This window comes from Neobacillus sp. PS3-12 (assembly GCF_030915385.1).
In the GTDB taxonomy this organism is placed as follows: Bacteria; Bacillota; Bacilli; order Bacillales; family Cytobacillaceae; genus JAEVLT01.
Window position 1 is genome coordinate 3505070 of record NZ_CP133268.1, and the last position, 115343, is coordinate 3620412.

Below are 115343 nucleotides of genomic sequence, written 5' to 3' on the forward strand. Positions count from 1 at the left end.
CGGTTAGCACCTTCAGCATAAGCACGGAAGGCTGTTTCGTTTTGTGAACCAAACGACATTGAAGAAATTAGGAATGGCAGACTATGCTCGCCAACAGTAATATCAACATCTTCTGGAGAAACTGATTTTCCAGTGGCTTTTAATCCAGCAAGATGACGGATTGTTGTTGGATTTTCCATTTCTTGTTCAGTAATCTTGTCACGGTAAACACTGTAATCACCAGTTGCGGCCACTTCACCGATCGATTTCCAAATACGAGGAAACAGGTGGAAGGTCTTACCAACCCGAGATCCTTCAATTTGATAATCTTCTGCTCTTGCGATTGCATCTTTTTCTAGGGAATCAAAATCAGATTCCAGTTCATTTGATCCGAAAAAGTTTACAATGTTTAAAATATCAGCAACTTGGTCATTTAATCCGATAGAAGAGAATAAACGGCCGTATCCGCGTAATTCATGGATTCCAATTGTTGAAATTACTTTTTCAAGTCCTTTAATCAAAGCACTGTAAAGATTTAGAAGCGGTTTTGTGTTTTCATCATTCATAACCGTCATAAACATATAATATGGGCTTACTAAATCAGCGCCTAAACCAATAACGGTAATAATATCATGCAATGAACGAATCGCTGCAGAGCGTAATACTAAGGAACAATTTCTTCTTAACTCTGCTTTAACCAATGCTTGATCGATGGCAGAAACAGCTAAGTGCGGGTCAATCCAATAAGTACCTTCTTGGTGTGCATTGGCATCATCCAAAACAATAAGGGTTTTTCCGCTGACAACTGCTTGAACGGTTTCATTAGCTAATCTTTTTAAAGCATCTTCTAATTTTTCATCTTTTGTAAAAGTAGTAGAAATAAAGACTGCTTGCTTTTGATTCTGATAATAGTTTACAACCTGGTCGAAGCTAGGCTGATCTAATTCCTCGGAGCAAGTAAAGCCCATTTTACCTTCTAAAAGGATTGGGGTTGCAAGCTCAATTACAGATCCAATATCTTCATGTGTTGTTAATGAAGGTCGTTTACCAACAATCACGCGAGTTGAAAAGTGCTCTGTTTCACGATCACGGTCGATAGCAGGGTTTGTAACAACAGCTACGCTCTCCTTAATATAATCCGCAATATTCTTTCGTTCTGGATTAAGAGCAGCAAGTGGTGCGTCATGTCCGAGTGAACGGATTGGCTCTACTCCTTTTTCAGCCATTTGCTCAATAAGCTGAATATGATCTTTTTCCCAGCCAAAAGCTTTAAATTGCCCATTATGGATCTTATCAGGATAATTCATCGTAATTGTTTTTTCCATTGGCGGGTGTGTCAGGCGCTTCCGAGAGTTCTGAAAGCTTAAACGTTTATAGTAACGATTGAAAACTTCTTCTTGATATTCTTTTTGTTCAAATAATTGTAGTGTATCGCCATTCCATTTAAAACCAACCTTTTCCCCTGGTGCTAAAGGTTTTGGCTCATTTACATATTCAGAGGAAGGAAAAATACCAGGCTCTGAGGAAAACATATATGAAGTTTCTTTTTCAAGCATCCAAAGAGGGCGCAAGCCAAGTGCATCAACACTAAAAACAGCTTCATCACCATATCTTGAGATAATCCCGGCAGGACCTTGAGCATAGTGGCCCCATGCTTCACGAATATACGTATAAAGATCTTGAAGGTGCTCTGGATATGCCTTGATTTCATTTACGATTGGCGGGAATAAAAGGTCCATTACCTCAAATAAGGTGTATTCATCCCTGCAGATCAATGATTCCATTGTTCTGCTTAAATCTTGTGAATCACTTCCGCCTTTAACTAATGGAATCCCAATCATTCTGGCTTCATCACGAAGCTTTTCAATTGTATTAATTTCTCCATTATGACCGAGTACGCTAAAAGGCTGTACACGGAAAAAGCTTGAAAGAGTATTCGTTGAATATCGATTATGACCAAGTGTCATAGTTGAAGCAACAATTGGATTCGCTAAATCTTGATAATAACGCGGCAGAATGTCACCTGCACCCATTACTTTGTAAACAGCATGGTTTTGGCTGAATGATGCTACATGAACATCATCGTTCTCTTCAAAGTCAATAAGCGTATTAAAGAGAATTTTGTTTAATTCCGTCCCTTTCTTATTTGCAACACAAGCAAACTGCCAGAACACTGGATTCTCTTGTGAGGCGATCGGGCCTAGAGCAGATAAATTTGTCACTTGGTCATTTTCATACACAAGTGTTAGCTCCGCCTTTTCTAATTTTTGAATTAGGTCGTTCTTTACAGATGTCCAATCTGCTTTACGGCTGACAAAAATATGACCAACAGCAAATTCTTCTTTATCTACTAAAGTTTCATCTACTTCTGCATTCCGCAATTTCTCTTTCCAGAGTTCTCTTGGAATATCAATATGAATTCCAACTCCATCACCTTCACCATTAATAAAACCTGCGCGGTGATTCATGCTTACGAGCGCATTGATACAATCAAAGATATTTTGTCTGGTTGGTATTTTGCTTTTTTCAAGGCAAGCGACTATTCCACACGCATCATGTTCGTCATTGTGGAAATTTTCAAATAAAGAAGGGTTCCAAGTTTGATTCATTAGGCAATGGCTTCATAGGATATTCCTGTAAAGCCGCTCCACCTCCTAAACAATTTATGATTTAAATTTGCAAAAATTTTATATTATATATTGGTAGTAAAATAATATAGAGTAAAAACAAAATAGTAAATTAATAGTATCATATAAATTTTCAGAAATCAAATAAATATACAATTTTGTGGATATTAAAATTCGACAAAATTAATAAATATAGGAAAAAAATATGATTATGAAAACGTTTTCAAATGTAGAAGGAAATAAAAGGAGGATTAATCAAAATCCTCCTTTGCATAAAAAATGAATATTTATTCGTTTTTTAGTGTGGAAAATGCATTATTTACAGCCTTAATTGTTGCAGCAATATCTTCTTCTGTATGAGCAATTGTTAGGAACCATGCTTCGTACTTAGATGGTGCAAGATTAATACCTTGGTTTAGCATTAGTTTGAAAAACTTACCAAACAATTCACCATTTGTTTTTTCGGCTTGTTCGTAGTTCTCAATTTTTTCATTTGTAAAATAAACGGTAAAAGCTCCCTTTAGTCGATTGATCGTGATGCTAATTCCGTTTTCTTTTGCCGCGGCTAATATTCCTTCCTCAAGCATGGAACCTAACCGATCTAAATAATTGTAAACGCCGTCTTGTTTTAAAACTTCTAAGCAAGCGATTCCGGAGAGCATGGATGCTGGATTACCTGCCATTGTTCCAGCTTGATACGCTGGTCCAAGCGGGGCTACTTTTTCCATAATTTCTTTGCGTCCGCCATACGCACCAATTGGTAGTCCACCGCCAATAATTTTTCCTAAGGCTGTTAAATCTGGCTTTACGCCCAAGAAATCCTGTGCGCCGCCATACATAAACCGGAAGGCTGTAATCACTTCATCGTAAATCACAAGTGCACCAGCAGCGTGCGTCAGTTCATTTACTTGCTGTAGAAACCCAGGTTTTGGTTCAACAATTCCAAAATTCCCTACAATTGGTTCAACGAGTACTCCAGCAACCTGATCGCCCCATTTTTCCAGTGCTTCTTTAAATGGCTCTATATCATTAAATGGAACCGTAATCACCTCTTGGGCAATACTTTTAGGCACACCTGCTGAATCCGGTGTGCCTAATGTAGATGGGCCCGAACCAGCTGCAACAAGTACCAGATCAGAATGACCATGATAACAACCGGGAACTTGATAATCTTGTCCCGTCCTGTATAGGCGCGGGCAACCCGAATGGTTGTCATGACGGCTTCTGTTCCTGAATTGACAAACCGAACCTTATCCAATGAGGGGATGGCCTCTTTTAACATTTTCGCCAGTTTAATCTCATGCCTTGTGGGTGTACCATAAAGGACGCCTGTTTCCGCAGCATGTTTAATGGCTTCTGTAATATGTGGATGTGCAAACCCTGTAATGATTGGTCCGTATGCCGCCAAATAATCGATATAGCGGTTTCCGTCAACATCCCAGAAATAGGCTCCCTGTCCACGTTCCATGACAACAGGAGCGCCGCCGCCAACAGCTTTATATGATCTTGATGGACTGTTAACTCCTCCGACAATATGTTCGAGCGCTTCAGCGTATAACTCCTCAGAGTTTGTAAAATTCATAGTGTATGTATCCTCCTTTTTTCAATCCTTTCCCATTTTAACATTCTTATTTGTTTTTATGCTGTTTTATTAATGAATTACAGATGATAGTTGTTTTCGTTTCATAATTTGGCTAAACTAACTTTTTAGGTGAAGTTTTAGGGGGAGTAACAATGGAAAATGCAATTGATGTACAACACTTGAGAAAAGAGTTTAAGGCTTATTCGAGTCGCTCTGGGTTAAAAGGAGCATTTCGCGACCTGTTAACTCGTAATTATAAAATTGTTCCTGCTGTTAATGATATTAATTTTTCGGTAAGGCAGGGGGAAATGGTTGGTTATATAGGTGAAAATGGTGCTGGTAAATCCACTACCATTAAAATGCTTACAGGGATTCTGACGCCAACTTCAGGAAAGATTGTAGTTAATGGAATGAATCCTCATAAGGAAAGAGAAAAATTTGTTCAAACCATTGGTGTTGTATTTGGACAACGATCGCAATTGTGGTGGGATATTGCTGTACAAGAATCGTTTCGGCTTTTAAAAAAGGTCTATAAAGTTTCGGATGCACAATATAACGACCACATGGATCATGTGATTAAAACACTTGATATTGATCCTCTTTTGGACAAACCTGTCCGAAAGCTTTCGCTCGGCCAAAGGATGCGGTGTGAACTTGCAGCTGCGTTAATTCATAATCCGCCATTATTGTTTTTAGATGAACCAACCATTGGCTTGGACGTACTAGTGAAATTGAAAATCCGGGAATTCTTAAAAGAGATTAATGAAAAGTATAATACGACCATTTTACTAACAACCCATGATCTTTCTGATATTGAGGCATTGTGCGAGAGAGTCATTATGCTTGATGAGGGTAAAATCATTTATGATGGCTCACTTGGACACTTAAAGGATCAATGGGCTGCTGGAAAAGAACTGCAGTTTCAGTTCTTAGAAAATGTTGATTTACGCCAATTGAAGGGGATCACTTCGGAGATGCCAATTAAATGGGTGATGGATGAAAAGGAACCAATTTTTACAGCACTTGTTGAAAATAATGATGAGCTTATATCTCAATTAACGGCGAAAGTAGTAGCTTGTTTTAAAATTAAAGATATTAAAATGAATGAAATTTCAACGGAAGAAATTATTCGTAATATCTATGAAAAAGGTGCAGTTTAAGGAAGGGGAATAGAGGTTGGCAAAATATCTGGAGATGATGAGGATTCGGTTTTTAATGATGCTCGCCTATCGTTCTGATTATTATACAGGGATTCTTATTTATAGTATTAATATTGGAGCGTATTATTTCTTGTGGTCCGCTATTTATGGAGCCAAGGAGCATATTCAAGGGTTATCTGTGGTACAAATGACAACTTATGTAGCAATAGCATGGATGGCAAGGGCATTTTATTTTAATAATATTGATCGGGAAATGGCGCTTGAAATAATAGAAGGAAAAGTAGCTGTTGAATTAATTAGACCGTACAGCTATCTGGGGATGAAAACGATGCAAGCCCTGGGAGAGGGGATTTTTCGATTACTGCTTTTTTCTGTTCCGGGATTAATTATTGTCTCGATCATTTTTCCTGTGAAATTCACATGGGATCCTAGCATATGGAGTTTGTTTGGAGTAGCGACACTTCTAAGTTTTTTTATCAACACAGAGCTTAATATTTTAACGGGTATTACTACTTTCTTCTTATTTAATAATTCTGGGTTGATTAGAGCAAAGCGGGTTGTCATTGATTTATTTTCAGGTTTGCTTTTGCCGATTAGTTTTTTTCCGATATGGGCGCAACATATAATGAATTATCTCCCATTTCAAGGAATCAGTTACATACCCAGCATGATTTTTACCAATGGATTTTCGCATCACCAGGCCATTTTAGCTATTTGGCAGCAATTAATTTGGGTGGTTGTTTTGTTGTTGCCGATTTATTTACTTTGGTTTTTAGCGAAAAAGCAATTGGTGATTCAGGGGGGATAATGAATGTTTTATATTTCCATGTTTTTTCATTATATGGGTCAATATTTAAAGACCAGATTTCAGTATCGGGCTGATTTATTTGTAGAATTTTTTTCGGACTTATTATCGCAAGCGGTCAATTTTATTTTTATTTTGGTTGTTTTTGGACATACAAGTTTGCTCCATGGCTGGAGCAGAGATGAAATCATTTTTATTTATGGCTTTTTTCTTGTCCCCTTTGCACTATTTTCAGCGTTCTTTAATATATGGGATTTTAATGATCGTTATATTGTAAAAGGAGAACTTGATCGAATTTTAACAAGACCCATTCACAGTTTATTTCAAATTATCCTTGAAAGGATGGAATTAGAGTCTGCCTTAGGTGTTGTGACCGGTCTTGCTGTTATGTTTTATTCGGGAAGCCATTTAGGCTTAAGAATTACTTGGTATGATCCTATTTTATTTATTATTTTTGTCGTTGGTGGAGCGCTTGTTTATGGCGGAGTTTTTGTGATGATCGCATGCATTAGCTTTTGGACAGACGCTAGAACATCAATTATGCCGATGATGTACAATATTAGCAATTATGGACGGTATCCTGTTGATATTTATAATCAAATCATTCGTTTTGTTTTGACTTGGATTTTGCCATTTGCATTTGTTGGTGTTTATCCTGCTGCTTATTTCCTTGGGAAAAAAGAGTGGTTTGGTTATGCTTTTTTGACACCAGTAATAGGAATTGTTTTTTTTGTTATTTCCATCCTGGTTTGGAATAGGGGGATTAAGAAATACCGCGGTGCAGGAAATTGATATTTAATCGTACAAGTATGCATAGATATAGACTAATCGGGTCATTTTCAAAAAAGGTGGCGTGTCTATGTTCTATGTATTGCTTTTTCTTGTTGTTTTTTGTATTTTTATGAGCCTAAGAACATTATTTCTTCCATATAGAATGAAAGGAAAGTTTGTATCACTTGAAAGTTTTCTTTCGATTGGTTATGTTTATGCAACTGTGGTTGTGGGATTTGCAGTCATATATATGATATTTGCGTTTATAGGAAGACCGTTATTGATTGAAACGGGTATGGCGAGAAATGAAAATATTTTTGAGACCTGTTTTTACTTTAGTGCCATGACATTATTTTCAGTAGGACATGGTGATGTCATTCCACAAGGGCTTGGTCGCATCATTACGGTAATTGAAGCTTTAATTGGTTATACTCTTCCGGCAGCATTTGTTGCTAGGGCTGTTTTTGATAAGGACAAATAGCAAAATAGTTGTATTGTTGGGAGATTTTGGCTAGTCTAGTGATAGAAATCGGAATAGGAGTGATCGTAATGACAGTTGAAGCAGGGATGGCTGCACCGAATTTTACTTTAGAAGCAAATAATGGTGAAAAAGTTAGTTTATCTGACTTTCAAGGGAAAAATATCGTACTTTATTTTTATCCAAAGGACATGACTCCTGGCTGTACAACCGAAGCCTGTGATTTTCGTGATCAATATGAAAATTTTGAAGCGCTTAATGCTGTTATTCTTGGAGTTAGTCCGGATCCAGTTAATAAGCATGTGAAATTTGTAGAAAAGTATGGTTTGCCATTTTTATTGCTTGCTGACCCAGATCACCAAGTGGCTGAGGCCTATGGTGTTTGGCAGCTTAAAAAGAATTATGGAAAAGAGTACATGGGGATAGAAAGATCAACATTTGTGATTGATAAAGAAGGCAAAATTGCTAAGGAGTGGCGTAAAGTAAAAGTAAAGGGCCATGTAGAGGAAGCGTTAGACTATATTCGTGATAATCAATAATAGGCGGTATTTTTCAGCCTATTTTCATCAATCAAGGCTTTTGTCCAATGCAACAAAACAAGTTTTGAATATCATTTTATTAGGGCATACCTCCTCAGATGAAAATTTTAAGGGTCCAAGTGACCCTTATTTTTTTTGCCATTATTCACTGATTACAGAATTTTTAGACTTTACTTTTTATAAAATAAACAATAGCTGTTATAATATAATAAGAATTATTTAATGTTATTATATTAAACGGCCATTGTACCGTTTTTGAAACGAGGGGGTTCGTTATGAAAATATACACGAAAACTGGAGATAAAGGGACAACTTCCCTTGTATATGGGGTAAGAGTTCCTAAAAATGATGATCGGGTTGAGGCATATGGTACCTGTGATGAGACCAATTCATTGATCGGCTTAGCATTAAGTTATTTGAACAGTGAAAAGTTTCCTGGTAAGGAAGATTTGGAAGTGGAATATCATAAAATACAAACAACCCTTTTTCATGTTGGTGCTGAGCTTGCAACGCCCAAAGGGAAAGAAGTGAAGTGGTCGGTTACTTCCTCGGATGTAGAACAGTTGGAGAAAAAAATTGATGAATGGGATGCGGTCCTACCAAAGCTCAGCAATTTTATTTTACCTGGAGGTCACTCGGCAGGTGCAGCGTTCCATGTTGCACGTACGACTGCAAGGAGGGCAGAACGGTGTGCTGTTGCATTAGGAGAAGAGGTAAATCCCCTTGTATTAGCTTATTTAAACAGATTATCTGATTTGTTGTTTGTAACTGCCCGTTTGGTTAACTTCCAACTTAGTTTTCAGGAGCAGACACTGCATGGAAGCTAAGGATTAACAAGACAGTAACCATATGTGATATTGCAATATTGACAAAAGTATAATTGAGTTAGTAAACTAATTGTAACAATTATAATCTAATAATTTTTTTTGGAAAAGAGGTGCATGGCGGTGACGCAAAATCACTTAAAAGAAGCGTTGGAAACCTTGAAGGAAACCGGTGTAAGGATAACCCCGCAACGTCATGCGATACTTGAATATTTAATAAATTCAATGTCACATCCAACAGCGGATGAAATTTACAAATCACTTGAAGGTAAATTTCCAAACATGAGTGTGGCAACGGTTTACAATAATTTACGAGTATTTCGTGAAGTAGGGTTGGTAAAAGAATTAACATATGGTGATGCATCTGCTCGTTTTGATTTTGTCACAACTGATCATTATCACATCATTTGCGAAGAGTGCGGAAAAATTGTTGACTTTTACTATCCTGGACTTAATGAGGTGGAACACTTAGCATCACATGTTACAGGTTTTAAAGTAGGTCACCATCGTATGGAAATTTACGGTGTTTGTCCTGATTGTGCCAGTAAAGAGGTTCATTAATGGATTTTCTCACATAAAAAAAGCTATCTCATTCGAGGTAGCTTATTTTGTTGACTTTTTATTATATTTTTCATCAAATTCTTTACCTTCAAGGCCCTTGTCTAGTGTTAAAGGCTCCCGACAATGTATGCACATATCAACCTTACCGAGTATTTTTGTAGGCTTCCCACAAGAAGGGCATACTACTTGTATTGTCTTAGTAGATAGCATTCCAATCCAAAAATAAACAATTGTACTAGCTATAATAAAAATAAACCCAAATAACATAAGGACTGCCATAATAATAGGGTGGTTATGGAAATATATCCCTCCATACATAACAAAAAATCCAATGAAAATAAGGGATAAGGCAAATGTGCGGATTTTATTTATTTTACTCGAGTATTTTGGCATCTTCATTTCTCCCTCCTAGAAAAACTATAACATATTTATAATAATAGAAAAATTAGGAAGGTATAAAGCAAATGTCGAAATTTGTCTTAAAATAAAGAAGGAGATTTATTATTAATGTCGAAATTATAGTGCTATCGAAAAAAATGGAGGAACGTATATGGAAGATATTCTTCGACCAATATATCAAGAAAGAGCAAGCCAAGCAAATACACTGGGCGTTCTAGTGGTAGAGAAAAAACAAAATTCAAATCAATTAACAGATACTTTTGATGCGATTTTAATCATCCTTGTCAAAGACGCTGAACAGCCTGTGTTTATTAAGCATTATCTATACGACGATAAGAAAGCTGCATTATATGTCATTACTGAGGAACAGATAAAGGAATGGCTCTTATTCGGGACAAATAGGAAAATTTTTGAATGGCTCGATAATTCATTAACTCTATTTGATCGAAATGAGTATATCGTTAATTTGAAAAAAGAACTACACGAATTTCCTTTTTATGGGCGAAAACTTAAAATGGGTTTAGAGTTTGCCAAATTAATTCGAAGGTATACAGATGGTAAAGCGTTATTCGAAGGTCATCAGTTTTTAGATGCATATAATCATATTGTCCATTCGTTACATCATTTAGCCAGGCTTGCCGTTATTGATAACGGACTACATCCGGAATTAACAGTCTGGAATCAGGTAAAGCAGATTGAGCCTGAGATTTTTAAGCTATACAAAGAACTTGTTAATAGTGAGGAGACTCTTGAAAAAAGATTGGAGTTATTGTTTTTAGCAAGTGAGTTCTTGATTCATTCAAGAACCCATGAAGGTGCAGCGCATATTTTAGATGTGCTTCAGGGAAAGGAATATTGGTCAATAAATGAAATGATGAATGAAAGAGAACTAATACCATATTCGATTGATTTAGGTGTGCTCTTAGAATATTTAATTGATCGCCATCTAGTTGAAGTGATGCAGCTTGAAACTAAAGGGCAAGGTATATTTCATAGGTATTATCGAGTGGCAGAAAAATTATCGTGAAAAAATATTAAAAACATGTTGACCTAGGTTAAAATACTTGTTATAGTTATAAACGTCGCTGCGGAACATTAATAAATGCTTTCGTAAGTGACGGATTATACTTTTTAAAAAGTTGTTGACAAAGACAACTTTAATATGTTAAGATAAGTTGGTCGCTTTTAAAGAGTGGCTAAAAATTGTTCTTTGAAAACTAAACAAACAAAAACGTCAACAATAAATAATAGTGAAGCAAGTCTTCACTAGCCAACGTAACATTTATGAGCTAACTCATAACTCTTTAATGGAGAGTTTGATCCTGGCTCAGGACGAACGCTGGCGGCGTGCCTAATACATGCAAGTCGAGCGAATCATTAGGAGCTTGCTCCTGATGGTTAGCGGCGGACGGGTGAGTAACACGTGGGCAACCTGCCTGTAAGACTGGGATAACATCGGGAAACCGGTGCTAATACCGGATAATTCTTCACCTCTCATGAGGTGAAGCTGAAAGTCGGTTTCGGCTGACACTTACAGATGGGCCCGCGGCGCATTAGCTAGTTGGTGAGGTAACGGCTCACCAAGGCGACGATGCGTAGCCGACCTGAGAGGGTGATCGGCCACACTGGGACTGAGACACGGCCCAGACTCCTACGGGAGGCAGCAGTAGGGAATCTTCCGCAATGGACGAAAGTCTGACGGAGCAACGCCGCGTGAGTGATGAAGGCCTTCGGGTCGTAAAACTCTGTTGTTAGGGAAGAACAAGTATCGGAGTAACTGCCGGTACCTTGACGGTACCTAACCAGAAAGCCACGGCTAACTACGTGCCAGCAGCCGCGGTAATACGTAGGTGGCAAGCGTTGTCCGGAATTATTGGGCGTAAAGCGCGCGCAGGCGGTCCTTTAAGTCTGATGTGAAAGCCCACGGCTCAACCGTGGAGGGTCATTGGAAACTGGGGGACTTGAGTGCAGAAGAGGAAAGCGGAATTCCACGTGTAGCGGTGAAATGCGTAGAGATGTGGAGGAACACCAGTGGCGAAGGCGGCTTTCTGGTCTGTAACTGACGCTGAGGCGCGAAAGCGTGGGGAGCAAACAGGATTAGATACCCTGGTAGTCCACGCCGTAAACGATGAGTGCTAAGTGTTAGAGGGTTTCCGCCCTTTAGTGCTGCAGCTAACGCATTAAGCACTCCGCCTGGGGAGTACGGCCGCAAGGCTGAAACTCAAAGGAATTGACGGGGGCCCGCACAAGCGGTGGAGCATGTGGTTTAATTCGAAGCAACGCGAAGAACCTTACCAGGTCTTGACATCCTCTGACACTCCTAGAGATAGGACGTTCCCCTTCGGGGGACAGAGTGACAGGTGGTGCATGGTTGTCGTCAGCTCGTGTCGTGAGATGTTGGGTTAAGTCCCGCAACGAGCGCAACCCTTGATCTTAGTTGCCAGCATTTAGTTGGGCACTCTAAGGTGACTGCCGGTGACAAACCGGAGGAAGGTGGGGATGACGTCAAATCATCATGCCCCTTATGACCTGGGCTACACACGTGCTACAATGGATGGTACAAAGGGCAGCGAAACCGCGAGGTGGAGCCAATCCCATAAAACCATTCTCAGTTCGGATTGTAGGCTGCAACTCGCCTACATGAAGCCGGAATCGCTAGTAATCGCGGATCAGCATGCCGCGGTGAATACGTTCCCGGGCCTTGTACACACCGCCCGTCACACCACGAGAGTTTGTAACACCCGAAGTCGGTGGGGTAACCGTAAGGAGCCAGCCGCCTAAGGTGGGACAGATGATTGGGGTGAAGTCGTAACAAGGTAGCCGTATCGGAAGGTGCGGCTGGATCACCTCCTTTCTCAAGGAAAATGTCCTTACGGACATCACAGATTGTTCGATGGATTTTGTTTGTTTAGTTTTGAGAGAACAATCTCTCAATTCGTTCTTTGAAAACTAGATAATCTTATAAGAAGAAGTCAAGAAAGAACCGAGTAATCGCCATTTTAGTTTTCTCTCTTATTTAGTTAAGAAGAAAAAACCTTTTAGGTTAAGTTAGAAAGGGCGCACGGTGGATGCCTTGGCACTAGGAGCCGATGAAGGACGGTACTAACACCGATATGCTTCGTGGAGCTGTAAGTAAGCTTTGATCCGGAGATTTCCGAATGGGGGAACCCACTGCTCGTAATGGAGCAGTATCTTTATCTGAATACATAGGATAATGAAGGCAGACCCGGGGAACTGAAACATCTAAGTACCCGGAGGAAGAGAAAGCAATTGCGATTCCCTAAGTAGCGGCGAGCGAAATGGGAACAGCCCAAACCGAAAGGCTTGCCTTTCGGGGTTGTAGGACACTCTACATGGAGTTACAAAGGAACGGGGTAAATGAAGCGATCTGGAAAGGTCCGTCATAGAAGGTAAAAACCCTGTAGTTGAAACTTCGTTCCCTCCTGAGTGGATCCTGAGTACGGCCGGACACGTGAAATCCGGTCGGAAGCTGGGAGGACCATCTCCCAAGGCTAAATACTCCCTAGTGACCGATAGTGAACCAGTACCGTGAGGGAAAGGTGAAAAGCACCCGGAAGGGGAGTGAAACAGTTCCTGAAACCGTGTGCCTACAAGTAGTCAAAGCCCTTTTATGGGTAATGGCGTGCCTTTTGTAGAATGAACCGGCGAGTTACGATCCCATGCAAGGTTAAGTTGATGAAACGGAGCCGCAGCGAAAGCGAGTCTGAATAGGGCGAATGAGTATGTGGTCGTAGACCCGAAACCAGGTGATCTACCCATGTCCAGGGTGAAGGTAGGGTAACACCTACTGGAGGCCCGAACCGACGCACGTTGAAAAGTGCGCGGATGAGGTGTGGGTAGCGGAGAAATTCCAATCGAACTTGGAGATAGCTGGTTCTCTCCGAAATAGCTTTAGGGCTAGCCTCACGTTGTAAGAGTCTTGGAGGTAGAGCACTGTTTGGACTAGGGGCCCTCATCGGGTTACCGAATTCAGACAAACTCCGAATGCCAAAGACTTATCCGTGGGAGTCAGACTGCGAGTGATAAGATCCGTAGTCAAAAGGGAAACAGCCCAGACCACCAGCTAAGGTCCCAAAGTATACGTTAAGTGGAAAAGGATGTGGAGTTGCTTAGACAACCAGGATGTTGGCTCAGAAGCAGCCACCATTTAAAGAGTGCGTAATAGCTCACTGGTCGAGTGACTCTGCGCCGAAAATGTACCTGGGCTAAACGTATCACCGAAGCTGTGGGTGGACACCATTAGGTGTCCGCGGTAGGAGAGCGTTCTAAGGGCGTTGAAGCTAGACCGTAAGGACTGGTGGAGCGCTTAGAAGTGAGAATGCCGGTATGAGTAGCGAAAGATGAGTGAGAATCTCATCCACCGAATGCCTAAGGTTTCCTGAGGAAGGCTCGTCCGCTCAGGGTTAGTCGGGACCTAAGCCGAGGCCGAAAGGCGTAGGCGATGGATAACAGGTTGATATTCCTGTACCACCTCTTTATCGTTTGAGCAACGGGGGGACGCAGGAGGATAGGGTAAGCGCACTGCTGGATATGTGCGTGTAAGCAGTTAGGCTGGTGAATAGGAAAATCCGTTCACCGCAAAGGCTGAGCTGTGATGCCGAGGGAAATATAGTACCGAAGTTCCTGATTCCACACTGCCAAGAAAAGCCTCTAGCGAGATAAAAGGTGCCCGTACCGCAAACCGACACAGGTAGGCGAGGAGAGAATCCTAAGGTGAGCGAGAGAACTCTCGTTAAGGAACTCGGCAAAATGACCCCGTAACTTCGGGAGAAGGGGTGCTCTTTGGGGTTAATCGCCCTGAAGAGCCGCAGTGAATAGGTCCAGGCGACTGTTTAGCAAAAACACAGGTCTCTGCGAAGCCGCAAGGCGAAGTATAGGGGCTGACGCCTGCCCGGTGCTGGAAGGTTAAGAGGAGGGGTTAGCGCAAGCGAAGCTCTGAATCGAAGCCCCAGTAAACGGCGGCCGTAACTATAACGGTCCTAAGGTAGCGAAATTCCTTGTCGGGTAAGTTCCGACCCGCACGAAAGGCGTAACGATCTGGACACTGTCTCAACGAGAGACTCGGTGAAATTATAGTACCTGTGAAGATGCAGGTTACCCGCGACAGGACGGAAAGACCCCATGGAGCTTTACTGTAGCCTGATATTGAATTTTGGTACAGCTTGTACAGGATAGGTAGGAGCCTTTGAAGCCGGAGCGCCAGCTTCGGTGGAGGCATTGGTGGGATACTACCCTGGCTGTATTGAAATTCTAACCCGCACCCCTTATCGGGGTGGGAGACAGTGTCAGGTGGGCAGTTTGACTGGGGCGGTCGCCTCCTAAAGAGTAACGGAGGCGCCCAAAGGTTCCCTCAGAATGGTTGGAAATCATTCGCAGAGTGTAAAGGCACAAGGGAGCTTGACTGCGAGACCTACAAGTCGAGCAGGGACGAAAGTCGGGCTTAGTGATCCGGTGGTTCCGCATGGAAGGGCCATCGCTCAACGGATAAAAGCTACCCTGGGGATAACAGGCTTATCTCCCCCAAGAGTCCACATCGACGGGGAGGTTTGGCACCTCGATGTCGGCTCATCGCATCCTGGGGCTGTAGTCGGTCCCAAGGGTTGGGCTGTTCGCCCATTAAAGCGGTACGCGAGCTGGGTTCAGAACGTCGTGAGACAGTTCGGTCCCTATCCGTCGTGGGCGCAGGAAATTTGAGAGGAGCTGTCCTTAGTACGAGAGGACCGGGATGGACGCACCGCTGGTGTACCAGTTGTCTTGCCAAAGGCATCGCTGGGTAGCTATGTGCGGACGGGATAAGTGCTGAAAGCATCTAAGCATGAAGCCCCCCTCGAGATGAGATTTCCCATAGCGTCAAGCTAGTAAGATCCCTGAAAGATGATCAGGTTGATAGGTCAGAGGTGGAAGCACGGTGACGTGTGGAGCTGACTGATACTAATCGATCGAGGACTTAACCAATATAAAAATGATTACTTGTTCTTATCTACTTCTTCTAGATTATCTAGTTTTGAGGGAATGAAAATACAAATTTCCTCTTGAAAAATATCAAAAAGACATTATAATAAAATAGTGTCTAATAACTAGTCTGGTAATTATGGCGAGAAGGTCACACCCGTTCCCATACCGAACACGGAAGTTAAGCTTCTCAGCGCCGATGGTAGTTGGGACGAAAGTCCCTGTGAGAGTAGGACATTGCCAGGCTTGTAATATTCCGCAGTAGCTCAGTGGTAGAGCTATCGGCTGTTAACCGATCGGTCGTAGGTTCGAGTCCTACCTGCGGAGCCATTATGGAGAGCTGTCCGAGTGGCCGAAGGAGCACGATTGGAAATCGTGTAGACGGGTACCCCTGTCTCAAGGGTTCAAATCCCTTGCTCTCCGCCATTCTTAATATTAAATATGGCCCCTTGGTCAAGCGGTTAAGACACCTCCCTTTCACGGAGGTAACACGAGTTCGAATCTCGTAGGGGTCACCATATATGGAGGATTAGCTCAGCTGGGAGAGCATCTGCCTTACAAGCAGAGGGTCGGCGGTTCGATCCCGTCATCCTCCACCATAATTATTTTTATTGTCGCGGGGTGGAGCAGTCCGGTAGCTCGTCGGGCTCATAACCCGAAGGTCGCAGGTTCAAATCCTGCCCCCGCAATTCGGTCTGGTAGTTCAGCTGGTTAGAATGCCTGCCTGTCACGCAGGAGGTCGCGGGTTCGAGTCCCGTCCAGACCGCCACTTTTAAATAAGTTGGCTTAATAAGAGATTAGTGAATTATTCTAAAATGGCTCGGTAGCTCAGTCGGTAGAGCAAAGGACTGAAAATCCTTGTGTCGGCGGTTCGATTCCGTCCCGAGCCACCATCTATCCTTCTGCCGATGTAGCTCAATAGGTAGAGCAACTGAATCGTAATCAGTAGGTTGGGGGTTCGATTCCTCTCGTCGGCACTATTGCTGACAATTAAAATATAATATGTGGAGGGGTAGCGAAGTGGCTAAACGCGGCGGACTGTAAATCCGCTCCCTCAGGGTTCGGCGGTTCGAATCCGTCCCCCTCCACCATTTAGGGGCATAGTTTAAAGGTAGAACAGAGGTCTCCAAAACCTCCAGTGTGGGTTCGATTCCTGCTGCCCCTGCCAAAAGATTATATTATGGCGGCTGTGGCGAAGTGGTTAACGCATCGGATTGTGGTTCCGACATTCGTGGGTTCGATTCCCATCAGCCGCCCCATAAATAATCATCTAATCTAAAAAAATATTTTTATTGGGCTATAGCCAAGCGGTAAGGCATCGCACTTTGACTGCGACATGCGTTGGTTCAAATCCAGCTAGCCCAGCCATTTTGTTTGCGGAAGTAGTTCAGTGGTAGAACATCACCTTGCCAAGGTGGGGGTCGCGGGTTCGAATCCCGTCTTCCGCTCCATTATTATGGCGGCATAGCCAAGTGGTAAGGCAGAGGTCTGCAAAACCTTTACCACCGGTTCGAATCCGGTTGCCGCCTCCATAATGATACGCCGGTGTGGCGGAATTGGCAGACGCGCACGACTCAAAATCGTGTTCCTTCTGGAGTGTCGGTTCGACCCCGACCACCGGTATCATTGATTAAGACCTTCAACCTTTCAGGTTGGAGGTCTTTTCTTTTTCAATATGATCCTGCCGCTACATTATTAGTTCTTTTTTTAGAAGAAAGAAGGAAAAATATTTTCTTGTCTAGAACTCTTTAGAAAAGGCGAGAGGAGAAGGAGTTTGAAAAAGTATATTTTAACAACAACCGCACTTTTAATAGTCATGATAGGTGCTGTTTATTTTGTTATCAATAAGGGTAATTTACTTGGAACGACTAGAGCGACTAGCCATGTCACCGTTAACAAAACCGAGGAAGCAGCGGCAAAAACAGAAATGAAGAAGGAATTCGAAACAGCAACGCCAAAAGGAAAAATGCCGGATTATACAAATATGAGTGATAATGAGCTGATCCAAGAGGTACATGGGATGACACATCAAAAGGTGAAGGCAGAGCAAAAATGGGGCTCCTCCCAAATTACCAAAGATAAGGTTCTAAAATTATATGATGTCGTAAAAAATAAGGATTTTAAAGACCAGAATGCCAAAGATATGCTTTTGGAGATACTTAAACCTTGGACACAGGGAGACTTCAGCAATGCGGTGTCAGCACATAATATGATTTGGGAATATCAGAAGGGGACAATAGGTAAAGCCTCCCGTTTGTTGACTGCAAGCGAGGAAAAGGATTACATTAAGCAAAACTTTTAAATCGTAAATGTAAAAGTTAAAAAGCGGAGCAATCATGTTCGGCTTTTTTGTTTTGGCTGTGTTATAAAGGAAAGTGATTTTTTAACATGTCGATTGGCGAAAATACTCGGGGGAGTTTGGGGCATTGCAGGAGTACCCTCAATAATGTCGGATCTCATTCATTTTTCATGAGATCCGACATTAAACGGGCTCTTTAGTGCCGCATCTTATTCTATTTTCAAGAGAAGCGGCAACAAACGGGCTCTATGATGCCGCTTCTCATTTTTTTTGCAAGAGATCAGGTATCAAACAATAGGCCGAGCGGCTTCCCGAACCACCCGCGGAAAGCGAAGCCCTTTCAACAATAAGCGAAAATCCAACAGTATGTAGGTTGACGTTTGTCGAATTATCTGTTAATATAGATTTTGTTGTTGAAAAAGCTCAATTTGCGGGTGTAGTTTAATGGTAAAACTCCAGCCTTCCAAGCTGATGTCGTGGGTTCGATTCCCATCACCCGCTCCATACATACGTTAACTAACGCAGTGTACCGTTTCAGATAGAACGTTGCATTGCGTTTTATTATTTTAAAAAAGATGCCTTATTGGCATCCTTTGATTTGATTTGTAGCATCTCCACCGTGAATTTGAAGAAACATCTTCATTAATGACTCTGTTAAGCGATTGGCATTTTCTAAATCGGTTGACGGCTGTAAATAGATAATTTGCAGTGCATTTTTCGTTGATTCGGTAACAGGACTCCTATTGGAATCAACATATGGACTTCCAAATGGTCCAAGTTCATCTGAGGAGACAATCAAATGATTGAGAGAGTTCATCCGTCCATTTAATCCGAGGTATTCCTCGTTTTCTTCCCCAATTCTTACTGATACAGAACCTTGTATTTTTTCCACATCATAAATACCAATCGGTACTTGATATTGCAAAGAAAAAAAGTTGTTCACATCAATAGCACTTTGGGTTGAAGGAAGATAGTTTTGTTTTTGTATTCTTCGATATAGTGCTTCAGCAGAATGACGGTAGCGGTTTGGGTCCTTCCCCGTTTTCTTGAAAATTTGCCGCCATTCTTGGATGCCAGGCAAATCGGTAACATTTTTCCCTTCTAAATCAAAGAAAATCGATTCTTGGAATAATTGGAGCCGCCCTTTCAGCATCAGGGGGAGTCTCCGACCGTAATTCCGTTGTATTCAATGATTCCTAGTTTAAAATGAGGAATAAGTGTTGTAATCTGTGAAGAAACCTGAATTTCCAATGATTTCACCTCCAAAATTTGTTTTACTTAGTTTAACATAGTTAGTTATATGACCAATAATGATAATAACTAAACATATATATACCAATCAAGGAAGGGGGATCTCCACATGGACATTACCCAACTAAAACAAGAAGTCATTGAATATAGTAAGCAAATTGGAATAGATAAAATCGGTTTTACGACCGCAGAGCCATTTATGGAATTAAAAAACAGACTGATTCGGCAACAGCAATTAAATTATCAATCTGGTTTTGAAGAACCAGATATTGAAAAACGTGTGACCCCAGCGTTGCTATTAGACGAGCCGCACTCGATTATTTCGATTGCCTTGGCATATCCTGCAAAAATGAAAGTTCGTTTTCAAAGCAAGAAGGGTGAGCGCAGGGGAATTTTTTGCAGGGCCTCATGGGGAGTAGACTATCACCATATCCTAAGGGACCGCTTAAAAAAATTAGAAGCGTTTATCTTAAGTAAAGTGCCTGATGCACGGGTAAAGTCAATGGTGGATACAGGTGAGCTTTCTGACAGAGCGGTAGCGGAACGTGCAGGGATAGGCTGGAGTGGGAAAAACTGTGCGATTATTACTCCTGAATTTGGCTCTTATGTTTATTTAGGAGAATTGCTTACGAGTATTCCGTTTGAACCCGATCAACCGATTGAAGATCAATGTGGAACATGTAACAAGTGTTTGGAGGCCTGTCCTACCGGAGCCCTTGTTCAAGGTGGTCAAATCAATGCCCAGCGTTGTATCGGTTTTTTAACCCAAACGAAAGACTTTGTGCCAGATGAATTTAGGGAAAAAATCGGAAATCGAATCTATGGATGCGATTCTTGTCAAACCTCCTGCCCGATGAATAAAGGAAAAGACTTTCATTTTCATGAAGAAATGGATTCTAACATAGAGATAAATAAACCTTTGTTAAGGCCGATATTGAAAATGAGCAATCGAGAATTTAAAGAGCAGTTTGGCCATCTGGCTGGATCGTGGCGCGGGAAAAAGCCGATTCAAAGGAATGCGATATTAGCCATTGCCCACTTTAAAGATGAAACAGCTATTCCGGACTTGATCGAGATAATGAAAAAGGATTCTAGACCGGTACTAAGAGGGACTTCCGCTTGGGCCCTGGGAAAAATGAAAAATGAAACTGCATTGCACGCTCTTCTTGAAGCAAAAGAAAAGGAAGAAGATTTGGATGTGCTTGCTGAAATCGAAAAAGGATTAAACCTTTATTATGAGGAGTAACGTTCTTTTATTAATATAAGCCTTTTTTTTTCATATGTATGGAAAAGAAAGGGGCGATGAAATTGCATAGACAGCTACAGGAATTATTTGAAAGCAGGGTCAATCATTATGTTTCCAATTCTAGAGAAAAAGGTTCAATTTACCCTAAAGCTGAAAGAAAACGGGAAACACTGGCTAAACGGAATGCGGAAATTGTTAAAGTGAAAGCTGCTGGAAAAATGATTGAGGAGGTAGCTGAAGGCGATTTTCAGAATGCAAAGTATTTAGTTCATTATCAATATCTAATAAAACAAAAAGGCAATCTTTATATAGAGGAAGAAGTAGAAACAAGAGTGGGACGGTTTTACAGGGGTGAATTAGTTTTCGATGATGAGTTGAACCCATTTGAAGCAACACACCGACAGCCCATGGAAGCCGAGAGTGTTTCATTTGAAGAGGATGGAGAGCGGTTGAGTTTTCAATATAACCGATTGAAAGCTGTCCAATATGCGGAAACTTGGTGGAATAGCTATAATCCCGCTTATAAAAAGTTTGAAGTAGATTGCACAAGCTTTGTTTCTCAATGTATGCATGAGGGCGGCGCACCAATGAGCGGATATCCTAACCGAGGCAAGGGCTGGTGGTTAAGAGGAAATAATTATAGCTATAGCTGGGCTGTTGCAAACTCCTTGAGACTGTACCTTGCTAATCCTAATAATGCCATAATGGCACAAGAAGTAAGCAGTCCGGATCAGCTGCTTTTGGGTGATGTAATCTGTTATGATTTTCAAGGTGATGGACGATTTGATCACAATACATTTGTAACAGGCAGAGACGCATATGGAATGCCGCTGGTTAATGCACATACCTATAATAGCCGGCAGAGATATTGGGCATATGAAGATTCATCCGCTTACACACCTAATATCAAATACAAGTTTTTTACCATTGCCGGGGCAGGTAACATTGAACATGTCTATTTGAGTGGTATAATAGCTTTTAGAGTTTTTATTAGAGGTGGAATATTCCATGGCAAACCATGTAGTCTTATATCAACCAGAGATTCCTTCAAATACAGGAAATATCGCTCGTACATGTGCGGCAACAGACACCACATTACATTTAATTCGTCCCTTAGGCTTTTCAACAGATGATAAATTGTTAAAAAGGGCTGGTTTAGATTATTGGGAATTCGTTAATATTGTTTATTACGATTCCATTGATGAATTTTTTGAAAAAAATCAGGGCGGTGAATTCTTCTTCTTAACAAAGTTTGGGGAAAAGAATCATACTTACTTTGATTATAGCGATCAAAACAAGGATTATTACTTTGTTTTTGGGAGGGAAACCACAGGGCTCCCGAAAGAAATTCGTGACAAAAATCTGGATCATTGTCTAAGGATACCAATGACAGAGAATGTTCGTTACTTGAATCTTTCCAATACAGCGGCGATTCTTGTTTATGAAGCACTGCGTCAGCAAAACTATTTATATTTAAAATAATTTACAAAAGGCTCCTAGGGGTCTTTTGTATTTTCATCTTTTTTTTGTTTAAATAGAAATTGAGAGAATGAAAGGGATGATACCAGTGAATGATGTAATATCTACAATTCTTAATCACCGTTCGATTCGACATTTTGAGGACAAGCCTTTGTCTGAGGAACAAATCAAAACACTTGTAAGCTGTGCCCAATCAGCGGCTACTTCTAGTTATATTCAGGCATACTCCATTATTGGGGTAAAGGATCAGGAAACGAAGAAAAAGCTTGCGGAGTTAGTTGGCAGCCAACCTTATGTAGAAAACAATGGCCACTTTTTTGTCTTTTGTGCGGACCTCTACAGACATATGTTAATTGGTGAAGAAGAAGGAAAAAATGTTCTCTCCTCCATTGAAAGTACAGAAAAATTTATGGTTGCCTTAATTGACGCTGCACTTGCTGCTCAGAATACAGCAATAGCTGCAGAATCAATGGGTCTTGGAATTTGTTACATAGGCGGCATTCGTAATAATCTTAATGAAGTTCAAAAGCTGTTAAAAACACCTGAACGGGTTATTCCACTATTTGGGATGGCTATTGGCTATCCAAGCAAAATAACGGATCAAAAACCTAGATTACCTTTTGAGCATATTTATCATGAAGAAGTATATCAACAAGATACCGAAGTTTATTTAGATCAGATCCGGGGTTATGATCAAGTCATTTCAGATTATTATAATAACAGAACTAAAGGTAAGCGAAAAGACCGCTGGTCAGAACAAATTACTAACATGCTTGAAAAACAAAGCAGAATGTACATGAGAGAGTTTGTTCAAAAAAACAAACTTGACCTTCAATAAAAGCGAAGAGGCTGTCCATTTGGACAGCCTCTTCGCTTTTATGAGCCTGGTTTGTCATTATATCCTGCAGTGAATATAGCCGTCAAGAATGCAAGCATAACTAAAATTACAAAAAATGTATTCATTCCTATGTCAGCCCCTTTACGATTTAACTCCGCATATTTTTCCAATTCTAATTTTTATTATATCCAAAGTTTAAAAAATGAAAAGAGGAAGATTTAAATAGAAGTAATGAAAAAGATTAGATTAAGTGCATGTTCAAATGAAGATAAGCATAGAGTATATTAATCGTCTCTGATAACGCGACAGGGGGAGGACTATATGGATATTTTAAAGAAAATTGAACGATACCGTGAGGAAGAGGAAAAGCTTCGTTGGGAAGGTACATTTGCGGATTATTTAGAATTGTTGAAGGAAAAGCCATGGGTAGCCCAATCTGCACATTCTCGAGTTTATAATATGATCAAGGATGCCGGGATTGAAGAAGAAAAAGGGACCAAAAGGTATAACTTCTTCAGCCATCAATTATTCGGGCTGGAAGAAGCGCTAGAGCGTCTGGTTGAGGAATACTTTCACCCAGCAGCAAAAAGACTCGATGTAAGAAAGCGTATCTTATTATTAATGGGACCAGTCAGCGGAGGAAAATCAACATTAGTCACAATGTTAAAACGGGGATTAGAGGCATATTCACGGACGGATCGTGGTTCTATTTTTGCCATAAAAGGATGTCCGATGCACGAAGATGCGCTCCATTTAATCCCGCACCATTTAAGGGAAGACTTCCAGGAAGAGTATGGTATCAGAATCGAAGGAAATCTTTCACCATTAAATATGATGCGCCTCGAGCAAGATTATGGGGGAAGAATTGAAGATGTACTGGTGGAAAGGATCTTTTTCTCCGAAGACAGGCGTACAGGGATTGGAACGTTTAGTCCATCAGATCCTAAATCACAAGATATTGCTGATTTAACAGGAAGCATTGACTTTTCCACGATAGCCGAATTTGGATCCGAATCGGACCCAAGAGCCTATCGATTTGACGGGGAATTAAATAAGGCCAATCGGGGAATGATGGAGTTCCAGGAAATGTTAAAATGTGATGAAAAGTTTCTTTGGCATTTACTATCATTAACACAAGAAGGAAATTTTAAAGCAGGAAGATTCGCGTTAATATCAGCTGACGAGCTAATTGTTGCCCATACCAATGAGACGGAATACAGATCATTTATTTCCAATAAAAAGAACGAGGCCCTCCATTCCAGAATTATTGTAATGCCAATTCCTTATAATTTGAAAGTGACACAAGAAGAGAAAATTTATGAAAAAATGATTCGGGAAAGTGATGTATCCAATGTCCACATTGCTCCACACACATTAAAGGTGGCAGCGATGTTTACTATTCTTACCAGGTTAAAAGAACCGAAAAAAGGTGATATCGACTTAGTGAAAAAAATGCGTCTCTATGATGGTGAGAGTGTAGAAGGATTTAATTCCGCCGATATTGAAGAGCTCAAAAAAGAGTATACAGATGAGGGAATGAGCGGTATTGACCCTCGCTATGTCATTAACCGAATCTCGTCTACCATCATCCGTAAGGAAGTGCCATCCATTAATGCCCTTGATGTTTTAAGGTCTTTAAAGGATGGGCTTGATCAGCATCCGTCGATTACAACTGAGCTGCGTGAAAAGTATATGAACTATATCGCTTTAGCTCGGAAAGAGTATGATACGATCGCAAAGAACGAAGTTCAAAAAGCGTTTGTTTACTCTTATGAAGAGTCTGCCAAAACATTAATGGATAATTACTTAGACAATGTTGAGGCATATTGCAATAAATCGAAGCTTCGTGATCAGTTGACAGGTGAAGAAATCAACCCGGATGAGAAATTGATGCGTTCGATTGAAGAACAAATCGGTATCTCGGAAAATGCGAAAAAAGCATTTAGAGAAGAAATACTTATCCGAATTTCGGCTTACGCTCGGAAAGGAAAGCGGTTTGATTATAATTCCCACGACCGCCTTCGTGAAGCAATCCAAAAGAAACTGTTTGCCGATCTTAAAGATGTTGTCAAAATTACCACTTCTGCCAAAACACCAGATGAACAGCAATTGAAAAAAATCAATAATGTCGTTGCTCGTTTAATTGATGAACATGGCTATAATTCTACTTCAGCGAATGAATTATTACGATATGTTGGTAGTTTATTAAACAGATAAAGAATAGTGGACTAGTGGAACAAACTCCGCTGGTCCTTTATTTTCTAATTCATATGGATTCCTATTCCTAGGTTTAAAACTAAAGGATACTTGTCCATTTCTATTAATTGCCAAAATTATTTGTAAATTATTTACCGTTTCTGCATAGGATAAAGTAATTAATACTTCTTATAGCAACCTTTTTACACTCGGGATATTCTATGATTTATAGAATAAAATGTGCATCAAAAAATTAAAAAAATTTAATAAGGAGGGGTTACTATGACTGAAAACAAACATCAATATGCCATCTCACGTGAAGATTGGTCCCTCCACCGCAAAGGCCACGATGACCAGAAGCGCCATCAGGAAAAAGTTCAGGAAGCGATTCGAAATAATCTGCCAGACCTCATAACAGAAGAGAGCATTATTATGTCAAACGGTCGAGATGTGGTAAAAATTCCGATTCGTTCTTTGGACGAATATAAAATTCGTTATAATTATGATAAAAACAAACACGTGGGCCAAGGTGACGGTGAGAGCCAAGTTGGAGATGTAATCGCACGGGATGGATCCCCGCAGCAGGGACCAGGCAAAGGTCAAGGTGCTGGGGACCAGGCAGGAGAAGATTACTTCGAAGCGGAAGTATCTTTAATGGAGCTTGAGGAAGCACTATTTAAGGAATTAGAACTACCGAATTTACAAAGAAAAGAGCAGGATGAAAATATCGTTGAGGACATTGAATTCAATGATATTCGAAAAACAGGGTTAATGGGAAATATTGATAAAAAACGGACAATGATGTCGGCATTTAAACGAAATGCTATGAGTGGGAAGCCAGCCTTTCATCCTATTTATAAAGATGATCTAAAGTTTAAAACCTGGAATGAAGTGCTAAAGCCTGATTCAAAAGCAGTTGTATTAGCGATGATGGACACCAGTGGAAGTATGGGAATTTGGGAAAAATATATGGCGCGGAGCTTTTTCTTCTGGATGACGCGATTTTTAAGGACGAAATATGAAACGGTGGAAATTGAATTTATTGCTCATCACACAGAGGCCAGGGTAGTATCAGAGGACGACTTTTTCTCTAAAGGTGAAAGCGGAGGTACCATTTGTTCATCTGCCTATCGAAAGGCCTTGGAATTAATCGAGGAAAAGTATAATCCAAGCAGGTACAATATCTATCCGTTCCATTTCTCTGATGGTGATAATTTAACATCGGACAATGCTCGTTGCGTCAAGCTTGTCGAGGAACTCATGAAGGTTTCCAATATGTTTGGGTATGGTGAAGTGAATCAGTATAATCGCCACAGTACACTAATGTCTGCCTATAAAAACATTAAAAATGATAAATTCCGCTACTATGTTTTGAAGCAAAAAGCAGATGTGTTCCATTCGATGAAGAGCTTTTTCAAGAATGAAGAAAGCAACAAGCAATATGCATAAGTGAAATCGACAGGTAGAAAGCCTGTCGATTTCGTTTGTACGTGTGGCAGAACGCAACAATATAGTGTGAAAGTCCTTCCTGAGAAAAACTTTTTTAAATCCAGCCTCTAAAGGTTGAAGCTTCTGCTAATTTTCTAATTCCTATCATATATGCAGCCAACCTCATATCTACCTTATATGTTTTTGATACTCTATAAATGTTATCAAACGCATCAACCATGATCTTTTGAAGTTTTTGATCCACTTCTTCTTCTGTCCAATAATAGCCTTGATTATTTTGCACCCACTCAAAATAGGAAACAGTGACGCCTCCGGCATTTGAGAGAATGTCTGGAACAAGGAAAACACCACGTTCCGTTAAAAGTTTTGTTGCTTCAATAGTTGTTGGTCCATTCGCCGCTTCCACAACAATCGATGCCTTAATGTCGAGAGCATTATGGACCGTAATTTGGTTTGCAATAGCTGCAGGAACCAGGATATCACAATCAAGTTCGAGTAGTTCTTTGTTTGTGATTGTATTCGTAAATAGTTTAGAGAAGGCTCCAAAGCTGTCTCTTCTTTCAATTAAATAGTCGATATCTAATCCATTTGGATCCGCAATCGCACCGTATACATCGGAAACACCTATAACCTTTGCACCTGCATCGTGCATGAATTTTGCCAAGTAGCTGCCTGCATTTCCAAAGCCTTGAATCACTACGCGAGCACCCTGCAAATCAATTCCTTTTTTCTTAGCCGCTTCCTCAATAATAATGGCTACACCACGAGCCGTTGCGGTTTCGCGGCCTTGCGATCCACCCAATACAATCGGCTTACCTGTAATAAAAGCGGGGGAGTCAAATTCGCGCAGACGGCTGTATTCATCCATCATCCATGCCATAATTTGCGAGTTCGTATAAACATCAGGTGCAGGGATATCTTTACTTGGTCCAACTATTTGGCTGATTGCCCTGACATATCCCCGACTTAATCTTTCTAGTTCTCTTAGTGACATGCTTCGCGGGTCACAATTGATACCACCTTTACCGCCGCCAAATGGAAGGTCGGTAATTCCGCACTTTAAGCTCATCCAAATGGACAATGCGTTAACCTCATTTTCATCTACTTCAGGATGGAAACGAACTCCTCCCTTTGTAGGACCGACCGAATCATTATGCTGGGAACGATAGCCTGTGAAAATTTTAACCGAGCCATCATCCATTCTTACTGGAAAGCGAACCTTTAATAAGCGTAAGGGTTCTTTTAATAATTCAAACATATCATCCTGAAAACCTAACTTATGTAATGCTTCATGAATGACTGTTTGCGTTGATAGGAGCATTTTTATTGATTCTTGTTCCTCTTGTTGTTGTTTAGATATCTCACTAATAACGGAATTAATGGCCATAATGACACCTCTTAAAATATTATTTTTTTAATCTTCGGTAAAATTAAACCTATTCCCGGCTGAAATCAGCCTCTTGTAATGGAACCATTTTTGACTTTTTAACAATTTTATAGCCAAAATATCCAATTATAAATAAAGGCAGTCCAATATAAGAAACGAGAATTCCATACCAGTCAATTTTTCCACCGGTAAATGCCCCATAATTCGTTCCTAGCATTGCTATTAAACATAATATGGCCGCTAGAATGGGTCCTATTGGAAACAATTTCGCAATATAAGGAAGTGCATGTATGTCTCTGCCTTGAGCAATATATGCTTTTCGGAATCGGAAGTGTGCAACAGAAATACTTAACCAAGAGAGATAGCCTGATAAACCGGCTGCATTTAGTAACCATGAATAAACGGTTCCGTCTCCAAAGAGAGAGGTGAGGAAACAAAGCATTCCTACAATTGTAGTAACAACTAAAGCGCTTACAGGAACGCTCCCATTATTTACTCTTTTTAAGAATGACGGTGCTTTACCTTCTTTTCCGAGAACCCATAGGGTTCGTGAACCAACATATAAAGCGGAGTTTCCTGCTGACAAAACAGAGGTAAGAATGACAGCATTCATAGCAGATGCGGCAAATGCCAGCCCGGCATGTTTAAAAACAAGAGTAAATGGGCTAACGGCAATGTTTGTAAGATCGGAACTTAATAAATTTGGATCTTTATAGCTAATTAAGCATCCGATGATGAATATAGCTAAAACATAGAATAAAAGAATTCGCCAGAAAATTTGCTTTATCGCTTTAGGGATATTTTTTTCAGGGTTTTCACTTTCACCTGCGGCCACCCCAACGTATTCAGTTCCTTGAAAGGCAAAACCGACCACCATAAATACACTGAAAATGGATAAAAGCCCGCCCTTAAATGGTGCTTCTCCTAATTTTAAATTTCCAAATCCACCAGTATGACCTCTCATAATTTCAAAAATCATCAGTAATCCTACAACAATAAATATTATGATGGTGGCAACCTTGATAATCGAAAACCAAAATTCAGATTCACCATAACCCTTTACAGATAGTACATTTAGACCGAATATAATCACCAAAAAAGTTGCACTCCAGACAATACTTGGAATAGTTGGCAGCCAGTATTTCATAATCAAGGAAGCAGATGATAATTCAAGAGCAAGAATAATGGCATTGTTATACCAATAATTCCAGCCGACTGCGAACCCTAATGCGGGGTCAACAAATCTTGATGTATACGTACTGAATGAACCTGAAATTGGGATAAATGCGGCCATTTCCGCGAGGCTGGTCATGATAAAATAAACCATGATCCCTGCAATAAGATAGGAGGCAATCGCACCCCCTGGACCTGCATCATGAATGGTAGTACCGCTCGCCAAAAAAAGCCCCGTTCCAATCGTTCCACCAATGGCGATCATCGAAAGATGTCTTGTCTTTAATTTTCTCTCTAAGTGCTCGTGGTTTTCTCCAGGGTTTGTCTTCTGAGTTTTTTGTTTTAGTGCCGTATTTTGCATAAAACACCTCTTTTTTAGTCATTTATTTGTTCAATCATTCTACTTAAACCAATTTTTAAAATACAAATAGACACAAGTGAGAGTGCTTTTAATAGAACTGTTTACTCGGGAATAGTTTCATCACTATTCCCGAGGCTGGTTCCTTATGAATTTTAAGAATGTATCCAATCATTCAGGGATTTGTTAAGTATTAGTTATTTTATAAACTCCAATTTCTGGAGGGCTTTCAGATCCATTGTTTTTAAGCCTTCAGAAGCTTTTTCAATATCTTTTGAGAATATGCGGTCCTTTTTAATAGAAGGAACCATTTCTCTTCCTTTTTCATAAAGCAGTTTTGTTTGGCTCGCCATTTTTTCAACACCACGGTATTCTACCGCTTGCATCGCACAAATCAACTCAATAGCCAAGACTCTTCTTGTATTCTGAATAATTTGATGTGCATGCCTTGAAGCGATTGTTCCCATGCTCACATGATCTTCTTGATTGGCAGAGGAGGGAATTGAATCAACACTTGCTGGATGCGCCAACGTTTTGTTTTCTGATACAAGAGAAGCCGCAACATATTGCATAATCATAGCACCTGATTGCAGGCCTGGCTCTGGGCTTAAAAATGGCGGTAAATCATTTAACTGAGGATTGACTAAGCGTTCAATCCGCCTTTCGGAAATATTTGCCATTTCAGCAACAGCTATCTTCATGAAGTCCATCGCAAATGCGATTGGCTGGCCATGGAAGTTACCGCCAGATATTACTTTTTCACCGTTATCAAAAATTAATGGATTATCTGTTGCCGCGTTCATTTCGATTTCCAGTTTTTCTTTAACATAATCAAGTGCTTGCCATGTAGCACCATGAACTTGCGGGATGCAGCGGAGAGAATATGGATCTTGTACTCGCAATTCCCCTTGCTGCGTTGTCAATTTACTATCGCTTAAGTATCCGCGGATCCGTGCCGCTGTATCAATTTGCTGTTGATAGCCCCTTGCTGTATGTACCTCTTCAGCAAAGGCATCAATAATCCCATTTAAACCTTCAATCGTCATGGAAGAAATTAATTCACTTTGGAATGCAAGTTGTTCCGCCTCAAGATAGCCGACAACTCCCATGGCTGTCATTGCCTGGGTTCCATTAATCAGAGCAAGGCCTTCCTTTGCTTCAAGCGTAACCGGGAAAATTCCTTCTTCCTGAAAAGCTTCAAGTGAAGGTACTCGATTTCCTTTGTAGAAGACTTCGCCTTCGCCGATTAGGACTAATGCTAAATGTGAAAGCGGTGCCAAATCTCCGCTTGCTCCAAGAGATCCTTGCTGCGGAATAACTGGGATGATATCTTTGTTTACCAATTCTAGTAATTTTTCAATAACAAGCGGCCTAATTCCTGAATAGCCTTTTAAAAGTGCATTCGCACGGAGCAGAACCATTGCTTTTGCGACAACTTCTGGGAACGGATCACCGACTCCACATGCGTGCGAGCGAATTAAATTAAGCTGGAGCTCCTGTGCATATTCTTTATTAATGAGAACATCACTAAATTTTCCAAACCCGGTAGTAATCCCATAAACAACTCTGGATTCTGAAACGATTCTTTCAACTGCATCCCGGCTTTTTGCTGCAGCCTCCATACTTATTGCTGAAGCGCAGACCTTTTGCTTTCTGTATAAAACTTTCTTCATTTGGTTAAGTGTTAAACTTTGTCCTGTTAATGTAATCATTATCCATCTCTCCTCTATCGCTTTAGTAGAATAAAGAAAGAGGCTGGATTCCATTCTTTTTAGAATTGGAGTCCAGCCTCTTTCATTTCATTGCTTATAATTTGGTGTGTTTTTTTACGCAACCTCTTCTTCATTGTTTTCACCCCTTCCGTTTTTTGTTAGCTCTATTGATATGATAACAATTCTATTTTGTGGCAGCCATGTTTGTCAACACATTTTTCTGAATTTTAGTACAATATTGCTTTAGCACAATAATAAATGAAAGAAATAATAAATCTACCTACCCATATAATTCTGATTCAGACAATCAATATTTTGGTGTATACTCGGGGGAAGAGGGGTGACAAAAACGTGGAAGGAAAATGGCTGATTGCTGACCGGGATTTAAACGAGCGAGAAGGATTAAAATGGCTGTTAAAAACAACTTCCATTCCTGTTGCGAACATATTTTCAGCCTCTAATTTTCAGGACTTTATTATGTTGTTTGAACAAAAAAGCCCTGATATTGTCTTAATGGAACTCGATATGATTGCAAAAGAGGAATGGTCAGCCTTCCGTGAATTGATACAGATTTATGGCCCGATATTGCTGCTGACCAGTGCAGAAGCAACATTTGAAAAAGCCAGATTAGCCATTGACCTGCAGGCATTGGATTTAATGATTAAGCCCTTTTCAACAACCAAGGTTAAAACTGCTTATCAATCGGCAGCAAGGCAATTGGGCAAAAAAAGACATGAACATGGAAGTTTACACACAAATTCAAATAAAGACATAACCTATGAATCTTTATTTATCCATTCTCATTCAAGCAGTTCCGAGAATTATAAACTAGCTGCATTTCAATCTGAAAATAAAGATCAGGTTGGGATACTCCATTCCTTTTTGGCTGAATACTCATTTAAAGACTTACACGGCGTTTTCGCTTTAAGCGATTTGGTCATTCTTTTGTTCAAGGAAAAATGCCATGATTTAAAAGAACAATGCCAAAAAGCAATTAGAAAATGGGAAGAGGATTTTTCTGAGTCACTGGCAATCGTGATTGATACGGGAAAATCCTTAGGCATGACACTCCATGAGAAGTATCTCCAAACAAGAAAAATGCTGGAATTCACTTATTATAAAGGGTACCGGCAGGTCTTTGAGTTTGATTATTCATCGGATTGGGCACATATTGATCCGTTTTTAACACCTCCGGAACAAAGGGATTGGATTGACATGCTTTCAAGCCTGGAGTTAGATAATATTAAAAAATGGCTTTATGATGAATTTTTACAGCTTAAGGATCCGTTCCCCGATCCTGGGATTAGTTAGGATTCGGCTTACAAGTATCCTTGCTCAAATAAGACGATTTATGAGAACGTATCATTTGATTGAGGAGTATGACCGGGAATATCGGTATATTTTCAATTCGATTTTGTATGATGCCGTTCTTTACCGCACAGTCCAAAATCTTATTTTATTTATACAAAAGATCGTTTGCGGGGCAGAGGTAAATTCCAGAAATTATAAACAGGATCCGATTGAGCGGGGGATATCGTTTATGGAAACAAATTTTGCTCAAGTTAATTTGAAGCTTGATGATGTTGCACAATACGTGGATCGGAATCCATCTTATTTTAGTCATATGCTGATTTCAAAGACGGGCAAAGGGTTTACTGAGATCCTATCGGGAATAAGGATGAAAGAAGCGAAACGGTTATTAACAGAAACAAGCAAGCCAATTAAAGCAATTTCACTGCTCGTTGGCTACCAAAATGCCAACTATTTTAGCAGGAGCTTTAAAGAAATAAACGGGATATCTCCAAAAGAATTCAGATTAAAAAACGAAGATAAATAAAAGGAGAAAAGATTCAGTCACTGGACTGAGTCTTTTTTAATCATAAAAACTAAAAAAAGTGCTATTTTTCTAATAAAATCTTCCTTTTTACTATTCTTATTTATAGGACAAGTAACATTTTCAAAAGATATTTTCACTTTTCTATTCACTGGATGATTTTTTAAAAGAGACTGACAATTTAGAATAGCAAGTATAGAAAACATATTCTAGGAGAGTGGAATGTATGGAAACTAAAACGAATACAGCAGGCAAAAGAGTAATTACAAATTATAAAGGCACTGAGTTACACGCAAAGGGCTGGATTCAAGAGGCTGCACTTCGCATGCTGTTAAACAACCTTGATCAGGAAGTTGCCGAAAGGCCGGAAGACTTAGTGGTTTACGGTGGAATTGGGAAGGCAGCTCGAAACTGGGAATCTTTCGATGCAATTGTCAAATCGCTTTTAGAATTAGAAGAAGATGAAACCCTGTTAATTCAATCTGGTAAACCAGTTGTTATTTGGAAATCTCATAAGGATGCACCACGCGTATTACTTGCTAACTCAAACTTAGTTCCTGCATGGGCAAATTGGGAGCATTTCCACGAGCTTGATAAAAAAGGCCTGATTATGTATGGACAAATGACTGCCGGAAGCTGGATTTATATCGGAAGCCAAGGGATTGTTCAAGGGACGTACGAAACATTTGCTGAGCTTGCCCGACAGGAATTTGGCGGCTCATTAAAACATACCATTACATTAACAGCGGGGCTGGGTGGAATGGGCGGCGCCCAACCTTTAGCAGTAACCATGAATGATGGTGTATGTATTGCAATTGATGTAGACGAAACAAGAATCGATCGTAGAATTGAAACCCGCTATCTTGATGTAAAAACAAACGATTTAGAAGAAGCACTTAAATGGGCATTCGATGCCAAAAAAGAGGGGAAAGGTTTATCTATTGGCTTATTAGGGAACGCAGCCGAACTTTTACCACTCATGATCGAAAGGGGCTTTAACCCTGATGTATTAACAGACCAGACTTCCGCACACGATCCATTGAATGGATATATACCAGCAGGCTATTCTTTAGAGGAAGCCTCAGTATTAAGAAATGCAGATCCTGCTAAATACGTCCAACTTTCAAAACAAAGCATGGCAATACATGTAAAAGCAATGTTAATGATGCAGCATAAAGGTGCGGTAACCTTTGACTACGGTAACAACATCCGCCAAGTCGCTAAGGATGAAGGGGTTGAAAATGCATTTGATTTCCCTGGCTTCGTTCCAGCGTACATTCGTCCATTGTTCTGTGAAGGGAAAGGTCCATTCCGTTGGGCTGCCTTATCAGGAGATCCGGAAGATATCCGTAAAATCGATGAGGCATTACTTCGGGAATTTAAAGATGATGAGCATCTTTGCAAATGGGTCAAAATGGCACAGGAAAGAATCGCGTTCCAAGGACTTCCTGCCCGTATCTGCTGGTTAGGATATGGAGATCGTGCCCGCTTCGGCAAAGTGATTAACGATATGGTTGCTTCAGGAGAGGTTTCTGCGCCAATTGTCATCGGACGTGACCACTTGGATGCAGGTTCTGTTGCCTCACCAAACCGCGAAACCGAAGCAATGAAAGATGGCAGTGATGCAGTTTCTGACTGGCCAATCCTCAATGCAATGATTAATGCTGTCGGCGGTGCCAGCTGGGTTTCTCTTCACCACGGCGGGGGCGTAGGGATGGGATATTCTCAACATTCCGGCATGGTTATTGTAGCAGATGGCACGAAAGAAGCCGAAATTCGCTTGCAAAGAGTATTAACGACTGACCCGGGAATGGGTGTTGTTCGTCACGCAGATGCAGGCTATGAGTCAGCAATCAAAACCGCAAAAGAAAAAGGCATCAAAATGCCAATGCTGCCACAAGAGTAAAATGGAGAGGATGAGAAGCAAATGACTGCACTTTTTATCAGAAATGCTTCTCAGCTCGTTACTTTACAGGGGAGCTCTCATGCTCCCCGTGTGAAGGAAGCGATGTCTGAGCTTGCCATCATTGAGAATGGTAGTGTTTGGATCGAAAACGGTGTCATCCATGCTGTTGGCAAAGATGAAGATCTTGTTGCAAAGTATAAAGAGCGTCTTCATGAAGCGCAAGTAATCGATGCAAGCGGAAAACTCGTGACACCAGGACTTGTTGACCCACATACTCATCTCGTCTTTGCAGGCAGCAGGGAAAATGAGTTTAATATGCGGCTCGAAGGTGCCACCTATATGGAAATCATGAATAGCGGCGGCGGAATCCATGCCACAACAAGAGCAACCAAGGCCGCAACGAAAGCTGAACTTTTTAATGAAAGCTTTGAACGATTAAATCAATTTCTCCTTCATGGTGTGACAACCGTTGAAGCGAAAAGCGGCTACGGAATGGAGTGGGAAACGGAGTTAAAACAGCTTCAGGTAGCAAAGGAACTAAATGAAAGGCATGTAATGGATGTCGTGCCAACGTTCATGGGCGCTCATGCTGTACCAAAAGAATATAAAGAAAATCCGGAGGCGTTCGTCAATCTACTCATTAATGAAATGATTCCAAAGGTAGCGGAACTCGGCTTGGCGGAATTTAACGATGTCTTCTGTGAACATGGAGTGTTTACCCCGGAGCAATCCAAACGGATTCTTGAAGCTGGAAAATGTAACGGTTTGATTCCAAAAATCCATGCCGATGAAATTGAGCCATATGAAGGAGCTGAACTGGCTGCAGAAATTGGCGCCATTTCAGCTGATCACCTCTTGAAAGCTTCTGAAAAAGGTATGAAGGCAATGGCTGAAAAAGGCGTTGTCGCTGTATTACTCCCTGGAACCGCCTACTTCTTAATGGCTGAGTCTGCAAATGGAAGAAAAATGATTGATTTAGGGGTACCAGTCTCACTTTCCACCGATTGTAACCCAGGTTCATCCCCAACGGTATCTTTGCCGTTTATTATGAATCTAGGCTGTATGAAGATGGGCATGACTCCGGCGGAGGTGATCACGGCCGCAACAATTAATGCAGCACATGCAATCAACCGCAGTAAAGAGATTGGTAGTTTAGAAGTTGGTAAAAATGGTGACATAACCATTTTTAATGTTGAAAATTATATGAAGCTGCAATATTCCTATGGCGTGAATCATACGGATACCGTTGTGAAAAACGGTCAGGTCGTCGTGAGAGGTGGGAAATTAATTGAAGAGCTTTCTATTTCCAAAAATTAATCCGCCCAGTTTTACATGGGTAAGGCCGGAAGCCGGCGTGGTTTCAAAGGTTCATGAATGGATTCAGCCAATTACAAAAGAAAGTGACACCGAGAAAAGTAAAGCCGCTGACTTCGTTGTAGTCGGTGTCCCGCTTTCACGGTCATCCATCAGTGCATCAGGTGCGTCTGAATTTCCAGATTTTTTCAGGCGTGCATGGAAAGGCTTTTCAACGTATAACCTTGATGAGGATATTGACTTATCTGATCGGACAGCACTTGATGTTGGCGATGTTCCGATGCGTGTAACAGATATTAAAAAATGTCATCAGAATATCGTCGAGGCATCTGCGGCTCTGCATACCCATTTCCAAACATCGACCATTTGCGGTATTGGCGGAGACCATTCGATTACGGCAATGATGGTAAAAGGGCTTCATCAAGCAAAGCCAAATGAAAAAATTGGCATCCTGCAGTTTGATACACACTTTGATTTAAGGGATATGACAGATAACGGCCCTTCCAACGGCACGCCGATGCGGAATTTGATTGAAAGTGGCGTCGTCCGTGGTAGCAATATGTACAATATCGGCCTTCACGGATTTTTTAATACAAAGGATCTAAAAAAATATGCCGATGAACAAGCTGTTAACTATATAACACTGGGGAAGGCCAGAAAGAAAGGTATTAAAGAAACGGTTCTCCAAAGTTTAGAAGCATTAGCTGCAAAAGTTGACACAATCTATTTAACTGTAGATATGGATGTCCTTGATATTGCTCATGCTCCGGGAGTGCCAGCCTCAACGCCCGGAGGCATGACAACAGCAGAACTGCTGGAAGCGGTACTGGCAGCGGGCCGCCATCCAAAGGTAAATGCAATGGACATCGTCTGTCTGGATCCATTAAGAGATTCCCATGTACAGCCTACAGTTAAACTTGGTACGCATGTATTTTTAACGTTCCTTACCGGCGTAATGCTGCGGTAAGGATTGGTGAAAGGGGATGTTTGTTCATCATAGATGGGCAAAGTCCCTTGCACTAAAGAGAAAGAGAATTTCCTTAAAAATAAATAGATACGTTCATAATCATCAAAGGAGGATAACTATGAAAACGGGTACGGATCGTGTAAAAAGAGGCATGGCTGAAATGCAAAAGGGCGGCGTCATTATGGACGTTGTGAATGCTGAGCAAGCAAAGATAGCAGAGGAAGCGGGAGCGGTAGCTGTTATGGCATTGGAGCGCGTTCCTTCTGATATTCGTGCAGCCGGCGGAGTAGCAAGGATGGCAGATCCACGAATTATAGAAGAAGTGATGAATGCGGTTTCCATTCCAGTTATGGCTAAAACACGTATTGGCCACATCACAGAAGCCCGGGTTCTTGAAGCAATGGGCGTGGACTATATTGATGAGAGCGAAGTTTTAACCCCGGCAGATGAAGAATACCATCTAAATAAAAAAGTTTACACTGTTCCATTTGTTTGCGGCTGCCGTGATCTTGGCGAAGCAGCCCGCCGTATTGGTGAAGGTGCAGCCATGCTTCGAACAAAAGGAGAGCCGGGAACAGGTAATATCGTGGAAGCTGTTCGTCATATCCGCAAGGTAAATGCACAAGTAAGTAAAGTCGTTGCAATGTGTGAAGATGAATTGATGACAGAGGCAAAGCAGTTGGGAGCTCCATATGAAATTCTTCTTGAGATTAAGCGTAATGGACGTTTGCCGGTTGTAAACTTTGCAGCCGGAGGAGTAGCAACGCCTGCTGATGCAGCACTTATGATGCAGTTAGGTGCTGATGGAGTATTCGTGGGTTCAGGAATCTTCAAATCTGATAATCCGGCAAGATTTGCCAGGGCGATTGTTGAAGCAACAACCCACTTCCAGGACTATCAACTAATTGCAGAGATTTCAAAGAATCTTGGAATTGCAATGAAAGGTATTGAAATTTCGTCACTGTCTCCTGAAGAACGTATGCAGGAGCGCGGTTGGTAAGGAGTTTTTATGAAAGAGTACTAGTTTTAAAAAAATATTCATAAGCGCTTGCTCGTTAATGAAATCGCTTTCGTATTTCAGAAAATTAAAAATATTTATATTGACATTGTTTTTTCTGACTTGTATACTCTTTTTAGAAAGGTGGTTTAGGAGCATGCAAACACTGGAAACAGTGATTGTTACAGGATATGCTAAAGCACCACAGGGAACTTCCATGTATGAAATGTACAAGCATGCGGGAATTGTACTAGAAGTGGATTTGAAAGAACATAAAATTATCAATGCCGAATTTACATTCGTAGCAGAATTAACGAAAAATTATTTTCAAAAACTGCTGATCGGCTACTGTCTCCAAGACGGGATTGAACAGCTGATTGAACGAATTCAAAGCTTTTATTTTGCTCCCTCCCAGCAAGCAATCATTGTAGCTCTTCAAGCTGCAGTTCAACGCTACTGGGATAACGTGAAGCAAAAGAATAAATAACGTTTGGTTATAATAAAGTGGGAAGATGACCTCTTTCCATGGTCTTATTAAAACCGGGCAAACATGGACACTTTGTAAGGAATGTTCGTTAGAAAACATTCTTTATGGAGGAACTATGTTTTTGCCCGCTTTTTATATTTGATGGAAAGGAAGGGAAATAAGATGAGCAAGCTGATTACATGCGAAGAAGCTGTAAAAAAAGTTAAAAGTGGCTCACGGATTATGGTAGGGGGATTTGGGCTAGTAGGAAGTCCGCTAAGTTTAATAGCTGCTTTGGCTAAGGCGGAAGTTAGAGACTTAGAGATTATTAGTAATAACCTAGGAGAACCAGGAAGAGGTCTTGGGTTTTTAGTACGGCAAAAACAAGTAAAAAAAGCGATAGGTTCGTATTTTACCTCCAACCCGGAGGTGGTTAAAGCCTATCAGGATAAAGAATTAGAAGTGGAAGTTCTCCCGCAGGGAACGATGTCTGAAGCGATTCGGGCAGGCGGTGCGGGAATAGGAGGGTTTTATACACCGGTCAGCGTAGGAACAAAAATCGCGGAAAACAAAGAAGAGCGCACCCTTAACGGTAAAAAATATGTTTTCCAGGAGCCCATTAAAGCCGACTTTGCTTTCATTAAAGCGAAAAAAGCGGACCAATTAGGAAATCTCATATACAACAAATCCGCAAGAAATTTTAATCCGATGATGGCAACAGCTGCGGATGTTGTGATTGCAGAGGTAGATGAGATGGTGGAGGCAGGCCAGCTTTCTCCTGAAGAAATTGTCACCCCTCATTTATACGTTGATTATATCGTTGTGAAAGAAGGGAACTAGCTTGAACGCAAAACAATACATTGCTGCAAGAGCAGCGAAAGAATTAAAGAATGGGGATATCGTCAATTTGGGGATCGGGATTCCAACGCTGGTTGCTGACTATATTCCGGCAGATGTTAACGTTTTTTTACACTCGGAAAACGGAATTCTTGGCGTAGGCCCTACACCTGCCCCGGAGCAAATTGACCTAAATCTTGTCAATGCAGGGAAACTTCCTGTCACTGTTTTGACAGGGTCCTCCTTTTTTGATAGTGCTTCCTCCTTTGCGATGATTCGCGGAGGTCATGTAAGTGTTTCTATCCTTGGGGTGCTGCAAATCGATGCGATTGGGAGGATCGCCAATTGGGCTGTCCCAGGAAAAAGTGTTCTTGGAGTAGGCGGGGCAATGGATTTATTGGAAGGCTCCAAAAAGGTAATCGTAACCACCATGCATATGAACACCAAGGGGGAGTCAAAAATTGTTGAGGATTTAACCTATCCGCTCACATCGGAACGAATAGTGGATTTAATTATTACTGATTTGGCCGTGTTCGCTGTAAAGGCAGATGGACTTCACCTTATCGAGCTGTCCCCTGGAGTTTCCCTTGAGGAAGTGCAACAGAAAACGGATGCCCCCTTCCATATTGCTGAATCTTTAAATAAAAGCAAAGAGGTGACTACGTAGTGGTTGTAATTGTAAATGCGTTTCGGACTGCTATCGGAAGCTATGGAGGATCACTGGCCAATACAAGTCCAGAAGAGCTGGTATCTCTCATTATGAAAAATAACCTTTCTGCTTCCGGTTACGGTGCCAATATTGTCGATGAAGTGATCGTCGGACAAACCAAACAGAGTGCGCATGCTCCTAATATTGCAAGGGTTGCTGCGTTACTTGCCCATTTTCTGGAATCGATTCCTGCTTATACCGTTCACCGTCAGTGCGGTTCAGGTATGCAGGCCGTCATGAACGGGGCGATGTCCATTCTGGCAGGTCAGGCTAACGTTGTTTTAGCAGGAGGGGTCGAAAGTATGTCTCAAGCCCCACATTATACAGTCGGTTCTCGCTTCGGCCTAAAGATGGGAGATGTGACGCTATATGATTCGAATACGGAGAGTCAGCCAAAATCCCAGCCGAAAGAGATATACGGTCGCTTCACGATGGGGCAGACAGCCGAATGGCTGGCTGAAAAATATAACATTAGCCGGCGTGAGCAAGACGAATTTGCCTATAGCAGCCAGCAGAAAACGAAACGTGCCATTGAACTGGGCCGTTTTGAAGAAGAAGTCATTCCTGTTCCTGTAAAGGAAGGGAAAAAGGGAGTCAGACACTTTGCGATCGATGAGCACCCAAGATTGACTGAACTTGAAAAGTTAGGAACACTAAGGCCTGTGTTTCAAGAGAATGGTACGGTAACAGCAGGAAACGCATCCGGAAGAAATGATGGAGGCTCGATGCTGCTGTTGATGTCTGAAGAAAAAGCGAAACAACTGGGAGTGGTCCCGTTAGCAAGGGTTTGTTCCTTTGCTGCAGTTGGTGTATCGCCAAAAGAAATGGGAATTGCTCCTGTTCCTGCATCCCAAATGGCGTTGAAAAAAGCGGGTCTCCGTCTGGCAGATATCGATTTGATTGAATTAAATGAGGCATTCGCTGCTCAGAGTCTTGCTTGTTTAAAAGAATGGGGCATAAAAGGAGACAACGTGAATGTAAATGGAGGGGCGATTGCTTTAGGACATCCACTTGGGTGCTCCGGTGCAAGAATCATCACTACATTGTGTCATGAGCTTGAAAAACAAAAACGGCAATATGGCCTTGCAACAATTTGTGTAGCTGGGGGATTAGGAATGGCAATGGTGGTGGAAAGATGGGTCGGATAAAAAAAGACTACGTGTTTCATCGTGATTTAAAAAAGGAGTACCCGATTATTACCCGCGGTGAAGGGGCCTATCTCATCGATGAAACCGGAAAAAATATTTAGATGCTTGTTCGGGAGCGGTTGCAGCCAACTTGGGCCATGGGATTAAGTATATAGGAGAGGCCATGGCAGAACAAGCAAAGAAAGCGGCTTTTGTTCATACAATGCGTTTCGAGACGAAAGTGTTGCATGAATTGGCTGAAACAATTGGGAAAATGGCCCCGGACAATTTAAATAAGGTGTATTTTACAACTGGTGGCTCCGAAGCAAATGAAGGCGCTTTAAAATTAGCAAGGCAATACCATAGGGATGCCGGCAGTACCCCAAAAACATATCGTGATTGGGAGATGGCAATCGTATCACGGTAACACAATCGGTTCTTTATCAGCAGGAGGAGATGTTAAAAGAAGGCATGCATACACTCCCAATCTTTTAAACTACGCCCATGTCTATTCTCCTTATTGTCATCGATGTCCATATGATCGACAAAAAGATGATTGCCTTTCCAAACAAAACTGGGCGTGCGTAACGGATATTGAAAGAACCATTTTAGAGCTTGGGCCAGAGAACGTTTCGGCATTTATAGCCGAGCCGATTGTCGGAAGTCAGCAAGGTGCTGTTCCGCCGCCGCCGGGTTATTTTGGGAAGGTTAGAGAGTTGTGTGACCGTTACGAAATCCTCTTAATCATTGATGAAGTGATGACTGGATTCGGTCGTACCGGTACCAACTTTGCGACAGAGCAGATTGGAATCACACCGGATATTATTACTTTTGGAAAAGGGGTATCAGCGGGATATGCTCCGCTTGCCGGAATGATTGTTCATGACAGGTTAATCGACGGCCTCATCCAAAACAGCGATGGAAAATTTATCCACGGTTACACCTATAGCGGACATCCTGTAGCGGTTGCAGCCGGTCTTGCTGCACTGGACGTATATGAACGGGATATGGTGCTGGAAAATGTCAAAAAACAAGGTCCCTACCTTTTCAAGCGCCTTTTGGAGCTGAAGCAAAAACATTCAAATATATCAGATGTTCGTGGCAAAGGGCTTTTAATCGGAATGGAGCTTGTGAAGGATCATGACCAAGATTTGTTATTTGATCCAGCTGAAAAAGCTGCTGAAAAATTGAATGGGATTGCGATGGAACTCGGTGCTGTTTTTTATCCCGGTTCAGGTTCAATTGATGGTGTAAAGGGAGAGCACCTTATCGTCAGCCCTCCTTTAAATGTCACGAAATCAGAAATCGATGAGATTGTAAGAATTTTAGATGAATCATTTACTATATTCCATCACCAATTAAGAAAGGATGAGCTTTATGAAAGTACAAAATAAAACAGAAGAAATCCAAGAAAAAGCCAAAAAACATTTATCACCGGTTATGACAAGGGTAACCGAGCTTGTCATTGAAAAAGCACATGGCGCCAAATTTTGGACGACAGATGGAAAGGAATATATCGATTTCGTTTCAGGAGTGGCTGTCAATGCAGTTGGGCATACAAACGAAAAAATGGTGGAAGCCATTAAAAAGCAAGCTGAAGCCTTGATTCACCTTGGATTGAATTATGGCTACTATGAAACTGCAGCAAATTTAGCGGAAAAGCTAGCACAAATCACACCGGGAAATTTAGACACAGTCTTTTTCTCCAATTCCGGAGCTGAAGCGATTGACGGTGCGCTGAAACTGGCAAAGGCGGCAACAGGAAGACCGGCAATTATTGCATTTGAAGGATCGTTTCACGGGCGTACATTAGGTGCAACAGCCATCACTGCTTCAAGTTCTAAATACCGCCGTTATTATGAACCGATTCTTGGCGAAGTCTACCATGCACCCTATCCGTATCCTGGCCAATTGAAAAACATTAAAGCGGAAGAAGCTGAAGAGTATTGCTTGAATCAGCTCCAGAAACTGTTCGATTTACGCATGGATCCTTCCCGTGTAGCGGCCATCATCATTGAACCTGTAATGGGTGAAGGCGGCTATTATCCGGCGCCGCCAAGCTTTTTACAGGCGTTAAGAAAGATTACAGAGGAACACGGCATTTTGCTTATCTTTGACGAAGTGCAAACAGGGTTTGGCCGTCCCGGCAAAATGTTCGCGGCAGAGCATGCAAATGTCACACCGGATATTTTGGTATTAGCAAAAGCCCTTTCCGGCGGTATGCCTCTTGGTGCAATTGTGGCAAGCCGCGCGCTTCATGAAAAATGGCCTACAGCCGGCCATGGTTCGACTTTTGGAGGAAATCCGGTTTCTTGTGCAGCGGCATTGGCAAACATTGAGGTCATCGAGGAAGAGAAGTTAGTCGAACGCAGTGCCAAACTCGGCGCCGAGATTGTAAACAGGCTTCAAAACTCCGTGGGACATTTACCTGGCATTGTTGAAGTCCGAGGAGTTGGCATGATGATCGGAATAGAATTTGATTCACAATCGGCTGCTTACTTTGTACCTAAAATTAAATCGAAAGCATTGGAAAATGGCCTGCTCATTATGAACTGCGGTGTAAGTGGGCAAACGATCCGCTTAATGCTGCCTCTTAATATTCAAGATGATGTATTGGATAAAGGATTAACCATTTTGGAAGATGTAATAATCGAAACCATTTCAGGAACTTAATTTTGGAGAAATACCACAAAGGAGGTCAAATTTATGCCTAGTCAAATGAAAAAAGATATTCTTCAGGGAGATCTTTATATAAACGGAGAATGGGTCAATGCCCCTGATCAGTCCTACTTTAAAAGCTTGAATCCGGCAACGGGCGAACTTGTCGGAATGTGCGCAGCTGCCACACTGGGACAAGTAAATGAGGCAGTCGAACATGCGAATGAAGCATATTCAATATGGAAGAATACTCCGATTCCAGAACGATCCGCTTATTTACTAAAAGCTGCCCACTTATTTGAACAGCGAAAACAGGAAATTGCAAGTGTTATGACAATGGAAATGGGCAAAGTCTTGCCCGAGTCTTTAGGCGAAGTTGGAGTAGTCATCGCGACGGCTCAATATATGGCGGGCGAGGGACGACGCCTCTTTGGAGAAACAGTTCCTGCCAGCTTCCCGGACAGAAATGTAAGAATGATTCGTGAGCCCCTTGGTGTTGCGGCATGCATTACTCCCTGGAATTTCCCTGTGGCGCTTGCTTCCTACAAAATCTTTTCAGCTCTGATTGCCGGTAATACCGTTGTGTGGAAGCCTGCATCAGAAGTTGCCCTATCGGCAAAGATTTTCATGGAAATTTTAGATGAAGCCGGCTTCCGGCGGGGGTTGTCAACTTAATAACCGGGTCTGGAAGAATTGTAGGACAAACACTTGCAGAGCATCCCGATGTGAAAGTTATTTCGTTTACGGGTTCAACAGAAGTTGGACAAAAGTTGGCGGAAATGGGCAGTAAAACACTAAAACGGATTTCTTTGGAACTGGGCGGAAAAAATGCGGTGATCGTCTTGAAGGATGCCGACTTGGACAAGGCCGCAGACGGAATCATAAAATCAGCGTTTACGACAACCGGCCAGCGCTGTACAGCGGCAAGCCGGGTAATCGTCGAGCGTCCCGTAAAGGAACCGCTCGTACAAAAATTAGCAGATTTAACAAAGTCTATGAAAATAGGAAATGGACTTGAAGAGGGGAATCAAATCGGTCCGCTCGTCAATGAAGAACAGCTTCATACGGTTGAAAAATATGTAAACACTGCGATTGAAGAAGGCGGGAAAATCGTGTCAGGCGGGCAGCGTGTCAAAGACTTAGGCGGTTATTATTATGAGCCTACGATCATTGAGAATGTGAAACCAAACCACTCCATTGCACAGGAAGAAATATTTGGCCCTGTTCTTGCCATCATTGAAGTAGATTCATATGAGGAAGCCATGGAGGTAAATAACGGGACCATTTATGGATTATCAACTTCCATATACACTGAGAGCCTTCATTATGCAAACCGTGCTGCAAAGGAAGCGGTAACCGGACTTGTCTATATTAATAACGGCACATCAAATGCTGAGATGGGTGTGGCATTTGGTGGGATGAAAATGTCCGGAAACGGCCACCGTGAAGTTTCCCATCATGCATTTGATGTCATGACAGAGTGGAAGTCAATTTATACGAACTATTAATGAACAGCCCATGTCTGTATTTAAAAGTGATCGATTTTTTCGAAGTTTATAAACATAAAGGGGGGAGAGGATGAGAAATTATCGTGTCGGTATTGCATTCTTTTATCATGAATCCCACAGCTTTAGCCCGATGAAAACGGAAATTGAACAGTTTCGAAATGAGGGCTACTTTATCGGCAATGAAATTTATGATGCCTATTTGGGGACGAAAACGGAAGTGAGCGGGTTTTTGGATGTATTGAAACAAGAAAAGGATGTGGAGATAGTACCCCTAATTTGTGCGGCTGCGATTCCTTCGGGGGTGGTATCAACAGAAGCGTACTCCATCATCGAAAACCAAATGCTCGAGTCCATTAAACAGGCGGGAAGGTTGGATGGTTTATTGCTGGCATTGCATGGAGCAATGGTCGTGGAGGACATCTTTGACCCGGAAGAGCATCTGCTGGGGAACATTCGCAAGCTAATAGGACCGAATGTTCCAATTGCTACAACACTGGATATGCACGCCAATTTAAGTGAAAAAATGATTCATCACACACCACTCCATTTTGGATTTAAAACATATCCACATGTTGATATGTATGACCAAGGCGTTCGGGCATCAAAGGCTTTGATGAAGCAATTAAAGGAAGGTGTAACTTATTATGCTTCTTTTGAAAAATTACCAATGATGCCACCCTCTATCAATATGAGAACGGCAGAAGGGCCAATGCACAAAATGATCGAGCGGGCGAAACAAGCCGAAGAGGACGAAGGAGTTTATAATGTTTCCGTATTTGGCGGTTTTCCCTATTCGGATATCCCCATAGCCGGAGCAAGTATCCTTGTTGTTTCACTAGCTCCGCAAAAAGGAAAAGAGATTGCTAAAAAGATGGCTTCCTTGTTTTGGAGTCTAAGAGAAGAATTTATTATCCATTTGCCCAGTGTAAAGGAAGGACTTGATTTGGCGTTGTCTATTGAAGATGTCAAACCGGTCGTACTGGCGGACATCTCGGATAATCCTTTAAGCTGCGGGAGCGGGGATACAACAGAGCTGCTTCGGGAGATGGTGAAGTTGAACATTCCTGACACGTTGTTTGGCGGACTCTACGATCCCGAATCTATTGAGGCTTGCCGTAAAGCGGGAGCAGGAAAAAAGGTATGGTTGTCCCTTGGAGGCAAAGTATCACCTGAATTTGGGGAGCCGGTTCAGGTGGAAGCAACGGTAGTGGCGATATCAGACGGAATATTTCATAATTCGGGCCCCTTCAATCAGCATTTAAAAGTAGATTTAAAAGGAGCAGCTCATATTCGTGTTGGCAGGATGGATATACTTCTCATTGGCCGGCCGATGTCAGCCAATGACCCCGAAATGTTTCGGCATATTGGTCTTGAGCCATCGACGAAGAAAATTCTTGCGCTCAAGGCTAAAAATCATTTTCGTGCAGCATTTGAACCGCTTGTAGGACGGATCATCTATGTGGATGCACCCGGCGTTGCTTCCAATCGTTTGACAACTTTTACGTATCGTTATATTCCCAGACCGATTTGGCCGCTGGATGATGTTCAATTTGAAATGGAACTTAAGGGGGAAAGAAAATGGAAACGTTAAACAAAACCTATTATGTCGAAGTACCAGCTTCTTTAAAACCAGAAGAGCTGACAATGATGATGGATCTTGAGAAAGATGCTTTTCCGGGAATGGGAGCAGTTGATGAACAAACCCTTGTTCCACTTGCACGTTATGGAAAACTTATACAGTATCGGCAGCAAAATGATCCAAGGCCAATAGCGATTTGCGAAGTGATGAGAGCTTACAATGACATTCATAAAGCCTACATTTTTGGATTTTATGTCCGCTCTGACCAGCAAGGGAAAGGAATAGGAAAATTATTTCTTCAGGAGATTTATCCGATTCTTAAACAAGATGGATTTCAAAAGGTTTGCCTTACGGTCAACATTGAAAATAAGGCAGCCGTTAAGTTATATGAAAAAGTGGGATTTACGGTAAATGAGACGAGATTCGATGAATTTGGTGAAGGGGAAAACCGCTACTATATGGAATACCTCATTTCTTAATGAGGTTACCTGTCAGAGGAAATCTATCAAAAAGGGTTAATAAAAAAAATAGTATAGGAGGATTTAAATGAGAAACACTTTATTCAAACCGAAAAGACATTGGAAAGAAATCGAACTTTGGAAGGATGTAACGGATGAGCAATGGAACGATTGGGTTTGGCAGCTGACGAATACAATCAAAAATTTAGAAGACTTAAAGAAAGTAGTTAACTTAACACCAGAGGAAGAAGAAGGAGTCAGAATTTCCACAAAAACAATCCCGTTAAACATCACGCCATACTATGCATCTCTTATGGATCAGGATGATCCAAGATGTCCGATTCGAATGCAGTCAGTTCCGATTTCTCAGGAATTGCATAAAACAAAATATGATTTAGAAGATCCTCTTCACGAAGATGAAGATTCACCAGTACCAGGGTTAACACATCGTTATCCCGATCGAGTGCTGTTCCTCGTAACAAACCAATGTTCCATGTATTGCCGTTATTGCACAAGGCGGCGTTTCTCCGGTCAAATCGGAATGGGCGTACCTAAGAAACAATTAGACACAGCGATAAATTATATTGCCTCAAACCCGCAAATTCGGGATGTGTTAATTTCCGGAGGAGACGGGCTGCTTATTAACGATAATATTTTAGAATATATTTTAAAGAATTTACGGGAAATTCCGCATGTAGAAATTATTCGAATCGGTACAAGAGCACCTGTCGTATTCCCGCAGCGGATTACCGAAAATCTTTGTAATATCTTGAAAAAGTATCATCCAGTTTGGCTGAATACACATTTCAATACATCGATTGAAATTACCGAAGAATCAAAGCGTGCATGTGAAATGCTTGCAAATGTTGGTGTACCTGTTGGTAACCAGTCGGTAATTTTAGCTGGTATTAACGACAGTGTACCAATTATGAAACAGCTTATGCATGATCTTGTTAAAATTCGCGTTCGCCCATATTACATTTACCAATGTGATTTATCAGAGGGGATTGGCCATTTCCGTGCTCCTATCAGTAAAGGGTTGGAAATCATGGAAGGACTGCGGGGCCATACATCGGGTTATGCCGTTCCAACATTTATTGTTGATGCTCCTGGCGGCGGTGGCAAAATTCCGTTGCAGCCGAACTATATCATTTCTCAAAGCTCGAATAAAGTCGTATTACGTAACTTTGAAGGTGTCATTACATCTTATCCAGAACCGCAAAATTATGTGCAGGGGAGTGCGGAGGATTATTATAAACAGGTTTATCCTGAAGTGTTTGAAAAGTTTGAAAGTAATGGTGTTCTATCGCTTATTGATGATACGAAATTTAACCTTATTCCTGAAGGCTTAAAACGGTTGGACCGTCGAAAAACATATAAGGCAAATCCTGAGCACAGCTCTTTAAAGGATAAACGTGATAAGCGTGATGAGTTGAAAGAGAAAAAATTCCAGGCCCAATTGAGCAGGTACGAGACAGTAGGAGCAAAGGAGGAATAATTTTGGTTTGTCAATGGTGCGAATCTGACACAGCATGCGAAACGAGCATCACTGTTTATTGGGAACTTCCAGATGGAACAAAAGTAATTGAAATTCAGGCCACACCATCCATTCATTGTTTGGAATGCGGAATAATCTATCAAACGGATCATACAGTTCAAGAAATTGAGGATCAACTATTTTTAATTGATACCTCAAAGTTTGAAAAAAGTATTACGTTTGAAAACCTTATGACAGCTCCTCGCTTATTGAAGCGAAATTACTTTGATTTCTCAAAATAATTAGCAGTTCTTTTGAAAAATAACCAAGAGATAAAATTACTTCTTAAGGGCAAATTATCCCGGTTACCCAGACCAGGGAGGTATTTGCCCTTAAGAACCAAGGTTTAACACCAATTAGCAAGAGAGAACTAGGCCCCAAAGAATTTTTAATATCATTTGTAAGCGTTTTCCTATCGGCTGGTAAATATATTGAAAAATAGATGGTTACGGTCGGATGTTTCCAAAAAGCTTGATAGATGCTTATCGTTTAAAAATTGAGGAGGACAAGAATGGAAGCAATTAATAAGGATGCTAATAACGAAAATAGTCAGATAGTTCAGAATTTAAACGATGAACGGAAACATATTAAACGCAACCTAAAGGCACGTCACATGACGATGATTGCGATTGGAGGGTCAATCGGGACAGGGTTATTTTTAGCGACAGGTGCGTCCATACAAACAGCTGGACCCGGTGGAGCGATAATCGCTTATGGAGCGATCGGCATCATGGTCTACTTTTTAATGACAAGTCTCGGAGAAATGGCAACATTTATGCCGGTTTCGGGATCCTTCTCAACTTATGCAAGCCGTTTTGTCGATCCTGCATTTGGTTTTGCGCTTGGCTGGAATTATTGGTTTAACTGGGCTATTACACTGGCGGTTGAAATCGTTGCATCAGCTATTATTATGAAGTTTTGGTTTCCGAGTGTACCGAGCATCGTGTGGAGCGGACTCTTTTTAGGGTTAATCTTTTTATTGAATGCATTGTCGGTTAAAAGTTACGGAGAATCGGAGTATTGGTTCTCCTTAATAAAAGTCGCAACCATCATTGTCTTCATTGGAGTCGGTTTGCTTACTATTTTCGGTATTCTGGGCGGACAGTTTATCGGCTTTAAAAACTTTACTATAGGAGATGCTCCCATTCACGGCGGCCTTTTGTCCATTTTAAGTATTTTTTTGATTGCAGGTTTTTCATTTCAAGGAACGGAACTCGTCGGGATTGCTGCAGGAGAAAGTGAAGAGCCGGAGAAAAATGTTCCAAAGGCGATTCGCCAAGTTTTTTGGCGTATTCTTCTATTCTATATTGTAGCGATTGCCGTGATCGGCCTTATAATCCCATATACAAGTCCTAACCTTTTAGGCAGGGATGTCGATGGCATTGCTGTTAGTCCTTTTACCCTTGTTTTTAAGAAGGTAGGCATTGCGTTTGCAGCGTCTGTGATGAATGCAGTCATTTTGACATCAGTTTTATCGGCAGGTAATTCCGGTTTGTATGCATCGACACGCATGCTTTGGTCGATGGCAAAGGACGGTCAGGCACCTAAATTTTTACAAAATGTAAATGATCGCGGGATTCCGATGAATGCCCTTGTTATAACGACCTTAGTCGGTGGCTTGGGATTTTTAACGTCTATTTTTGGGGATCAAGTGTATACATGGTTATTAAATGCATCAGGCTTAACCGGATTTATTGCATGGCTTGGAATTGCAGTCAGCCACTACCGTTTTAGAAAAGCATATATAGCCCAGGGAAGGAATATTGATGATTTAAAATTTAAAGCAAAATGGTTCCCGTTCGGTCCGATTCTCGCTTTTCTAATGTGTGTCATTGTCATGTTCGGCCAAAATTATCAAGCTTTTATTTCCAATAAAATTGATTGGTATGGGGTGGCTGTTACCTATATTGGTTTACCGATCTTTTTGGTATTATGGCTTGGTTATAAGCTTGTTCATAAAACAAAGGTCCTTTCACTGAAAGAATGTTCTTTTGAAGAGATGTCATCTAAATAGAAGTATTGTGATTCATGTCGATTCGCCACTCATTATTAGCCAAGACCAAATAGAAAAGGTCAAGCAAGAAAAATGAACTGTACCCTATAGAGTGGACACTAAAAAAAGGTCTGCCCTATTGGGTTTTTTTGTGTATAATGAGTAAAAATTGAAAGAATGGTATTGAAGAAACTGTTCTCCAAAGTTTAGAAGAATTAGCTTCAAAAGTTGATACGATCTATTTAACTTTTGATATGGATGTCCTTGATATTGCTTACGCTCCAGGAGTGCCAGCCTCAACGCCGGGAGGCATGACTACAGCAGAACTGCTGGAAGGGATACTAACAAGGTAAATGCAATGGACATTGTCTGTCTGGATCCATTAAGGGATTTTCATGTACAGCCGACAGTTAAACTTGGTACGCAAGTATTTTTAACTTTCCTTACCGGCGTAATGCTGTGGTATGGATAATTGTAAAGGATGTTTGTTCTTCAATTTGTGATCTTTGCTAATGGCTGGATTTTTTATTGTGTATAGGGTATATAGGTTAACCAGTATAATCGCCATTCAACGCTAATGTCTGCCTATAAGAACATAAAAAATGAGAATTTCCGCTATTATGTACTAAAACAAAAAGCTGACGTGTTCCACTCAATGAAAAGCTTTTTTAAGAATGAAGACAGTAAACAATACGCATAAGGCTGATCGACAGGTAAAGGACCTGTCGATTTCTTGTTTATGAAAAGCTGGAGAGCATAGCGCATTTCAACCTTGAATAAAGGGGAACAGTCCTTGATTATCATAGTAGCGTAATTGAGAAATGGATAAATGATTGATTTTTACAACTTGTCCAATCGTATAATTCATAGGATTTCCCTTACCAAGGAATAATCCCATTTTTGTTCAGAATTTTACCATTATAATTTGTTTCGCTTAAGGCGTATTTAACAATGATTTGTGCACCTTCAGCAGTTGTTTTTCCACCTGGAGCATTGCCATTAAGGTCGGTAGAGGTAAAACCAGGTGTCACACCTAATATTTCAGGACCTTTTGTACCAAATTCTTTACCAAAAGCTAATGTTAAAGAATTTACAGCGGTTTTTGATGAATTATAGCCTAATATATTAAGGGGGCCAGCATTTATATTTCCTCCTCTTTTCTAATAGTTATTTTTCAGACGACGTACCAGTTCTTCAGCACTTTCGAGGACTTGTTCGTTCGTTAAGAGGCGTACTCCCTGTTTCGTAAAAGTAGGCAAGAACCGCATTCCGGTCAAGTTAGCTGTTGCCTGAAATGGTTTGGTTAACTCGCTTATGCTAAAGTGATTGTATCCGCCAGCTTGATAAGCTTCTTCAGGTCCGCCTGTTGAAATTACTAACATAAACTCTTTGCCGCATAATTTCGTTCCTTCTGACCCATATGCCCAACCGTAAGTAAGAACCAAATCCTGCCATTGTTTTAACAAAGCGGGTGAACTGTACCAGTAGAATGGGAATTGCAAAACGATACGATCATGCTCCAATAGAAGCTGCTGTTCTTTTTTCACATCAATCTCAAATGTTGGGTAATGTGCATATAGATTATGGACCGTAACATTTTCTTCTTGTTGAAGACGGTTCATCCACGTTCTATTTATTTTCGACTGTTCCAGGTTTGGATGGGTTACAATAACTAATGTTTTCATCATAATCACCTTTCAATTAGTAGTACATTCAAATAAAAAAATTAAAAGGTATTTCAGTGGAAGAAATACCTTTATTCATTTCAACTGAGAAATTAACGTGAACAAATTGGGTATTTAGTGTTACTTTCCCGTTGTGTGTGGATAAATTATGCTTCTATCTTTGAGGGCTGAAGAACGTGTTCAACATATGCTTTAGCATTTTCAGCAAGTTCTTGATCTGAAACATGCATCACACCATTCAACACAAACAAGGGTAAAAACTTCGTGCCAATGAGATTGCTTGTTTGCTGTAAAGGAGTTGTTAAGGTCTCCATGGTAAAATGATTATAGCCAGAAGTCTGATATGACTCTTCCGGTCCAAAGGTTGAAATCGCAAGACCAAGTTCTTTACCGTGAAGCTTGTCACCGCCTTCGCCATATGCCCAGCCGTACGAGAGCACTTCATCCTGCCATTGTTTTAACAAAGAAGGCGTGCTGTACCAGTAGAATGGAAATTGAAGAATAATACGATCATGTGATTCTAATAGGCTTTGTTCGTGTGCTACGTTTATTTTCCCATCTGGATACGCTTGATAAAGCGTATGAATCGTTATTTCTTTGTGTTTCTTCAATTCCTGCATCCAAGTGCGGTTAATACGAGATTGTTCCAAAGTAGGGTGGGTGATAATGACAAGAGTTTTCATTTAGTAAGTCTCCTTTTGTTTTTTTCTTTTCTATTTTGATTTCACTTATTGTTACTCTCAGAGAAAATTTTATATTTGTACATACAAATGTAATTTTAAAAAATTTTACTTTTCTTCAAATATAATTTCTGTTTCCGTTTGTTTTTCATACATGCTATAAAATGCCTTCGCTATATTTTCAGCTGAATAATAGGTTCCTTCTTGTACAAAACCGTTAATCGTTAATGTTCCAACATAAATTCCTTTAGGGCTCAATTCTTGGTGCAAGCTGTTTGCTAAATTGCGAATACCTGCTTTTCCAATCGCTAATGAAGCATAATCAGCATAGGGGTGAAGAGCTAATCCTCCGCCCGTTAATAAAATTGTTCCATTTTCCATATGGGGTATCACTTCTTTTACACTGGTAAGAGCTCCAGCTACATTGATTTTAAAATCTTCCACTAATTGATCCATACTTAATGTTGTTGGTTTGCCTGGTCTTCCTGCAGCAGCATTGTATAAGAGTACATCAATTTTTCCATAAGTTTTAATTACCGCATCAATGGCTGTTTTTAAAGATTCTACTGAAGAGACATCCCCAGGAAATCCTTTTGCTGCAATCCCATCATCTTTAAGTTCACTTTCATATTTCTGTAATGAATCCATACTGCGGGAAATCAAAGCAACATTAAAGCCTTCTTTTCCGAATTTCTTTGCTGTATTTAAGCTAATCCCTGGTCCTGCACCGACAATTAGCAATATCTTTTCTGACATAACAACTACCTCCTAATATATTTGTATATGCAAATGAAAGGAAAAAAATTATAGATCTCTTTCTAGCTTATTGCTCGCTTCGTGAAGCATAAGACTTAAATCTTTACTGAACTCACGTCCTAAGACTTCTGAATAGCTGGTAAACAATTCTTTTAAAGAGACCCGAAACTGCCGGTATATATTTTCTCCTTCTTCTGTTAAAGAGATAAGAGTTTGTTTTCCATCCGCTTTTCTGGTAACCAGTTTTAATTTTTCAAGTTTATCAATAAACCGCGTACTGGTCGAAGGCGCAATGGATAACTTGTGGCATAGTTCCTTCTGTGTGATTTCTGGATGGAACTTCACAATCATAATCATGTAAAGATAGGAAGGAGCAAGGTCACCAAAATCAAATGTCTTTTCGGCTAATTTTGTAATGGTACGAGCAAGCGGCTAGCTGTAAAGTAAAGACAATGAATTAATACCTGTTCTTCTTCATTCATTTAATCAGATCCTTTTATTCATTTGCATATACAAATTAACACGAAATTACGTTAAGGTCAACTAAATCATTTTTTTCTTGTTTCCATCAGAATCAGTATATATTATAAACTTTGTTCTAAAACTTATTAAGATTACATGAAAAGGATGGAATAAATGAAAGCATTGCTATTGCGTGAAAAAGGTCAATGGAAAGACATGAAGGTAGAAGAAGTTGAAACACCAAATCTCGATCCAGGGGAGATATTAGTTGAGGTATATGCGGTTGGGTTAAATCCTGTTGATTATAAAACAGCTACTGGTGGCAATTCCAATTGGTCTTATCCTCATATTCTGGGTTTAGACGTAGCAGGTATAGTGGCAGGGATTGGTGAAGGGGTCACTCAGTGGAAAAAAGGTGATCGAGTAGTCTATCATGGAGATCTTACTAAGAAAGGGGGCTATGCTGAATACACTGTTACCACGGCACATACTGTTTCTCGTATTCCAGGCGAGGTAACGTTTGAAGATGCGGCAGCTTTGCCAACAGCTGGGTACACAGCATACCAATCGTTATTCCGTAAACTGCCATTGGATCGTGTTGAAACCATTTTAATACATGGCGGTGCTGGCGGAGTAGGAGGATTTGCTGTTCAATTAGCCAAACATGCAGGCAAAAAGGTGATTTCCACTGCTTCAAGTCATAACCATAACTATGTAAAATCACTTGGTGCAGATTATGCAATTGATTACCATCTGGAAGATGTGACTGCAAGAGTAATGGAGATTACAAATGGACATGGTGTGGATGCTGTGGTAGATGCAGTAAGTAGACAAAGTGCAACGGATTCATTAGACACCCTTGCCTTTTTGGGACACATTGTTTTTATATCAGGTGCACCTGATTTTACAAAAGTAAAGCCTTTTACAAAATCGGTTTCGTATCATGAAATTGCCCTCGGTGCAGCACACCAATCCGGTAATCATAAGGCTCAACAAGATCTGGGGATAATGGGCGGTGAAATGCTTAAGTTAGTGAGTGAACGGAAAATTTCTTCTATGTTAAAAGAAATAATAAGCCTTGAGGAAGTTCCAGACGCTTTATCCCGTCTTTCAGAACGACATGTGAAGGGGAAAATTGTAGCAAAAATAAAATAAAAACACCATATCCGAATAAAAATAACCTTGAAAAAACAGGAGCAGCGAATATTGTTTAGCGATAACAGAGCAAACACTTGAACACTGGACTATACATTATTATCTAACACCTGGTCATTATCCAGGGCATGTCGTTTACTATCACGAAATTGATAATTTACTACTTTCAGGACTTTTTTTACAAGTATGGATGATTTACATCCACCCAAAAAGAGGAGCCGCTTACAATAGCAGCTCCTTTTTTTGTTACATGTATAGTTCTTACATTCCACCAGAAACACTAAGAGTCTCGCCAGTAACCGATGCTGCACCATCAGATGCTAGATAAATAGCCGCCGCTGCGATTTCAGATGGCTCGACAAAACGTTTTAAAGCCTGCTTGTTTAAAAGATGTTTGTGCAATGCTTCATCTTCGGAAGTTCCATCCTCCTGTGCCAAGGCTGCCAACTGGTTCATAACTAATTCCGTTTTTACTGCTCCAGGCATAATCGCATTAACGGTAATACCTTCATTCGCCGTTTCAATCGCAATCGTTCTAGTTAAGCCAACGACACCATGTTTCGCAGAAACATAGGCGCTTTTAAATGGAGAAGCCATCTTGCCGTGAACCGAAGAAATATTTATAATTCTTCCGTATTTCTGCTTTTTCATTAGTGGTACAACATGTTTTGTTAACAGGAATGGTCCTGTCAACATTACACCTATTAATAGGTTCCACTTTTCTGTTGGAAAATCTTCTACTTTATCGATATGCTGCAGTCCGGCATTATTAACCAATGCATGGACAGTACCTCTATCTGCTACTACTTGATCTATAAAGCCTTTTACGGATTCCTCGTCCGCTACGTTTACCTGATAACCTTTAGCTTGGCTTCCTAACACAGCAGCACTTTTTTCGGCATTTTCCAGGTTTAAATCCCCGATCGCAACAAAGTCACCGTTTTTAACGAACGCTTCGGCAATGGCATAGCCAATTCCTCTAGCTGCTCCCGTAACAATAACAGTTCTGTTAGTATGTTCCCCCATGATGTTCTCCCCTTTGTTTAAATTGACAACCTTTTTTTGATAATGGTTGTTAAAAGCGGTTTTTATTATAAACCAGTTGAATATATCGGTAAAATACATATATCGAATAGTATTTATGAAAAATAATTATAAAAGGGGTCTTTTCTTATGGAAAGCCGACAGCTTGGATATTTTATCGAGGTGGCTAAACAACTTAGTTTTTCGAAAGCAGCAGAAAAGCTTAATGTAACGCAGCCTACCTTAAGCAAAATGGTTAAAAATTTAGAGGAAGAATTGGATGTCCTTTTATTTGACAGGACCACAAAACATATGGAATTGACGGATGCAGGGGAGATCGTTTTTGAAGAAGCACAGGAAATAATGAGGATGATGAATAATCTGTCAGACAAGCTTGCTGATAGGATGAAAATTAAAAAAGGTCATGTAAAAATTGGACTTCCTCCCGTTATAGGTTCTCTCTTTTTTCCAAATTTAATTAGGGACTTTCGCCAGTATTATCCGAATATCCAAATAGGTTTGGAGGAGGAGGGAGCCAAGAAAGTAGAAAAAATGATAGAAGAAGGGACAGTGGACTTCGGTGTTGCAGTACTGCCTGTCAATCAGGAACTGTTTGATTCGAACCCATTTGTAAAGAGCGAGTTAAAACTGATCGTCTATGATGGGCATCCCTTAGCAGAAGTCGATACAATCCCTCTTAAAAGATTAAAAAATGAATCGTTTCTTTTCATGCGGGAAGGCTTTGCATTGCACGACCGTATTCGTGAACACTGTATTCAGGCAGGATTTAACCCTAACGTCATCTATGAAAGCTCCCAGTGGGACTTTATTACTGAAATGGTCGCAAACGGTAATGGAGTGGCCATTTTGCCAGAGCCCCTTTGCCGTAAACTCGATCCATCCGTGATTAAAGCGATTTCGATCATTGAGCCCAAAATACCATGGGATCTTGCCGTTATTTGGAAGAAAAATAAGTATCTTTCCTATGCAACCAAAGAATTGCTGCAATTTATCAAGTTTAACTTTCCTTACGAGTAATACATATTCATTTTTTGAATAAATCGTATTCATTATATGTATTTTACCTGTATGTAAATTAGCATTAAACTTTTCGGTGTACAAAGGAAAGGATGGATCAAATGTTAATCGAGGATGTAAAAAAACAAATGACAACACCACTTGGTGCACCAGCATATCCAAAAGGACCTTATTTCTTCCATAACAGGGAATACTTAAATATTGTTTATCGTACCGATTTGGATTCATTAAGAAAAATTGTTCCTGAGCCACTAGAGATTGAGGAACCTTTGGTTAAATTTGAAGTAATGTACATGCCTGATGTTACAGGTCTTGGAGCTTATACAGAGTGTGGTCAGGTTATACCTGTTAGTTTCAATGGTGAAAAAGGGGAGTATCTCCATGCCATGTATGTGGACAATCACCCCGCTATTGCTGTCGGTCGGGAAGCGAGTGCATATCCGAAAAAACTAGGTGCTCCAAAGCTGTTTATTGACTCAGATACCCTAGTAGGCACACTAGATTATGGCAGCCTTCGTGTAGCAAATGCCACAATGGGCTTTAAACATGAGCCGCTAGATATAAGGATCGCCAGAGAAGAGCTAACTCGCCCAACATTTATGCTCAAAATCGTTCCTGACTTTAATGGGAAACAAAAGGTTTGTGAACTGGTGAAAACTGAAATCTCGGACCTAACAATCCACGGAGCTTGGACAGGGCCTGCCCGTTTGCAATTATTTGAACATGTCCTTGCACCAATGGCAGACCTTCCGGTTCGTGAAATCGTCCATGCTTCTCACATTCTTACTGATCTTATACTTGCAGCACCAAGCGTCGTTTATGATTACTTGGCAGAAGAAAAGGCAGCAGCTGGAGTTAAAAGATAAAATTCAAAAACATTTGACCTATTCCAAATGCGGATAGGTCTATTTTTAACTCATTTACTGATCGTTTTGTCAGCGGCAATGCCACAATAAGCACAGAGTGCATGAATCCCTCAATCGCTACGGGGGCAACACAGGGCATTGGATTTACCATTGGTAGGAAGAGAGGAATAGCACCGATGAATTTATTTAGAATCATTTTACAAATTGCTTTGCTCGTGTTCCTATACTCAGTTTGCAAACTGATAACGAAATACCTGCATATTCCGATCCCAGGGAGTATTGTGGGATTAATTATTTTATTTTTGCTGCTTCAATTTAAGGTAATAAAAGTTGAGTGGATTGAAAAAGGGGCTTCATGGCTGCTTGCGGAGTTGCTCTTATTCTTTATACCTGCTGCAGTAGGAGTTATTAACTACCAACAATCAATTGGTCCGCAGTTGGGCAAGCTCCTTGTTTTGATTTTTTTAAGTACGCTTACCGTAATGGCATTTACTGGACTGACTGCTCAGTTTATAGCAAAACGAAGAAAGGGTGGTTGTTCTGGGTATTTTTCTAAAAATCGTTAGTATTTTTATTACTTACTTAATCTACTGGGTTAGTAAGAAATCTTATGGTCGCTGGAAATTAGTGGTACTTTCTCCTATTTTGATTAGTCCTATTGTTATTATTTTATTATTGGTTTTTTCTCATACTTCCTACAATGACTATTATAACGGAGCAAAATGGTTAAGTTATTTATTGGGGCCAGCCACTGTAGCTTTTGCCGTACCGATGCATAAACACTTCAAATTGCTAAAAAGGCATCTCTTCGAAATAATTGCTAGCATTACGGTCGGTTCTGCGGTAGCTATTGTCTCTTCGTTTCTTTACGCTGTTTGGATGCACCTTGGTATATCACTTACAAATAGTTTAGTCCCACGGTCCATTACAACACCTGTGGCAATGGACATTTCAAAGACCATTGGAGGAGTTCCTACATTAACAGCTGTGTTTGTTATTATTACTGGAATTACAGGAACAATAATTGGTCCCACACTTATTCGTCTGCTTAAAATAGAGAAATCAACTGCCAAAGGGCTAATGCTAGGGATGAGCGCACATGGGGCAGGAACATCAAAGGCTTTTGAATTTGGAGAATTAGAAGGAACTTTTGCGAGTTTGGCAATGATTACAGCTGCAGTGATTACCATTATACTTGCGTTTACAATATTTCCAGCATTGAGATCCGAGCTAATGATATAATATAACATGCCAGCTTTGAGTAAATTATCGAAGGCGGCCTAAAAGTTATTTGGGCCGTCTTTTTATCATGAAAATATGAACTGAATAATCAATAAAAAAGGTTATTTCATCACACAACTTATTAAGTTTTTTAATGGAAATGAACCGCCTTGAGTCACTGTGTTCTCATTTGAAATGTAAGTGATTTGAAGAGAAACATCCTTTATCTAATAAACCATCCTCGCTGTGTTTTTTACTTTAAACACTATGCCATATAAATAGGTGGCGTTCCCATATTCCTCATTTTAAAAAAATAAGGTGATGAAACTATCACATTATCCCACTTACATAACTCTTAAATTGGTTCCACATGTGCGTGCAAACCGATACTGGTTTTCACCATCCATTACGATAAACCCTTTACCCTCCCCATTCGCTTCATTAAATCCTACTACAAGTAATGGAGTTTCTAATAATACAAATCCATCTAACCTCTTCTGAACATCTTCATTGACAATAATCCAATCAAACAATTTAATATCTTCTACTAATTTTTCCAACTATAGTCCCCCCAGTTGTCTTAACCAATAAATTTTTCTCCTGTATCACCTAAATAATGTTATACAGTTCCAATAAACAATAAAAATAAGGTTAATAACTTGATTACACTGTAATTATAAACCGGTAATTTTGGATTGGAATTAACTTGTTCACAAATTCACATATAGTTCAAACCTTTTTGAACAATTATTGATACATTTTCCAATCACAAAGTTTGTGAAACTATTGTTCTTAAACTAAAAGGGGCATATATACAGTATGATTTTTGACCGTATAATGAAACAAAACCATCCATTTTTCTAACTTTGCTTACTTATTATATTCAGTAAGTAAATATAGTTTTCAACGTAAACAACAATAGGACTTTACTTGGAGCGGTGGGTATGATAAAGCTCTTTTGCCTGATGAAACAACTGCTTCAGCCTTTCAAGACAAATCGTACCTAATCTTAAAAACTGAAAAGAATAAAGACTGTACAAATAATTACTCTTGCTAAGGAAAAGAACAAGACATGACATCTCCCTAAGTAATTGTAATTTATGGTAAATTCACTTTTGTTTGTTGATACTGAAGCAATTCTGATACAGTCACAAATTGATATCCCTGTTGTTTAAGGGCAGGTAGAATTAATTTTAGGGCTTGAACTGTTCGACTTCTGTCACCACCACCATCATGAAGAAGTACAATATCACCACTTCTTGCATTACGAATGGTGTGGTCAGCTATTACTTGTGCTCCTGGTAAGGACCAATCTTTAGTATCCTGATGATATGACCATAGTATTATTTTATAACCGAGCTGATTTGCTTTTTGTAGTAGAGCATTATCTATATACCCTCCAGGTGGTCGAAATAACTTAAGATGATTAGGCTGATACTTTTGTATAACTTTATCAGCCATAATAATGTCTAGGCTCATACTTTGAGCTCCAACTTTCTTTTCGTTTTGGTGTGTCATCGAATGATTTCCCAATTCATGGCCTGCTTGTACCACTTGTTGCACAATTTGAGGATATTGTTCCATTCGGTAACCAATTTCAAAAAAGGTTGCATGTGCATCATATTGTTTTAAGAGTTCTAGCACTTGTGGTGTATATTTGGGGTTAGGCCCATCATCAAACGTCAAAGCAATTAACTTTTTCGATGTATGTGCCTCCCAAACCACTTGCCCATTGGGCTCAACTTCTTTTCTCTTTATCATGTCTGATGAGGCATATGTATAGGGAGTAAAGGAACTAAATAATACAATTAGTAAACATATTAGTTTCATACCCTTTAAATACCTCCATTTCTTAAAAAGAGTTAAATTATTAATAATTTGCTCAGTTATACTGGGTTTTATGTTTTAATTGGTCAACAATTTAAAAAAAGGTGGACCAGACTTTGGCTACCTTCAACAATTTAAAGATTCATTCATTTGCAGCTTCTTCACTATTCTTTGGAAAAATGTATGCATTAAATGATTTCCTTATTGAAAGTACGAATCCAATTAATATCATATGAAAATAAGGAACTACCTCCGTATGTCAAAAAGGGAAATTGAAACCGAATGATCCTGCTTATCCTTTGTTATTTCTTTAAACTTAATGTTGATATTTCGTCAACGGAATTTTTGATTGTTAAATTTTTATTGACCTATTATTTACTATAAAAAAGTTATATGATTATACTAATGAATAAAAAAGAGTTGACCGAATGTCAACATATAGATATATTTTTGAGGTAAAGGTTTCAATACAATTAGCAATTTGATTTGTGTAAAAACTTCTATGAGAGTACTAATGTATAAAACTCAACTAAATAGAGAGGAGAAGAATATGACTGATACCAAAACAAAAAGCGGTATTGGTTTGCTGCTAAAACAATTATTAAATGAACAATCTATGTCGATGAGGAAACTTAGTAAACTTACTGATATCGATACAGCCACCATTTCACGGATTATAAGCGGTAAGCGGAGGGCCAATTTGCAACACTTACAAAAGTTTGCAGATTGTCTGGGAGTTCCTATTTCGGATTTATTACTAGCTGCTGGATATTCTAAAGAAATGGATGAGGACAAGCAGTACTCGGATGATATACATTCTTCTATTGATAGTATCCAAACCATTCTAAAAGCATCGGAAGTATACGATAAAAAATTTACGATAAAGAGTATTGAACAACAATTAGATATATATCAACAATTTGCTCAAACTGAAGATGGAAAAGAAACAATTATTAATAGATTTGAAGAAAAGCTTCAAAAGGTAGGAAGTATCGGTCCGTTTATTGAGCAATTAAAGGATATGTTTCTAAGATTTAAGACAATACAGGGAACTGCGTGTGAATTAGCTATAATTGGTGGTGCGTTAATGTACTTCATATCCCCGGTAGATGTTATCCCAGATTTCATTTTTCCGATAGGATACTTGGATGACGCTATTGTTGTTAAAATTGTGATTGAATTATTGGCAAAGGTCTTATTGGATTGTTCGCAAGTAAGTAAGGTAAAAACGATAAAATTTAATAATTTTTTATAGATTCACAATTATAATAAACTACGATAATAATTATGGACCTAATAAGAAAAATAATAGCAAAAGGGATATATAAACAACGGGGGTTTATGTAATGAGAACTAGATTAGCCATCTGGGCAGGGAAAGCATCTGGTGCGTTTAGCCGAGTGTTTGGTAAAAGTGGAAGTTCCATCCCTGGCGTGATGGCAAGAAAATTAGATCATCATTTTTTACGGCATTTACGAAAAAATGCTAAAACGATAGTTTATGTCACGGGAACAAATGGTAAAACCACAACTACGAATCTGCTCGCACATCTTCTTAAGGCATCAGGAAAAAGCGTCATTGCTAATTTAGAGGGTTCGAATTTGATAACAGGCCTTTCGACCGTTATAGTCCGAAATGCAACGTTATTTGGTTGGAAAGAAAACGATGTGGCAGTATTGGAGGTAGATGAAGCAAGTCTACCGAAAACTGTAACAGAATGTCCCCCAGATTATCTGATTGTGACCAATTTTTTTCGGGATCAATTGGACAGATATGGGGAAGTGGATACGCTTATTCAGAAAATGAAAGACAGTTTGACAGCTTTAGATGTAAAACTTATTTTAAATGCCGATGATCCCTTTGTCCACCGCTTTTCTGATCTTATGAAAGATAATGTCTATATAGGTATAGATGCTGAAGCCTGTAAGTTTCCATCTTACCAGATGAGTGAATCGAGATATTGTCCGCTGTGTCAAAAAGAGCTGACTTATCATGTGACACATTATGGTCAGTTAGGTGATTATGAGTGCAGTTGTGGTTTTTCTCGGCCGCAGCCAACCTTTTCAGCAGAACTGGTCAAACAAAGGAAAAATGGGATTCAACTCATCGTTAATGGTGAAAGTTATCAAACCAACTTAAAGGGATTGTATAATTCCTATAATGCTCTTCTAGCCATTTCTGTGTGCAAACTAATGGGAATGGACCGAAAAAAAATCCAAAAAGGCTTAAATTCATACTCTAAAACAGAAGGAAGGATGCAAGTGTTTAGAGTGGGTCTTAATGCATGGAAGCTCAACCTGGTAAAAAACCCTGCTGGTGGAAACGTAACTCTTTTTGAATTTTTCCAGTCTCCAGAAAAGAAACAGTTCATGTTCTGTTTGAACGATAATCTTGCAGACGGTGAAGATATCTCCTGGATATGGGATATTGACATGGAAGCAGCAAACAGGGAAGATGTCCAGTCATTTATCGCAAGCGGAAAAAGGGCATACGATGCTGCACTCAGGATGAAATATGCTGGAATTCCTGAAGAAAAGATCAGCATCTTGCCTGATATGAAGGATGCTGTAGCTTTGGCAAAATCAAAAGATTTACCGACATATATTATGGCAACATACACTTGTCTATCTCCAATGATATCGTTACTGTCTTTTGAGGAAGAAAATTCAATAAAGGGGGCGAAGATCATTGAATCTAGTACTCTACCATTTTTGCCCGGACACGCTAAACCTGTACGGGGACAGAGGAAACGTCATATCCATTAAAAAAAGGTGCGAATGGAGAGGCATTAATCTGGAAATAAAGGAAATAAAGAACCCTGATGATGCAGATAGCCAGGGATGCGATATTTTCATGATTGGGGGCGGAAGCGATCGCGAACAAGCCATAGCGACAAACAGGCTTACACCGCTTGTTAATGAAATTAAAGCGTGGATAGAAGATGGAGTCTCCGGTTTAACTATTTGTGGAGGTTATCAATTTTTAGGGGATTATTACCAAACAAAAAGCGGTACAAAAATAAAAGGCATGGGAATTCTTCCATTCTACACAATCTCGGGTGATACGAGACTTATGACTAATCTATTAGTCGAATCAGAACAATTTGGGCAAGTAGTTGGTTTTGAGAACCATGGGGGAAGAACCTATCATGACTTCCCAACACTTGGAAAAGTCATTGTTGGTTATGGGAACAATCAAGAAAGTGGCGAAGAGGGGCTTCATTACTGCAATCTTATAGGTACCTACCTTCATGGACCCATCCTCCCGAAAAACCCGAAAATTGCTGACTATTTGATTGAGAAAGCATATGAACGTAAAACAGGGAAGAAGTTAGAACCTCTTGATGATAAAATGGAGAACGATGCGAATCGTTCTGTCTGGAAACAATTCAGATACAGTGAAAGAAAAGAATATAAAAATGAAGGCTGAGATATAAGGGTCTTAATTATTTTTGTTTTAAAAAAGTTCATTAGTTGAAGTAGCAATTGATATTATATAAAAATACCAAGGAAGAGAAATAATGTTTAAAATTCCTAGATTCTTAACAATTGGGTTAGGAGTATTTCTAGTTTGCATCATCGCTTACTTATACACACAAATTAATAATTATTCGGTGTCGTCTTTTACAGCAAGCACCGATACAAATCGGATAAATAAACATAATCTTTCAGGTAAGCCACCGTTACAGGAAAAAAGACCGACACCAGTAAACTGGTTAACGCCAACTGGAGGGACCTATCCGAAAATTGGCTCGAATGATCCGATATGGGTACAAGTTTCAAAGGAAAAACAAAGAGTATACATTTTGAAGGGCAACGAGATTATCTATACGATGATATGCTCAACAGGGTTAGATATAAGTTCGGACACTTCAACTCCTGTAGGAACATTTCACATCCAAAAAGAGAGAGGGACAAGCTTTTATAATCCCAACGAAAAAGAAGGGGCTATGTATTGGGTTTCTTGGAAAAATCACGGGGAATTTTTGTTTCATTCCGTTGCAACGGACAAAAACGGTAATATAATTCCAAGTGAAGCGGCAAAGCTTGGGCAAAAAGCTTCACATGGATGTATCCGTTTAGCAGTTCCAGATGCTAAATGGATTTTTGAAAACATTAAATACAATACTAGAGTAGTAATAACATAAAAATAATTCGAGCTTTTTTAAGAATGAAGAAAACAGCAAGCAGTATGCATATAAGTAAAATCGACAGGCAGAAAGCCTGTCGATTTTACTTTTTATATTAAGATGTAGGGTTATTAGCAGTTTCTAAAAATATAGTAAATAATAGACAAACATGTCTTTTTATACTATAATTATCATAGCGTAGAACATACATTCCTATTTTAGAATCAGAATTATTAAATACTATTTTGAAAATACCTTTTTATACTTACACCTACACCTATACCTATTTAAAATATAGTTTAAAACCAAAAACAAATTTGATTGGGGTGTGATAAAAGATGTTTCAAACGTACCAGACGAAACTCTGCAACATCCAACTGAATCGTGGATCTACATCTGATCAGTACCTCATAGAGTATGGAAAGTTTTTTGGAAAACTAGAACGCAAACTATTTGTTCAATCTCATATCAAGGGAATTCCCCCTTCCAATCTTAAAAAGACCTTTCTAAAGCAATATGGCATTACGTCTCGTCAGTTTAACTCCATACGAATGCAGTTGGATGGAAAGGTCTCTTCTTTTTTGGAAAAAAGGGATTTGGATCTTCAAGATTTAGAAGCTAAAACCGTTCACCTGCAAAAAACCATTCATCAGAAAACAAATCAAACAGCAAAACTTCACCAGAAACTTCTTCTAATTCCACAAACAAATCCGTTATTTCGTCAACATGTAAAAAAGTATAAAAACCTTAAACATTTTCTTCACCAAAAGAAACGAAGATTGAGAAACCTGCAACAAAAGCTTGAAAAGCTAAAGGTCGACCGTGACACAAAGAGAATCCGTATCTGCTTTGGTTCAAAGAAACTCTTTCATAAGCAATTCCATTTAATTGAAAATGAACACAAAGATCATCAACAGTGGAAGAACGATTGGGTCGAGGCAAGAAGCTCCCAATTTCTTGTGATCGGTTCTAAAGATGAAACCTTCGGAAACCAGTCTGCCACGTATAATGTAGAGAATACGCTCAGGTTACGAGTTGCCGATTGCTTCATTGGGAAATACGGGAAGTACTTCGAATTTCCATCCGTCATGTTCCCTTACGGACAAGAATGGTTGGACAAGGCCAAAATTCCCTATATGGGTTTTACTCGCAATGGGAAACCACAAAAATATTTTACTTCCATCACTTACCGTTTTATCAAGAAGGAAAAAGGCTGGTATGTATACGCAACAGTCGAAAGAGAAACTTCCCCAATCGGGACATCCAATCGAAATGGATTAATCGGAATGGACCTCAATGCAGGATTCTTGGCAGTCTGTGAGGTGGACCGTTATGGAAATCCAATTCATCGATACACGATCAAAGTTCCGATGTACGGCAGAAGGAAAGAACAGGTCAAAGCCTCTTTAAGTGATGCAATAAAAGAAGTATTGAACGATGCTGTTCTGGTTCAAAAAGATATCGTGATTGAGAAGTTGAATTTTACCAGAAAGAAAACACAATTAAAGGAGATGGGTGCTAGCTATGCCCGCATGCTTTCGGGTTTTGCCTATTCATCCTTTCAAGCATTAATCGAAGCAAAAGCGAAAAAGGCAGGGGTGAAGATAAGGAGAATCAATCCCGCTTACACAAGCCAAATTGGACATATGAAATTTATGGCACGTTATGGATTAAGTTCTCACGAAGCAGCAGCATGTGTGATTGCCAGAAGAGGATATTTTTTAAAACCAGAAAAAATAAAATATGATACCGTTCTCACTTTCCCCAAAGGACTTGATAGGAAACAATCAAATTTCAGTAAGTGGCGAACTCTTACAAACTATTACAAAAAAGAGTATGCATTCCAAGATAAAATTGAACTATTAAAAGCTGATCGATAAATAGCTTGAACTATAAAATTGGAGCAACGCTTCCTTTTTACCTGCAAGGAAGAAAAGGACCACGTACTCCAATTTGATTCCATGTTTTTCATAACCAGCGCGGCTAACAGCCGATCCAGAGTGTCGAGAGATATCCAGTGTCGTGAAGGAGTTAGAAGGAACAAATTCACAAAACTGCGATGGAGACGATCAAGTCAATTTTGGTTGGAAAACTCGAATTGTACGGATGTTTCCATTCTGGAATTAGGGCGTGATTCCCTAACGCGATTCGCAAAAAGCTCTGTTCGTTTTGCGTGCTAGTAAAGAATTAATTCTTTATAGAACATATGGACATATGTGTATATAAATGTCTATATTTTTAGGAACGGTTTAGCGTACAATTTATAGATCAGAAACAATAAGATAAGTTAAACGAATAGGTCCATGTACGCCCCATACCTTGTTTAACTCAATGTCAGAGGAACTGCTTGAACCACAAATAAAGTTAATGGCAGCTGGATTTATTCCCTGTTTTGACATTTCATGAAGCTTCTGCATTCCTTGTGTTAAACGAGGAACAATGGTACTTTGCGGGACAATACAAACATAATTTAAAGGCAGGAAATTTGACGTTCTTCCTTTTCCCAGTTTATCAATGACAGTGTAAGAAGCTGTTTCAGCAATGGAAAGGTCACTAATACACACGCCATAAGACGCATTCAATGCCTTATCTACATTTTCACGGCCTTTTTCATCAGTCCAAACATATGCATCTTTCAAAACATCACTTAGACCCCATTGGGCAAAACGCTCATCGTTCCAAGCGATAATTGGGCCTGATCCATGTTGAACTAGTTTCTCAGCTACCGTTTTTGCAAGATCTTTTTTCTCAATAATTAAGGAATCAATCTTACCGCCCGATCCAGCTTTGTTAACTTGAGCATTCTTATGAAATTCTTCAGTTAATTGTGCTTGAGTAAAGCCTTTATAAATTTCAAGCTGAGGTTTGCTTGAGAATTCAGGATGCACAACCTCTTTCGGCATTTCCCGCCCAAGTATGTTTGAAAGGTTAGAAATAAATGACTCTCTATTTAAAATTTGTCCTTTTTGCATTATTTCTTTCCTCCTTTACTTCTTGATTCATACCAATCTCTGAAACGTACTTTTTCCACTGCTGGCAAGTCACGTTTGTCTGTCCAACCTTTAAGAACACTAACACCTTTTTTAATTTTTCCATCTTCCATCATTGGTTTTGTCAGTAATGGCGCAACACTCGTACCTAGCTTGTACATCCAAGGACGGCTTAGAACCATACCTGCTCCAGACATACTTGCACCCCAGAATGCAGAAACCTTCTTTTCTTCAGCTAATACACGCTTGTGCTCAAGAATCAATGAATGCAACTTGATATTAGATGGACAAACTTCTGAACACGCACCACAAAGTGAACACATATACGGAAGTTCTTTGAAGTCATCATCAGCCGGCAAGAAGCGGCGTTAGTACTACTCCAAGTGGTCCAGAATAGATAGCATTATAAGAGTGACCGCCCACTTGTCGATATACTGGGCAGATATTTAAACATGCAGCACAGCGCATACATTGTAATACTTGTTTGAATTGAGAGTTTAATACTTTAGAACGTCCATTATCAACGATCACCACATGAAATTCTTTGGCACCATCGGCAGCACCTTCTTCAGTAATTCCGTTTACAAATGTCGTATAGCTTGTATTTTTTGCCCCTACTGCACTTCTACCTAATAAGCTAATACAGATATCTGCATCTTCATAGGTAGCGACAATACGTTCCATCCCCATTACAGATACCTGTAATGGGGGTGCTGATGTACAAAGATCGATATTTCCTTCATTACTGATTAATGTAATCGCTCCCGATTCAGCAATAGCGAAGTTACATCCGTAAACTCCCATATCAGCCGTTACAAACTCATTGCGCAATGAAGCACGAGCGAATGCAGCTAAGTCTTCAGGAATATCTTCGCCTGTATATCCATGCTTGGCAAAAACATCACGAATTTGGGTCCTGTTTAAATGTAAAGATGGCACCACCATATGTGAAGGTGGATTCCAGTCATCTAATTGCAACATGTATTCAGCCAAGTCGGTTTCTTTTACATCTATCCCAGCATCCATCAATTCGTGGTTAAGTCCAATTTCCTCTGTAACCATCGATTTAGCTTTTACAACTTTTTTAACGCCTCGCTCGATTGCTAGATTAGTAACATACTGAGAGGCTTCCTTAGCATCCTTTGCAAAAAATACGTTACCTCCATTTTTGATAACGTTTTCAGAAAATTGATGTAAGTAGAAATCTAAATTTTCAAGAACGTGGGCCCGAATTTCTCCAGATAGTTTTTGCCACTCACGGAAATTACCATCTCCCAATTGTGACAAGACGTTCTCTCTATTTTTATTAATTGAATCTTGAGCTTTTACCATTGCAGCACGCATGAAATCATCGTTTAGATTCTTTTCAAGATTTTCCTTAAAACTTTGGTCATTAATCTTAATCCCCATTTTGGCTCTCCTTACTATTTTGAATTTAGCACTTCTGCAAGATGCATTACTTTGATATTTGATCCAAGTCTGCTTAAACGTCCGCCAATATTCATTAGACAAGCATAGTCTGCACCTATCAAATAATCAGGGTTAGCTTCTTGGATGTACCTTGCTTTTTCATCAGCAACTTCAGCTGAAATATCCCCCATTTTAACAGAGAAGGTACCACCAAATCCGCAACACTTGTTCGAATTGTGGAAATCTACTAATTCTAGACCTTCTACTTTCGAAAGAAGTTTTAATGGCTGTTCTTTCACTTTTAAAAATCTTTGTGTATGGCAGTTGTGGTGGTAAACAGCTCTTCCTGGAAGTTTCGCAGAAAAGTCTTCTACATTAATAACTTCAATTAAAAATTGAGATAATTCATATGTTCTTGCTGCAACTTTTTCCGCTCTTTCTTTCCATTCTTTATCATCTGCAAAAATATGCGGATATTCTTTTACAAATGAAACACAAGAACCTGAAGGTGAAACAATCACTTCAGCATGTTCAAACGTTTCGATAAAGTGTTTAATTGTGTTTTTTGTTTTCTCTACGTATCCAGTGTTGTAAGTAGGCTGACCGCAGCATGTTTGGTTCTTAGGATAATCAATCTCATGCCCCAGACCTTCAAGCAATTCAACAGTAGCTTTACCGACATTCATTGCCATAAAATCGACAATACAGGTTGTAAATAGTGTTACTTTCATATCAAATCTCCTCTTGTTGATTTAATAACTATCTTCATTCCATCACCTGATAGTAAGGTCATCTGATGACTTGGTAAAAAATAAAAACAACTTATTTATACAAATACAACGTTATTATACAAAAATAGCAACTTTTCTGTATATCAAGATTCTAAAAAGTTCACAATATCTACCTTTATTTGCCACGGAAATTAAAAACGATGCGGTTAAGAAATTAAAAAAAGTTAAATCGACAGACCGAAAGACTGTCGATTTAACTTTTTCTGTTTTTCTATATCTTCACAAATTCCACACAACTTCTCTATAACTTCTACAAAACTTTTATTTATATTATAAATAACTTAATTGAAGAGTAAGGTTCACCTGCTCTTTTCTTAAAACTTCCCATAATATTTGATTGGCGCTGAAACGCCAATCTTTTTTTTGCCTTTTGATTTTAACCAATCCAATCACAGTTCTCAGCATCATCTAAATCCATATGCTTTGGAATTTTTCCTTCCTCCATTTCTCCTTCATCACATAGATAATAATGTCGGATTGGTTTTAGGTCATCGTCTAATTCATAGACAAGTGGAAGACTGTTCGGGATGTTAAGGCTGACCACCCCGTCATCAGGAATGTTGTCTAGATATTTGACAAGTGCTCGAAGCGTATTTCCGTGTGCAGAAATAATGATCCGTTGGTTTTCTTTCAAGCTTGGGACAATCTTTTCGTGCCAATACACCAATGAACGTTCTTCTGTATCAAGAAGACTTTCCATATACGGAATGATCTCTTTCCCAATACCAGCATATTTAGGGTCCTGCAAGTCACACAAATGAGCCTCTTCTGAAACAGCAGGTGGCCGAACGCTGGCGGACCGTCTCCATTCATTTACCTGCTCTTCGCCGTATTTTTCCTTAACATCATCCTTATTAAGCCCCTGTAATGCTCCATAATGTCTTTCGTTCAATCTCCAGGACTTATGGACAGGAATCCAAACCAGATCCATTTCGTGAAGGATAATCCACAATGTTCTGATTGCACGTTTAAGCACAGAAGTGTGTGCTGCATCAAAAACAAAACCGTGTTTTTTAAGAATCTTGCCAGCTTCTCTTGCCTCATTGTATCCTTCGTCCGTTAAATCAACATCCATCCAACCCGTAAATCGATTCTCTAAATTAAATTTGCTTTGACCATGACGAATAAAAACAAGAGTTTTCAATAATCTCACCTGCCATATATTGAATTTGTTTAAACTAAAATTGCTTTTGTTACCAGGGGTGGTTTTTTGTGCTTTGATTGGTAACGAAACTCGGCATATTGTTACCATGGGGCAGATTTCTGGGCTCTAATGGTAACGAGATTCGCAATCTTGTGACTATGAAGTGCATTTCAGGGCACTGAAGGTAACGAGCCCGAACATCTTGTTACCTTGGAACGAATTTCAAAATTTTAATGGTAACGATAACCCATCAAGTGGCAGTAGTTTAATCCAAAATCTTTGGGGTAATCGATTCTGAGCGATAAATCATTTCAGAAACGGTAACGCATTTAAAGCCTTCTTTGTTTAAATATCTCAAGATGTTTTCCAAAGCACAAACGGTTTGTGAGCGGTCACCTCCGGAATCGTGGAAGATAGTAATGTCACCAGGCTTTATATCGGAAACAACATTATTTGTGATTTTGTTTATCCCAGGGCAGCTCCAATCCCGAGTATCCTGAGTCCATGACCAAAGCACAACGCGATAACCATTTTTAATCGCAGTATTCAATATAAGATCATTATAATAACCCGCAACGGGGCGGTACAAAGTCGGTTTAAATCCAGTTATATTTTTAATAATCGTACTAGAGCGTTCTAACTCTTTCCGTAGCTTTGCTGGACTATTATCAAAATCGTATATATGCGAATATGTATGGTTAGCCACCTCATGTCCTTCTTTTGCTTCGCGTTTAATAATGTCGGGAAACTCTTTTGCACGTTCACCGATCACAAAAAAAGTTGCCTTTGCATGGTACTTGGCTAATAAATCAAGTATTTGATTTGTGTATACAGGGTTTGGGCCATCATCAAAAGTGAGAGCCACTAATTTTTCCTTTGTGTTTATTTCCCAAATCGCAAGCCCATTTTTCCTGTACTCCGCTTTCCTGCTGGATGCATATAAGTATTGATCACTCCACATATAACTTATTAAAAGTACGAAAACAAGCATAAGAGTTTTTTTCATGGAATAAACACTCCAATAAAATGTATTTAATGATATTCTATGTACTTTTAAATAACTTTAAAGGCAAGAGAATGATGTTACATTTTTCCTGTAAATAGTACTTAAGTATGTGAAATTATGAACAAAAATCGAAAACGATTACAAATTTCTCAAAAACGATTGAAAAATAATCTCGTACACGTTATTATGTAATCAAGCAAGAGAAATGTTCACGTTAACAAATTATTAGTTTTAATCTGGAAATTAAGGAAATACATCATGTATTAGCGGATAATTTTTTTTCAGTCAATTTGTTAACGTGAACAAAAAAATCGCAAAATATGAAAACGCATTCGAAACTTATAAGAATAGAAAGATGGTGATCATATGTCCGGTTTTATGGACGAAAATTTTCTGTTGAAAAATGAAACAGCAGTGCGATTGTATCATGATTATGCAAAACAAATGCCAATTATTGATTATCACTGCCATTTAAGTCCAAAGGAAATTTATGAAAATAAAACATTTAAAAATGTTACTGAAATTTGGCTATATGGTGATCACTACAAATGGCGTCAGATGAGAAGTAATGGTGTCGAAGAAGAGTACATTACCGGTAGCGCCAGTGACTATGATAAATTCATGGCTTGGGCAAAAACAGTTCCAATGTTGATTGGTAACCCGCTTTATCATTGGACACACTTAGAGCTACAAAGATTTTTTGGAATTTATGAAGTACTAGATGAAGAAACAGCTCCACAAATTTGGGAAAAGATTAATGCTCAATTAAATAGTGAGGGATTCGGGGCAAGAGATTTTATTAAAAAATCAAATGTAAAGGTTGTTTGTACAACTGACGACCCTACTGACAGCCTTGAATATCACTTCAAGTTAAAAGAAGAAACTGATTTCGATGTACAGGTTTTACCAAGTTTTAGACCTGATAAAGGCTTAGAAATTAATCGTGAGACTTACTTGCCATGGGTTGAAAAGCTCCAATCGGTATCAGAAATTTCCATTCAAACTTTTGATGACTTCCTAAAAGCACTTGAATCAAGAGTAAGATTTTTTGATTCAGTTGGATGTAAAGTTTCTGACCATGCAATTGATCAAATGATGTATGCAGAGACTTCAAAAGAAGAAGCTGCTGCCATTTTCGCCAATGCATTACAAGGTAATAAAGTATCCATTGAGGATGAAAAGAAATACAAAGCATTCACGATGACATTCTTAGGCGGACTTTATCACGAATTAGGCTGGGCAATGCAATTCCACATTAATGCATTACGCAACAACAACGCAAGAATGTTTGAATTAATGGGCCCAGATACAGGCTGGGATTCGATCAATGATGAGCCAATTGCTAAGCCGTTATCAAAATTATTGAGTTCAATCGAACAGAGCAAGGGACTTCCAAGAACAATCATTTACTCATTAAATGCAAACGATAACGATATCATTGCTACCATGATTGGTAATTTCCAAGGCGGAGGCATCGCTGGAAAAATTCAATTTGGTACAGCATGGTGGTTTAACGATAACAAAGAAGGCATGCTTGCTCAAATGAAGTCATTATCCAATCTTGGACTATTCAGTCGTTTTATTGGAATGCTGACTGATTCAAGAAGTTTCCTATCTTATACAAGACATGAGTATTTCAGAAGAATTGTTTGTGGCTTAATTGCTGAGTGGGTTGAAAATGGAGAAGTACCAAATAACATCGAATTTTTAGGTAAGATTGTTCAAGGTATTTCTTACAATAATGCCAAAGAATATTTTGGTTTTGATCTATAAAATAAAAGGCTCTGTTAACATTTAAAATAGCTAAAAATAAAAAAAGGAATCCCATCTCTTTATGCAGGTTTACTTTGCGGATAAGACCAGCATGAAGGAGGAGATTCTAGAAAAATTTATATCGTTTTCATTATATCAGTAAATTGTTAATCATTTCAAGTACAGTAGTATACAAGGAGGCTAATTTATGGCAGAAAATCTTGCTCGTAAATTAAATACAGAAACGAACCAAGAAATAAAAACAATTCCTACAAAAGAGAAAGCTCTGTATGGATTTGGTGACTTTGGTAATGGATTTATGTTTGACTTAGGTCAGTCTTATTTAATGCACTTTTATACCGACGTTGCAGGCATTAGTGCCGTTGCAGCAGCTGGTGTTTTCTCTCTAACTAAAATCTTCGATGCGTTTATGGATCCTTTGGCAGGATCACTTATTGACTCAAGGGCAGCTGGACCACGAGGTAAATTCCGTCCTGTCATGATGCTTTCTGCTATTATCCTTGCCGTTTTGACGGTTGTTACATTTACGATGCCAAACCTTTCAATGGGCGGAAAAATCGCTTGGGCGTACGGAACCTACATGGCTTGGGGTCTTGTCTATTCATTTACAAATGTACCTTATGGATCTTTGGCATCTGTTATGACGAGGGATGTCGGTGAACGATCATTTATGGCTTCAACCCGTCAGGCTGGTTCTATCGGGGCACAATTGGTTACAGGCGTGGCATTTGTACCGATTTTAGCAATGTTCTCAAGTCCGAAAATTGGTTATCCTGTTACTGCTGCCATTATGGCATTTATCGGTATTATCGGTTTCTTTATCTGTTACAAAGGTACGAAAGAACATATTAAAGTTGAAAATGCTAAAGGAAAAGAAAAAGCATCAGCAAAAGACTATTTCAAAGTTGTATTCACGAACCGTCCATTATGGTGCTTGGTATTAATGACATTGTTCACCATTTCAGCAATGAATACGAATAATGCAATGATGATCTATTTCTGCCAATACAATCTTGGACATGTTGGCCTGCAGCCAATTATTAACTTTATCCAAATGGGTAGTTCGGTTGTAGGTATCACTTTAATTCCATTTTTAGTTCGTCGTTTTGGCAAAAAGAAAACAGCAATGGCTGGATTACTAATTGGGGTCGTTGCTGATGGTTTAAACTTCGTGATTCCAACAAATATTTATTCTTTTATCGTATTAGTATCAATCGGTTATGCAGCTTTAGCTATTTCAAATGGTGTAACATGGGCGTTTGTTTCAGATGCGATTGATTATGGTCATTGGCATACTGGTGTTCGTAAAGAAGGCGTTACCTATGCTGCGTTCAACTTCTCTCGTAAAATCGCACAATCACTTGCTGCTATTGTTTCTGCCGGTGTTCTTGCGGCAACTGGATATATTGCTAACGCACATCAAACTGCAGGTACGCTTCTAGGAATTAAAGGTACAATGACCCTTTATCCAGCGGTTGCATTATTGCTTGCAGCGATCATTATCGGCGTTTTATACAATTTGTCCGATGATAAGTTCAAAAATATTGCTAACGACTTAAATAACGGACGTTGGGAAAAAGGAACTTTCTAATCAGGAATTAATATGATTAATAATAAAAGGCGAGAGATTACTTTGTAATCTCCCGTCTTTTAGATAAATATTTTTGCAAGAGTTTAAAATTATGATTGTCCTGAGATACTGTTAACGTTTACAATAGAACTATACTTCCTGGTAAGATTCATGTAGGCGTAAGACAAAGGGTGAATAAAAGTGGTTACAATTAAAGATATTGCAAAGCTGGCCAACGTTTCCCATACGACGGTATCACGAGCATTAAATGACAGCCCGTTAATTAAGCCAGGAACGAAGAAAAAAATTTTAGAAATAGCGTCTCAATTAAACTATACGCCTAACTTTAATGCAAAGAGTCTCGTGATGCAAAAATCTCATACCATTGGCCTTTTCTTTACGAGCATATCCAATGGTACGTCACCTAGCTTTTTTGCAGATACTGTAACAGGTGTTAATAGTATTATTAATGAGAACTACAATTTATTTGTTAGAGGAATTGACGATTATAAAGACTTTTCAACCATCCACCATAAAAGATTTGATGGAATTATCTTGATGAGCCAGCGGGAAGTTGACAATGCCTTTATCTATCATGTGCTTAATCAAAAAATTCCAATTGTCGTTATTAATAGAGAAGTCGATGACCAATCTATTATCAATATTTTATCTAACGACCGTGAAGGTTCTTGTCAGGCTGTTAAGTATTTAGTCAAAAAAGGCCATAGGGATATTGCGATCATTGAAGGGATCAAAGGCTTTAAATCGACATTGGAACGTAGGGAAGGTTATTTACAAGCATTAATTCAGCAGAAAATTCCAATCCGAAATGAATATATCGTTCAGGGGAATTATGATATGCAAAGCGGATATAGGGCAATGGAAAAACTGCTTTCCTTGAAAAATCCTCCAACAGCTGTCTTTTGTTCCAACGATGACATGGCAGTAGGAGCCCTCAATGCCGCATTTGCAAAAGGATTAAATGTACCAAAGGATATCTCTGTGATCGGTTTCGATGATATTCAAATAGCACAATACACGAATCCATCACTAACAACGGTTAAAAAACCAATTGAAAAAATTAGCAGACTTGGCGCAGAAAAGATCTTAGAAATTGTTGAAAATACGGAACAAAAAGGTGAAAAGATATTTGTTGAAACAGAGTTAATAAAAAGAAAAACCGTTGCATCCAGGAAATAAATGATCCCGTTTACAATAAAAAGGGACTTGTAAACGGGATTATTAATAAAGTAAAATGTTAACGTGTGCATAACCAAAATGGAGGAATGAAAAATGCAAAGACTGAGCAAAAGTACTGTAGAACCTCATAAAAACTATCCGGAAAAGGTACTTCAATTTGGCGAAGGGAACTTCTTAAGGGCGTTCGTTGATTGGCAAATCGATGTTCTTAACAAAACAACTGATTTTAATGGTAGTGTGGTGGTTGTTCAGCCTCTAGGCCAGGGAATGGTTGAAATGTTAAATGAACAAGATGGCTTGTATACCCTTTATTTACAAGGTATTCAGGATGGAAAAGCTGTTAGAGAACATACACTGATCGATTCTATCAGCAGAGGAATCAATTTATATTCTCAATATGATCAATATGTTGAACTAGCTAAAAATCCTGAACTTCGCTTTATTTTTTCTAATACGACAGAAGCTGGCATTGCATACGACGAAACAGACCGATTAGAAGACCAGCCGCAAAAAAGCTTTCCTGGTAAGCTAACTGCATTCCTCTATCATCGCTTCCAGGCCTTTAATGGAGATAACAGCAAAGGATTTATCATTATCCCTTGTGAATTAATTGACCGTAACGGAGAAAAATTAAAAGAAATCGTTCTTAAGTATGCAGCTCTTTGGAACCTTGGTGAGGAATTTGTTCAATGGATTAACGACGCCAATACTTTCTGCTGCACCCTGGTTGACCGAATCGTACCTGGTTATCCAAGAGATACAATTGGGGAAATCACTCAAGAGCTTGGTTACCAAGATAATCTAGTAGTAGTTGGCGAAGTGTTCCACTTTTGGGTGATTGAAGGTCCAGCGTGGATTAAGGATGAGTTCCCAGTTCATTTAGCTGGATTAAATACAATTTTTGTAGATGACCAAACACCATATAGAACAAGAAAGGTTCGCATTTTAAATGGAGCACATACAGCGATGACTCCGGTTTCTTATCTATATGGATTAGACACTGTTGCAGAAGCAGTTGAGCATCCAGTAATCGGAAAATTTATTAAAGAAATTATTTTTGAAGAGATTATCCCAACATTGGATCTGCCAATTGAAGAATTAAACTTCTTTGCAAATGCAGTAATTGAAAGATTCATGAATCCGTATGTAAAACATTTCTTAATGAGCATTTCATTAAATTCAATGTCTAAATATGAAACAAGAGACTTGCCATCTTTATTGGAATACATTAACCGCAAAAATGAATTACCTAAAAAACTTGTCTTCTCTCTAGCAGCTCTTATGGCTTTCTATAAGGGAAAAAGAGGAGAAGAAGATATTAATTTGGCAGATGATCAAGATATTCTTGAATTATATAAAGAGCAATGGGCTACATTTGATGGCAGCATTGAGAGTGTAAGATCAATTGTTACGAACGTTTTAGGATATGAAAAGAACTGGAAAATGAATCTAAATGAGGTTCCAGGTTTAACTGACGCAGTAACTAATTATCTTTTTGAAATTGTATCAAATGGAATGGAGAAAGCAGTTGAGGCTGTTTTAGGGGAGAAAGCCAAACAATAAGGGGAGAATCATTCATGTTAGATTTTATTAGAATCAATGAAATCGATAATGTTGTGGTAGCGTTACAGGATTTAGCTAAAGGTCAAACCATTCAAGTGAATGGAAAAGAGGTTGAGTTAAAAGATGATGTAAAGCGTGGCCATAAGGTTGCTATAGATGAAATTCAGGAAAATGAATATGTGATTAAGTATGGTTATCCAATTGGCCATGCAACACAGCCTATCGGTGCGGGTGAGCATGTTCATACTCATAATACAAAAACTAATCTTGATGGCATTGTGGACTACCAATTTAATCAGAAATTAACAAGCAACCCATTTAAAAATGAGAACCTTACATTTAAAGGTTTTAAACGTAAGAACGGCAATGTTGGAATCCGCAATGAACTTTGGATTGTACCAACTGTTGGCTGTGTCAATGGTGTTGCTGAAACAATCATTAAACGTTTTCAAAAGGAAGTTGGCGATATCAGTCCGTTTGAGAATGTCCTCGTCCTGAAGCATAACTATGGCTGTTCACAGCTTGGGGAAGACCATGGCAATACTAGAAGTATTTTACGCGATGCCGTACTTCATCCAAATGCTGGCGGGGTCCTTGTCCTAGGCCTTGGATGTGAAAATAATAACCTGTACGAATTTAAAGAAGGTCTTGGTGAATATGATGAAGACCGAGTGAGGTTTCTTGTTTCCCAAGAGGTTGGCAATGAAATTGAGGCTGGTGTTAACCTTTTAAAAGAAATCTATGAGGCAGCCAAAAGTGATCAGCGCCAAGAAGTGCCATTATCCGAATTGAAAATCGGGTTAAAATGTGGCGGTTCTGATGGCTTATCAGGTATTACGGCAAACCCATTACTTGGAAAATTATCTGATTTCCTAGTAGCCCAAGGCGGAACAACAGTTTTAACAGAAGTACCTGAAATGTTTGGTGCTGAAACGATCCTTATGGAACGTGCTGAAGACAAAGCAGTATTTTCTAAGACAGTTGATTTAATCAATGACTTCAAAGAATACTTCATGGCAAGCAACCAGCCTGTTTATGAAAATCCTTCTCCAGGAAATAAAGCAGGAGGTATTACAACATTAGAGGATAAATCTCTTGGTTGTACGCAAAAAGCTGGAACATCAGTTGTTACAGACGTCCTAAAATATGGAGAAAGATTGAAGACAAAAGGTTTAAATCTTTTAAGTGCCCCAGGAAATGACCTTGTTGCTGCATCTGCGTTAGCATCAGCAGGCTGTCAGCTAGTTCTATTTACAACTGGCCGCGGAACTCCATTTGGCACCTATGTTCCAACGATGAAGGTTTCAACGAATACTCCATTATTTGAAGCAAAGCCACATTGGATTGACTTTAATGCAGGAGTATTACTAGAAGAATCAGCAGATACAGTATTGCGTAACTTCATTGATTATGTCATTCAAGTAGCTAGTGGTGAACAAGTGAATAACGAAAAGAATGACTTCAGAGAAATTGCGATTTTTAAAACTGGTGTAACTTTATAATGTGAACCAATTAGTTGGGGACATAGTCCCCAGCTAATTATTATGTGCATTTTTATTAGAAAAATTTGGGGGTGTTTAGTGTTGAAAAAGGACTTACTTTCATTATTAGAAATAGAAAAGGTTGTTGCGATTATTAGAGGAATTCCCGATGGCAGCGGGGAACAAACGGCAAAGGCATTGTTAGCAGGCGGAATTTCATTTTTGGAAATTACACTTAATACAAATGGCGCATTGAACATGATCGATGAATTAAAAGGGAAACTAGGGAGTCAAATGCGAGTTGGAGCAGGTACTGTCCTAAATCTTAAGATGGCTAAGGAAGCGGTACAAGCAGGGGCAGAGTACTTAATTTCTCCAAATTTAGATGAATCAGTTTTAGCTTATGGCTTAGAACAAGGTGTGGATGTATGGCCGGGAACATTGACACCTACGGAGATTGTTCGTGCTTACGAACTTGGGGCCACTGCTGTTAAGGTTTTCCCAATCGGTTCAATGGGAATGAAATATATTAAAGATATACGCGGACCGCTAAACCATATCCCAATGATGGTAACTGGCGGAGTCAACCTTGATAATATGAAAGAGGTATTGGGCTATGGAGCCATCGCAGTCGGCTTAGGTGGAAATTTGGTTAACAACAGTTTGATTAAACAAGGTAATTTTGAGGAAATTACCAAATTGGCAAAAGCTTATACTAATCTTGCCAAAGAAGTGTAATGATTTTTTAGGAATAATCATCATTCACCATCATAAAACACTAATGGGTGCTTTACCTGTGTTTTATGATGGTTTTTTGTACTTTCGTTTTTTCTCAAGGGGGGATTGTTTTGAGTGTCCATTATGATCCAAAGGAAAGAATTTTCCATTTAAGAGGAAAAGATACGAGTTACGTGATACAAATTATTAGAGATGGATACTTAGCGCATCTATACTGGGGAAAACGATTAAATCATTTCTATAGCAAGAACCCTATAAGATTTGTTAAAAGGGGATTTTCCCCTAACCCTGAACCATCCGATCAGTCTTTTTCTCTAGATACCCTGCCACAGGAATACCCTGCCTACGGAAATACAGATTTCAGAACACCAGCCTATCAAATTCAATTAGAAAATGGATCAACCATCACAGACCTGCGATATAAAAACCATTCTATTTTTAAGGGAAAACCAAAATTAAGCGGTTTGCCTTCTGTATACGTTGAGGAGGAGCAAGAAGCTGAAACATTGGAAATTATCTTAGAAGATTCACTTATTCATCTCCAAGTAAAACTGACTTATACAATTTTTTCAGAATATAATGCGATAACACGCTCTGTTCACTTTCAAAATCAAGGTGAAGAAAAGCTCAAAATTCTGCGTGCATTAAGCGCCAATGTGGATTTTCGGGATGATCAGTTTGATTTATTAACCTTATATGGATCGCATATCAATGAACGAAATATAGTCAGAAGACCGATTGTCCCTGGAAGTCAACTAATTGAAAGTAGGCGAGGAGCAAGCAGCCACCAGCAAAACCCTTTTTTTGCCTTGCTTAGGAAAAATACTGATGAGGAAAAGGGGGAAGTATACGGGTTCAGTCTTGTATATAGTGGGAATTTTTTAGCGCAGGTGGAAGTTGACCAATTTCATACAGCCAGAGCGTCAATAGGAATAAATCCTTTTGACTTTACCTGGCTTTTAAAACAAAATGAATCATTTCAACTCCCCGAAGTTGTCATGGTTTATTCTGATGAAGGATTAGGGGGGATGTCCCGTACTTACCATGAACTTTATCGGACACGTTTGTGCAGAGGTACATATCGGGACCTAATCCGCCCAACTCTCATCAATAATTGGGAAGCAACTTATATGAAATTTACAGCAGAAAAAATCATCGAAATTGCCAAGGCTGCCCAGGAAGTAGGGATTGAATTATTTGTGCTCGATGATGGCTGGTTTGGTAAAAGAGATAATGCAAAAAGCTCACTGGGTGATTGGGTAGTAAATAAACAGAAACTCCCGAAGGGGTTAGCTGATCTAGCAAAAAGAATCCGAAAAATGGGATTGGAATTTGGTTTATGGTTTGAACCTGAAATGGTATCAGTTGATAGTGATCTTTATAGAAAACATCCTGATTGGTGTTTACATGTTCCGAATCGCAGAAGGTCAGAAGGCAGAAATCAGCTTGTGCTTGATTTGTCCAGAACAGAAGTCTGTGATTATATTATTGCTGCTGTCTCCAATGTTTTGCAAAGTGCACCAATTACCTATGTGAAATGGGATATGAATCGTCATCTAACAGAAATTGGTTCAGAAACACTGTCCGCTGAACAACAACGTGAGACTGCCCACCGATATATCTTAGGCCTTTACCGTATCATGGACGAAATCACATCCAGGTTTCCTGATATATTATTCGAAAGCTGTTCGGGCGGCGGCGGCCGCTTCGACCCTGGTATGCTTTATTACATGCCGCAAGTCTGGACGAGTGATAATACCGATGCTGTCTCCAGATTGAAAATTCAATATGGCACAAGTATTGTGTACCCTCTAGTTACGATGGGGGCACATGTATCTGCAGTGCCCAACCATCAGGTAAAGCGGGTGACCTCATTAGACATGCGTGGAAATGTAGCGATGTCTGGCAACTTCGGGTATGAGCTGGACTTAACGAAATTAACGAAAAAAGAAAAAGAAGAAATCAAAAGTCAAATTACATTTTATAAGGATATTCGCCATATCGTTCAATTTGGGAAATTCTATCGCTTGTTGAACCCATTTATCGGGAATCAAGCAGCATGGTTGTTTATTTCTGAGGACAAAACTGAAGTGGTTGTTTTATATTCGCAAATTTTATCACAACCCAATCCGCCGCTTTGCAGTCTAAGGTTAAAGGGGTTAAATCCAAACTTCCTTTATCGGGACACTAAAACAGGAGAAGTCTATGGCGGAGATGAATTAATGTATGCAGGAATTGCCATTCCCCAATTGAAGAGTGATTTCAATAGTGTAATTTGGAGTTTTAGGCGAATTAAATAAGGCTCCCATGCGCACAAGGCAATGGAAGCCAATTGTCTAAAAATCTCTTGTAAATGTATCAGGATCTGGTCCTACACGTTCATCTTTGTTTAAGCTATTGATTCTTTCCATATCTTCAGCAGACAGTTCAAAATCAAAAATATCTGCATTTGCAATGATTCGTTCTTCCTTAATAGATTTAGGAATTATAACTACTTCATTTTGTAAATCCCAGCGAAGGATTACCTGTGCTACTGATTTGTTATACTTTTGGCCAATTTCGATAAGGGATGGGTCGTTAAATAATTGGCCTTGTTTTAAAGGTGCCCATGCTTCAATTTGAATTCCTTCTTTTTTACAGAATTCACGAAGTGCTGCTTGGTTAAAGGATGGGTGAAGTTCAACCTGGTTTACCATTGGCTTGATTTCGGAATGTGCGATTAAATCCTCTAAATGGTGGATTTGGAAATTAGATACACCGATGGCGCGAACACGTCCATCTTTATATAATTTTTCAAGTGCTTTCCAAGTTTCACGATACTTATTTTTATCTGGGCCAGGCCAGTGGATCAAATAAAGATCAAGGTAATCCAGCTGTAGTTTATCAAGACTTGTTTCAAACGCTTTTAGAGTTGAATCATAGCCCTGATCGTTGTTCCAGACCTTTGTCGTGATAAAAAGCTCTTCACGAGGAACACCAGCTTCTCTAATTGCTTGTCCAACACCAGCTTCATTTTGATATAAAGCTGCTGTATCAATACCGATGTAGCCATTTTTTATAGCTGCTTTTACAGCTTGAATGACTTCTTCACCTTCTTGGACTTTGTATACGCCAAGACCAAACCATGGCATTTTAACGCCATTATGTAATGTTGTGGTGTCCTTTAAGCTTGTTGGCATATTCATTCCTCCTTTTTATGTAAGAACCGATTTTAATTATCTCATGATTTTCCAAAACATGAAAACGTTATGATAAATATAAATGGGTTAATATTGAAGTTACGTTGATTCCAAGAAAAATGAAATTATAATATACTTGAGAAAAATTTTTTTAGATCTAAAGAGGTGCCAACATGGGAAGAAAAAGATATCAAAATTATGATAAAGTGGAGAACAAAAACACTTTTTCGGATATGTTAAGGTGGTCAAAAGAGCGGAAGAACAAGATAAAAGATTTAACAACACAAATACCACATTCAGATAGTAAAGAGATTGAATTCTTGCAGAAAAATAAACAAGATCTTTCAATAACATGGATTGGCCACTCCACATTTTTGATTCAGTTTGAGGGGATAAATATTTTAACAGACCCAGTGTGGGCTAGTAGGATGGGGCTCCAAAAACGTTTAACTAAACCTGGTTTAACGATTGAACAACTCCCTGAAATTGACGTTGTCTTGATTTCCCATGGACACTATGATCATCTTGATTTTCCCACATTGAAGAAATTAAATGGGGATATTACCTTTTATGTACCAATCGGGTTAAGAACGAAGTTTATAAAAAAAGGATATCTTAATGTAATCGAGGCAAATTGGTGGGAAACGTTCTCTCATGATAACTTAAAACTAACATTTGTCCCAGCCCAGCATTGGACGAAAAGAACCTTAACAGATACGAATACTTCTCATTGGGGCGGCTGGATAATAGAGGCAACGGAAATGAATCACAATGTTTATTTTGCTGGGGATTACGGCTATTTTAGAGGGTTTAAAGAAATTGGCGAGCGTTTTCCAGTTGATATTGTCTTAATGCCAATTGGAGCATATGAACCAGAGTGGTTTATGAATATCTCCCATATTAATCCGGAAGATGCGATTAAAGCATTTTTGGAGCTAAAGGGAAGAATTTTTATTCCGATGCATTATGGTGCCTATCGACTGGCAGATGATACGGGCCCAGAGGCTTTAGAGAGGTTGATGAAAGAATGGAAACGATTAGAACTGGACTCTGGGCAATTAGCTGCCCTTAAAATTGGTGAGACATTGCGGATTGATAGGGAAATGTAATTTTTATATACAATGTTTACGAATGGAATATTTAGTCTTCACTAATTTGTTAAATATCATGAAAATGAATCCGAAAAACACCGCTAAAATATGTATATAAATATAGTTCGTGACTTAAAGGCGGGAAAAAATTGAGTAAACTCTCCCCATTAAATGAAGACATAGAAAATTTACATTTAAGAATAAAAGAGTTAGAGAACAGAGAGGAAGAGCTCTTGAAAGTTCTCAGAATTCATGAGGCATTGCACTTAGGAATTTTAAATGCCCTGCCAATTAATATATTTTTGGAAGATCGTGAGGGCAGGACCATTTTTGCTAATGATACTACGTGCGATATGAACGGCAAAAGTTTAGAAGAGCTCATTGGAAAGACTGTTTTTGATTTTTTCCCTAAAAAAATTGCTGAAAATCAACGAGCTATGGATCTTGAAGTCTGGAAGCAACGGAATTTAATCACCAAGGAAGTAAAGGTTAATTTTTCAGGGGAAGAAAAACATATGCTTACCGGAAAAACAATCATTCATTTAAAAGAATCGAACAATGATTATATGCTTGGATTTGGCCTAGATATAACGGATCGAATAATAGCAGAAAGATTGATTAAGCATATGGCCTACCACGATACATTAACCGATCTTCCAAATCGGCGTTTTGTCGAAACCTTTCTGGCTGATTATACGAAGCATAACAATATAAATAAACAAAATATGCTGGGGATTGTATTACTTGATCTTGATCGATTTAAAGTGATAAATGATAGTCTGGGGCATCATGCTGGTGATATGCTTTTACAAGCTGTCTCAAATCGGTTAATCAATTCTGTTGGGGAGAAGGAAATTACCGCCAGAATCGGCGGCGATGAATTTATTATCTTAATTCCAAATATGCAACATCGAGATGAAGCGATGTATGTTTGTGAAAAAATAATGAGAAGCATGGAAGACGACTTTGAGATTTATGGTCAAAAATTGAATGTGACAACAAGTATTGGGATTAGTTTATATCCTAAGCACGGGAATGATCTTAATACATTGGTAAAAGGTGCCGACCTTGCCATGTATCAATCTAAGGATAAAGGGAGAAATTGTTATACCTTATTTTCATCTACAATGAGAGACTGCGCAATTGAACGAATGGATAAGGAAATACTCTTAAGACAGGCATTAGAGACCAATGAGTTTGTTTTATTTTACCAGCCGAAAATTGAAATAGCGACGAATAAAATCTATGGCATGGAGGCATTAATTCGCTGGAGGAATGATGATCAAATTATTTCTCCAGATTCTTTTATCCCGTTGGCAGAAGAAACAGGGTTAATCATTACAATTGGCGAGTGGGTTCTACGTCAGGCCTGCACCGATTGTAAGTCATGGCATGATCAAGGATTATCCCATTTATCTGTTAGTGTAAATATTTCTCCGCAACAGTTTAAACGCCAAAATATCGAAGAATTAGTAAGTTCTATTCTTCAGGAAACAGGCTTGCCTCCATCGGCATTGGAGCTTGAATTGACGGAAGGTATTATTATGCAGGATCCTGGTAATGCATCCTTTATTATTTCAAATCTAAAAGCATTGGGGATAAAAATTTCGATCGATGATTTTGGAACAGGCTTCTCATCATTGGGTTATTTGAAGCAATTTCCAATTGATATATTAAAAATTGATAAGTCATTTGTAACAAATCTAGAATGGGACGAGACAAACGCTTCGATTTCTACTGCTGTTATTTCACTTGCTCATAGTTTAAAACTAGAGGTTGTTGCAGAAGGAATTGAAAATGAGGAGCAATTAACATTTTTTAGAAATCATGGGTGTGATTTTGGCCAAGGTTATCTGATCAGTAAACCAGTTGAAATGGATATGGTGATGAATCTTATTAAAGAGAAATATATAAAAGTTAATTAGTAAAAAGTATGTTAACGTTAACATACTTTTTACATTTTAAAAAAAGAGTGTCAACATTTTTGGTGATACCCTTGAGTTCTATACCAGATAGCGGAAATAAATGTAAGCAGTACAAATAATAATGGATAAAACCATTATCGGAAAAGCCACTAAAAGGAATTTTCCAAATGAGATTGGATAGCCTTCTTTTGCGGCTAGACCAGCGACAATGACATTTGCGCTTGCTCCTATAAGCGTTCCGTTTCCTCCAAGACATGCACCTAGGGCAAGGCTCCACCATAGTGGTTCTAAATGATGAATGCCCAATTCCCCCATATCCTTTATCATGGGAATCATGGTTGCCACAAATGGAATGTTATCGATGAAAGCCGAAGCAATTGCGCTAACCCATAAAATTAAAATGGAGGTGGATTTTAAGTTCCCTCCAGTCAAATGCACCGAATAATCCGCTAATAGGGATATAACACCCGTTTCAATTAATCCCGAGACAAGGACAAATAAACCGATAAAAAAGAAAATAGTTGTCCATTCGACTTTATGGAACGCTTTTTCGAGAAATTTTTCTCCTGTTAGTAATAACAAAAGAAACGCTCCCGCAAGTGAAACTGTCGCTGATTCTAAATGAAAAAGCTGATGAAGGAAAAAGCCGATAATGGTGAGGCCAAGTGTAATGAGTGATTTTATCAATAATGCTGAATCTGTTATTTCTTCCTTTTCATCTAAGTCCATTAAGTTTTCTTTTAGTTCCTTCGAAGTCTTAAGGGACTTTCGATAAATAAAGGCCAAGATTCCCATGTTAATTACTAATACGATAAACGAAATAGCTGCTAGATTATTTATAAATTGAAGAAATGTTAGTTCCTTTACAGCACTGCCAATCATGATATTTGGCGGATCGCCAATAAGTGTTGAAGTTCCGCCAGCATTGGATGCGATTATTTCCGTTATTAAATAAGGAATTGGGTTCACCCTTAACTGTCTTGTAATGCTAAACGTAACTGGCACCATTAAGAGAACGGTGGTTACATTATCTAAAAATGCGGAACCCACTGCTGTAATAAGACCAAGGACAAGCAGAATTTTTAAAGGATCACCGTGTACTTTTTTTGCTGCCCATATGGCTAAATAATTAAACAATCCTGTTTCGGCTGTAATCGAGACAATAATCATCATACCTGTCAAGAGACCAATTGTATTAAAGTCAATATGGTGCAGTGCTGTTTCTTGATCAATAATTCCAAGGATCACCATCAAAATACCACCAGCCATACTGATAATTGTTCGGTGAATTTTTTCTGTTACGATAAAGGCATAAGTGACTAAAAATACCCCAATAGCAATAATAGCTTGATTAGTCATTTTTCATCTCCTCTTCAATTATGGTGTTAAAAGGTATTATTTCCTAGGCTATGTTAAAGGACATTGTTGATTTTTTAGCCCTGTTGATTGGAGCGGAGGGCACTCGACTCCTGCGAGATATAGAGGTCTCTGGAGACCCCACAGGCGCCTATGGCGCCGAGGAGGCTCCAGGACCTCCCCGCGGAAAGCGAGTGCCTGGAGCGGAAATCAACAGCCTAATTTAACACAGCCATTTCCTAAAAAAAGACAGGGGGAGCCTGCAATGGCAGACTCCCCCTAAAATAACACCGATATTTTTTCTTTTAACTATATCGGAATATTTGCCAGGTGTAAATATGCAGGGTTTCTAAATGCCGATGATGGGGAAAATGAAAAAAGCTATATGCTCTGCTAAAGGACAGAAATTTGTCAAAAATATATGTAAAATCCGTGAAAAAAACCGCTTTCAATAAACAAATTAGATAAAGTTTTTTATAATGATGTCTGTGAAAGGTGGAATAATCAAATGAACATTACAACCATTATCGAATTAGAAAATGAAGAATTTGAAAAAATGGCGGGAGCCAAGCTGGTTTTTGCGCAAGAACAAATCGATGAACATATCATTGAGACATGTGTAGATTACTTACAAGCAGATGATTCAAAGGAAATTCTTACTCCAGAAGCTGCAATACAAGTGGTATTTGATCAACTTAAACAAGAAGGTGTTGTACCACAGCAGGTAGAAGACTTTTCATTCGAAATGCCTTCTTGCGGACAATTAAGAAAGAAAACACAAAGTGAATATGATATACCACAAAAAGTTATTCTCTCTTTTATCAGCTAAGAAGAAGTTCAGTGAGCTTCTTTTTTTTGGCTAATATGGAAGGATAAATTTTTTATCAAAATTTATCCTTCCATATGTCGCATAAGTGCAACTACGCCTCTGTCTTCGCCCTTAGGGGCTCGCCAATCGGCGAGTTTTCTTTACTTTCAACAAGATTATAACCTTTTACAATCTTGTGAACAGAGGTGTTGGATAAAGTAAAATTTTAACTCATAATTTATAATGTAGATGAACATCAAGAAATTTTTTTCTACAGGTATATAAATGAAAACGCTTACATAATGAAAAAGGAGGCGGCTCTTTGCGAAGGATTACAATCATAACAGGATATTTTGGCAGTGGAAAAACTGAAATTGCTATTAATCTGGCATTGCAAGAAACCTTAAATTACAAAAAGGTGGCTATTAATGATCTAGATGTTGTGAATCCATATTTTCGGTCAAGAGATCTCGCAGATCTTTTTCAACTATACAGTATTGACCTAATTTCTCCTAAAGGCCGCCTTTCGAAAAGCGATTTACCGATTGTGTCCGGCGAATTCTTTCGTGTATTGCACGACCCTGACTATCGGATCATTATTGATGTCGGAGGAGATAAGGAAGGGGCGTTAGTCCTTGGGCAATATTATCACGAATGGCAGGATTTAAAGCCTGTGATGCTATTTGTTTTAAATTGTTTTCGTCCCGAGGTAAGTACCTTGGAGGGAGCATTAGAGGTAATTAAAAGAATTGAAAATGCCTCCCGCTTAAAAGTATCAGGAATCATCAATAATGCAAATATTGGCCAAGCAACAACAATGGCCGAAGTTTGTAAAGGCTCTGATCAAAGTTTATCTTTAGCTGAAAAGCTTAACGTTCCAGTTATTTGTACATGTATTTCCTCTCATCTTAGAAAGGAAGCAGAGGATTTTGCATCAGACCATCATGTAAAGTTTATTAAAAGATATTTGAAATTGCCGTGGGAAGGGTAGGGAACCTCATGGAAACCAAAGTCGCCTTTAATGAAATTTTTTGTAAATCATGTGGATTGTGTATTCAAATATGCCCAACCAATGTTATTTCTTTAGCCTCTTACATTAATGCAAATGGCTATCGTTCGGCAACAGTAGTTGACCAGGAACATTGTATCAGTTGTGCAAAATGTGGCCAAGTATGCCCAGACTCCGTTATTACCGTTTACAAACCCGAAAAGCAAAGACAAACAGTTTAAGGCTAAACTGCGAAGGGAGAAGAAACGCATGGAAAAAGTATTGATGAAGGGAAATGAAGTGATTGCAGAAGCAGCAATTAACGCAGACTGCCGATTTTTCTTCGGTTATCCAATCACACCGCAAAGTGAATTAATTGCTTATATGGCAAAAAGGCTTCCAGAGGTGGATGGGGTATTTTTACAGGCAGAAAGTGAAATTGCAGCGATTAATATGGTATACGGGGCAGCGGGGACTGGGGCACGAGTAATGACCTCTTCTTCCAGCCCAGGCTTTAGTTTAAAGCAGGAAGGAATCTCTTACCTGGTAGGTGCCGAGCTTCCGCTGTAATCGTCAACATCATGCGTGGCGGTCCCGGTCTTGGAAATATTCAGCCTTCCCAAGCCGATTATTATCAGGTAACAAGAGGAGGAGGTCATGGTGATTATAATACCGTTGTTTTAGCACCATCCAGCCTTCAGGAAATTGTTGAACTCACCCAGGAAGCATTTGATATTGCGGACTGTTACCGCAATCCTGTCATTTTAGCGGGTGACGGACTGCTGGGCCAAATGATGGAACCAGTTGAGTTCTTTCCGCTTGAAAAAAGACAGCCAACTGAAAAAAATTGGGCTACCACTGGAACACGCGGCGATGGGGATCCAAAAATCATCACTTCCTTAGAGTTGGATGCAGAAAGCTTAGAGAAGAGAAACGTTGCATTGCAGCAAAAGTTTGCTGAAATGAAGAAAAGAGAAGTGCGTTATGAAACTTACAAAACGGAGGATGCAGAAATCATTATTGTAGCCTATGGAACCATTGCTCGAATTGCCCTGAATGCCATTAAACATGCAAGGCAGGCGGGAATGAAGGTGGGGCTGATCAGACCGATTTCTCTCTGGCCATTCCCGGAAAAACCATTCGTCGAAACCAGAGAGAATGCTAAGGTTTATATCTCCATTGAAATGAGCGCAGGACAGATGATTGATGATATCAAACTTGCAGTAAATGGATATGCACCAGTAGAGTTTTTCGGACGAACCGGTGGAGTGGTTCCGACTCAAGAAGAAATCTACCTTAAACTGATGACGGTTGCCGGGGTGTGTTAGCATGAGTTCCAAAACCTTATTTAAAAAAACAACAGGATTGACGGAAAAGCCTACCCACTATTGCCCAGGCTGTACACATGGAGTGATTCACCGCCTTGTCGGCGAAGTTTTAGAAGAGATGGATATTTTAGAAGATACGATCGGTGTTGCTTCAGTAGGATGTTCCGTCTTGGCCTATGAGTATTTTAATTGTGATATGACCCAGGCAGCCCATGGACGGGCTCCCGCTGTTGCAACTGGAGTAAAGCGGGCCTTGCCAGATCGATTTGTCTTTACTTATCAAGGAGATGGCGACCTCGCTTCGATTGGAATGAGTGAAGTGATTCATGCGGCGGCAAGAGGAGAGAAGATTACTGTTATTTTTGTTAACAATGCGATATACGGAATGACCGGCGGGCAAATGGCTCCCACTACATTAATTGGACAAAAAACAGCAACATCACCATATGGTCGTGACGAAAGCGTCCAAGGGTTCCCGATCAGGGTTTGTGAAATGCTAGCCACATTGGATGGAGCAGCATACATTGAAAGAGTGTCTCTCCATGACGTACCGCATATTATGAAAGCGAAAAAAGCGATTCGAACAGCTTTTGAAACGCAGAAAAACCGACTCGGATTTTCGTTGATTGAAGTGTTGGCAACATGTCCGACGAACTGGGGTCTTTCCCCTCAAGAAGCACTCCAATGGGTTAAGGATCAGATGATGCCAGTTTTTCCACTAGGTGTTTACAAAAACAAAAACGCAGGTCAAGAGTAAAAGGAGCGATTAGGGATGCTGGAAGAAATCATTATCGCTGGCTTTGGCGGTCAAGGGGTTATGTCAATGGGACAACTTCTTGCTTATGCGGGAATGCTGGAAGGAAAACATGTTTCCTGGCTTCCTTCATATGGCCCGGAACAAAGAGGGGGAACCGCAAACTGTTCGATTGTGGTGAGTGATGAGCCAGTAGGCTCACCCGTTGTTTCAAGACCATCGACAGCTATTATCTTGAATAATCCTTCATTTGAAAAATTTGAACCGCATATTCGGCCAGGAGGATTACTCATTCTTAATTCATCATTGGTTACCCGAATAACCACACGAGAAGATATTAAGGTCATTGAAGTACAGGCCACTCATGTGGCAAATGAGTTAGGAAATTCAAAAGTAGCCAATATGATTTTACTTGGAACATACTTAGCTAACGTACCATTTATTTCATTACATTCCGTGGTTCAGTCTTTAAATAAAGTATTATCACCAGAAAAAAATCATTTAATAGAATTAAACATTAAAGCTCTCGAGAAAGGCGCTACATTTGTCCTTGAACATATATCTTAAACTAATAGGCCTAAGCCATTGACGATTTTTTGCAGGAATTTTTTTTATGCTGCTGCGTTTGGCTTAGGCCTTTTGTTGTACATACTCCTAAATAGTTAACACAAAATAAATAAAGTGTGATTCAATGCACTTAATTGATAATCATTTTCAATTACAATGAAGTCAATCAAGTAATTAGGAGGAAATTCATCATGCAAATGCAATCCGTTAAAGCCTACCAAGAATATAATGAGGAAAAATTTACAAAAAGAGTCATTTTTAATAATGGAGAAAGCACAGCATTTGTTCTGAACTTTATGCCTGGACAAAAACTTCCCGCTCATAAGCATCCAGGGGCAGAGGTTTATCTTTTCGTTTTAAACGGAAATGGAACGATCATCATTGATGGAAAAGAGACAGAAGTGACAGCATCGGATTTAACTCACACAAGTGATAAAGAAGAACTGGCATTTACAAACAGCGGAAGTGAGCCTGTCAGCTTGTATGTTGTAATCAGCAAAGTGCCAAATCAAGAATATGCAAAAGATATTTAAAGCCAGCGATTAAGCTGGCTTTTTCTCTTTTTGTTTGGCTTTAATCCCGAAAAACCACCAATTCCAATCACCCAGCAGTTTCATTAATGCAGGGACCAGCACCATTCGAACAATGGAAGCATCTATGAAGATAGCGGTCGCAATGCCAACGCCAAGTTGTTTAACTGGCATCACACCGGTAAAAGCAAAGGCCCCAGTTACAACAATCATGATTGCCGCAGCTGAAGTGATAATTTTACTTGTATAGGTCAATCCTGACACTGTGGCAAAACTATTGTCACCTGTATTTAAATAAAATTCTTGGATCCTGGATATCAAGAAAACTTCATAATCCATTGACAAGCCAAACACAAGGCTAAATACAAATACTGGCAGAATGAGTGCGATATCCACCGGCTTCATTCCAAAGTGGCCCTGTTGGTAAACCCAAACGACAATTCCAAATGTACAGCTAAGGCTCAACACATTCATCAAGATTGCCTTTAGCGGAATTAACAAGGAACGAAAGGCTGCCATTAAAATGATGAAGGTAGTCCCAAATATGAGTAAAAGTCCATAAGGAGCCTTATTAAAAATTTCATCAAAGATTTCTTGTTCAAACTTTATTTGACCGCCAAAATAGGTTTTTAAGGGCAGATCCTTGTTTGCCCAATTCCTTACCCAAGTGCGGTTCTGTGAGCTATTTTCTGTTTTTAAATAGGTTTCAACCATCATTTTGTTATCCCTGACATAATAAGCTAATAATGGCGTTAGTTGTTGTTTGTTCCCATATGAGAGAAACTGTGAAAGTTGGCTTGCGCTTTTTGCTTTTGTCACCGAAAAAAGGGAATCAACCTGATGAATAAGATGATCTTTTTTTAGTTTATTAATCAACTGAAAAGCCTTTTCTAGATTGGCAGTATCCAGCATTTTTCCTCTGGATTGCAGCACAATCATTATTTTTTTCTCATCAACCTTTTCCTTCGGAATAAACTTGTCCTTAAACGTTTCATAAGCAATTCTTGAAGAATAAGTTTCCGGTAAAGAATCAATGCCGGGGATTTTTAAATTCATCTCCCTAGCCGGAATAAGACCTGCCAGGAGAATGATCAAGGCTGTTATCGTCATTAGAACTGGCCTTTTCATCACATACATGGCAAATGAATGCCAAAAGGATGAAGGTGTATCCTTGATTCGAAACAAGCTAAATTTATTAATGCCGTGTCCCATAAATGATAACAGTGCTGGAAGAAAAGTAATGGCTGTGAGAGCAGAAACAAAAACGACCGTCATCCCGCCTAAAGCAACATTTTGAAAAATATCAATTTTGATAAATAACAAACCCGATAAGCCAATAAAGACGCAAAGTCCAGAAAAAATAATTGAACGGCCAGCGGTCGATACTGTTATTTGAATTGCTTCATTAAGTGCATTTTTATTTATCTCTTCTTTAAAGCGATTAATAAAGAGAAGGGCAAAATCAATACTAAGTGCTAAACCAATCATGGGCACAATATTCAAGATAAAAATAGATAAATGGGTGCTGAGACTATAAAAATAGACAATTCCCATTGTTGAAAGGATCGATACAACCCCGATAATAAGTGGAATCGCTGCTGCCACAACCCCGCCAAAGGCCAGAATCAATACAAATAAGGCGATAGGCAGCCCAATCATTTCTGCTTTTGCTAAATCCTCCTGGCTTGCCTTATTTAAATCTTGAACGATGACAGGCTCTCCGGTCATTGTGACAGTAAGACCTGGTTTATTTTTTAACTTTGAGCGTAACCAATTTATTTCTTTACCAAGGTCTTCCGAACTCTTATCAAAGGCTAAAATACCATAGGCATATCGATCTTTCATCATTTCTGCATGACCAAAAGGCATGGTAGTGATTTTAATACTATTTAAACCTTTGATGTTATTGAATGTATCTTCAATAAATTTTATCCATTCTTGATCTTTTATTTGTTTATCATGATGAAAGAGGAGGATAATGGAGGATTTTGGCTGACCGAAGTCCTTTTCTAAAAGACTGTTTGTCTGTTTGTATTCACCTTGATACTCGAAGCCATTTCCACTGAGAACGGTCGGCAGCTTTAAGGCGAAAAATCCAAATCCTACAATTAGGAATACCCAAATAAAGAGTACCCATTTCCGTTTTCGAAATACAGTTTCTCCTAGTTTTTGCAGCAACAGTTTCCCCCCTTTAATTGAATCATACCCTAAATATCTAATTGAATTCTTGGCAAAAATTTTAGAAAAATAATAATTTATACAACACTTTTTTTCTGCAATAAGGAAATAGTAAGGACAATTAAAATTTTTTAAAAAAGGCATATCAGTTTAAGATAATTTGTTATAGTTAAAATTGGGAAATTTATTATGATTTTTTTAGGTAAAAATAAAAGGAAAGGAAGTAATCATAATGACTCAAAATGTAGCTCGTATGATTGACCATACATTATTAAAACCAGATGCGACAGAAGCTGAAATCGTTAAGTTGGTAAATGAAGCCAAACAATATTTGTTTGCTTCTGTTTGTATAAATCCTGCATGGGTAAAAACGGCAGCCGATTTGCTTGTTGATACTCCAGATGTAAAGGTTTGTACCGTGATTGGTTTTCCATTAGGAGCCACAACAACAGAAACAAAAGTGTTCGAAACAAAAAATGCCATTGAAAATGGTGCAACAGAGGTTGATATGGTTGTTAATATCGGTGCACTTAAGGACAAACGAGACGATTTTGTGGAACAAGATATCCGTGCAGTGGTTGAAGCAGCGAAGGGAAAAGCATTAACCAAGGTTATTATTGAAACCTGCTTGTTATCTGAGGAGGAAAAGATAAGGGCTTGTGAACTTGCTGTTAAGGCAGGAGCCGATTTTGTAAAAACTTCAACTGGTTTCTCAACAGGGGGCGCCACCGTGGCTGATATCCAATTAATGCGAAAAACAGTTGGTCCAAACCTAGGTGTAAAAGCTTCTGGCGGGGTTCGCAGCCGCGAGGATGCTCTAGCGATGATCGATGCAGGGGCAACAAGAATTGGTGCAAGTGCTGGCATTTCCATCGTTAAAGGAGAAACATCGACCGCAAATTATTAATTAGAGAAAAAGAGGGCTGGTCATGAAAGAGGTTTTCTTAGCTTTAGTAGCTGGTTTGCTAGTTGGAATTATTTTTAAGTTCCTAAAGCTTCCGATTCCTGCTCCCCCAGTTTTAACGGGAGTCATTGGGATTTTTGGCGTTTATTTTGGCGGCATTATCGCTGACTGGATTGGAAAGCTTATACATTAAAGATGGATAAGAAAGATGGACCAATGGGTGGGAGTGATGAGAATGGAAGAAAAAGAGCTGATAGGCGAAGCAATGAAGGCAAGGGAATTAGCTTATGTCCCCTATTCAAAGTTCAAAGTAGGAGCAGCATTGGTATCAAAGGACGGACAGGTCTTTCATGGCTGCAATATCGAAAATGCAGCGTTTAGTGTAACCAATTGTGCAGAAAGAACGGCATTATTCAAAGCATATTCTGATGGAGTGACATCATTTGAAACTCTTGTTGTTGTAGCTGACACGGATGGACCGGTTTCTCCGTGCGGGGCATGCCGACAAGTCATTTCCGAGCTTTGTGATGCAAATATGGAAGTCATTTTGACCAATTTAAAAGGGGATATTCAGAAAACGACGGTTGCTAAACTTCTTCCGGGCGCTTTTTCGCCAAAGGACTTAAAATAACGAGCGGGAAAAATCCCGCTCGCTTCTTTTTTACATATCGTGCCCATACTATCAGCTTTCCTTTTGATGCCGTGAAACAAACGGGTTTCCGCTTACCCAAAAGCGCCATGGATAATCCTTTGCTTCTCCGGTATTTTCAATCCCGATTCTTTTCCCATGAGAAATGGGTACTGGAGTTATTCCCTTACTAATAAATAAGGGTGGCTCCCAAAAAACGCGTCCATAATCACCCATGGTAATCCCTAATGCTTTTGTCAGCTTTCCTGGTCCGTTTGTAAGATTTCGCTCGGTTGTCATTTTTCTTCTGGCTGATATTAATTCGATGCCGAATAATGGCTCCAAGGCTCTGATTAAGACAGCTTCAGGTTCATCCACACCTGCGCTGACAACATTAATTAAGCAATGGGTATGCATTTGGTATGTATAAACATGCCCTGCCTTAGCAAACATAATTTCGGTTCGCTTTGTCCTGCGATTTTGATAACTGTGCGCCGCACGATCGATTGGTCCTCTATAGGCTTCTGTTTCGACAATAAACCCTGCTGCCATCCCCTCAGGCGTTTCTTTGACCAATACACAGCCTAGCAAAGATTGGGCTAAATCAATCGTAGACTTTTGAAAGAAACTACTGGAAACAGGTACTATTTCATTTATGGCAGGCTTGGATTGATTTAGCTTCACATTTAAAACCTCCAGAATACATCTTTTTAAAAGGAGAAACATCAATGAAAACAATTGGATTTATCGGAGCTGGAAAAATGGCTCAGGCGATGATTTCGGGTATCCTACACACAGACTTACTATCTCCAGAAAATATCATAGCAAGTGCTTTTACGGAAAAAACGCTAATGACAATCAAACAAAAATACCAAATAAGAATAACAAAGATTAATCAAGAGGTTGCCAAATTTGCTGATATTCTCATTTTAGCAGTAAATCCCAATGTTCATACAAAGGTAATCAATGAAATTAAAGGATTAGTCAAACCAGACTCCATTATCATTACCATTGCTGCTGGAGTTACACTTGAAGATTTAAATAAAGCATTCGGACGTAAACTTAAATTTATTCGTACCATGCCCAATACTCCATCATTGGTCGGAGAAGGAATGAGTGTTCTTTGTCCTAATGAGAACGTTGACTCGGAAGACTTAGAACAAGTTGTACAATTATTCAATTCTTTTGGAAAAACTGAATGCCTTACGGAGTCATTAATGGATGCCGTTCCTGCGATTAGTGGTTCTTCTCCTGCCTATGTATATATGTTCATTGAAGCAATGGCAGATGGAGGTGTTCAACAGGGAATACCAAGGAGCCAGGCCTACCGATTAGCAGCACAGGCTGTTCTTGGTGCAGCCCAAATGGTTTTAGAAACAGGAAAACATCCTGGCCAGTTAAAAGACGATGTCTGCACTCCAGGGGGAGTAACAATAGAAGCTGTGGCAAGTCTTGAAAAAAATCAGTTTAGAGGAGCAGTCCTTTCAGCAATGAAAGAATGTACGGATAAAATCAAAAAACTATGAAAAAGGTCCAGATTGGATCTTTTTTCTTCCTCCATAAAAAATACTTATGTAAAGAATATAATTATGTTACTAAAGTTTTTTTAAAATCCCCTCCCATATATCTTTTCATATTTCATTCCTTTATGATTGAATCATTTCCTTTTTCATAATAAACTGAAATCATATAGGTCTATTGGATTATTTTTGGAGTGTTTTTTAATAAATCCAACTTTTGGAGTGTAGAAAATGGGCACTGAAGATAATGAAAATTCACTGTTTCAAAAAGTCAAATCTCGTGATGAAAAAATCCCGCTTATCCAAATAATTGATGACGACATTACCATGCTAATTTTCTTAAAGGATGCTCTTGAAGAAAAAGGATGGATTGTTATTGCCAATACTTCATTAGACAATGCCGTCTCACAGTATTTTGATGTGAATCCGGATTGTGTCATAATTGATGTTCATTTATCGAAGACAAGCGGATTCAAAATATTAGAGGACCTTCAAAATACTAGAAAAATGTTTATACCAAAAATTATGATTAGTGCGGTGGATGACAAAGAAACGAGATTAAATGCTTTTCGGAAAGGGGCAGATGACTTTATATCTAAGCCCATTGATGTAGAAGAGCTGGTGGTCAGAATTGAGAGTCATTTAAAACGTAAACAAATCTATGAGCAATCTGTTTTGATGGATGAACTGACACAATTGTATAATCGTAAATTTCTTAAGGATGTATTTCAAAGTAATATAAATGAGCTTAAACGAAATGATCAATCATTCAGTTTAGCCATCCTGGATATTGATCATTTTAAAAAAATAAATGATCAATTTGGCCATCTAGTCGGGGATCATGTACTTTCCAATTTTGCTGCATTTCTAAAAGAAACAACAAGAAATTCTGATACAGTATTTCGATTTGGCGGCGAAGAATTTGTCATCTTGTTTTCCAATACAAATCTTTCTCAGGCATTCGAGATTGTATCAAGACTTTTAGAAGAATTTTCTGAAAAGAGTTTTCAAGTTAACGGAAAAAATTTTAGGGTTACTTTTTCTGCTGGGGTTCATACGATTTTGACAAATGGAGAGACTTTAGAGACTGCCCTCGACGTGGCTGATCAGGCATTATACAAAGCAAAACAATCTGGAAGAGCCAGAGTAGAAAGTAACAATCAGCTTGTAAAGGATGTCCCTAAAAGAAAACTGTTTATTTCTGTCATTGATGATGATGCGATCATACGTCAGATGCTAGAAAAAATCTTACAATCGATGAAAATTGACCATTATGAAGTAAATGTACAGGCGTTTGCGAATGGCTTAACCTTTTTTCAATCCAACAGGCTTTTAGAGCAGGGGCAGCATTTCTTAATACTTGATGGAATTATGCCGGAAATGGATGGCCTCGAAATCTTACAGAAAGTAAAGGGTAGCCATTATGAACATAACATTCTGGTATTAATGCTCACTGGCAGAAAAAACCAAGAAGATGTTGCCCAGGCATTAAAATATGGCGCTGATGATTATATTACAAAGCCTTTTAATATTTCTGAACTTCAGGCCAGAATGGAACGGCTCATTTATCGAATAAAATAAGCTCTTATAAATCAAAAAAGGTTCTTTCGAATGGGCCTTTTTTGACAAGCAAAAAAACAGGGAATTGTCCCTGTTTTTTAGAAAATGAGATTAATGATGTGATAAATAATTCCTGCTAGTAATGCTGAGATTGGAAGGGTAATGACCCAAGTAATCAACATCCGCTGAGCGGTCCCCCATTTGACTCCTTTAAGACGGTGAGAAGACCCTACACCTAAAATTCCTGAGGAAATAACATGTGTCGTACTTACAGGCAAATGAACATACGTAGCTCCAAATATAATAAATGCTCCCGTTAAGTCTGCAGCGACTCCATTGATTGGGCGGATTTTCATGATTTTTCCGCCAACTGTTTTAATAATTTTCCATCCTCCAATGGATGTTCCAAGCCCCATTGCACACGCACAGGCAACCTGGACCCATAATGGAATATCCGTTGAAGTTACAAAGCCATTGGCAATTAGGGCCATGGTAATGATCCCCATTGATTTCTGGGCATCGTTCGTACCATGTGAGTATGATTGCAAGGCGGCAGTCAGGATTTGAATAATCCGAAAAATGCGATTCGTTTTTGTTAAATTATAGTTTCTAAAGATTACCTTAAAGATACTGTATATGATAAAGCCTACGATAAATGCCAAGATAGGAGAGATCACTAAACCTTCAATAATTTTTAAAAATCCTGCATATTTTAAGGCTGCAAATCCAGAAGCGGCAATGGCAGCTCCGGCAATGGAGCCGATAATCGCATGTGAAGAACTACTTGGAATCCCGAAATACCAAGTAATTAAGTTCCATGCAATGGCGGAAAGTAGAGCGGCGAAGATCACTGCATGTCCATTGTGCATTTTAAAAGGATCAATAATATCAGACGTAATGGTTTTAGCAACTCCAGTAAAGGTTAGGGCACCTACAAAGTTCATGGTAGCCGCTAAAAGAATGGCATGTCGCGGCTTTAACGCTTTTGTAGAAACAGATGTAGCAATTGCATTGGCTGTATCATGGAAACCATTAATAAAGTCAAAAAGAAGAGCACCAATAACAATCAAAACTGTTACAATTAATAAACTACTCATTTTAAGACTCCTTATGCATTTTTCATAATAATGGTTTCTAGAGTATTGGCCACGGTTTGGCAATAATCTGCGATGTCTTCTAGTGTCTCGTAAATTTCTTTATATTGAATAATTCGGATTGGATCTTTTTCAACGGTGAACAGATGTTTAATGGATTGTCTTAAAATATTGTCACATCTTGATTCATAATCCTTTATTTTAATCGCATGTTCTCTGATTTGAAGTAATTTTTTATTGGATAATAATCCGATTGCTTTATCAATTTCATGGACACTGCCTTGGATGGATTCCACGAAATTAAGCATGAACTCATCTGCTTGTGTCATGGAGTACATTTCAAATAGGGCGGCACAAGCCTCAAGTCCATCTAATACATCGTCCATACTCATGGTAAGTTGCAGGATGTCTTCACGTTCAATTGGTGTAATAAAGGCATCATTTAACTGTGTGATGACTTCATGGACAAAAATATCACCTGTCGTTTCATATTCCTTCATTTTTTCAGAAAAAATCTTTAAGTCACTAACATTTTTTATTTTATATTCTGTAAAAAAATTTGCACTTTCCTGTAAATTAGAGGAAATTTTGTTGAGCAAAACATTAAATTTATCATCTTTTTTAAAAGCCATAGTCTAACCCCCGTATTTCATTTTCATCCAACGTAATATTGTACCAAACGAGAATAATTTTATATGAAATAGAGTAGAAATAGAAACAAAATTAATTAGATTTACAAAAACTTAACAAAAGAAAATTCGGAATTATATATAAATGTATCGTGATTACCATTCATTTTTTCCTAAACAACAACCTAGATCCATGGTAATTGATTTGCCCTAAGAAGATGGATAAAAAAGGAGCGAATTACTGATGAATGCAATCTGTTTTTTTTTGATTATTTTCGAGGAAAAAGGGTAATTTAACTGTACAAGCAGTAACAAGGAAAAGACCAATTGGCTCAATTGGTTTTTTACCATTTAAATGCTTGGAACGAAAAAAAGTTAACATTATGAAATAATTAGTCAATGCTGAAGGAGTGTTAAAATGGGATTTCTGTGGTCCTTAATAGTCGGAGGAATAATTGGCTGGTTAGCAGGTATGGTTGTTGGTAAAGATGTACCTGGGGGTATAATTGGAAATATAATTGCTGGATTTGTAGGTGCATGGTTAGGAAACCTAATATTAGGAAACTGGGGTCCGCATATAGCCAACTTTGCCATCATACCGGCAGTTATTGGTTCGATTGTCCTTGTCCTCTTGTTAAGTCTGATCTTAAGAGGATTCAGGAAAGCCAGCTAATGGATAATAAAATGGAGCATCCATCTATTTGGATGCTCCATTTTTTTTAGCTAATAGGAAATTATAAATTTTTATCAAAAATTTAAAAATTTCCTATGTCGCACGACGGACAGGATGTCCTAGTCAGGCGAGTGCCACAGGACGTGGCACTCTACGAGCCTGGCAAGTGCAACTACGCCTCTGTCTTCGCCCTTAGGGGCTCGCCAATCGGCGAGTTTTCTTTAGATTTCATCTATGTTAATTCCTTTAAATATAGGTGGTTTATCAATAAATGGAGCATGGCAGATAATTTTTTCATCTGTGATGGGATGCAAAAATTCAAGCTTTGCTGCATGTAATGCCTGCCGCTTAAATAGAGAGCCACCACCATAAAGAACATCCCCTGCTAGCGGGTGACCCAAATGACTGAAATGCACCCGAATTTGATGTGTTCTTCCTGTATCAAGCCAGCATTTTATATATGTATGTTTTGCTGCTTTATCAACCCGAAGCACTTGAAAATGGGTGATGGCTTCCTGTCCGGTAGAAGATACACGCCTTTTGGTTGCATGATGGCGGTCACGACCTATAGGTTCTTGAATCGTTCCTCTTTTTGATGATAAAGTTCCATTAACAATGGCGATATAGGTGCGTTTGATTTTTCGCTGCTCAAGCATACGGTCGAGGATGGCCCCCGCAAAAGAATGTTTTGCAAAAAGAATGGCCCCAGTTGTATCACGGTCCAAGCGGTGTATATGGCGAATGTTACAAAATTCACCCTTAGCCTGTAAATAGTACAATGCTGCATTCAATAGTGTATCTGTTTCTAATTCAATATTGTTTGGGTGTGTCGAAATAAAAGCAGGTTTATTAAATACCATTAAATGATCATCCTCATAAAGGATCGGAATTTCATGGTAAGTGGGAGAAACTTCACCGAAATAATCTTCAAATAAAAGAACCATTAGTTTATTTCCTTGAACCAATGGCAAATTCCAGTTTGGCTTATTTCCGTTTAGTAAAACCTTGTTTTCCATTTGAAAGTGATAAATTAATTTTTTTGGGGCTTCCCAAAGCTTACGAAAAAGATCATCAATGGTCATGTCATTCCATTCAGGAGGAACAATGATTTCGAGCCACTTTCCCTTACGTTCTGTCTTTAACATTCGAACTCCTTTCGCCCAGGGGCAAGGCTTTTTAAAAGCTATAGTAACTCTTACTCCGTGGTTATAATTACCACGCATTTGAAGGGTTATTTTATGTTATTCTTTACTTATATTTTACGATAAAAACTTATGATGGCAAAGGTGGGTTAATAGTGAAGATAGTTTTTGCCTCCACACCGAATCAGGAGGAAGAAATCAGCGAGCTTGTACAATACATTTATTCAAATGTATTTCCACTTTATTTTGCTGATGAGGAAATTAGAGAATTCGAACGTTTAGGAATTTTAAACACTTATTACGATCATAGCGAAGATTTTAGCACATTAAAAGATGCATTTCAGGTAATGGCTAGCCTTCAGACAGTCATTTCTGTACTTGAACTGCCAAATCTGGATCGTGAATATACCAGCCTATTTAACAAAAATGTAGAATATCTAGAGAAGTTTGGATTGTCTTTTCCGTTTCATTATGAGCAATTTATAGTAGCAAAAAATATGAAAAAATGTATATTTAGTGTTTATACTAAAGCCGCTAATGAAATGCTAATATAAAATAGACAAAACGCCTGTGACCCAGGCGTTTATTTTCAGTTTGGAATAAAAACCGTTGTACTTTCAGAATGTCAAAATATAAAATAAAGGATGGTATAGAATAATTTGGCTGTAAAATAAGAAGTGTAGGATAATCTTACAGCGGGAATGTTTATTTATTAGGAGGATACCAAATGGACTGGAAAGAAAATGCGAATAGATGGATGGAGTATAAAAATCTGGATCCAGAATTAAAAAGTCAGTTAGAAGATCTCGCAAAAGATGAAAAACAACTAGAAGAAGCTTTTTATAAAAATCTGGAATTCGGTACTGGGGGTATGCGGGAGAAATTGGTGCTGGAACGAACCGTATGAATGTCTATACCGTTCGTAAGGCTTCAGCCGGTTTGGCAGCATACATAGAAGAACATGGGGAAGAGGCAAAAAAACGTGGCGTTGTTATTGCTTATGATTCCCGTCACAAATCACCAGAGTTTGCACTTGAAGCAGCAAAGACCTTGGCAACTCGTGGTATTCAAACCTACGTTTTTGATGAATTACGTCCAACACCTGAATTATCTTTTGCTGTTAGGTATTTCAATGCCTTTTCAGGAATTGTAATTACAGCAAGCCATAACCCGCCTGAATATAATGGCTATAAAGTATACGGATCTGACGGAGGACAATTAGCGCTTGAACCTGCTGATCAACTTGTGGCAAAAGTTAATGAAATCGAAAATGAATTGGTCATTGAAGTAGATCAAGAAAAGCCGTTACGTGATGCTGGTTTAATTATCACGATAGGTGCTGAGATTGACCAAGCTTATATCGAAAAGTTACGGACCATTTCTGAGAATCCGGACCTTGCGCAAGAGTCTGATATCAAAATCGTCTATACGCCGCTTCATGGCACAGGAAATAAACCTGTGCGAAATGCGTTAACAGCGTTAGGATTTAAAAATGTTTATGTTGTGAAAGAACAGGAGCTTCCAGATGCGGAATTTACGACGGTCAAAAGCCCAAATCCAGAAGAACATGCTGCTTTTGAATTGGCTATTCGGGATGGGAAAGAGATTGGTGCAGATTTATTAATTGCCACAGATCCTGATGCAGACCGTTTAGGAATTGCTGTTTTAAACAATGAAGGGGAGTACCAGGTTTTAACAGGGAACCAAACTGGGGCCTTATTACTGGATTATCTTCTAAGCCAAAAACAAGCAAAAGGCATACTTCCGAAAAATGGTGTTGTTCTAAAGACAATTGTAACATCTGAAATTGGAAGAGCGATAGCAACGAGTTATGATTTGCCGACCGTTGATGTTTTAACAGGCTTTAAATATATTGCTGAAAAAATTAATGAGTATAAAACAACAGGCGACCATAACTTTTTGTTTGGTTATGAAGAAAGTTACGGCTATCTGATCGGTGATTTTGTTCGCGACAAAGATGCTGTTCAAGCAGCAATCTTAGCCACTGAAGTATGCGCCTATTACAAAAAACAAGGGATTTCCCTTTATGAAGGTTTAATGCAAGTATTTGAAAAATACGGTTATTACCAAGAAGGTCTCCGTTCGCTTACCTTAAAAGGAAAAGAAGGAGCTGAAATGATCCAGCAAATTTTAGCCTCTTTCCGTTCAGAGCCATTAAAGTCGCTTGGCAGCTTAACTGTTCAGGCAAGTGAAGACTACCAAACCAGTCTTCGATTAACAAGTGACGGAAAAGAAGAACCAATCGACCTGCCTAAATCAAATGTATTAAAGTATATATTTGAGGACGGATCATGGGTATGCCTGCGTCCATCCGGAACAGAGCCAAAAGTGAAATTCTATTTTGGAGTCGACAGTAAAAGTCTTGAGGAAAGCAAACAAAAATTAAATGAAGTTTGTCAGAACTTTATGGACCTAGTTGACCAAAAAATGAAAAAGGTTAAAGAAGCGAATTAAATACAAGAAAAAACACGGTTTCCAATTGGAAGCCGTGTTTTTATTTGGTGGTGGAATTCTTTTGTCCGGTTGTAAAAGATTCACAGCACAATAAAGTGTATCAACTCGTTAATCTAGGAAAGACTATACAACGTTATAGGGTCCATATCCTGTTCAATATTTTCATTTGCGTGGTCGATGTAACGTAAAAGTGAATTAAGCTTTTTCTCAATAACGGAGTAGTCTTTTTCAAAATTATAAGCATGCAGGAAATGCTCAATTTTTTTAGATAAGAATTGGTCTTTTGTTCTTACCATCAATATTAATAAGTTATCCCATTCCGATCGGTGCGTATAATACAACGCTTGATCATAATCCATTTTATTCATTATTAAATTCTCCTCCTTAAATATAGGAGTTGAGTATAGTGTATGAGTTTCTGCAAAGAACTTTCACAGAAAATGTTGGGCAATGCGGTTTTATGGGCTAGTAACATTTACATGGGTTAATAATTGGAGGGGTTAAATGGTTCGTTGTCTATGGTTAATCGCACTGTTTTCCTTTTTTATGGCCGATAAAGCTCATGCTGTTGTTCACACAACTAAACCTTATTCCTACGAGGTCCTTCAAAATGATCTAACCACACTAAAAAGCACATACAATGACAGCATCCAAATAAAATCAATTGGACGTTCCCATTTTGGAAGAGATATTTATGCCATTCACTTGGGAACTGGAAAGAAAAATATTTTACTCATTGGTTCACATCATGGCAGGGAATGGTTAACAAGCATGTTATTGATGAAAATGCTTGAAACATACGCAAATGCCTATCAAAACCAGCTGCCAATTGGGACCAATCCAACAAATATTCTAAATGACGTTTCTATCTGGTTTGTTCCGATGGTAAATCCCGATGGGGTTGATATTCAGCAAAATCATATTGGTGAATTTCCGCCAGAACAGCAAACTCGGTTATTATTCATGAATAAAGGCAAAAACGATTTTATCCGTTGGAAAGCTAATGGCATGGGAGTAGATTTAAACAGACAATATCCAATGGATTGGAGAAGTATAGCTAGGAAGCCAAAGCGGCCTTCGTTCCAATTTTATAAAGGAAAAGCTCCACTTGAAGCTGCAGAAGTTGTGGCCTTAACGAATTTTATACAGGATATTCAACCTAGTATGGCACTTACCTATCATACTGCTGGGAGAGAAATTTATTGGCGATATAAGAATGGAATACATCTAGTTCGTGATTACATACTTGCGAAAAAGGTGGCAAAACTAACAGGGTATAAATTAGCAAAGCCTCCGAAAAAAGCAACAGGAGGCGGATTTACCGATTGGTTTATTCCCACCTATCATCACCCTGCAATGACGATTGAAATTAGTTATCTTGTTGGGGATCGCCATCCTCCCCTTTCCGTCTTTAAAGAAGAGTGGAAACGTAATAAGTACGTTGGCATAAAAATGGCAGAAGAAGCGAAAAAGTTTGTGAGAAAAGATTAATTTACCTAAAATTTTTGGTCAATTGTCTGGTTTTATACCGTTTTTTCTTTATTCTCGTCTCATCATTCCCGTTTTAGCTTCATACATTGTGGTAAGAGGAAAAAGGGGGAATGGCTCGATGGAAGTAGAAGGCCGTAGAGAGCTTGAATATGCCATTAGTGAAATCACGGAAATAGCCAACGGTTTTGGGTTAGATTATTATCCGATGCGATATGAAATTTGCCCTGCAGATATCATTTATACATTTGGTGCTTATGGAATGCCAACTCGTTTTTCACACTGGAGTTTCGGAAAACAATTCTACAAAATGAAGCTTCATTATGACCTTGGATTAAGTAAAATTTATGAACTCGTTATTAATTCTAATCCTTGTTATGCCTTTTTACTCGATTCCAATTCGCTTATTCAAAATAAACTAATTGTTGCCCATGTTCTCGCCCATTGTGATTTTTTTAAAAACAATATCCGTTTTGCCAATACAAAGAGAGACATGGTTGAAAGTATGGCGGCGACAGCTGATCGAGTCCGTCAATATGAAATCAAATATGGAAAAAAAGAAGTCGAAACATTCCTAGATGCCGTTTTAGCGATTGATGAACACATTGATCCTTCACTCATGCGTCCAAAATTATCTTGGACAATGGAGGATGCTGTGGAATCATCAGAAGATCACCCAATGCCAACTCCGTATGATGATCTTTGGAAGTTGGATGAAAAAGACAAGAACGAAGATAAAAAGGTCCACAAGAAAAAATTCCCGCCTAAGCCAGAAAAGGATCTCCTATTGTTCATCGAATCCTATAGCAGGGAACTTTCTGATTGGCAGCGGGATATACTGACGATGATGCGTGAAGAAATGCTTTATTTTTGGCCGCAGCTTGAAACTAAAATAATGAACGAAGGCTGGGCGTCTTACTGGCATCAGCGCATCTTAAGGGAAATGGATTTAACCAGTGGCGAAGCGATTGAATTTGCGAAACTAAATGCCGGGGTTGTGCAGCCTTCGAAAACGGGCATCAATCCTTATTACTTAGGGATTAAGATTTATGAGGATATTGAAGAACGATACAATAATCCTGATGAAGAAATGAAGCGGAGAGGTGTTCAGCATGGCTCCTGGCCGAGAAAAAATCTTTGAGGTTCGTGAAATTGAGTCGGATATTTCATTCCTACGCAATTATTTAACAAAAGACCTTGTCATGCGGGAAGATATGTATCTTTTCCAAAAACAGGGCAGGGACTATAAGGTTGTGGATAAAGAGTGGGAGAATGTCCGAGACCAGTTGGTGAATATGCGTGTCAACGGGGGGTTCCCGTATATTACCGTCAATGACGGAGACTATTTGAAAAATGGCGAACTCTACTTGAAGCATTGGTATGAAGGCGTCGAACTGGATGTAAAATATTTGGAAAAAGTATTGCCATATATTCATCAGCTGTGGGGCCGGCCTGTTCATATGGAGACAATGATCGAGGAGAGGAAAATGCTGTTTACGTATGATGGGAAGAGTGTGCATCGGAAGTATTTATAAATAAAAAGCAGTGAAACCTATTTTGGTTTTACTGCCTTTTTGTGTACCCGTAAGTTCTAGGAATCTTTTTTTCTTTATCTTTGGTCGCAATTCGCTAGACGGTGAAAATTCGTATGAGAGTGGATAGATCAACCATAAGCCCAGGTTAAGAATGTCCTCCACATGTTAAATCATGAAAGTAAGGTTATTAAGTTATTTATATTTGTAAATAACTATACGGTTATTTTCTAATTAGAATTTTCAAATAATTTTAAATATAATTTAAATATAAACTTTAATTGTGTTAAACAAACACTTTCACGATGTTGAAGAATCACTTTGATAAATAATTAAAGAATTTGAGGAGGATCATTATGTTAAGCAAAGAACAAAACGAAACCTTGACCCAAGTGGGTCCCAATAAACCAATGGGGAAACTTTTAAGAAGATATTGGCATCCAATTGCAGCCAGCAGCGAGGTTGAAAAAATTGGAACAACAAAAAGAGTAAAACTATTGGGAGAAAATCTGGTTTTATACCGTGATAAATCAAATAATCTGGGGTTAGTTGGAGACCGGTGTGCTCATAGGGGAGTATCGCTTGAATACGGTTTTCCGACTGAATGCGGAATCCGTTGTCAGTATCATGGTTGGTTATACGATCAAACAGGTCAATGTGTGGAACAGCCTAATGAGCCTGAAAATAGCACTTTTAAAAATAAGATCAATATTGGTGGATATCCGGTTAAAGAATTGGGAGGACTTGTATTTGCTTACCTTGGTCCGGCACCTGCTCCTGAATTACCGAAATGGGATTTATTTGTCAGAGACAATGTGGTTCGCACGATTGGTTACGCTGTTATCCCTTGTAATTGGGTGCAAATCATGGAGAACTCACTGGATCCAACCCATTTGGAATGGCTACATGGCCACTATTTTGAACACGTTTTCGAACAGCAGGGAAGACCACAAGATGAATGGAAAATTACAAAGCATCATTTAAAAATTGGATTTGACGAATTTGAGTGGGGGATCATTAAAAGGCGTGTGTTAGAAGGACAAACAGAAGAAAATGAGGATTGGGCTGTTGGTCATCCAATTGTCTTCCCAAGCATGCTTCGTGTTGGCGATAGTGGAGCTCACTCATTCCAAATTCGAGTACCGATAGATGATGAAAATACTTTACATTTTTGGTACACATGCTTTGTTCCAAAAGAAGGTGTACAAGCACCAGAAAAATATCCAATTAGCGTATATGAATGTCCAATTAAGGATGAAAACGGAAAATTCGTCGTTGATTATATTGATGGTCAGGATATGATGGCTTGGATTACCCAGGGGAGTGTTGCAGACAGAACTACGGAACGTCTTGGAACCTCTGACAGAGGAATTATCATGTACCGACAAATGCTTCAAAGGGAATTGAAAAAGATCGAAAATGGAGAAGATCCGAAATGTGTGATCCGTGATCCTGAAGTGAATAACAATATCCAGTTACCGCAGGAAGAGGATAAGTTCAGTGAGGGTGGGTTATTATCAGGAGTAGCAAAGGACTGGAATACGCGATATGCCCCTAACCTTGATGAAATTATTGAAATCTGTAAAGGTGGGAAGGTTACTTCTAACCTATAAGAATGAAGAAGTTCCTTCTGGTGAGAAGGAACTTTCTTCTTAGGAGGGCTTACTTTGAAAAACAAAGAAAAATATGAAATTAAGTTGAAATACTGTCCTAATTGTGGGCAATCACTCTTGAACTCTAGGAGTTTATTAAATGAATATTGGATAGCAAATGATATTGCCTATTTTTGTTACTGCAGTGAATGTTCTTGGAAAGGTGAAATACATGAGATACACCGTGTAACTGCACCTGAGTTAGCTTAACAAGTATGAAGAAAGCAGGGTATAAAGATGACAAATTTACTAGATGAGCTTAGAGAAAAAGTGGCGATTTCCTGTAGAATTCTTGCCATGGAAGGTCTTGTTGATGAAATTCTGGGACATGTCAGTGTTCGGATACCAAATACAAATGAGATGTTTATTCGCTGCCGTGGGGAAGAAGAAAACGGTGTAAGGTACACTACGATGGACGCAATAAGAAGAGTTGATTTTGATGGAAACAGTGAAGACCTTGAAGGTCAATACCATATTCCAAAGGAGTTACCCATTCATGGAGAAATCATGAAAGCAAGACCGGAAGTAGGGTGCGTTATTCATGCACATCCTCCGCATGCTTTGATTTGTGGGATATCCAATCTGCCTTTACGTCCTATTTTTGGATCATTTAATATTCCGGCAATGCGGATGGCCTTAGAAGGAGTCCCTATTTTTCCAAGGTCCTACTTAGTAACGCGCCCTGAGTTGGCAGCGCCATTAATACAAGAAATGGGTTCTAAGGACATTTGTTTAATGAAGGGTCATGGAATTACAGTTACAGGTGCAACGATTGAAGAAGCAACCATCAATGCTTTAAACTTCAATACTTTAGCAAAAATGACATTAGAAGTTGCAAAGACAGGTAGGAAAGTCGACCCAATATCCGAAGAAGATATTGCCGAACTTCCAGATTTGGGAACAAAGTTTAATGCGAAATGGGTATGGCGCTACTATGTTCGAAAATTACAAGATGCTGAGGAGAGATCGAATGTTTTCTCAAAATAAAATCCTTAATATAGGAATTGTCGGCTTAGGAATTGCGGGTGCATCTATGATTTCTGCAATGTTGAGTCATCCAAACATTCGGCTGGCAGGTGCCGCCACAAGAAATAAAGATAGGCGAGAACAATTTGCCAAAGATTATCAGGTGGAAACGTATCCAACAATTCAAGAGCTTTGTCAAAGTTCAACAATTGATGCAGTCTACATCGCTACACCTACCGAACTTCACAGTGAACATGTAAGAATTGCAGCTGAAGCCAAAAAACATATCATTGTGGAAAAGCCCTTAGCTGTTTCTTTAGAGGAAGCAGACGAGATGATTGAAACTGCTGAAAAAAATGGTGTCCAGCTAATAGTTGGGCATTCCCACAGCTTTGAGCCGTCCATCCAAAAAATGAGAGAAATCATTGAAAGCGGACAGCTTGGGAGAGTTTTAATGATTCATAATTGGTATTACAATGATTGGTTGTATCGTCCAAGAACACCGGAGGAATTACAAACTGAATTAGGCGGGGGTGTCACGTATCGACAGGGATCCCATCAGTTTGATATTATTCGGCTTTTGGGGGGCGGAAAGGTAAGAAGTGTTCGGGCAGTTACCGGATCCTGGGATCGCTCTCGTCCGACCGAAGGGAATCATACTATTTTCCTCGAATTTGAGGATGGAACAGCTGCTACTGCTGTATACAATGGTTATGACCATTTTCATACAACAGAATTAACCTTCGGCATTGGCGAAGGCGGTCCAGTGAAAAAATCAAATACTTATGCTTCATCGCGCAGAAGAATAAAAGCAACGAGCTCACAAAACGATGAAGTAGCTTTAAAAGTTGCCGCGGGGTATGGCGGGAAAAAAGGGACGGATGAAAGAAAGGATCATCCATTCTTTGGTCTAACCATTGTTAGTTGTGAAAAAGGAGATATTCGCCAGCATCCTGAAGGACTTGTTGTATATGGCGAAGATGAAAAATACATTTTACCCATTTCAAAAGAAGAAACTGGCAGATACAATGTTCTTGATGAACTTTATAGAGCAGTTGTCCAGAACAAAGAGCCTGTTCACGATGGACGCTGGGCAAAAGCTAATTTAGAAGTGTGTATTAAATCGATAGAATCCTCGATAGAAAGAAGAGAATTGTTACTAGAATTTCAGGTGCCTCTTGTAAATAAGAAAGAGTTTGTTAAATAACAACAGGTATGTTTTGCTCGATTTCATGCTCATACAATGAAACCGCCTTTTTTGCAGAAAGGCCGTTTCATTGTATTCTTAATTAATCTTCCGTTGCTTCTTTTACTCTATTATCTCCTCTTGATTCTCCCGACTTATATCTTCATTGATTTTAACGGTTTCTAAGACAAAATCGATAAATGTTTTTACTGATGGTGGAATGTGTGTATCTTCTTTTATGATCAAATAATAGTCGATTTGTGGGTTGTATGCATCAGCCAATGGAACTTGAATTAATTCCCCACTTGCCAGTTCCTTTTCAATAGTGGTTCTAGGAAGAAAACCAATTCCTAACTTGGAGATAATAGCCATTTTAAGGGATTCGATGTCATCCATACGCAGATTGATATTGTATTCATTAATATCTAAACCCATTTTCCGAAGTTCTATATCTATTAGCTCTCCTTGAGAAGTATCAGCCATAGAACCTATTAATGGCGCTTTGAGCAGGAGTTCACGGATCGTTCCTCCCCAATTTACCCACGGTAAATCTGGACTGCAAACTAATAGCCAATGATCCCTTTTGATAAGATATTTCTTAATTTTAGTAGGAAAGGTTTGTTCATTGGAGAAAGCAATAAAACCAACATTTACTTTTTCGTTTAGTACATATTGGAAAATCTGTTTTGTATGCGTATAAGAAGTTTTTAATTCAAGTTTAGGATATTCTTTTACAAATGATAAGATGAACTTGGGCAGTAAATATCTGCCGATTGGACGGTTGCTTCCAATTGAAATTTGTCCAGTTTCACCCTCAAGTAATTCCTTCATTGATGAACGTAATTGTTTATCAAGGTCAAGGAGTTCATAGGCATACTTCTTTAATAGTTGACCGGCTTCTGTAAGTTCTATGTTATTTCCTTTCCGTATAAAAAGCTTAGCACCCAGTTTATTTTCCAAAGATTTGATTTGTAAGCTCAACGCAGGCTGTGTAATATAGAGATTTTGAGCTGCTTGAGTGTAACTGCCGGATTCTACAATACAACAAAACAATTGTAATTGGTGAAGATTTACGGGTGTTTCCATGGTTGTATTCCTTTCCATACCTTATTTATGAAGATATATAAACAAATATAAATAAGCTTCTATTAAATTATATAAAATTCGGTCTTTTTAATTCAATTTCGTGAGTCTTCCAATTCTAGGTTATTTCCTAAAACATTGTTGAATGATGGACAAGAGGTTATAAACAATTATATATGAGTAGGTTGAAAAATACTAATTTGTTCAAGATTCAGAATTATCTTATACTAATTAAAGAAAGCGCTAACAATATGTTTGATCAAACTGTCGTAGTAGTCTACAGTTTTAACACTATTATCATAGTGAGAAAATTATTAATTCTCGGAGGGGAGTCTTTCTAATTGAAAAAGTTAGAAGATATGAATTAAAAATAACAATTTTAATATTTTTAAGGGGGATGGGATATGGAAAGCCGTTATACAAGCGTTCAAAGTGTGCAAAATCTTTCATTGGGTCGAGCAAATATTAGATGGAAAAGTATACCGATACCATTGCTGGTTATTTGGATTATCGGTATGCTGGATAAAATTGGAGTTGCGGTTATCGCAACTAACCAAAAGTTTTTAACCGATATGCATCTTATTGGTCAAAACGCTTTAATAGGCAGTCTTGTAACAGCATTG

The 115343-nt window shown here is 39.2% G+C and carries 96 protein-coding genes, 16 tRNA genes, 3 rRNA genes and 13 pseudogenes (2 of these 128 running past the window's edge); 98 read left to right on the forward strand and 30 right to left on the reverse strand.

The window, feature by feature from the left end:
• Both RCG17_RS17700 and RCG17_RS17705 read right to left on the reverse strand, forming a co-directional pair.
• On the reverse strand, window positions 1–2588 hold the 5' portion of the coding sequence (locus RCG17_RS17700) for a glutamate synthase-related protein (RefSeq protein ID WP_308171445.1). The gene continues 1885 nt to the left of window position 1, outside the view; only the first 2588 of its 4473 coding nucleotides appear in the window; its start codon is at window positions 2586–2588; its stop codon lies beyond the left edge, outside the window.
• A gap of 305 nt (window positions 2589–2893) precedes the next feature.
• Window positions 2894–4188 (reverse strand): annotated as a pseudogene (locus RCG17_RS17705) (glutamate-1-semialdehyde 2,1-aminomutase).
• A 152-nt stretch (window positions 4189–4340) separates the two neighbouring features.
• On the opposite strand from RCG17_RS17705, the gene RCG17_RS17710 reads away from it, so the two are divergent.
• The 7 genes from RCG17_RS17710 (at window position 4341) to perR (ending at window position 9326) form a co-directional block, all read left to right on the forward strand.
• Window positions 4341–5348: an ABC transporter ATP-binding protein gene (locus RCG17_RS17710; RefSeq protein WP_308171446.1), complete on the forward strand. Its 1008-nt coding sequence runs from the start codon at window positions 4341–4343 to the stop codon at window positions 5346–5348.
• Window positions 5349–5364: 16 nt separating this feature from the next.
• Complete coding sequence (locus RCG17_RS17715; protein WP_308171447.1) at window positions 5365–6156, forward strand: ABC transporter permease; 792 nt, start codon at window positions 5365–5367, stop codon at window positions 6154–6156.
• A 3-nt stretch (window positions 6157–6159) separates the two neighbouring features.
• Window positions 6160–6945 (forward strand): ABC transporter permease, encoded by a 786-nt coding sequence (locus tag RCG17_RS17720; RefSeq protein WP_308171448.1) that lies wholly within the window; start codon window positions 6160–6162, stop codon window positions 6943–6945.
• A gap of 67 nt (window positions 6946–7012) precedes the next feature.
• The gene (locus tag RCG17_RS17725) at window positions 7013–7405 is read left to right on the forward strand and encodes an ion channel (RefSeq protein WP_308171449.1); all 393 of its coding nucleotides are present in this window, start codon (window positions 7013–7015) and stop codon (window positions 7403–7405) included.
• Between the two features lie 68 nt (window positions 7406–7473).
• On the forward strand, window positions 7474–7941 hold the full coding sequence (gene bcp / locus RCG17_RS17730; protein WP_308171450.1) for a thioredoxin-dependent thiol peroxidase: 468 nt from the start codon (window positions 7474–7476) through the stop codon (window positions 7939–7941).
• Window positions 7942–8216: 275 nt separating this feature from the next.
• Window positions 8217–8768 (forward strand): cob(I)yrinic acid a,c-diamide adenosyltransferase, encoded by a 552-nt coding sequence (locus RCG17_RS17735; protein WP_308171451.1) that lies wholly within the window; start codon window positions 8217–8219, stop codon window positions 8766–8768.
• A 114-nt stretch (window positions 8769–8882) separates the two neighbouring features.
• Complete coding sequence (gene perR / locus RCG17_RS17740; protein ID WP_374120840.1) at window positions 8883–9326, forward strand: peroxide-responsive transcriptional repressor PerR; 444 nt, start codon at window positions 8883–8885, stop codon at window positions 9324–9326.
• A 42-nt stretch (window positions 9327–9368) separates the two neighbouring features.
• Here the strand turns inward: perR and RCG17_RS17745 are convergent, their stop codons facing one another.
• The gene (locus RCG17_RS17745) at window positions 9369–9719 is read right to left on the reverse strand and encodes a YgzB family protein (protein ID WP_308175879.1); all 351 of its coding nucleotides are present in this window, start codon (window positions 9717–9719) and stop codon (window positions 9369–9371) included.
• 157 nt (window positions 9720–9876) lie between these two features.
• On the opposite strand from RCG17_RS17745, the gene RCG17_RS17750 reads away from it, so the two are divergent.
• From RCG17_RS17750 to RCG17_RS17850, 21 genes are all read left to right on the forward strand, one after another.
• Entirely contained in the window at window positions 9877–10752 is an 876-nt protein-coding gene (locus RCG17_RS17750; RefSeq protein ID WP_308171453.1) for a nucleotidyltransferase-like protein, read from the forward strand.
• 277 nt (window positions 10753–11029) lie between these two features.
• Window positions 11030–12579: ribosomal RNA gene (locus tag RCG17_RS17755) — 16S ribosomal RNA — on the forward strand.
• A gap of 187 nt (window positions 12580–12766) precedes the next feature.
• Window positions 12767–15701 (forward strand): 23S ribosomal RNA (locus RCG17_RS17760).
• 126 nt (window positions 15702–15827) lie between these two features.
• Window positions 15828–15944: ribosomal RNA gene (gene rrf / locus RCG17_RS17765) — 5S ribosomal RNA — on the forward strand.
• Together the 16S, 23S and 5S rRNA genes with 15 tRNA genes alongside form the textbook arrangement of a ribosomal RNA operon.
• 9 nt (window positions 15945–15953) lie before the next feature.
• Window positions 15954–16028, forward strand: a tRNA-Asn gene (locus tag RCG17_RS17770).
• Between the two features lie 4 nt (window positions 16029–16032).
• Window positions 16033–16124, forward strand: a tRNA-Ser gene (locus RCG17_RS17775).
• 17 nt (window positions 16125–16141) lie between these two features.
• A tRNA-Glu gene (locus RCG17_RS17780) sits at window positions 16142–16216 on the forward strand.
• Window positions 16217–16221: 5 nt separating this feature from the next.
• Window positions 16222–16297, forward strand: a tRNA-Val gene (locus tag RCG17_RS17785).
• A 16-nt stretch (window positions 16298–16313) separates the two neighbouring features.
• Window positions 16314–16387 (forward strand) — tRNA-Met (locus RCG17_RS17790).
• Between the two features lie 3 nt (window positions 16388–16390).
• Window positions 16391–16467 (forward strand) — tRNA-Asp (locus RCG17_RS17795).
• 48 nt (window positions 16468–16515) lie between these two features.
• A tRNA-Phe gene (locus RCG17_RS17800) sits at window positions 16516–16591 on the forward strand.
• An 11-nt stretch (window positions 16592–16602) separates the two neighbouring features.
• Window positions 16603–16675: transfer RNA gene (locus RCG17_RS17805), tRNA-Thr, on the forward strand.
• Between the two features lie 29 nt (window positions 16676–16704).
• Window positions 16705–16789 (forward strand) — tRNA-Tyr (locus tag RCG17_RS17810).
• 3 nt (window positions 16790–16792) lie between these two features.
• Window positions 16793–16866, forward strand: a tRNA-Trp gene (locus RCG17_RS17815).
• A gap of 15 nt (window positions 16867–16881) precedes the next feature.
• Window positions 16882–16957, forward strand: a tRNA-His gene (locus RCG17_RS17820).
• Between the two features lie 34 nt (window positions 16958–16991).
• Window positions 16992–17066, forward strand: a tRNA-Gln gene (locus tag RCG17_RS17825).
• Between the two features lie 8 nt (window positions 17067–17074).
• Window positions 17075–17149 (forward strand) — tRNA-Gly (locus RCG17_RS17830).
• A gap of 7 nt (window positions 17150–17156) precedes the next feature.
• Window positions 17157–17230 (forward strand) — tRNA-Cys (locus tag RCG17_RS17835).
• 9 nt (window positions 17231–17239) lie between these two features.
• A tRNA-Leu gene (locus tag RCG17_RS17840) sits at window positions 17240–17321 on the forward strand.
• A 151-nt stretch (window positions 17322–17472) separates the two neighbouring features.
• Window positions 17473–18000, forward strand: coding sequence for a DUF6241 domain-containing protein (locus RCG17_RS17845; protein ID WP_308171454.1), 528 nt, complete (start codon window positions 17473–17475; stop codon window positions 17998–18000).
• 427 nt (window positions 18001–18427) lie between these two features.
• Window positions 18428–18501 (forward strand) — tRNA-Gly (locus tag RCG17_RS17850).
• Between the two features lie 76 nt (window positions 18502–18577).
• Here the strand turns inward: RCG17_RS17850 and RCG17_RS17855 are convergent.
• Window positions 18578–19248: pseudogene (locus RCG17_RS17855) on the reverse strand (B3/4 domain-containing protein).
• Between the two features lie 109 nt (window positions 19249–19357).
• Between RCG17_RS17855 and queG the strand changes: the two are divergent.
• The 6 genes and pseudogenes from queG (at window position 19358) to yhbH (ending at window position 26456) form a co-directional block, all read left to right on the forward strand.
• Window positions 19358–20494, forward strand: coding sequence for a tRNA epoxyqueuosine(34) reductase QueG (gene queG / locus RCG17_RS17860; protein ID WP_308171455.1), 1137 nt, complete (start codon window positions 19358–19360; stop codon window positions 20492–20494).
• 62 nt (window positions 20495–20556) lie between these two features.
• A pseudogene (locus RCG17_RS17865) lies at window positions 20557–21423 on the forward strand (amidase domain-containing protein); the annotation flags it as partial.
• A 79-nt stretch (window positions 21424–21502) separates the two neighbouring features.
• The gene (gene trmL / locus RCG17_RS17870; RefSeq protein WP_374120841.1) at window positions 21503–21976 is read left to right on the forward strand and encodes a tRNA (uridine(34)/cytosine(34)/5-carboxymethylaminomethyluridine(34)-2'-O)-methyltransferase TrmL; all 474 of its coding nucleotides are present in this window, start codon (window positions 21503–21505) and stop codon (window positions 21974–21976) included.
• Between the two features lie 85 nt (window positions 21977–22061).
• Entirely contained in the window at window positions 22062–22811 is a 750-nt protein-coding gene (gene nfsA / locus RCG17_RS17875) for an oxygen-insensitive NADPH nitroreductase (protein WP_308171457.1), read from the forward strand.
• 321 nt (window positions 22812–23132) lie between these two features.
• On the forward strand, window positions 23133–25028 hold the full coding sequence (locus RCG17_RS17880; protein ID WP_308171458.1) for a PrkA family serine protein kinase: 1896 nt from the start codon (window positions 23133–23135) through the stop codon (window positions 25026–25028).
• A gap of 261 nt (window positions 25029–25289) precedes the next feature.
• Window positions 25290–26456, forward strand: coding sequence for a sporulation protein YhbH (gene yhbH, locus RCG17_RS17885; protein WP_308171459.1), 1167 nt, complete (start codon window positions 25290–25292; stop codon window positions 26454–26456).
• Between the two features lie 94 nt (window positions 26457–26550).
• Here the strand turns inward: yhbH and RCG17_RS17890 are convergent, their stop codons facing one another.
• From RCG17_RS17890 to hutH, 3 genes are all read right to left on the reverse strand, one after another.
• Window positions 26551–27777: a Glu/Leu/Phe/Val family dehydrogenase gene (locus RCG17_RS17890; protein WP_374120968.1), complete on the reverse strand. Its 1227-nt coding sequence runs from the start codon at window positions 27775–27777 to the stop codon at window positions 26551–26553.
• A 115-nt stretch (window positions 27778–27892) separates the two neighbouring features.
• On the reverse strand, window positions 27893–29377 hold the full coding sequence (locus RCG17_RS17895; protein WP_308171461.1) for an amino acid permease: 1485 nt from the start codon (window positions 29375–29377) through the stop codon (window positions 27893–27895).
• 194 nt (window positions 29378–29571) lie between these two features.
• Window positions 29572–31086, reverse strand: coding sequence for a histidine ammonia-lyase (hutH, locus tag RCG17_RS17900; RefSeq protein WP_308171462.1), 1515 nt, complete (start codon window positions 31084–31086; stop codon window positions 29572–29574).
• A gap of 351 nt (window positions 31087–31437) precedes the next feature.
• Between hutH and RCG17_RS17905 the strand changes: the two genes are divergently transcribed.
• The 21 genes and pseudogenes from RCG17_RS17905 to RCG17_RS18005 form a co-directional block, all read left to right on the forward strand.
• Entirely contained in the window at window positions 31438–32397 is a 960-nt protein-coding gene (locus tag RCG17_RS17905) for a response regulator transcription factor (RefSeq protein WP_308171463.1), read from the forward strand.
• Window positions 32398–32437: 40 nt separating this feature from the next.
• Complete coding sequence (locus RCG17_RS17910) at window positions 32438–32923, forward strand: helix-turn-helix domain-containing protein (protein ID WP_308171464.1); 486 nt, start codon at window positions 32438–32440, stop codon at window positions 32921–32923.
• A gap of 223 nt (window positions 32924–33146) precedes the next feature.
• The gene (hutU, locus tag RCG17_RS17915; RefSeq protein WP_308171465.1) at window positions 33147–34826 is read left to right on the forward strand and encodes a urocanate hydratase; all 1680 of its coding nucleotides are present in this window, start codon (window positions 33147–33149) and stop codon (window positions 34824–34826) included.
• 21 nt (window positions 34827–34847) lie between these two features.
• Window positions 34848–36143, forward strand: coding sequence for an imidazolonepropionase (gene hutI / locus RCG17_RS17920; protein ID WP_308171466.1), 1296 nt, complete (start codon window positions 34848–34850; stop codon window positions 36141–36143).
• Entirely contained in the window at window positions 36115–37107 is a 993-nt protein-coding gene (locus tag RCG17_RS17925) for an agmatinase family protein (protein ID WP_308171467.1), read from the forward strand. Before hutI ends, RCG17_RS17925 begins: the two co-directional genes overlap by 29 nt.
• 118 nt (window positions 37108–37225) lie before the next feature.
• Window positions 37226–38107, forward strand: a complete 882-nt coding sequence (pdxS, locus tag RCG17_RS17930; protein ID WP_308171468.1) for a pyridoxal 5'-phosphate synthase lyase subunit PdxS — start codon at window positions 37226–37228, stop codon at window positions 38105–38107.
• A 154-nt stretch (window positions 38108–38261) separates the two neighbouring features.
• Complete coding sequence (locus RCG17_RS17935; RefSeq protein WP_308171469.1) at window positions 38262–38591, forward strand: DUF3870 domain-containing protein; 330 nt, start codon at window positions 38262–38264, stop codon at window positions 38589–38591.
• A 162-nt stretch (window positions 38592–38753) separates the two neighbouring features.
• Entirely contained in the window at window positions 38754–39410 is a 657-nt protein-coding gene (locus RCG17_RS17940; protein ID WP_308171470.1) for a CoA transferase subunit A, read from the forward strand.
• A gap of 1 nt (window position 39411) precedes the next feature.
• Entirely contained in the window at window positions 39412–40074 is a 663-nt protein-coding gene (locus RCG17_RS17945; RefSeq protein ID WP_308171471.1) for a 3-oxoacid CoA-transferase subunit B, read from the forward strand.
• Entirely contained in the window at window positions 40074–41264 is a 1191-nt protein-coding gene (locus tag RCG17_RS17950; protein WP_308171472.1) for a thiolase family protein, read from the forward strand. Before RCG17_RS17945 ends, RCG17_RS17950 begins: the two co-directional genes overlap by 1 nt.
• 130 nt (window positions 41265–41394) lie before the next feature.
• On the forward strand, window positions 41395–41670 hold the full coding sequence (locus RCG17_RS17955; protein WP_308171473.1) for an aminotransferase class III-fold pyridoxal phosphate-dependent enzyme: 276 nt from the start codon (window positions 41395–41397) through the stop codon (window positions 41668–41670).
• Window positions 41612–42637: an aminotransferase family protein gene (locus tag RCG17_RS17960; protein WP_308171474.1), complete on the forward strand. Its 1026-nt coding sequence runs from the start codon at window positions 41612–41614 to the stop codon at window positions 42635–42637. Before RCG17_RS17955 ends, RCG17_RS17960 begins: the two co-directional genes overlap by 59 nt.
• On the forward strand, window positions 42621–43916 hold the full coding sequence (locus tag RCG17_RS17965; RefSeq protein WP_308171475.1) for an aspartate aminotransferase family protein: 1296 nt from the start codon (window positions 42621–42623) through the stop codon (window positions 43914–43916). The genes RCG17_RS17960 and RCG17_RS17965 overlap by 17 nt, the downstream gene beginning before the upstream one ends.
• Window positions 43917–43961: 45 nt before the next feature.
• Window positions 43962–45409: pseudogene (locus RCG17_RS17970) on the forward strand (aldehyde dehydrogenase).
• Window positions 45410–45479: 70 nt separating this feature from the next.
• The gene (locus RCG17_RS17975) at window positions 45480–47000 is read left to right on the forward strand and encodes a M81 family metallopeptidase (protein WP_308171476.1); all 1521 of its coding nucleotides are present in this window, start codon (window positions 45480–45482) and stop codon (window positions 46998–47000) included.
• Window positions 46988–47467 (forward strand): GNAT family N-acetyltransferase, encoded by a 480-nt coding sequence (locus RCG17_RS17980; RefSeq protein ID WP_308171477.1) that lies wholly within the window; start codon window positions 46988–46990, stop codon window positions 47465–47467. Before RCG17_RS17975 ends, RCG17_RS17980 begins: the two co-directional genes overlap by 13 nt.
• 67 nt (window positions 47468–47534) lie before the next feature.
• Entirely contained in the window at window positions 47535–48944 is a 1410-nt protein-coding gene (gene ablA / locus RCG17_RS17985) for a lysine 2,3-aminomutase (RefSeq protein ID WP_308171478.1), read from the forward strand.
• A gap of 2 nt (window positions 48945–48946) precedes the next feature.
• Window positions 48947–49225: a YokU family protein gene (locus RCG17_RS17990; protein WP_308171479.1), complete on the forward strand. Its 279-nt coding sequence runs from the start codon at window positions 48947–48949 to the stop codon at window positions 49223–49225.
• Between the two features lie 269 nt (window positions 49226–49494).
• Window positions 49495–50997 carry an amino acid permease gene (locus RCG17_RS17995; protein ID WP_308171480.1) on the forward strand — a complete coding sequence of 501 codons (1503 nt, stop codon included), beginning with the start codon at window positions 49495–49497 and terminating at the stop codon, window positions 50995–50997.
• A 152-nt stretch (window positions 50998–51149) separates the two neighbouring features.
• Window positions 51150–51448 (forward strand): annotated as a pseudogene (locus RCG17_RS18000) (arginase family protein); the annotation flags it as partial.
• A 75-nt stretch (window positions 51449–51523) separates the two neighbouring features.
• Window positions 51524–51676: pseudogene (locus RCG17_RS18005) on the forward strand (sporulation protein YhbH); the annotation flags it as partial.
• Window positions 51677–51748: 72 nt separating this feature from the next.
• Here RCG17_RS18005 and RCG17_RS18010 read toward each other — a convergent pair.
• The 6 genes and pseudogenes from RCG17_RS18010 to RCG17_RS18035 all read right to left on the reverse strand — a co-directional run.
• Window positions 51749–51844 (reverse strand): annotated as a pseudogene (locus RCG17_RS18010) (MerR family DNA-binding transcriptional regulator); the annotation flags it as partial.
• A 10-nt stretch (window positions 51845–51854) separates the two neighbouring features.
• Window positions 51855–52109 (reverse strand): annotated as a pseudogene (locus RCG17_RS18015) (short-chain dehydrogenase); the annotation flags it as partial.
• Window positions 52110–52136: 27 nt separating this feature from the next.
• Window positions 52137–52661: an NAD(P)H-dependent oxidoreductase gene (locus tag RCG17_RS18020; protein ID WP_308171481.1), complete on the reverse strand. Its 525-nt coding sequence runs from the start codon at window positions 52659–52661 to the stop codon at window positions 52137–52139.
• Between the two features lie 146 nt (window positions 52662–52807).
• Window positions 52808–53344 (reverse strand): NAD(P)H-dependent oxidoreductase, encoded by a 537-nt coding sequence (locus RCG17_RS18025; protein ID WP_308171482.1) that lies wholly within the window; start codon window positions 53342–53344, stop codon window positions 52808–52810.
• Between the two features lie 105 nt (window positions 53345–53449).
• Window positions 53450–54097, reverse strand: a complete 648-nt coding sequence (locus tag RCG17_RS18030; protein ID WP_308171483.1) for an SDR family NAD(P)-dependent oxidoreductase — start codon at window positions 54095–54097, stop codon at window positions 53450–53452.
• A 48-nt stretch (window positions 54098–54145) separates the two neighbouring features.
• Window positions 54146–54442, reverse strand: coding sequence for a MarR family winged helix-turn-helix transcriptional regulator (locus RCG17_RS18035; RefSeq protein ID WP_308171484.1), 297 nt, complete (start codon window positions 54440–54442; stop codon window positions 54146–54148).
• Between the two features lie 291 nt (window positions 54443–54733).
• Here RCG17_RS18035 and RCG17_RS18040 point away from each other — a divergent pair, with 291 nt between their 5' ends.
• Together RCG17_RS18040 and RCG17_RS28380 are read left to right on the forward strand one after the other, a co-directional pair.
• On the forward strand, window positions 54734–55714 hold the full coding sequence (locus RCG17_RS18040) for a zinc-binding dehydrogenase (protein ID WP_308171485.1): 981 nt from the start codon (window positions 54734–54736) through the stop codon (window positions 55712–55714).
• A 5-nt stretch (window positions 55715–55719) separates the two neighbouring features.
• A pseudogene (locus RCG17_RS28380) lies at window positions 55720–55930 on the forward strand (MBL fold metallo-hydrolase); the annotation flags it as partial.
• A gap of 45 nt (window positions 55931–55975) precedes the next feature.
• Here the strand turns inward: RCG17_RS28380 and RCG17_RS18045 are convergent.
• Window positions 55976–56740 carry a 3-hydroxybutyrate dehydrogenase gene (locus RCG17_RS18045; protein WP_308171486.1) on the reverse strand — a complete coding sequence of 255 codons (765 nt, stop codon included), beginning with the start codon at window positions 56738–56740 and terminating at the stop codon, window positions 55976–55978.
• Window positions 56741–56887: 147 nt separating this feature from the next.
• Between RCG17_RS18045 and RCG17_RS18050 the strand changes: the two genes are divergently transcribed.
• The 4 genes from RCG17_RS18050 to RCG17_RS18065 all read left to right on the forward strand — a co-directional run bounded on the left by RCG17_RS18050 (window position 56888) and on the right by RCG17_RS18065 (window position 59883).
• A complete protein-coding gene (locus RCG17_RS18050; protein WP_308171487.1) occupies window positions 56888–57775 on the forward strand; it encodes a LysR family transcriptional regulator in 888 nt (295 codons plus the stop codon).
• A 101-nt stretch (window positions 57776–57876) separates the two neighbouring features.
• On the forward strand, window positions 57877–58641 hold the full coding sequence (locus tag RCG17_RS18055) for an acetoacetate decarboxylase (RefSeq protein WP_308171488.1): 765 nt from the start codon (window positions 57877–57879) through the stop codon (window positions 58639–58641).
• Between the two features lie 176 nt (window positions 58642–58817).
• Window positions 58818–59207 (forward strand): CidA/LrgA family protein, encoded by a 390-nt coding sequence (locus RCG17_RS18060; RefSeq protein WP_308171489.1) that lies wholly within the window; start codon window positions 58818–58820, stop codon window positions 59205–59207.
• On the forward strand, window positions 59182–59883 hold the full coding sequence (locus RCG17_RS18065) for an LrgB family protein (protein WP_308175881.1): 702 nt from the start codon (window positions 59182–59184) through the stop codon (window positions 59881–59883). The genes RCG17_RS18060 and RCG17_RS18065 overlap by 26 nt, the downstream gene beginning before the upstream one ends.
• A gap of 323 nt (window positions 59884–60206) precedes the next feature.
• Here RCG17_RS18065 and RCG17_RS18070 read toward each other — a convergent pair whose 3' ends face one another.
• Both RCG17_RS18070 and RCG17_RS18075 read right to left on the reverse strand, forming a co-directional pair.
• Entirely contained in the window at window positions 60207–60422 is a 216-nt protein-coding gene (locus RCG17_RS18070) for a hypothetical protein (protein WP_308171490.1), read from the reverse strand.
• Between the two features lie 538 nt (window positions 60423–60960).
• Entirely contained in the window at window positions 60961–61623 is a 663-nt protein-coding gene (locus tag RCG17_RS18075; protein ID WP_374120969.1) for a polysaccharide deacetylase family protein, read from the reverse strand.
• 616 nt (window positions 61624–62239) lie between these two features.
• On the opposite strand from RCG17_RS18075, the gene RCG17_RS18080 reads away from it, so the two are divergent.
• The 5 genes from RCG17_RS18080 (at window position 62240) to RCG17_RS18100 (ending at window position 67698) form a co-directional block, all read left to right on the forward strand.
• Window positions 62240–62944: a DUF1232 domain-containing protein gene (locus tag RCG17_RS18080; RefSeq protein ID WP_308171492.1), complete on the forward strand. Its 705-nt coding sequence runs from the start codon at window positions 62240–62242 to the stop codon at window positions 62942–62944.
• 91 nt (window positions 62945–63035) lie between these two features.
• Window positions 63036–64454 (forward strand): MurT ligase domain-containing protein, encoded by a 1419-nt coding sequence (locus RCG17_RS18085; RefSeq protein ID WP_308171493.1) that lies wholly within the window; start codon window positions 63036–63038, stop codon window positions 64452–64454.
• Window positions 64378–65118, forward strand: coding sequence for a type 1 glutamine amidotransferase (locus RCG17_RS18090; RefSeq protein WP_308171494.1), 741 nt, complete (start codon window positions 64378–64380; stop codon window positions 65116–65118). The genes RCG17_RS18085 and RCG17_RS18090 overlap by 77 nt, the downstream gene beginning before the upstream one ends.
• A gap of 91 nt (window positions 65119–65209) precedes the next feature.
• Window positions 65210–65836 carry a L,D-transpeptidase gene (locus tag RCG17_RS18095; RefSeq protein ID WP_308171495.1) on the forward strand — a complete coding sequence of 209 codons (627 nt, stop codon included), beginning with the start codon at window positions 65210–65212 and terminating at the stop codon, window positions 65834–65836.
• A gap of 320 nt (window positions 65837–66156) precedes the next feature.
• Window positions 66157–67698 carry an IS200/IS605 family accessory protein TnpB-related protein gene (locus RCG17_RS18100; protein ID WP_308171496.1) on the forward strand — a complete coding sequence of 514 codons (1542 nt, stop codon included), beginning with the start codon at window positions 66157–66159 and terminating at the stop codon, window positions 67696–67698.
• Between the two features lie 381 nt (window positions 67699–68079).
• Here the strand turns inward: RCG17_RS18100 and RCG17_RS18105 are convergent, their stop codons facing one another.
• From RCG17_RS18105 to RCG17_RS18125, 5 genes and pseudogenes are all read right to left on the reverse strand, one after another.
• Complete coding sequence (locus RCG17_RS18105; protein ID WP_308171497.1) at window positions 68080–68790, reverse strand: LutC/YkgG family protein; 711 nt, start codon at window positions 68788–68790, stop codon at window positions 68080–68082.
• A pseudogene (locus tag RCG17_RS18110) lies at window positions 68790–70218 on the reverse strand (LutB/LldF family L-lactate oxidation iron-sulfur protein). The gene RCG17_RS18105 and the pseudogene RCG17_RS18110 overlap by 1 nt, the downstream one beginning before the upstream one ends.
• 14 nt (window positions 70219–70232) lie before the next feature.
• Window positions 70233–70949, reverse strand: coding sequence for a (Fe-S)-binding protein (locus tag RCG17_RS18115; RefSeq protein ID WP_308171498.1), 717 nt, complete (start codon window positions 70947–70949; stop codon window positions 70233–70235).
• A 436-nt stretch (window positions 70950–71385) separates the two neighbouring features.
• Window positions 71386–72153 carry a 2,3-diphosphoglycerate-dependent phosphoglycerate mutase gene (gpmA, locus tag RCG17_RS18120; protein WP_308171499.1) on the reverse strand — a complete coding sequence of 256 codons (768 nt, stop codon included), beginning with the start codon at window positions 72151–72153 and terminating at the stop codon, window positions 71386–71388.
• A 265-nt stretch (window positions 72154–72418) separates the two neighbouring features.
• The gene (locus RCG17_RS18125; RefSeq protein WP_308171500.1) at window positions 72419–73159 is read right to left on the reverse strand and encodes a polysaccharide deacetylase family protein; all 741 of its coding nucleotides are present in this window, start codon (window positions 73157–73159) and stop codon (window positions 72419–72421) included.
• A gap of 366 nt (window positions 73160–73525) precedes the next feature.
• Between RCG17_RS18125 and uxaC the strand changes: the two genes are divergently transcribed.
• The 7 genes from uxaC to RCG17_RS18160 all read left to right on the forward strand — a co-directional run bounded on the left by uxaC (window position 73526) and on the right by RCG17_RS18160 (window position 83784).
• Window positions 73526–74932 carry a glucuronate isomerase gene (gene uxaC / locus RCG17_RS18130; protein ID WP_308171501.1) on the forward strand — a complete coding sequence of 469 codons (1407 nt, stop codon included), beginning with the start codon at window positions 73526–73528 and terminating at the stop codon, window positions 74930–74932.
• A gap of 187 nt (window positions 74933–75119) precedes the next feature.
• Window positions 75120–76523 carry a glycoside-pentoside-hexuronide (GPH):cation symporter gene (locus RCG17_RS18135; protein WP_308171502.1) on the forward strand — a complete coding sequence of 468 codons (1404 nt, stop codon included), beginning with the start codon at window positions 75120–75122 and terminating at the stop codon, window positions 76521–76523.
• A 180-nt stretch (window positions 76524–76703) separates the two neighbouring features.
• The gene (locus tag RCG17_RS18140) at window positions 76704–77702 is read left to right on the forward strand and encodes a LacI family DNA-binding transcriptional regulator (RefSeq protein ID WP_308171503.1); all 999 of its coding nucleotides are present in this window, start codon (window positions 76704–76706) and stop codon (window positions 77700–77702) included.
• Between the two features lie 93 nt (window positions 77703–77795).
• Window positions 77796–79265: a tagaturonate reductase gene (locus RCG17_RS18145; protein WP_308171504.1), complete on the forward strand. Its 1470-nt coding sequence runs from the start codon at window positions 77796–77798 to the stop codon at window positions 79263–79265.
• Between the two features lie 14 nt (window positions 79266–79279).
• Window positions 79280–80767: a UxaA family hydrolase gene (locus tag RCG17_RS18150; RefSeq protein WP_308171505.1), complete on the forward strand. Its 1488-nt coding sequence runs from the start codon at window positions 79280–79282 to the stop codon at window positions 80765–80767.
• A gap of 81 nt (window positions 80768–80848) precedes the next feature.
• The gene (locus RCG17_RS18155; protein ID WP_308171506.1) at window positions 80849–81484 is read left to right on the forward strand and encodes a bifunctional 4-hydroxy-2-oxoglutarate aldolase/2-dehydro-3-deoxy-phosphogluconate aldolase; all 636 of its coding nucleotides are present in this window, start codon (window positions 80849–80851) and stop codon (window positions 81482–81484) included.
• A gap of 110 nt (window positions 81485–81594) precedes the next feature.
• Complete coding sequence (locus tag RCG17_RS18160) at window positions 81595–83784, forward strand: alpha-galactosidase (RefSeq protein WP_308171507.1); 2190 nt, start codon at window positions 81595–81597, stop codon at window positions 83782–83784.
• A gap of 36 nt (window positions 83785–83820) precedes the next feature.
• Here RCG17_RS18160 and RCG17_RS18165 read toward each other — a convergent pair whose 3' ends face one another.
• Entirely contained in the window at window positions 83821–84663 is an 843-nt protein-coding gene (locus tag RCG17_RS18165; RefSeq protein ID WP_308171508.1) for an aldo/keto reductase, read from the reverse strand.
• A 173-nt stretch (window positions 84664–84836) separates the two neighbouring features.
• Here RCG17_RS18165 and RCG17_RS18170 point away from each other — a divergent pair, with 173 nt between their 5' ends.
• Together RCG17_RS18170 and RCG17_RS18175 are read left to right on the forward strand one after the other, a co-directional pair.
• Window positions 84837–85772: an MBL fold metallo-hydrolase gene (locus RCG17_RS18170; RefSeq protein ID WP_308171509.1), complete on the forward strand. Its 936-nt coding sequence runs from the start codon at window positions 84837–84839 to the stop codon at window positions 85770–85772.
• 131 nt (window positions 85773–85903) lie between these two features.
• Window positions 85904–87679 (forward strand): putative bifunctional diguanylate cyclase/phosphodiesterase, encoded by a 1776-nt coding sequence (locus tag RCG17_RS18175; RefSeq protein ID WP_308171510.1) that lies wholly within the window; start codon window positions 85904–85906, stop codon window positions 87677–87679.
• Between the two features lie 78 nt (window positions 87680–87757).
• Here RCG17_RS18175 and RCG17_RS18180 read toward each other — a convergent pair whose 3' ends face one another.
• Entirely contained in the window at window positions 87758–89038 is a 1281-nt protein-coding gene (locus RCG17_RS18180) for an ArsB/NhaD family transporter (protein WP_308171511.1), read from the reverse strand.
• A gap of 505 nt (window positions 89039–89543) precedes the next feature.
• Here RCG17_RS18180 and RCG17_RS18185 point away from each other — a divergent pair.
• The 8 genes and pseudogenes from RCG17_RS18185 (at window position 89544) to RCG17_RS18220 (ending at window position 94013) form a co-directional block, all read left to right on the forward strand.
• Window positions 89544–89864, forward strand: a complete 321-nt coding sequence (locus RCG17_RS18185) for a hypothetical protein (RefSeq protein WP_308171512.1) — start codon at window positions 89544–89546, stop codon at window positions 89862–89864.
• A 301-nt stretch (window positions 89865–90165) separates the two neighbouring features.
• Window positions 90166–90834 carry a hypothetical protein gene (locus tag RCG17_RS18190; RefSeq protein ID WP_308171513.1) on the forward strand — a complete coding sequence of 223 codons (669 nt, stop codon included), beginning with the start codon at window positions 90166–90168 and terminating at the stop codon, window positions 90832–90834.
• A gap of 8 nt (window positions 90835–90842) precedes the next feature.
• Window positions 90843–91073, forward strand: a complete 231-nt coding sequence (locus tag RCG17_RS18195) for a 4Fe-4S binding protein (RefSeq protein ID WP_308171514.1) — start codon at window positions 90843–90845, stop codon at window positions 91071–91073.
• A gap of 43 nt (window positions 91074–91116) precedes the next feature.
• Window positions 91117–91775: pseudogene (locus RCG17_RS18200) on the forward strand (3-methyl-2-oxobutanoate dehydrogenase subunit beta); the annotation flags it as partial.
• Between the two features lie 18 nt (window positions 91776–91793).
• Entirely contained in the window at window positions 91794–92159 is a 366-nt protein-coding gene (locus RCG17_RS18205) for a transketolase C-terminal domain-containing protein (RefSeq protein WP_308175882.1), read from the forward strand.
• A gap of 1 nt (window position 92160) precedes the next feature.
• Window positions 92161–92916, forward strand: coding sequence for a thiamine pyrophosphate-dependent enzyme (locus RCG17_RS18210; RefSeq protein ID WP_308171515.1), 756 nt, complete (start codon window positions 92161–92163; stop codon window positions 92914–92916).
• 15 nt (window positions 92917–92931) lie between these two features.
• The gene (locus RCG17_RS18215; protein ID WP_308171516.1) at window positions 92932–93480 is read left to right on the forward strand and encodes a 2-oxoacid:ferredoxin oxidoreductase subunit gamma family protein; all 549 of its coding nucleotides are present in this window, start codon (window positions 92932–92934) and stop codon (window positions 93478–93480) included.
• 191 nt (window positions 93481–93671) lie between these two features.
• On the forward strand, window positions 93672–94013 hold the full coding sequence (locus RCG17_RS18220; protein WP_308171517.1) for a cupin domain-containing protein: 342 nt from the start codon (window positions 93672–93674) through the stop codon (window positions 94011–94013).
• Between the two features lie 9 nt (window positions 94014–94022).
• Here RCG17_RS18220 and RCG17_RS18225 read toward each other — a convergent pair whose 3' ends face one another.
• Window positions 94023–96188 carry an MMPL family transporter gene (locus RCG17_RS18225; protein WP_308171519.1) on the reverse strand — a complete coding sequence of 722 codons (2166 nt, stop codon included), beginning with the start codon at window positions 96186–96188 and terminating at the stop codon, window positions 94023–94025.
• Between the two features lie 232 nt (window positions 96189–96420).
• Between RCG17_RS18225 and deoC the strand changes: the two genes are divergently transcribed.
• From deoC to RCG17_RS18240, 3 genes are read left to right on the forward strand one after another with little or no spacing between them, the layout of a single operon-like run.
• Window positions 96421–97095 (forward strand): deoxyribose-phosphate aldolase, encoded by a 675-nt coding sequence (gene deoC, locus RCG17_RS18230; protein WP_308171520.1) that lies wholly within the window; start codon window positions 96421–96423, stop codon window positions 97093–97095.
• 22 nt (window positions 97096–97117) lie between these two features.
• Entirely contained in the window at window positions 97118–97285 is a 168-nt protein-coding gene (locus RCG17_RS18235; RefSeq protein ID WP_308171521.1) for a XapX domain-containing protein, read from the forward strand.
• A gap of 42 nt (window positions 97286–97327) precedes the next feature.
• Window positions 97328–97723 carry a cytidine deaminase gene (locus RCG17_RS18240; protein ID WP_308171522.1) on the forward strand — a complete coding sequence of 132 codons (396 nt, stop codon included), beginning with the start codon at window positions 97328–97330 and terminating at the stop codon, window positions 97721–97723.
• Window positions 97724–97774: 51 nt separating this feature from the next.
• Here RCG17_RS18240 and RCG17_RS18245 read toward each other — a convergent pair whose 3' ends face one another.
• Window positions 97775–98404 carry a DNA-3-methyladenine glycosylase gene (locus RCG17_RS18245; protein ID WP_308171523.1) on the reverse strand — a complete coding sequence of 210 codons (630 nt, stop codon included), beginning with the start codon at window positions 98402–98404 and terminating at the stop codon, window positions 97775–97777.
• Between the two features lie 44 nt (window positions 98405–98448).
• Here RCG17_RS18245 and proC point away from each other — a divergent pair, with 44 nt between their 5' ends.
• Together proC and RCG17_RS18255 are read left to right on the forward strand one after the other, a co-directional pair.
• Complete coding sequence (proC, locus tag RCG17_RS18250) at window positions 98449–99246, forward strand: pyrroline-5-carboxylate reductase (protein WP_308171524.1); 798 nt, start codon at window positions 98449–98451, stop codon at window positions 99244–99246.
• A gap of 225 nt (window positions 99247–99471) precedes the next feature.
• Window positions 99472–100821, forward strand: coding sequence for a GGDEF domain-containing response regulator (locus tag RCG17_RS18255; RefSeq protein ID WP_308171525.1), 1350 nt, complete (start codon window positions 99472–99474; stop codon window positions 100819–100821).
• A 77-nt stretch (window positions 100822–100898) separates the two neighbouring features.
• On the opposite strand, the gene RCG17_RS18260 is transcribed toward RCG17_RS18255, so the two are convergent.
• A complete protein-coding gene (locus RCG17_RS18260; RefSeq protein WP_308171526.1) occupies window positions 100899–101897 on the reverse strand; it encodes an inorganic phosphate transporter in 999 nt (332 codons plus the stop codon).
• 11 nt (window positions 101898–101908) lie between these two features.
• Window positions 101909–102526: a DUF47 domain-containing protein gene (locus RCG17_RS18265; RefSeq protein ID WP_308171527.1), complete on the reverse strand. Its 618-nt coding sequence runs from the start codon at window positions 102524–102526 to the stop codon at window positions 101909–101911.
• A 415-nt stretch (window positions 102527–102941) separates the two neighbouring features.
• On the opposite strand from RCG17_RS18265, the gene RCG17_RS18270 reads away from it, so the two are divergent.
• Window positions 102942–103196 (forward strand): GlsB/YeaQ/YmgE family stress response membrane protein, encoded by a 255-nt coding sequence (locus RCG17_RS18270; protein ID WP_308171528.1) that lies wholly within the window; start codon window positions 102942–102944, stop codon window positions 103194–103196.
• Window positions 103197–103417: 221 nt separating this feature from the next.
• On the opposite strand, the gene RCG17_RS18275 is transcribed toward RCG17_RS18270, so the two are convergent.
• Window positions 103418–104341, reverse strand: coding sequence for an RluA family pseudouridine synthase (locus RCG17_RS18275; RefSeq protein ID WP_308171529.1), 924 nt, complete (start codon window positions 104339–104341; stop codon window positions 103418–103420).
• A gap of 152 nt (window positions 104342–104493) precedes the next feature.
• Here RCG17_RS18275 and RCG17_RS18280 point away from each other — a divergent pair, with 152 nt between their 5' ends.
• Both RCG17_RS18280 and RCG17_RS18285 read left to right on the forward strand, forming a co-directional pair.
• Window positions 104494–104892, forward strand: coding sequence for a YhcU family protein (locus tag RCG17_RS18280; protein WP_308171530.1), 399 nt, complete (start codon window positions 104494–104496; stop codon window positions 104890–104892).
• Between the two features lie 173 nt (window positions 104893–105065).
• Window positions 105066–106813 (forward strand): annotated as a pseudogene (locus tag RCG17_RS18285) (phospho-sugar mutase).
• A 113-nt stretch (window positions 106814–106926) separates the two neighbouring features.
• Here the strand turns inward: RCG17_RS18285 and RCG17_RS18290 are convergent.
• Complete coding sequence (locus RCG17_RS18290) at window positions 106927–107181, reverse strand: YhdB family protein (RefSeq protein WP_308171531.1); 255 nt, start codon at window positions 107179–107181, stop codon at window positions 106927–106929.
• A gap of 136 nt (window positions 107182–107317) precedes the next feature.
• Here RCG17_RS18290 and RCG17_RS18295 point away from each other — a divergent pair, with 136 nt between their 5' ends.
• From RCG17_RS18295 to RCG17_RS18320, 6 genes and pseudogenes are all read left to right on the forward strand, one after another.
• Window positions 107318–108304, forward strand: coding sequence for a M14 family zinc carboxypeptidase (locus RCG17_RS18295; protein ID WP_308171532.1), 987 nt, complete (start codon window positions 107318–107320; stop codon window positions 108302–108304).
• Between the two features lie 118 nt (window positions 108305–108422).
• Window positions 108423–109836, forward strand: a pseudogene (locus RCG17_RS18300) (SpoVR family protein).
• Window positions 109837–110189: 353 nt separating this feature from the next.
• Window positions 110190–111446: a Rieske 2Fe-2S domain-containing protein gene (locus RCG17_RS18305; RefSeq protein WP_308171533.1), complete on the forward strand. Its 1257-nt coding sequence runs from the start codon at window positions 110190–110192 to the stop codon at window positions 111444–111446.
• Window positions 111447–111500: 54 nt separating this feature from the next.
• A complete protein-coding gene (locus RCG17_RS18310; protein WP_308171534.1) occupies window positions 111501–111695 on the forward strand; it encodes a hypothetical protein in 195 nt (64 codons plus the stop codon).
• A gap of 27 nt (window positions 111696–111722) precedes the next feature.
• A complete protein-coding gene (locus RCG17_RS18315) occupies window positions 111723–112472 on the forward strand; it encodes a 3,4-dihydroxyphthalate decarboxylase (RefSeq protein ID WP_308171535.1) in 750 nt (249 codons plus the stop codon).
• Entirely contained in the window at window positions 112456–113658 is a 1203-nt protein-coding gene (locus RCG17_RS18320; protein ID WP_308171536.1) for a Gfo/Idh/MocA family protein, read from the forward strand. The genes RCG17_RS18315 and RCG17_RS18320 overlap by 17 nt, the downstream gene beginning before the upstream one ends.
• Before the next feature lie 102 nt (window positions 113659–113760).
• Here the strand turns inward: RCG17_RS18320 and RCG17_RS18325 are convergent, their stop codons facing one another.
• Window positions 113761–114723, reverse strand: a complete 963-nt coding sequence (locus RCG17_RS18325) for a LysR family transcriptional regulator (protein ID WP_308171537.1) — start codon at window positions 114721–114723, stop codon at window positions 113761–113763.
• Window positions 114724–115124: 401 nt separating this feature from the next.
• Here RCG17_RS18325 and RCG17_RS18330 point away from each other — a divergent pair, with 401 nt between their 5' ends.
• Window positions 115125–115343, forward strand: partial view of an MFS transporter gene (locus RCG17_RS18330; RefSeq protein WP_308171538.1) — the 5' end (the start) only. Its footprint extends 1068 nt past the window's final position; 219 of the gene's 1287 nt are visible here — the first part of the coding sequence; the start codon lies at window positions 115125–115127; its stop codon lies beyond the right edge, outside the window.

Coding starts and splice junctions, on each gene's coding strand:
- RCG17_RS17710 (WP_308171446.1), top strand. CDS start 4,341: ATGGAAAATGCAATTGATGTACAACACTTGAGAAAAGAGTTTAAGGCT.
- RCG17_RS17720 (WP_308171448.1), top strand. CDS start 6,160: ATGTTTTATATTTCCATGTTTTTTCATTATATGGGTCAATATTTAAAG.
- RCG17_RS17725 (WP_308171449.1), top strand. CDS start 7,013: ATGTTCTATGTATTGCTTTTTCTTGTTGTTTTTTGTATTTTTATGAGC.
- bcp (WP_308171450.1), top strand. CDS start 7,474: ATGACAGTTGAAGCAGGGATGGCTGCACCGAATTTTACTTTAGAAGCA.
- RCG17_RS17735 (WP_308171451.1), top strand. CDS start 8,217: ATGAAAATATACACGAAAACTGGAGATAAAGGGACAACTTCCCTTGTA.
- perR (WP_374120840.1), top strand. CDS start 8,883: ATGGCGGTGACGCAAAATCACTTAAAAGAAGCGTTGGAAACCTTGAAG.
- RCG17_RS17745 (WP_308175879.1), bottom strand. CDS start 9,719: ATGCCAAAATACTCGAGTAAAATAAATAAAATCCGCACATTTGCCTTA.
- RCG17_RS17750 (WP_308171453.1), top strand. CDS start 9,877: ATGGAAGATATTCTTCGACCAATATATCAAGAAAGAGCAAGCCAAGCA.
- queG (WP_308171455.1), top strand. CDS start 19,358: ATGGACATTACCCAACTAAAACAAGAAGTCATTGAATATAGTAAGCAA.
- trmL (WP_374120841.1), top strand. CDS start 21,503: ATGGCAAACCATGTAGTCTTATATCAACCAGAGATTCCTTCAAATACA.
- RCG17_RS17880 (WP_308171458.1), top strand. CDS start 23,133: ATGGATATTTTAAAGAAAATTGAACGATACCGTGAGGAAGAGGAAAAG.
- yhbH (WP_308171459.1), top strand. CDS start 25,290: ATGACTGAAAACAAACATCAATATGCCATCTCACGTGAAGATTGGTCC.
- RCG17_RS17890 (WP_374120968.1), bottom strand. CDS start 27,777: ATGCTCCTATCAACGCAAACAGTCATTCATGAAGCATTACATAAGTTA.
- RCG17_RS17895 (WP_308171461.1), bottom strand. CDS start 29,377: ATGCAAAATACGGCACTAAAACAAAAAACTCAGAAGACAAACCCTGGA.
- hutH (WP_308171462.1), bottom strand. CDS start 31,086: ATGATTACATTAACAGGACAAAGTTTAACACTTAACCAAATGAAGAAA.
- RCG17_RS17910 (WP_308171464.1), top strand. CDS start 32,438: ATGAGAACGTATCATTTGATTGAGGAGTATGACCGGGAATATCGGTAT.
- hutU (WP_308171465.1), top strand. CDS start 33,147: ATGGAAACTAAAACGAATACAGCAGGCAAAAGAGTAATTACAAATTAT.
- hutI (WP_308171466.1), top strand. CDS start 34,848: ATGACTGCACTTTTTATCAGAAATGCTTCTCAGCTCGTTACTTTACAG.
- pdxS (WP_308171468.1), top strand. CDS start 37,226: ATGAAAACGGGTACGGATCGTGTAAAAAGAGGCATGGCTGAAATGCAA.
- RCG17_RS17935 (WP_308171469.1), top strand. CDS start 38,262: ATGCAAACACTGGAAACAGTGATTGTTACAGGATATGCTAAAGCACCA.
- RCG17_RS17940 (WP_308171470.1), top strand. CDS start 38,754: ATGAGCAAGCTGATTACATGCGAAGAAGCTGTAAAAAAAGTTAAAAGT.
- RCG17_RS17960 (WP_308171474.1), top strand. CDS start 41,612: ATGCCGGCAGTACCCCAAAAACATATCGTGATTGGGAGATGGCAATCG.
- RCG17_RS17965 (WP_308171475.1), top strand. CDS start 42,621: ATGAAAGTACAAAATAAAACAGAAGAAATCCAAGAAAAAGCCAAAAAA.
- RCG17_RS17975 (WP_308171476.1), top strand. CDS start 45,480: ATGAGAAATTATCGTGTCGGTATTGCATTCTTTTATCATGAATCCCAC.
- RCG17_RS17980 (WP_308171477.1), top strand. CDS start 46,988: ATGGAAACGTTAAACAAAACCTATTATGTCGAAGTACCAGCTTCTTTA.
- ablA (WP_308171478.1), top strand. CDS start 47,535: ATGAGAAACACTTTATTCAAACCGAAAAGACATTGGAAAGAAATCGAA.
- RCG17_RS17995 (WP_308171480.1), top strand. CDS start 49,495: ATGGAAGCAATTAATAAGGATGCTAATAACGAAAATAGTCAGATAGTT.
- RCG17_RS18020 (WP_308171481.1), bottom strand. CDS start 52,661: ATGAAAACATTAGTTATTGTAACCCATCCAAACCTGGAACAGTCGAAA.
- RCG17_RS18025 (WP_308171482.1), bottom strand. CDS start 53,344: ATGAAAACTCTTGTCATTATCACCCACCCTACTTTGGAACAATCTCGT.
- RCG17_RS18030 (WP_308171483.1), bottom strand. CDS start 54,097: ATGTCAGAAAAGATATTGCTAATTGTCGGTGCAGGACCAGGGATTAGC.
- RCG17_RS18040 (WP_308171485.1), top strand. CDS start 54,734: ATGAAAGCATTGCTATTGCGTGAAAAAGGTCAATGGAAAGACATGAAG.
- RCG17_RS18045 (WP_308171486.1), bottom strand. CDS start 56,740: ATGGGGGAACATACTAACAGAACTGTTATTGTTACGGGAGCAGCTAGA.
- RCG17_RS18050 (WP_308171487.1), top strand. CDS start 56,888: ATGGAAAGCCGACAGCTTGGATATTTTATCGAGGTGGCTAAACAACTT.
- RCG17_RS18055 (WP_308171488.1), top strand. CDS start 57,877: ATGTTAATCGAGGATGTAAAAAAACAAATGACAACACCACTTGGTGCA.
- RCG17_RS18060 (WP_308171489.1), top strand. CDS start 58,818: ATGAATTTATTTAGAATCATTTTACAAATTGCTTTGCTCGTGTTCCTA.
- RCG17_RS18075 (WP_374120969.1), bottom strand. CDS start 61,623: ATGATAAAGAGAAAAGAAGTTGAGCCCAATGGGCAAGTGGTTTGGGAG.
- RCG17_RS18080 (WP_308171492.1), top strand. CDS start 62,240: ATGACTGATACCAAAACAAAAAGCGGTATTGGTTTGCTGCTAAAACAA.
- RCG17_RS18085 (WP_308171493.1), top strand. CDS start 63,036: ATGAGAACTAGATTAGCCATCTGGGCAGGGAAAGCATCTGGTGCGTTT.
- RCG17_RS18095 (WP_308171495.1), top strand. CDS start 65,210: ATGTTTAAAATTCCTAGATTCTTAACAATTGGGTTAGGAGTATTTCTA.
- RCG17_RS18100 (WP_308171496.1), top strand. CDS start 66,157: ATGTTTCAAACGTACCAGACGAAACTCTGCAACATCCAACTGAATCGT.
- RCG17_RS18105 (WP_308171497.1), bottom strand. CDS start 68,790: ATGCAAAAAGGACAAATTTTAAATAGAGAGTCATTTATTTCTAACCTT.
- RCG17_RS18115 (WP_308171498.1), bottom strand. CDS start 70,949: ATGAAAGTAACACTATTTACAACCTGTATTGTCGATTTTATGGCAATG.
- RCG17_RS18125 (WP_308171500.1), bottom strand. CDS start 73,159: ATGAAAAAAACTCTTATGCTTGTTTTCGTACTTTTAATAAGTTATATG.
- uxaC (WP_308171501.1), top strand. CDS start 73,526: ATGTCCGGTTTTATGGACGAAAATTTTCTGTTGAAAAATGAAACAGCA.
- RCG17_RS18135 (WP_308171502.1), top strand. CDS start 75,120: ATGGCAGAAAATCTTGCTCGTAAATTAAATACAGAAACGAACCAAGAA.
- RCG17_RS18145 (WP_308171504.1), top strand. CDS start 77,796: ATGCAAAGACTGAGCAAAAGTACTGTAGAACCTCATAAAAACTATCCG.
- RCG17_RS18150 (WP_308171505.1), top strand. CDS start 79,280: ATGTTAGATTTTATTAGAATCAATGAAATCGATAATGTTGTGGTAGCG.
- RCG17_RS18165 (WP_308171508.1), bottom strand. CDS start 84,663: ATGCCAACAAGCTTAAAGGACACCACAACATTACATAATGGCGTTAAA.
- RCG17_RS18170 (WP_308171509.1), top strand. CDS start 84,837: ATGGGAAGAAAAAGATATCAAAATTATGATAAAGTGGAGAACAAAAAC.
- RCG17_RS18180 (WP_308171511.1), bottom strand. CDS start 89,038: ATGACTAATCAAGCTATTATTGCTATTGGGGTATTTTTAGTCACTTAT.
- RCG17_RS18185 (WP_308171512.1), top strand. CDS start 89,544: ATGAACATTACAACCATTATCGAATTAGAAAATGAAGAATTTGAAAAA.
- RCG17_RS18195 (WP_308171514.1), top strand. CDS start 90,843: ATGGAAACCAAAGTCGCCTTTAATGAAATTTTTTGTAAATCATGTGGA.
- RCG17_RS18205 (WP_308175882.1), top strand. CDS start 91,794: ATGAAGAAAAGAGAAGTGCGTTATGAAACTTACAAAACGGAGGATGCA.
- RCG17_RS18210 (WP_308171515.1), top strand. CDS start 92,161: ATGAGTTCCAAAACCTTATTTAAAAAAACAACAGGATTGACGGAAAAG.
- RCG17_RS18215 (WP_308171516.1), top strand. CDS start 92,932: ATGCTGGAAGAAATCATTATCGCTGGCTTTGGCGGTCAAGGGGTTATG.
- RCG17_RS18220 (WP_308171517.1), top strand. CDS start 93,672: ATGCAAATGCAATCCGTTAAAGCCTACCAAGAATATAATGAGGAAAAA.
- deoC (WP_308171520.1), top strand. CDS start 96,421: ATGACTCAAAATGTAGCTCGTATGATTGACCATACATTATTAAAACCA.
- RCG17_RS18235 (WP_308171521.1), top strand. CDS start 97,118: ATGAAAGAGGTTTTCTTAGCTTTAGTAGCTGGTTTGCTAGTTGGAATT.
- RCG17_RS18240 (WP_308171522.1), top strand. CDS start 97,328: ATGGAAGAAAAAGAGCTGATAGGCGAAGCAATGAAGGCAAGGGAATTA.
- proC (WP_308171524.1), top strand. CDS start 98,449: ATGAAAACAATTGGATTTATCGGAGCTGGAAAAATGGCTCAGGCGATG.
- RCG17_RS18255 (WP_308171525.1), top strand. CDS start 99,472: ATGGGCACTGAAGATAATGAAAATTCACTGTTTCAAAAAGTCAAATCT.
- RCG17_RS18260 (WP_308171526.1), bottom strand. CDS start 101,897: ATGAGTAGTTTATTAATTGTAACAGTTTTGATTGTTATTGGTGCTCTT.
- RCG17_RS18265 (WP_308171527.1), bottom strand. CDS start 102,526: ATGGCTTTTAAAAAAGATGATAAATTTAATGTTTTGCTCAACAAAATT.
- RCG17_RS18270 (WP_308171528.1), top strand. CDS start 102,942: ATGGGATTTCTGTGGTCCTTAATAGTCGGAGGAATAATTGGCTGGTTA.
- RCG17_RS18275 (WP_308171529.1), bottom strand. CDS start 104,341: ATGTTAAAGACAGAACGTAAGGGAAAGTGGCTCGAAATCATTGTTCCT.
- RCG17_RS18290 (WP_308171531.1), bottom strand. CDS start 107,181: ATGAATAAAATGGATTATGATCAAGCGTTGTATTATACGCACCGATCG.
- RCG17_RS18295 (WP_308171532.1), top strand. CDS start 107,318: ATGGTTCGTTGTCTATGGTTAATCGCACTGTTTTCCTTTTTTATGGCC.
- RCG17_RS18305 (WP_308171533.1), top strand. CDS start 110,190: ATGTTAAGCAAAGAACAAAACGAAACCTTGACCCAAGTGGGTCCCAAT.
- RCG17_RS18315 (WP_308171535.1), top strand. CDS start 111,723: ATGACAAATTTACTAGATGAGCTTAGAGAAAAAGTGGCGATTTCCTGT.
- RCG17_RS18320 (WP_308171536.1), top strand. CDS start 112,456: ATGTTTTCTCAAAATAAAATCCTTAATATAGGAATTGTCGGCTTAGGA.
- RCG17_RS18325 (WP_308171537.1), bottom strand. CDS start 114,723: ATGGAAACACCCGTAAATCTTCACCAATTACAATTGTTTTGTTGTATT.